Source organism: Candidatus Chlorohelix allophototropha (assembly GCF_030389965.1).
GTDB classification, from domain to species: Bacteria; Chloroflexota; Chloroflexia; order Chloroheliales; family Chloroheliaceae; genus Chlorohelix; species Chlorohelix allophototropha.
Genome location: NZ_CP128400.1, coordinates 2,306,856 through 2,422,198, shown reverse-complemented (window position 1 = coordinate 2,422,198; position 115,343 = coordinate 2,306,856). Strand labels below are relative to the sequence as shown.

85 protein-coding genes, 1 tRNA gene, 3 rRNA genes and 1 pseudogene (1 of these 90 only partly in view) are annotated in these 115,343 nt (G+C 47.3%); 51 read left to right on the top strand and 39 right to left on the bottom strand.

Annotation, left to right across the window (positions count from 1 at the left end):
* The first annotated feature begins 1 nt into the window (after position 1).
* Entirely contained in the window at positions 2-1,012 is a 1,011-nt protein-coding gene (gene purM / locus OZ401_RS22965) for a phosphoribosylformylglycinamidine cyclo-ligase (protein WP_341470860.1), read from the top strand.
* Between the two features lie 119 nt (positions 1,013-1,131).
* Here the strand turns inward: purM and rrf are convergent.
* From rrf to OZ401_RS22940, 5 genes are all read right to left on the bottom strand, one after another.
* Positions 1,132-1,248 (bottom strand): 5S ribosomal RNA (gene rrf / locus OZ401_RS22960).
* A gap of 183 nt (positions 1,249-1,431) precedes the next feature.
* Positions 1,432-4,299, bottom strand: a 23S ribosomal RNA gene (locus OZ401_RS22955).
* A gap of 147 nt (positions 4,300-4,446) precedes the next feature.
* Positions 4,447-4,519: transfer RNA gene (locus OZ401_RS22950), tRNA-Ala, on the bottom strand.
* Between the two features lie 316 nt (positions 4,520-4,835).
* Positions 4,836-6,311: ribosomal RNA gene (locus OZ401_RS22945) — 16S ribosomal RNA — on the bottom strand.
* The 16S, 23S and 5S rRNA genes sit together here with 1 tRNA gene alongside, the layout of an rRNA operon.
* A 352-nt stretch (positions 6,312-6,663) precedes the next feature.
* Entirely contained in the window at positions 6,664-8,241 is a 1,578-nt protein-coding gene (locus OZ401_RS22940) for a class I adenylate-forming enzyme family protein (RefSeq protein ID WP_341470859.1), read from the bottom strand.
* 207 nt (positions 8,242-8,448) lie between these two features.
* Between OZ401_RS22940 and phaC the strand changes: the two genes are divergently transcribed.
* The 3 genes from phaC to OZ401_RS22925 are packed head-to-tail and all read left to right on the top strand — an operon-like array spanning position 8,449 to position 11,742.
* A complete protein-coding gene (phaC, locus tag OZ401_RS22935; RefSeq protein WP_341470858.1) occupies positions 8,449-9,576 on the top strand; it encodes a class III poly(R)-hydroxyalkanoic acid synthase subunit PhaC in 1,128 nt (375 codons plus the stop codon).
* The gene (gene dgt, locus OZ401_RS22930; RefSeq protein WP_341470857.1) at positions 9,569-10,789 is read left to right on the top strand and encodes a dGTP triphosphohydrolase; all 1,221 of its coding nucleotides are present in this window, start codon (positions 9,569-9,571) and stop codon (positions 10,787-10,789) included. Before phaC ends, dgt begins: the two co-directional genes overlap by 8 nt.
* Positions 10,786-11,742: a DNA-methyltransferase gene (locus OZ401_RS22925; RefSeq protein WP_341470856.1), complete on the top strand. Its 957-nt coding sequence runs from the start codon at positions 10,786-10,788 to the stop codon at positions 11,740-11,742. The genes dgt and OZ401_RS22925 overlap by 4 nt, the downstream gene beginning before the upstream one ends.
* On the opposite strand, the gene OZ401_RS22920 is transcribed toward OZ401_RS22925, so the two are convergent.
* Both OZ401_RS22920 and OZ401_RS22915 read right to left on the bottom strand, forming a co-directional pair.
* Positions 11,739-12,110, bottom strand: a complete 372-nt coding sequence (locus tag OZ401_RS22920) for a DUF4180 domain-containing protein (RefSeq protein ID WP_341470855.1) — start codon at positions 12,108-12,110, stop codon at positions 11,739-11,741. The genes OZ401_RS22925 and OZ401_RS22920 overlap by 4 nt on opposite strands.
* 132 nt (positions 12,111-12,242) lie before the next feature.
* Positions 12,243-14,111, bottom strand: a complete 1,869-nt coding sequence (locus OZ401_RS22915; RefSeq protein WP_341470854.1) for a serine/threonine protein kinase — start codon at positions 14,109-14,111, stop codon at positions 12,243-12,245.
* A gap of 247 nt (positions 14,112-14,358) precedes the next feature.
* On the opposite strand from OZ401_RS22915, the gene OZ401_RS22910 reads away from it, so the two are divergent.
* Both OZ401_RS22910 and OZ401_RS22905 read left to right on the top strand, forming a co-directional pair.
* Positions 14,359-15,093: an RNA polymerase sigma factor gene (locus OZ401_RS22910; RefSeq protein ID WP_341470853.1), complete on the top strand. Its 735-nt coding sequence runs from the start codon at positions 14,359-14,361 to the stop codon at positions 15,091-15,093.
* Positions 15,093-16,682 carry an anti-sigma factor family protein gene (locus tag OZ401_RS22905; RefSeq protein WP_341470852.1) on the top strand — a complete coding sequence of 530 codons (1,590 nt, stop codon included), beginning with the start codon at positions 15,093-15,095 and terminating at the stop codon, positions 16,680-16,682. The genes OZ401_RS22910 and OZ401_RS22905 overlap by 1 nt, the downstream gene beginning before the upstream one ends.
* A 26-nt stretch (positions 16,683-16,708) precedes the next feature.
* On the opposite strand, the gene tatA (OZ401_RS22900) is transcribed toward OZ401_RS22905, so the two are convergent.
* From tatA (OZ401_RS22900) to OZ401_RS22885, 4 genes are all read right to left on the bottom strand, one after another.
* Positions 16,709-16,993 carry a twin-arginine translocase TatA/TatE family subunit gene (gene tatA, locus OZ401_RS22900; protein WP_341470851.1) on the bottom strand — a complete coding sequence of 95 codons (285 nt, stop codon included), beginning with the start codon at positions 16,991-16,993 and terminating at the stop codon, positions 16,709-16,711.
* Between the two features lie 95 nt (positions 16,994-17,088).
* Positions 17,089-21,771, bottom strand: a complete 4,683-nt coding sequence (locus tag OZ401_RS22895; RefSeq protein ID WP_341470850.1) for a multicopper oxidase domain-containing protein — start codon at positions 21,769-21,771, stop codon at positions 17,089-17,091.
* Positions 21,772-22,753: 982 nt separating this feature from the next.
* Positions 22,754-23,038 carry a twin-arginine translocase TatA/TatE family subunit gene (tatA, locus tag OZ401_RS22890; RefSeq protein WP_341470849.1) on the bottom strand — a complete coding sequence of 95 codons (285 nt, stop codon included), beginning with the start codon at positions 23,036-23,038 and terminating at the stop codon, positions 22,754-22,756.
* 93 nt (positions 23,039-23,131) lie between these two features.
* Positions 23,132-27,859 (bottom strand): hypothetical protein, encoded by a 4,728-nt coding sequence (locus OZ401_RS22885; protein WP_341470848.1) that lies wholly within the window; start codon positions 27,857-27,859, stop codon positions 23,132-23,134.
* A gap of 1,401 nt (positions 27,860-29,260) precedes the next feature.
* On the opposite strand from OZ401_RS22885, the gene OZ401_RS22880 reads away from it, so the two are divergent.
* The 4 genes and pseudogenes from OZ401_RS22880 to OZ401_RS22870 all read left to right on the top strand — a co-directional run bounded on the left by OZ401_RS22880 (position 29,261) and on the right by OZ401_RS22870 (position 34,554).
* Positions 29,261-30,514 carry an urease accessory protein UreH domain-containing protein gene (locus OZ401_RS22880; RefSeq protein WP_341470847.1) on the top strand — a complete coding sequence of 418 codons (1,254 nt, stop codon included), beginning with the start codon at positions 29,261-29,263 and terminating at the stop codon, positions 30,512-30,514.
* 20 nt (positions 30,515-30,534) lie between these two features.
* Entirely contained in the window at positions 30,535-30,747 is a 213-nt protein-coding gene (locus OZ401_RS22875; protein ID WP_341470846.1) for a heavy-metal-associated domain-containing protein, read from the top strand.
* A 66-nt stretch (positions 30,748-30,813) separates the two neighbouring features.
* A pseudogene (locus OZ401_RS25970) lies at positions 30,814-30,924 on the top strand (hypothetical protein); the annotation flags it as partial.
* Complete coding sequence (locus OZ401_RS22870; RefSeq protein ID WP_341470845.1) at positions 30,925-34,554, top strand: heavy metal translocating P-type ATPase; 3,630 nt, start codon at positions 30,925-30,927, stop codon at positions 34,552-34,554.
* A 93-nt stretch (positions 34,555-34,647) separates the two neighbouring features.
* Here the strand turns inward: OZ401_RS22870 and OZ401_RS22865 are convergent, their stop codons facing one another.
* Both OZ401_RS22865 and OZ401_RS22860 read right to left on the bottom strand, forming a co-directional pair.
* Complete coding sequence (locus OZ401_RS22865) at positions 34,648-34,911, bottom strand: glutaredoxin family protein (protein WP_341470844.1); 264 nt, start codon at positions 34,909-34,911, stop codon at positions 34,648-34,650.
* Positions 34,912-34,989: 78 nt separating this feature from the next.
* Complete coding sequence (locus OZ401_RS22860) at positions 34,990-35,325, bottom strand: rhodanese-like domain-containing protein (protein ID WP_341470843.1); 336 nt, start codon at positions 35,323-35,325, stop codon at positions 34,990-34,992.
* A gap of 335 nt (positions 35,326-35,660) precedes the next feature.
* Between OZ401_RS22860 and OZ401_RS22855 the strand changes: the two genes are divergently transcribed.
* From OZ401_RS22855 to OZ401_RS22840, 4 genes are all read left to right on the top strand, one after another.
* Complete coding sequence (locus OZ401_RS22855; RefSeq protein ID WP_341470842.1) at positions 35,661-36,227, top strand: PadR family transcriptional regulator; 567 nt, start codon at positions 35,661-35,663, stop codon at positions 36,225-36,227.
* Between the two features lie 31 nt (positions 36,228-36,258).
* The gene (locus tag OZ401_RS22850; protein WP_341470841.1) at positions 36,259-37,971 is read left to right on the top strand and encodes an MFS transporter; all 1,713 of its coding nucleotides are present in this window, start codon (positions 36,259-36,261) and stop codon (positions 37,969-37,971) included.
* A 125-nt stretch (positions 37,972-38,096) separates the two neighbouring features.
* Positions 38,097-38,549 (top strand): hypothetical protein, encoded by a 453-nt coding sequence (locus tag OZ401_RS22845; protein WP_341470840.1) that lies wholly within the window; start codon positions 38,097-38,099, stop codon positions 38,547-38,549.
* Positions 38,550-38,828: 279 nt separating this feature from the next.
* A complete protein-coding gene (locus tag OZ401_RS22840) occupies positions 38,829-39,053 on the top strand; it encodes a hypothetical protein (protein WP_341470839.1) in 225 nt (74 codons plus the stop codon).
* Positions 39,054-39,311: 258 nt separating this feature from the next.
* Here the strand turns inward: OZ401_RS22840 and OZ401_RS22835 are convergent, their stop codons facing one another.
* Entirely contained in the window at positions 39,312-39,872 is a 561-nt protein-coding gene (locus OZ401_RS22835) for a tetratricopeptide repeat protein (protein WP_341470838.1), read from the bottom strand.
* 164 nt (positions 39,873-40,036) lie between these two features.
* On the opposite strand from OZ401_RS22835, the gene OZ401_RS22830 reads away from it, so the two are divergent.
* Together OZ401_RS22830 and ppsA are read left to right on the top strand one after the other, a co-directional pair.
* Positions 40,037-41,314, top strand: a complete 1,278-nt coding sequence (locus OZ401_RS22830) for a WD40 repeat domain-containing protein (RefSeq protein WP_341470837.1) — start codon at positions 40,037-40,039, stop codon at positions 41,312-41,314.
* A gap of 88 nt (positions 41,315-41,402) precedes the next feature.
* Entirely contained in the window at positions 41,403-44,018 is a 2,616-nt protein-coding gene (gene ppsA / locus OZ401_RS22825) for a phosphoenolpyruvate synthase (protein WP_341470836.1), read from the top strand.
* A 116-nt stretch (positions 44,019-44,134) separates the two neighbouring features.
* Here the strand turns inward: ppsA and OZ401_RS22820 are convergent, their stop codons facing one another.
* The gene (locus OZ401_RS22820; RefSeq protein ID WP_341470835.1) at positions 44,135-45,733 is read right to left on the bottom strand and encodes an LCP family protein; all 1,599 of its coding nucleotides are present in this window, start codon (positions 45,731-45,733) and stop codon (positions 44,135-44,137) included.
* A 215-nt stretch (positions 45,734-45,948) separates the two neighbouring features.
* Between OZ401_RS22820 and OZ401_RS22815 the strand changes: the two genes are divergently transcribed.
* The 6 genes from OZ401_RS22815 to OZ401_RS22790 all read left to right on the top strand — a co-directional run bounded on the left by OZ401_RS22815 (position 45,949) and on the right by OZ401_RS22790 (position 51,800).
* Positions 45,949-46,815, top strand: coding sequence for a lipoate--protein ligase family protein (locus OZ401_RS22815; RefSeq protein ID WP_341470834.1), 867 nt, complete (start codon positions 45,949-45,951; stop codon positions 46,813-46,815).
* Positions 46,816-46,923: 108 nt separating this feature from the next.
* The gene (locus OZ401_RS22810; protein WP_341470833.1) at positions 46,924-47,637 is read left to right on the top strand and encodes a tetratricopeptide repeat protein; all 714 of its coding nucleotides are present in this window, start codon (positions 46,924-46,926) and stop codon (positions 47,635-47,637) included.
* Positions 47,638-47,684: 47 nt separating this feature from the next.
* Positions 47,685-48,761 (top strand): M24 family metallopeptidase, encoded by a 1,077-nt coding sequence (locus tag OZ401_RS22805; protein WP_341470832.1) that lies wholly within the window; start codon positions 47,685-47,687, stop codon positions 48,759-48,761.
* Between the two features lie 31 nt (positions 48,762-48,792).
* The gene (locus tag OZ401_RS22800; RefSeq protein WP_341470831.1) at positions 48,793-50,265 is read left to right on the top strand and encodes an MFS transporter; all 1,473 of its coding nucleotides are present in this window, start codon (positions 48,793-48,795) and stop codon (positions 50,263-50,265) included.
* A 1-nt stretch (position 50,266) separates the two neighbouring features.
* A complete protein-coding gene (locus OZ401_RS22795; RefSeq protein ID WP_341470830.1) occupies positions 50,267-51,007 on the top strand; it encodes a hypothetical protein in 741 nt (246 codons plus the stop codon).
* A gap of 1 nt (position 51,008) precedes the next feature.
* A complete protein-coding gene (locus tag OZ401_RS22790; protein WP_341470829.1) occupies positions 51,009-51,800 on the top strand; it encodes a DUF4231 domain-containing protein in 792 nt (263 codons plus the stop codon).
* Between the two features lie 18 nt (positions 51,801-51,818).
* Here OZ401_RS22790 and OZ401_RS22785 read toward each other — a convergent pair whose 3' ends face one another.
* Positions 51,819-54,080 (bottom strand): glycosyltransferase family protein, encoded by a 2,262-nt coding sequence (locus OZ401_RS22785; RefSeq protein WP_341470828.1) that lies wholly within the window; start codon positions 54,078-54,080, stop codon positions 51,819-51,821.
* Positions 54,081-54,420: 340 nt separating this feature from the next.
* Here OZ401_RS22785 and OZ401_RS22780 point away from each other — a divergent pair, with 340 nt between their 5' ends.
* The 3 genes from OZ401_RS22780 (at position 54,421) to OZ401_RS22770 (ending at position 56,330) form a co-directional block, all read left to right on the top strand.
* Positions 54,421-54,765, top strand: coding sequence for a rhodanese-like domain-containing protein (locus OZ401_RS22780; protein ID WP_341470827.1), 345 nt, complete (start codon positions 54,421-54,423; stop codon positions 54,763-54,765).
* Positions 54,766-54,796: 31 nt separating this feature from the next.
* Complete coding sequence (locus OZ401_RS22775; RefSeq protein ID WP_341470826.1) at positions 54,797-55,894, top strand: hypothetical protein; 1,098 nt, start codon at positions 54,797-54,799, stop codon at positions 55,892-55,894.
* A gap of 277 nt (positions 55,895-56,171) precedes the next feature.
* Entirely contained in the window at positions 56,172-56,330 is a 159-nt protein-coding gene (locus tag OZ401_RS22770; protein WP_341470825.1) for a hypothetical protein, read from the top strand.
* Positions 56,331-56,486: 156 nt separating this feature from the next.
* Here the strand turns inward: OZ401_RS22770 and OZ401_RS22765 are convergent, their stop codons facing one another.
* The 5 genes from OZ401_RS22765 to OZ401_RS22745 all read right to left on the bottom strand — a co-directional run bounded on the left by OZ401_RS22765 (position 56,487) and on the right by OZ401_RS22745 (position 62,388).
* Entirely contained in the window at positions 56,487-57,944 is a 1,458-nt protein-coding gene (locus OZ401_RS22765; protein WP_341470824.1) for a Dyp-type peroxidase, read from the bottom strand.
* 13 nt (positions 57,945-57,957) lie between these two features.
* A complete protein-coding gene (locus tag OZ401_RS22760; protein ID WP_341470823.1) occupies positions 57,958-59,190 on the bottom strand; it encodes a hypothetical protein in 1,233 nt (410 codons plus the stop codon).
* Positions 59,191-59,432: 242 nt separating this feature from the next.
* Positions 59,433-60,200, bottom strand: a complete 768-nt coding sequence (locus OZ401_RS22755) for an ATP-binding cassette domain-containing protein (protein ID WP_341470822.1) — start codon at positions 60,198-60,200, stop codon at positions 59,433-59,435.
* On the bottom strand, positions 60,197-61,156 hold the full coding sequence (locus OZ401_RS22750; RefSeq protein ID WP_341471849.1) for an ABC transporter permease: 960 nt from the start codon (positions 61,154-61,156) through the stop codon (positions 60,197-60,199). The genes OZ401_RS22755 and OZ401_RS22750 overlap by 4 nt, the downstream gene beginning before the upstream one ends.
* A gap of 134 nt (positions 61,157-61,290) precedes the next feature.
* A complete protein-coding gene (locus tag OZ401_RS22745) occupies positions 61,291-62,388 on the bottom strand; it encodes a sugar ABC transporter substrate-binding protein (protein ID WP_341470821.1) in 1,098 nt (365 codons plus the stop codon).
* Between the two features lie 420 nt (positions 62,389-62,808).
* Between OZ401_RS22745 and OZ401_RS22740 the strand changes: the two genes are divergently transcribed.
* Complete coding sequence (locus OZ401_RS22740; RefSeq protein ID WP_341470820.1) at positions 62,809-63,843, top strand: LacI family DNA-binding transcriptional regulator; 1,035 nt, start codon at positions 62,809-62,811, stop codon at positions 63,841-63,843.
* A gap of 13 nt (positions 63,844-63,856) precedes the next feature.
* Here the strand turns inward: OZ401_RS22740 and OZ401_RS22735 are convergent, their stop codons facing one another.
* Entirely contained in the window at positions 63,857-64,537 is a 681-nt protein-coding gene (locus OZ401_RS22735; RefSeq protein ID WP_341470819.1) for an SDR family oxidoreductase, read from the bottom strand.
* 327 nt (positions 64,538-64,864) lie between these two features.
* Between OZ401_RS22735 and OZ401_RS22730 the strand changes: the two genes are divergently transcribed.
* The 5 genes from OZ401_RS22730 (at position 64,865) to OZ401_RS22710 (ending at position 69,958) form a co-directional block, all read left to right on the top strand.
* On the top strand, positions 64,865-66,031 hold the full coding sequence (locus OZ401_RS22730; RefSeq protein ID WP_341470818.1) for an acyl-CoA dehydrogenase family protein: 1,167 nt from the start codon (positions 64,865-64,867) through the stop codon (positions 66,029-66,031).
* Between the two features lie 13 nt (positions 66,032-66,044).
* On the top strand, positions 66,045-66,584 hold the full coding sequence (locus tag OZ401_RS22725) for a MaoC family dehydratase (RefSeq protein WP_341470817.1): 540 nt from the start codon (positions 66,045-66,047) through the stop codon (positions 66,582-66,584).
* Positions 66,585-66,795: 211 nt separating this feature from the next.
* Complete coding sequence (locus OZ401_RS22720; RefSeq protein ID WP_341470816.1) at positions 66,796-67,419, top strand: GNAT family N-acetyltransferase; 624 nt, start codon at positions 66,796-66,798, stop codon at positions 67,417-67,419.
* 55 nt (positions 67,420-67,474) lie between these two features.
* A complete protein-coding gene (locus OZ401_RS22715; RefSeq protein ID WP_341470815.1) occupies positions 67,475-68,446 on the top strand; it encodes a carbohydrate kinase family protein in 972 nt (323 codons plus the stop codon).
* Between the two features lie 195 nt (positions 68,447-68,641).
* Positions 68,642-69,958, top strand: a complete 1,317-nt coding sequence (locus OZ401_RS22710) for an IS4 family transposase (protein WP_341470814.1) — start codon at positions 68,642-68,644, stop codon at positions 69,956-69,958.
* Between the two features lie 40 nt (positions 69,959-69,998).
* On the opposite strand, the gene OZ401_RS22705 is transcribed toward OZ401_RS22710, so the two are convergent.
* On the bottom strand, positions 69,999-73,748 hold the full coding sequence (locus OZ401_RS22705; RefSeq protein ID WP_341470813.1) for an OmpL47-type beta-barrel domain-containing protein: 3,750 nt from the start codon (positions 73,746-73,748) through the stop codon (positions 69,999-70,001).
* Positions 73,749-74,083: 335 nt separating this feature from the next.
* Here OZ401_RS22705 and OZ401_RS22700 point away from each other — a divergent pair, with 335 nt between their 5' ends.
* Positions 74,084-76,360 carry a cellulase family glycosylhydrolase gene (locus tag OZ401_RS22700; RefSeq protein WP_341470812.1) on the top strand — a complete coding sequence of 759 codons (2,277 nt, stop codon included), beginning with the start codon at positions 74,084-74,086 and terminating at the stop codon, positions 76,358-76,360.
* 21 nt (positions 76,361-76,381) lie between these two features.
* Entirely contained in the window at positions 76,382-77,380 is a 999-nt protein-coding gene (locus tag OZ401_RS22695; RefSeq protein WP_341470811.1) for a carboxymuconolactone decarboxylase family protein, read from the top strand.
* Positions 77,381-77,486: 106 nt separating this feature from the next.
* On the opposite strand, the gene OZ401_RS22690 is transcribed toward OZ401_RS22695, so the two are convergent.
* Positions 77,487-79,160: an ABC1 kinase family protein gene (locus OZ401_RS22690; RefSeq protein WP_341470810.1), complete on the bottom strand. Its 1,674-nt coding sequence runs from the start codon at positions 79,158-79,160 to the stop codon at positions 77,487-77,489.
* Positions 79,161-79,458: 298 nt separating this feature from the next.
* Here OZ401_RS22690 and OZ401_RS22685 point away from each other — a divergent pair, with 298 nt between their 5' ends.
* The 6 genes from OZ401_RS22685 (at position 79,459) to OZ401_RS22660 (ending at position 88,999) form a co-directional block, all read left to right on the top strand.
* Positions 79,459-81,204: an ArnT family glycosyltransferase gene (locus OZ401_RS22685; protein WP_341470809.1), complete on the top strand. Its 1,746-nt coding sequence runs from the start codon at positions 79,459-79,461 to the stop codon at positions 81,202-81,204.
* 6 nt (positions 81,205-81,210) lie between these two features.
* Complete coding sequence (locus OZ401_RS22680) at positions 81,211-81,999, top strand: polyprenol monophosphomannose synthase (protein ID WP_341470808.1); 789 nt, start codon at positions 81,211-81,213, stop codon at positions 81,997-81,999.
* A 128-nt stretch (positions 82,000-82,127) separates the two neighbouring features.
* Positions 82,128-82,877 (top strand): response regulator transcription factor, encoded by a 750-nt coding sequence (locus tag OZ401_RS22675; RefSeq protein WP_341470807.1) that lies wholly within the window; start codon positions 82,128-82,130, stop codon positions 82,875-82,877.
* Positions 82,878-82,880: 3 nt separating this feature from the next.
* Complete coding sequence (locus tag OZ401_RS22670) at positions 82,881-84,236, top strand: sensor histidine kinase (protein WP_341470806.1); 1,356 nt, start codon at positions 82,881-82,883, stop codon at positions 84,234-84,236.
* 371 nt (positions 84,237-84,607) lie between these two features.
* Positions 84,608-86,959, top strand: coding sequence for a serine/threonine protein kinase (locus OZ401_RS22665; protein ID WP_341470805.1), 2,352 nt, complete (start codon positions 84,608-84,610; stop codon positions 86,957-86,959).
* A 99-nt stretch (positions 86,960-87,058) separates the two neighbouring features.
* On the top strand, positions 87,059-88,999 hold the full coding sequence (locus OZ401_RS22660; protein WP_341470804.1) for an Eco57I restriction-modification methylase domain-containing protein: 1,941 nt from the start codon (positions 87,059-87,061) through the stop codon (positions 88,997-88,999).
* A gap of 4 nt (positions 89,000-89,003) precedes the next feature.
* On the opposite strand, the gene OZ401_RS22655 is transcribed toward OZ401_RS22660, so the two are convergent.
* From OZ401_RS22655 to OZ401_RS22635, 5 genes are all read right to left on the bottom strand, one after another.
* Positions 89,004-89,888: a glycerophosphodiester phosphodiesterase gene (locus tag OZ401_RS22655; RefSeq protein ID WP_341470803.1), complete on the bottom strand. Its 885-nt coding sequence runs from the start codon at positions 89,886-89,888 to the stop codon at positions 89,004-89,006.
* A gap of 8 nt (positions 89,889-89,896) precedes the next feature.
* On the bottom strand, positions 89,897-90,823 hold the full coding sequence (locus OZ401_RS22650) for a radical SAM protein (protein WP_341470802.1): 927 nt from the start codon (positions 90,821-90,823) through the stop codon (positions 89,897-89,899).
* A gap of 49 nt (positions 90,824-90,872) precedes the next feature.
* Positions 90,873-91,496: a hypothetical protein gene (locus OZ401_RS22645; RefSeq protein WP_341470801.1), complete on the bottom strand. Its 624-nt coding sequence runs from the start codon at positions 91,494-91,496 to the stop codon at positions 90,873-90,875.
* A 68-nt stretch (positions 91,497-91,564) separates the two neighbouring features.
* The gene (locus OZ401_RS22640; protein ID WP_341470800.1) at positions 91,565-92,302 is read right to left on the bottom strand and encodes a histidine phosphatase family protein; all 738 of its coding nucleotides are present in this window, start codon (positions 92,300-92,302) and stop codon (positions 91,565-91,567) included.
* Between the two features lie 93 nt (positions 92,303-92,395).
* Complete coding sequence (locus OZ401_RS22635; protein ID WP_341470799.1) at positions 92,396-93,397, bottom strand: NAD(P)-dependent oxidoreductase; 1,002 nt, start codon at positions 93,395-93,397, stop codon at positions 92,396-92,398.
* Between the two features lie 105 nt (positions 93,398-93,502).
* Between OZ401_RS22635 and OZ401_RS22630 the strand changes: the two genes are divergently transcribed.
* From OZ401_RS22630 to OZ401_RS22620, 3 genes are all read left to right on the top strand, one after another.
* A complete protein-coding gene (locus OZ401_RS22630) occupies positions 93,503-94,972 on the top strand; it encodes a DNA translocase FtsK (RefSeq protein WP_341470798.1) in 1,470 nt (489 codons plus the stop codon).
* A gap of 107 nt (positions 94,973-95,079) precedes the next feature.
* Positions 95,080-95,646 (top strand): ZIP family metal transporter, encoded by a 567-nt coding sequence (locus tag OZ401_RS22625; protein ID WP_341470797.1) that lies wholly within the window; start codon positions 95,080-95,082, stop codon positions 95,644-95,646.
* Positions 95,647-95,649: 3 nt separating this feature from the next.
* Positions 95,650-95,877, top strand: a complete 228-nt coding sequence (locus tag OZ401_RS22620) for a hypothetical protein (RefSeq protein ID WP_341470796.1) — start codon at positions 95,650-95,652, stop codon at positions 95,875-95,877.
* Positions 95,878-95,922: 45 nt separating this feature from the next.
* Here the strand turns inward: OZ401_RS22620 and OZ401_RS22615 are convergent, their stop codons facing one another.
* The 9 genes from OZ401_RS22615 to OZ401_RS22575 form a co-directional block, all read right to left on the bottom strand.
* Entirely contained in the window at positions 95,923-96,402 is a 480-nt protein-coding gene (locus OZ401_RS22615; RefSeq protein WP_341470795.1) for a secondary thiamine-phosphate synthase enzyme YjbQ, read from the bottom strand.
* 40 nt (positions 96,403-96,442) lie between these two features.
* Positions 96,443-96,709 carry a cell division topological specificity factor MinE gene (gene minE / locus OZ401_RS22610; protein ID WP_341470794.1) on the bottom strand — a complete coding sequence of 89 codons (267 nt, stop codon included), beginning with the start codon at positions 96,707-96,709 and terminating at the stop codon, positions 96,443-96,445.
* 348 nt (positions 96,710-97,057) lie between these two features.
* Positions 97,058-97,855: a septum site-determining protein MinD gene (gene minD / locus OZ401_RS22605; RefSeq protein WP_341470793.1), complete on the bottom strand. Its 798-nt coding sequence runs from the start codon at positions 97,853-97,855 to the stop codon at positions 97,058-97,060.
* A 110-nt stretch (positions 97,856-97,965) separates the two neighbouring features.
* Positions 97,966-98,268, bottom strand: a complete 303-nt coding sequence (locus OZ401_RS22600) for a hypothetical protein (RefSeq protein WP_341470792.1) — start codon at positions 98,266-98,268, stop codon at positions 97,966-97,968.
* Between the two features lie 88 nt (positions 98,269-98,356).
* Complete coding sequence (gene minC, locus OZ401_RS22595) at positions 98,357-99,088, bottom strand: septum site-determining protein MinC (protein WP_341470791.1); 732 nt, start codon at positions 99,086-99,088, stop codon at positions 98,357-98,359.
* Between the two features lie 114 nt (positions 99,089-99,202).
* Positions 99,203-101,596, bottom strand: coding sequence for a penicillin-binding transpeptidase domain-containing protein (locus OZ401_RS22590; protein ID WP_341470790.1), 2,394 nt, complete (start codon positions 101,594-101,596; stop codon positions 99,203-99,205).
* A gap of 3 nt (positions 101,597-101,599) precedes the next feature.
* Positions 101,600-102,079 (bottom strand): rod shape-determining protein MreD, encoded by a 480-nt coding sequence (mreD, locus tag OZ401_RS22585; protein WP_341470789.1) that lies wholly within the window; start codon positions 102,077-102,079, stop codon positions 101,600-101,602.
* 36 nt (positions 102,080-102,115) lie between these two features.
* Complete coding sequence (mreC, locus tag OZ401_RS22580) at positions 102,116-102,994, bottom strand: rod shape-determining protein MreC (RefSeq protein WP_341470788.1); 879 nt, start codon at positions 102,992-102,994, stop codon at positions 102,116-102,118.
* 1 nt (position 102,995) lies between these two features.
* The gene (locus OZ401_RS22575; protein WP_341470787.1) at positions 102,996-104,069 is read right to left on the bottom strand and encodes a rod shape-determining protein; all 1,074 of its coding nucleotides are present in this window, start codon (positions 104,067-104,069) and stop codon (positions 102,996-102,998) included.
* Between the two features lie 536 nt (positions 104,070-104,605).
* Here OZ401_RS22575 and glyA point away from each other — a divergent pair.
* The 8 genes from glyA (at position 104,606) to OZ401_RS22535 (ending at position 112,387) form a co-directional block, all read left to right on the top strand.
* On the top strand, positions 104,606-105,850 hold the full coding sequence (gene glyA / locus OZ401_RS22570) for a serine hydroxymethyltransferase (RefSeq protein ID WP_341471848.1): 1,245 nt from the start codon (positions 104,606-104,608) through the stop codon (positions 105,848-105,850).
* A gap of 56 nt (positions 105,851-105,906) precedes the next feature.
* Entirely contained in the window at positions 105,907-106,533 is a 627-nt protein-coding gene (gene upp / locus OZ401_RS22565; protein WP_341470786.1) for a uracil phosphoribosyltransferase, read from the top strand.
* A gap of 11 nt (positions 106,534-106,544) precedes the next feature.
* Positions 106,545-107,180: a pyroglutamyl-peptidase I gene (locus OZ401_RS22560; RefSeq protein ID WP_341470785.1), complete on the top strand. Its 636-nt coding sequence runs from the start codon at positions 106,545-106,547 to the stop codon at positions 107,178-107,180.
* A 323-nt stretch (positions 107,181-107,503) separates the two neighbouring features.
* Positions 107,504-108,067 (top strand): Rieske (2Fe-2S) protein, encoded by a 564-nt coding sequence (locus OZ401_RS22555; RefSeq protein WP_341470784.1) that lies wholly within the window; start codon positions 107,504-107,506, stop codon positions 108,065-108,067.
* 75 nt (positions 108,068-108,142) lie between these two features.
* Entirely contained in the window at positions 108,143-109,888 is a 1,746-nt protein-coding gene (locus tag OZ401_RS22550) for a cytochrome b N-terminal domain-containing protein (RefSeq protein ID WP_341470783.1), read from the top strand.
* Between the two features lie 167 nt (positions 109,889-110,055).
* The gene (locus tag OZ401_RS22545) at positions 110,056-110,838 is read left to right on the top strand and encodes a response regulator (RefSeq protein WP_341470782.1); all 783 of its coding nucleotides are present in this window, start codon (positions 110,056-110,058) and stop codon (positions 110,836-110,838) included.
* A 107-nt stretch (positions 110,839-110,945) separates the two neighbouring features.
* Positions 110,946-111,644 (top strand): DsbA family oxidoreductase, encoded by a 699-nt coding sequence (locus OZ401_RS22540; RefSeq protein ID WP_341470781.1) that lies wholly within the window; start codon positions 110,946-110,948, stop codon positions 111,642-111,644.
* Positions 111,645-111,700: 56 nt separating this feature from the next.
* Positions 111,701-112,387 (top strand): DsbA family protein, encoded by a 687-nt coding sequence (locus tag OZ401_RS22535; protein ID WP_341470780.1) that lies wholly within the window; start codon positions 111,701-111,703, stop codon positions 112,385-112,387.
* Between the two features lie 40 nt (positions 112,388-112,427).
* Here OZ401_RS22535 and OZ401_RS22530 read toward each other — a convergent pair whose 3' ends face one another.
* The gene (locus OZ401_RS22530) at positions 112,428-113,609 is read right to left on the bottom strand and encodes a class I SAM-dependent methyltransferase (protein WP_341470779.1); all 1,182 of its coding nucleotides are present in this window, start codon (positions 113,607-113,609) and stop codon (positions 112,428-112,430) included.
* Between the two features lie 50 nt (positions 113,610-113,659).
* Between OZ401_RS22530 and OZ401_RS22525 the strand changes: the two genes are divergently transcribed.
* Positions 113,660-115,343 carry the 5' portion of a sensor histidine kinase gene (locus OZ401_RS22525; protein WP_341470778.1) on the top strand. Its footprint extends 11 nt past the window's final position, so only the first 1,684 of its 1,695 coding nucleotides appear in the window; its start codon is at positions 113,660-113,662; the stop codon falls past the right edge of the window.

The following is a 115,343-nucleotide window of genomic DNA, read 5'->3' as shown; positions in this document are numbered from 1 at the left end:
TATGGAAAATTCCACACCCCTCTCCTACAAAGGCGCAGGAGTAGATATTGAAGCAGGCGATGAAGCCAGCTCACGGGCATTTATGGCAGCACGTAGTACCTATCGTCCCGAAATAATTGAAAAAAGCGGTGTAGTATTATTCGATGCTCGTTTCCAAAACTATCGCCACCCTATGCTTATCGGTGGTAGTGATGGTGTTGGCACAAAGCTCAAAATAGCTTTCATGACCGGTCGCCACAACACGGTTGGCATTGATCTTGTAGCAATGTGTGTAAATGACCTCATAAGGCGCGGAGCTGAACCTTTGGTATTTTTACCCTATTTTGCGACCGGAAAATTGAATACCGAAGTAGCAGAACAGGTTTCTGAAGGTGTCGCAGAAGGCTGTCGGCGTGCTAATTGCAGCATAGTTGGCGGCGAAACAGCCGAAATGCCGGGCTTCTACGCACCGGGTGAATACGATATGGCTGGAAGTTGTTTTGGTGTTGTTGAAAATGACGGAATCATCACCGGAGAAAGCATTCAACCGGGTGATATTATTCTCGGTTTAGCCAGCAGTGGTTTGCACAGCAACGGCTACTCTCTGGCGCGCCGAGCAATTTTACCGCATTACGCGCTGGAAGACACGCCCTCTGAATTAAACGGGCAGTCTCTGGCTAGTGCACTACTTGAGCCAACCCGAATTTATGTTAAGTCAGTATTGGCTGTTTTAAAAACAGGCGCGGTTATAAACGGATTGGCACACATCACCGGCAGCGGCTTCCGCAAGCTTTATAAAATAATACCAAAAGAGCTATCAGCTAGAATAGATTCTGAGAGTTGGACTATACCGCCAATCTTCAAGCTTATTCAAGCGGCTGGAAATGTAGAACAAGCTGAAATGTTCAACACCTTTAATATGGGTATTGGCTTTGCAGCGGTAGTGCCAGCTTCGGATGCCACAGCAATTAGTGCCTTATTTGCGCAACATGGTGAAATTGCCTACCAGATCGGCGTAATTGAAAAAAGATAACTTGCTGATTAGACACTCCCAGAATTATGTAACCCTTCCCAATTTCGGGGAGGGTTTTTTAATTTGGCACAAAGAAGGGGTCAATACAGGAAATAGGCGAGTAGGGGTATAAAACGAAAAAGCCGCAGCGACCTATCTTGGCACTACCCTGCGGTAGGACTATTTTCGGTGCTGAGGCGTTTCACTTCTAGGTTCGGGATGGAGCTAGGTGGGTCCACCACGCTCTTGCCACGGCTTTTTCGTTTTCTAAATTGGTAGAGAGGCACAACCCCTCTGTCGAATAGAGTTTCATCAATCCAAAGCTTTTCAAAGAAAATTGTTTCATTCTATTGCGTTTTAACTTACTTCATTCAATACGAGCGAGTAACCCTTTACTCTAGTGTCTCCCATAATTAAGCGATAGACTTAACAGGGGAGTTAGAAGAAAGGAATACGACCATTAGTAGCGGTTAGCTTAACGCCTCGCGACGCTTCCACTTCCGCTCTATCAAGGTGGTAGTCTACCACCGGTCTGGGAAGAATTATCTTGGGGCGGGCTTCCCACTTAGATGCTTTCAGCGGTTATCCCTTCCGAACGTAGCCATCCAGCCGTGCCCTGCGGACAACTGGCATACCATTGGTTCGTCCATCCCGGTCCTCTCGTACTAAGGACAGCCCCCCTCAATCTTCCTACGCCCACAGCGGATAGAGACCGAACTGTCTCACGACGTTCTGAACCCAGCTCGCGTGCCGCTTTAATGGGCGAACAGCCCAACCCTTGGGACCTACTCCAGCCCCAGGATGCGACGAGCCGACATCGAGGTGCCAAACCTTGCCGTCGATGTGAACTCTTGGGCAAGATAAGCCTGTTATCCCCGGGGTAGCTTTTATCCGTTAAGCCACGGCCTTTCCACTCAGCACCGTGGGATCACTAAGCCCTACTTTCGTACCTGCTCGACCTGTGCGTCTCGCAGTCAAGCTCCCTTATACCTTTGCGCTCATTGGCTGGTTTCCATTCAGCCTGAGGGAACCTTTGGGCGCCTCCGTTACCTTTTGGGAGGCGACCGCCCCAGTCAAACTACCCACCAGACACTGTCCTCCGAAGAGTTAGAGCCAAAACGTCAGAAGAGTGGTATTTCACCGTTGCCTCCACCTAACCCAAAAGTCAGGCTTCTCAGGCTCCCACCTATCCTACGCATCTAACGCCCTAGTCCAATGTCAAGTTGTAGTAAAGCTCCACGGGGTCTTTTTGTCCTGCTGCGGGTAACCTGTATCTTCACGGGTTTTTCAATTTCGCCGAAGCCCTCGTTGAGACAGCGCCCAGATCGTTATGCCTTTCGTGCGGGTCGGAACTTACCCGACAAGGAATTTCGCTACCTTAGGACCGTTAGAGTTACGGCCGCCGTTCACTGGGGCTTCAATTCAGAGCTTGCACCCCTCCTCTTAACCTTCCAGCACTGGGCAGGCATCAGCCCCTATACTTCCGCTTTCGCGTTCGCAGAGACCTAAGTTTTTGTTAAACAGTCGCCTGGGCCACTTCACTGCGGCTGTCCAGAGCTCTGGTCGTATAGACCTACACCCCAAACAGCACCTCTTCTCCCGAAGTTACGAGGTCATTTTGCAGAGTTCCTTAACGAAGGGTCTTTCGTTCACCTTGGTATTCTCTACCCGTCTACCTGTGTCGGTTTGCGGTACGGTCGCTCTCTCTCTCCTTAGAGGCTTTTCTCGGCAGTTCAGCTTCACCAGACTTGGGTTTGGCAAGCCGCACCCTCACTGTCACCTCTCGACCTCCGCCAGGGCTTTTCTCCCCAGCCTCATCGATCTACCAGCTTCGATGTGCCGCAGCACACTCCGGCTAGCTCCCTGCGTTACCCCATCAGTCCGAACGATTAAGAGCGGTACTGGAATATCAACCAGTTGTCCATCGGTTTCGGCTCTCGCCTACACCTTAGGCCCGACTGACCCGAAGTGGATTAACCTTGCTTCGGAAACCTTAGACTTTCGGTGTGCTTGTTTCTTGCAAGCAATACGCTACTCATACCGGCATTCTCTCTTGTAGTCGCTCCCTCACTAACCTTACGGTGTGGTTCGTCGCTCCTACAATGCTCCCCTACCGCGTGCTTTCGCACACCTGGAGCTTCGGTAAGTGGCTTGAGCCCCGCTAAATTGTCGGCGCCCCATCACATTTGACCAGTGAGCTATTACGCACTCTTTCAAGGGTGGCTGCTTCTAAGCCAACCTCCTGGTTGTTTACGCGCTGAGACATCCTTTACCACTTAGCCACTATTTAGGGACCTTAGCTGCCAGTCCGGGTTGTTTCCCTCTCGACGACGGATGTTAGCACTCGCCGTCTCACTCCCTGACATAGCTGATGGCATTCGGAGTTTGGTTAGGTTTGGTAAGCTTGCGCCCCCTAGCCTATTCAGTGCTCTACCTCCACCAGCCTTTTTCAGAGGCTGTACCTAAATACATTTCGGGGAGAACCAGCTATCTCCAAGTTCGTTTGGCATTTCACCCCTAACCTCAGTTCATCCCCCATTTTTGCAACAATGGTGGGTTCGGTCCTCCACCGCCTTTTACAGCGGCTTCAACCTGACCAAGGTTAGCTCACCTGGTTTCGGGTCTCAATCCCTGCAACTTCACGCCCTATTCAGACTCGCTTTCGCTCCGGCTCCGGGTGTATCTCCCTTAACCTTGCTACAGAAATTAACTCGCCGGTCCGTTCTACAAAAAGTACGCCATCAGGATTGCTCCCTCTGACTGTTTGTAAGCTGACGGTTTCAGGATCTATTTCATTCCCCTTGTCGGGGTGCTTTTCACCTTTCCCTCACGGTACTTGTTCACTATCGGTCATCAAGAGTATTTAGCCTTGGGAAGTGGTCTCCCCAGCTTCACACGGGATTTCACGTGCCCCGCGCTACTCAGGTGCCGCCTGACCAATTTCTGCTTTCGACTACGGGGCTATCACCCGCTCCGGCAGGCCTTCCCAGGACCTTTCGTCTAGCTTCCATCGTATCATATTTGGCGGTCCTACAACCCCGAAAGATAAATCTCTCGGTTTAGGCTCCTCCCCGTTCGTTCGCCACTACTTGGGGAATATTCTCTTTTCCTCGGCTTACTTAGATGTTTCAGTTCAGCCGCTTGCCTCTCCTTGCGGAGTAACGAGCCATCACGCTCGTTGGGTTGCCCCATTCGGATATCTACGGTTACGTCTGCCAGCGACTACCCGTAGCTTTTCGCAGCTTAGCCACGTCCTTCTTCGGCTCTTGATGCCTAGGCATCCCCCGTCAGCCCTTACTACCTTTGCTTGCTTAACTCCCCCGTTAAGTCCCTCGCTTATTCCGAGACACTTTTACAGGTTACTCTTACAATTTTCTTTATTTCTTTGGACCTCAAATCCTCTATTCGCTTTTTAATGTGCTTACTGCTAGTACTCGCCCATCTGTTTGGGTCGATGGAGATGAGGGGGCTCGAACCCCTGACCCCCTCCTTGCAAAGGAGGTGCTCTCCCAACTGAGCTACATCCCCATAATTAAATGGGTTGGTCACGAGTGATGTTGCCCTCTCAAGAGCCCACCCTAACATGCGAGGAGTGACAGAGAAAAAATATTGAATAGTTCTTTGAGAAAGAACGTTAGAATAATCGCCTACGCCTTTTCCAAAATTCCTTTATTGCACAGTTATACTGTGCTACAGGTTACGACAAACTCCAGTCGAGTGAACCGAAGTGGGGCTACTTTTCGGCTATGCCTACTTTCGCACCTCTTCCGACATCCTATCTCGCTTTCAATGCTTGTCGCATTGACCTGGGATAACTGATCGTGAGATCAGCTCTAATCCCTAGAAAGGAGGTGATCCAGCCGCAGCTTCCGCTACGGCTACCTTGTTACGACTTCGTCCCAGTCACTAATCCCACCCTCGACAGCTGCCTCCTTGCGGTTAGCACACCGGCTTCAGGTGTTACCAGCTTCCATGACGTGACGGGCGGTGTGTACAAGACCCGGGAACATATTCATCGCACCGTGCTGATGCGCGATTACTAGCAACTCCGACTTCAAGCAGGCGAGTTGCAGCCTGCTATCCGAACTGAGACTGGCTTTTTGCGATCCGCTCCACGTCGCCGTCTCGCTTCGCTTTGTACCAGCCATTGTAGCGTGTGTGTAGCCCAGGACGTAAGAGCCATGCTGACTTGACGTCATCCCCACCTTCCTCCGGTTTCCTACCGGCAGTCGCGCTAGATCTTTCAACTAACACTAGGGGTTGCGCTCGTTGCGGGACTTAACCCAACATCTCACGACACGAGCTGACGACAGCCATGCAGCATCTGTACTACTCGTCTTGCGACCAGAACGTTTCCGCCCTTGAACGTAGTATGTCAAGCCCTGGTAAGGTTCTTCGCGTTGCGTCGAATTAAACCACACGCTCCGCTGCTTGTGCGGGTCCCCGTCAATTCCTTTGAGTTTTAATCTTGCGACCGTACTCCCCAGGCGGAACACTTATTGCGTTAGCTACGGCACGCAGGGGGTCAATTTCCCCGCACACCTAGTGTTCATCGTTTACTGCTAGGACTACCAGGGTATCTAATCCTGTTTGCTCCCCTAGCCTTCGCGCCTCAGCGTCAGACACAGCCCAGATAGTCGCTTTCGCCACTGGTGTTCCTCCCGATATCTACGCATTTCACCACTACACCGGGAATTCCACTATCCTCTGCTGCTCTCTTAGCCTGCCAGTATCACTCGACCCTCCCCGGTTTAGCCGGGGGCTTTCACGAGTAACTTAACAAGCCGCCTGCGCGCCCTTTACGCCCAGTAAATCCGGACAACGCTTGCACCCTACGTATTACCGCGGCTGCTGGCACGTAGTTAGCCGGTGCTTATTCCTGTGGTACCGTCCTTGCTCTTCCCACAGAAAAGGGCTTTACATCCCGAAAGACTTCATCGCCCACGCGGCGTTGCTCGGTCAGGGTTTCCCCCATTGCCGAAAATTCCTTGCTGCTGCCTCCCGTAGGAGTCTGGGCCGTTTCTCAGTCCCAGTGTGGCTGACCATCCTCTCAGACCAGCTACTGATCATCGCCTAGGTAGGCTTTTACCCCACCTACTAGCTAATCAGACGCAGGCCCCTCCTTCAGCGCATTGCTGCTTTAGTGTCTCCACCGTATGCGGTATTAGCCTCTCTTTCGAAAGGTTGTCCCCCACTAAAGGGCAGGTTCCCACGTGTTACTCACCCGTTTGCCACTTGAGTATTGCTACTCCCGTTCGACTTGCATGCATTAGGCACGCCGCCAGCGTTTATCCTGAGCCAGGATCAAACTCTTCACACCTTTTCTTTTTAGCGCCGACCTAGATCGGGCTTCAATAGAAAAAGCTTTAATTGACGATTTCTCCGTCACGTTCCTGAATTCTCATGGATTATCTATTCAATATTTGAGAGTGATCTCTTTTTTCTCTATCACTCCTCGACTGTTAAAGTGCTCTCGCGAGTATTAGCTCGCCGCCAAAACGCATTTGTAATACTTATCCAGTCTTACCTTTGTTTTTGCGTCGCCCTGTTTTTTTGGGGCGAGTGCTAATATACTACTTCTCGCAAGGCATGTCAAGCCCTTTTAAGCCCAATTTCTTGAATTTACCAAATTTTAATGCGAATCCATCGTTTTCGGCTTAACACCAGGTTTCTTAGCTTCCTAAGCGAATGGCGCGGCGCATTATTCGCCCATTCACTAGGCGCGGCAAGTAATCTGCGAGGTAGATTCTTTGAGGCATATGCTTGGCGGGTAAAGAGTTCCGCAAATACTCGATCAATTCGTTTTCGCGTACATTTTGCTGATAACTGTCCAAAACTACCACTGCTTGAAAATGTGGCTCAGTACCGGGCAATCGCACCGGAATTGCTGCCGCTTCTGCCACTGCCGGATGCTGGATTAATGCTTCCTCAATTTCGCGTGGGAATACCATCTCCCCATCGATAAACATCATATCCTCACGACGGTCTATCAGATAGAGATTAAAGTCAGGATCCATCCAGCCCATATCGCCGGTATGTAGCCATAATGGCGCATCAGAAGAAACAGGCGACTCCTCCGAAGAAGCGGAATTGTAAGCTGCCTCAAATTTACGTAGGTTGAAATAATCTTGCATCAGGTTCGCGCCCGACACCACCACTTCCCCGATCGTACCGGGGCGCAGGTCATTATCGTTGGCATCCACCATCCGTACCTTTACCCCCGGCAAGGGTTGTCCAACCGAACCGGGGCGGAAATTATTAGAGGTCGCCGCACAAGCTACTACAGGACTTGCCTCAGTCAACCCGTAACACTCCAATATTTGCAGCCGAGTTCGGCGCAAGAAAGCCGAAGCTACTTCATCGGAGAGAGCAGCGCCATAACAAAAGGCATAGCGGAGGCTGGTTAAATCAACCTGCGATAAATCAGGTGAATTAACCAAATCACGAAAAATAGAAGGGGTGCCATGTATAACGGTGCAGGCATGTGTCTGAATTAGTTCCAGAGCATGAATAGCGTCGAACCGCTCCATTAAAACTAACATGCCGCCCATCATAAGAGTATGGTTAAGTCCAATATTAAGCCCATAGAGGTTGAAAAGGGGTATCGGTAATAAAACCACATCGGGACCGATATTTCCAAAATCTACTTGCTGCATCGTACTAAACTGTCGGCAGTTTGTTAGCAAACTATTGTGAGTGTGTAAAACCCCTTTAGGAGGCCCGCTAGTTCCAGAAGTATAAGCCAACAGGGCTATATCATCCGGTTCGGCAAAAGAATCCAGCCGACCCGGTAGCGCTTCCCCAATCAAATCTTCCCACGCGATAGTATTGGGTGGTTGAGGCGCGTTCCCTCGAATCGACACAACCCATTTCAACCGCACCAGTGTGTTGCGCACCTCTTTAATTCGGGGATAATAAGGCGCAATCGTAATAATGCCCACTGCCCCACAATTTGCCAGCAAATACTCGAGGTCGCGCCCTTCGTGAAGCACATTTATCGGCACAACAAGTGCGCCTATCCGCGTTATCGCCATATAACTTTCAATGAACTGCGGAATATTATGCATGTAGAGGACGACTCGACTTCCCGCAGTTACACCCATACGTAACAAACCATAAGCAACCCGGTCAATTCGGGCATCGAGTGTCAGATAACTGGTAGTCTGATCTCGCCATACCAGCGCAGTTCGGGAAGCCTCCCGGTCAGCCATACGCCGAACCAGATCATCAAGCGGAATAGCGTTATTCATCAATGGTAGCCTTATTCAAGTTTATTATTCGGTGTATTTATTTTACCTTAATTTGTCAAGTTATGTAAATATACTTTCCGTTCCGGGCAAGGGTTTTTATCCGGCTACTCTGTGTAGAAATAGAAAATATTGTTGGAAATTTGAACGTTTTGATGTTATCATAAAACATATAAGTGTGAGTGAACGCCGTTAAAAATGGAGGAGGATATGACCACTGCCAAACCCGATGAATGGCTTAGTCTTACCGAAATCCAAGAAAGCTACTATAACAAGTTTATGGAACAAGTTTCCCACGGGGAACGTAAGCTCCTGAACGCGCTTGAGCTAACTGAAAAAATTAATTCTGTACAAGTTGGAACCACACCGCGAGAAAGAGTCTGGTTTCGCAATAAAGCTTCTTTGTACCGTTATCATCTGGCTAATGATAGTGGAAACTTAGGGCAAACACGCCCCCGAATCCCTCTCTTAATTATCTATGCGCTGATTAATAAGCCCTATATCCTCGATTTACGCCCGAATAGCAGCTTCATACGCTACATGTTAGAGCGTGGCTTTGATATTTTCTTACTGGATTGGGGCACACCCGCTTTTGAAGATGCCGAAATGGATCTGGAAGATTACGTACTCGAATATATCCCCCGCGCCATTGGCAAAATGCGCCAAATCACCGGGCAAAATGAGTTTTCGCTGTTGGGCTATTGTATGGGCGGTACAATGAGCACTATCTATGCTGCTGCTCACCCTGACGACCAGCCAAAAAACCTGATTTTGCTGGCAGCCCCTATCGACTTTGAAAAAGCCAATACTTTCTCACTCTGGCTTCAAGAACAATATTTCAATGTGGATTTGCTGGTAGATGGGCTTGGCATCATTCCTGCTGATTTAATAGACTACGGCACTAAGATGCTTAAACCCTTCCAGAATTATGTTCAAAATTATCTCGATTTACATGGGAAATTGTGGGATGATCATTACGTAGAATCTTGGCTAGCCATGAACAAATGGATAAACGATGGTATCCCAATGGCAGGTGAAACGTTCCGTCGCTGGGTTATAGATTTCTATCGAAATAACAAATTGGTAAAGGGTGGGCTTACCCTTCGCGGTAAGTGCGTCAATTTAAATAATCTAACTTGTTCCTTGCTCAGTATTATCGCCGATAGAGATCACCTTGTACCACCGGATATGAGTAGCACTCTGGTGGATATGATAAGCAGCGAGGATAAAACTCAGCACATCATTTCTGCCGGGCATGTGGGTATGGTAGCCGGACGCGGCGCAGTAACACAGCTTTGGCCCCTAATCGCTAATTGGTTGGAACAACGTAGTGCCTAATATTTCCAGAAATTTGCCACAAATCGAATACAGTCCGCACGATTGGGAGCGTATTTACCTCGAATCGCATCCTTCTGACGAAGAGCGCGGCGAATTTGAGGTTGATCGTTCCCGCGTAATTCACAGTTCTGCTTTCCGCCGCTTGCAGGGCAAAACACAGGTATTTATGCGCGGCAGCGGTGACTTCTATCGAACTCGTCTGACCCATTCGCTTGAAGCCGCCCAAATTGCCAAAGGACTAGCGCTTCGCTTAGGAGCAAACCCTGATTTACTCGAAGGTGTAAGCCTAACCCACGACCTCGGTCATCCTCCCTTCGGGCATGCCGGAGAAGCAGCGTTAAATCGGTGCATGCAAGGACACGGGGGCTTCGAAGGTAATGCTCAAAACTTGCGCCTAGTAAGCCGCTTATCTATTAAAGCCCTTAACTATGATGGCTTAAACTTAACACGCGCCACGCTGGATGGTGTCCTTAAATATAAATATCCCTATTCCCCTGATCGCCATAAATTCTATTACACGGAAGATCAACCTCTAGTAGAGTGGGCTTGTCTTGGCGGAAGTTTGACAGAGCGTAGCTTCGATTGTCAGCTAATGGATTGGGCGGACGAAATCGCTTACAGCGTGCATGATTTCGAGGATGGCATCAAAAGCGGCATGATAACCTCCGCCCGTCTCAAAGCGGCTACTGCCTTTATTGATGATAATTTGCTAAAATGGGCGCTGGAACAAATGCATTTTATCGAGAATCAACCCAGCGAACGCAGCCGCAAAGCCGCCCGCAAGCAACACACTAGCCGCCTTATTCACGAGTTTATCACTTCTAGCGAAAGGTTAGAAGTTAGTGGGGCGGATTTACCAGCCGAGATAAGCAACCGTTATCGTTACAAGCTGATGATTGACCCGATACAAAAAGCGCGTAGCAAAGCGCTCATGGAAGTGATGCTACATCTTATGGTTCAGGATGAACGAATCGCCACCCTAGAGAATAAAGCAGCGCGTATTATAGAAGGGCTATTTTCAATCTTCAGCAACCCGGAAGAACGTACCGCCTATCTGTTTCCAAACGATTTCAGAGACCTTTGGCGTGAAGCTGACAACGAGGGCAAACTCCGTATCGCTTGCGACTATATCGCCGGAATGACCGATGAATACGCTGAAAAAGTTTACGCACGACTATTTTTACCCAATACCGGTAGCATCTATAACATATGAGAAAAGACCCTTTACCTCGCCTCGATACTGCGCCCGAAATTCATCAAAAACTCCTTGAGTTTTGTCGTTTGAAGCCCGGCGAAATATGGTGTGACCCGGTAAAAGGGCATCGAGTGGGCTGCCTAGACGCAACAGACAACCAACAGATAAATCGTCTTTGCGAAGATTCGCCAGCCGCCAGCCTTGCCATTCAAGACCCACCATATAACCTTGTGGCATTTGAAACTAGATCGGTGGAAGAATACATTGAATGGTGTCGCCGTTGGATAGATAATAGCCAAGCACATCTTTGTGAAAACAGCAGTTTCTATGTTTGGCTTGGTGCAGATCAAAATAACGGCTTCCAACCCCTGCCCGAATTTATGCTGATGATGCGCCAAACTTCTTTTGCGAGCCGCAGCTTTATCACCCTGCGCAATCAGCGCGGCTACGGCACTCAAAAAAACTGGATGTCGGTACGGCAAGAATTGCTTTTCTATACTCTAGGCAACCCTTTCTTTACGCCTCAATATACCGAAATCCCCAAATCGCTTAAAGGCTATTACAAGGAAATTGATGGAACTTTCCGCGAGAACCTTGAGCGCGGACATAGCCCCAATATCAGAGCCGGTAACGTTTGGTTCGATGTGCAACAGGTCTTTTACCGCATGAAAGAAAACGTGAACGGCTGTTATGCCCAAAAGCCGCTTCGTGCCATTGATCGCATACTTCAGGCAAGCAGCCAACCCGGCGATATTGTGCTGGATTTCTTCGCGCATGCCGGAACTACCTTGCTGGCAGCCGAAATGAGCGAGCGAGTCTGTTTAACCAGCGATATTGATCCGGTGTTCTGCGAAATTACTATTCGCCGCCTCGAACAGTGGCGCAAAAATAAGCTGACCGGATGGCAAAACAGCAACCCTTTTTCCGATGATTTACTTAGTTCTGCTGAAACAAATAGTGCCGAGGGCTAGCGTTTAGGATTCAATCGTTCGCTAAGTTCCTGAAGGCTTGTTACAAACCAAATCTGATTGCCATGATTTGCTTCGTACACAAAGTCTTTAAAGGCGCGACTTTGCGCAATATGCTGTGAGATATCGCCTAGAATCACCAACCGCCGTTTATAAGTTACGAATTTCTGAAGTATTTGACCTGCCAGACCTGTTTTGAGTTGGAAAAAAGCAGCTTCAAGTCTTTCTACTGGAATAACAATCAACTCGGTTCCGTGGTACAGCGCGTCACCGATCAGAGCTATAGCATCAGCTTCGCTTGCCAGTTTCTTTTCGTGGGGAGTGCAAATCAGAATTTGCACATCATGTAGGGTGGTAACTGTTTCAGACATTGTGACTCCTGTCCTCGTAAAGCCTGAATACTGTAATACTTAACCCGATTCTACCACAACACCATCCAGATTATAATAAAAAACAAGGGGATAAGCCCCTTGTCTGAATACATAACTATCTCAAATATCTTCTTACATGCTGCCGGTAATAACCAAAATTAAAGTGTCCTTCTGACCAACATTTGTGAAGCCAAGCGCGCCACCCAACGAACCGGGCAAAGACATAATCGCCACTGCGTCCGTACCTTTCTGATAACCCAGAACAAAAGCGCCCAAACTCTCAAGCGTGGTCAAGGATGAACCCATATTCAATTGATCGGTTTGATCCTGCCAACCCCCTTTAGAAAGACTATTCACATAGTAATCTTTAACCTTGTTGGCATCATCCAAAGTTTTATAGGCTTCCACCTTCCCATTTTGAAGTTGAGAAAAGGAATCTCCTAAATCCGATAGCAATACATCGGGAATATCCAGAGTAGCAGCGCCGGGATAAGCCAAATTAACCGTCCCGTTTTGGGGCGCGCTGGTAGTAGTATTCGGACGAACCGTAGTCGTAGCGGCTTTGGAAGTAACCGCAGTAGTGGTTACAGCCTTAGTAGTGGCAGAAGTTGTGTTAGCTGCAGTTGTAGGCGCACTCGTTGGGGTCACTGCCGCCTGCGCAGTAGGAGTTCCTTTCTTATCGCCGCCTGTCGCCACCAAAACTCCCAGCACCACCACTGCCACCAACGCCAGCGCGCCTACAATTCCCAGCACAATTGGCAAGGAACTGCCCGATTTTGCCGAGGTATTCGGGACAAGCGGGGGCGGAGTTTGACCACCATAATACTGCCCTGATGCCGGTGTATAGGAGCGTGAAGACTGATAGCCTGTACCGCTTGGAACCTGATTCGACCATGCCACGTTCTGACCTGTTCCATAACCCATCAATTGGTAACGCTGTAATATGGTATTTACATCCCGATAAGCGGGGAAACGACTATTTAACCGATTGAAAGCATCGTAAGAACCATAAAAATTATTTTGCTGTTCCAAACGGCGAGCTTCCGCATACAATTGCTCTGCCTCGGGGTTAGTTACAGTCTGGTAAGAACCGCTGCCGGGGCGGGGTTGGGCATAACCCTGCACTTGCGTTACGCCGGAAGTTGAAACCGGAGGAGTTGCCTCACGCTCTTTATTTTTTATTGCCTCGACCAAAGCATCATTAAAGGTTTCGCAATCCTTATAGCGATCTTCTGCCTTCTTTGATAGGGCTTTGCTAATCACGCGCTCAACCGAAGGGGGTATATCAGGATTATACTGGCGTGGGGAAGGCAGCGGTTTGCTAACATGCCCCATCACCACTGCAATCGGCGTATCTCCGGTAAACGGTGGGCGACCCGTCAACATCTCATATAACATCACCCCTAGCGAATACTCATCGCTGCGAGCGTCCAATTCTTCACCCATCGCCTGTTCGGGACTCATATAATCAGGCGTACCCACGCCGGTTCCGGTGCTGGTCAATTGCGTCTTGGCTTCTGCCATTTTTGCGATGCCAAAATCACTCAAAACAGCGCGCCCGGTTTTGTCGATCAGCACATTGGAAGGTTTAACATCACGGTGAATAATCCCGGAATTATTGGCGTAATGCAGCGCGCCGCTGATTTGCTGCATAACCTTGGCAGTTTTATCCAGCGAAAGCGGCTTTCCCTGAATCTCATCTTTCAGGGTAGGTCCTTCTATCAGTTCCATAACCATATATAACAAGCCGTGATCTTCACCGGCATCATAAACCGTCAAAATATTCGGGTGGCGCAACTTGGCTATAGAACGCGCCTCTCGCCGAAAGCGTTCTACGAATGAGGGGTCTGTGGCATACTGCTCCGCCATAATTTTAATCGCCACATCCCGCTCTAGGCTAGGTTGGTGAGCGCGATAAACCGAAGCCATACCGCCCTTTCCAAGTGGTTCAATAATTTCGTATTGTCCAAGTTTATAGCCTTTTTCGAGCTGACCGCTCATTCGTTTTCTCCTATGTAGAAAAGGTTTAGACGATATTATGTTATGACATGTTATAATAACGCTGAAAATAGTATTATATTATATTGCAATTATCCAAACTTATTGGGCGAATTAGTATAAATTATATCACAATATTTTTATACTCAATGGCTCAAATTGAGGCGATACTATCAAAGCAATGCAACCTCATCAGTCATAATCCGTCTTATATTATGAAGATAGTCGGATTGACAGGAGGTTGAGGCTTTTGGTTGTACAATTAAGTTATGGGCTGGTTGATAGTACAGGACTACCAACAACGCGAATTCTAGGATGCACGCCCGTAAAATCTGCCACAACGGGTCGTAGCTGGGAAGAGGGAATCAAAACATTGTTGGATGATGCCTCACTCGTAGAGCAGGCTCGTCAGGGCGATGAGGTAGCCTTTGCTGCCATATACGACCATTTTCAAAAACCCATCTATTCCTTTATATATCGACTGATGGGCAACTCCGAAGATGCTTATGATATTACTCAGGATGTCTTTGTGAAAGCCTACCGGGCGTTATCCAAAACAACCCCTGATTTAAATTTATCTGCTTGGCTGCATCGTATTGCCTCAAATGCCTGTATGGATATTTTACGGCGGCGTAAGATTGTACGTTGGCTGCCGTGGGATCCTGCCGTACATGCCAATATAACCCCTGCCTTGGATACCGATGAACCTGAATATAATGTTGAATTGCACGAAACCCGACAACAGGTGCAATTGGTGCTAAGTCGTATGAGCGAAAAATACCGTCTTTGTTTGGTATTGCGCGAATACCAAGATATGAGCTGTGATGAGATTGCCGTTGTAATCGGCACTTCGCGCGCCGCTGTCAAATCACTGCTATTCCGAGCGCGGGAGCAATTTCGCGAAATCTACACCGAATTTGAAAGCGCAGGCTGGAAAGCCGGGACTATCGTTAAAGCCAGGGGACGGCAGGGGGATAAAAGCTAATGAATGCGAATTGCCAGCGATGCCAACCGCTGCTTTCTGCGTATATTGATAAAGAGACAACCGCGCGAGAAGAAGAATTTATCCGGCAACATCTACTAACCTGCCTTGATTGCCGTTCTGCACTAGAATCTTACCGGGGTATTCGGGTACAATTAAAGCGTGTACCTGACCCTTTGCCACCTCCCGAATTACGCCGCACCCTCTTGAACCGGGTACATCAGGAAAGAATAAGGGGTGCAAAACCGGCACTGCTTCGTGGCAATGGTCTGAAAATTCTGTCCTTGTCTTTAATGGCTGCTATTGTTCTCATAATTGCCGCCGTCTTAATTGCATTTTTTACAAACCGCAATTCCGCTTTTGAAGTAGCGGACATTGCCGCCAATAGTCAGGAAATTACAATCCACTTTAATCAGGCGGTGGACGAAGCTCTAATCCGAGATAAGGGGCAGTTGTTTTTCAACGTTAAAGACGATAATGGTAAAAAAATTGATTACGATATAAAAGTAATCGACAGTCAGACGGTAGTGCTTGAACCCAAAGAAACTTTAGTTGCCGGACAGCAGGTTAATGTTGAGACTAATACCAGTGTTTTGAATAAAAGTGGGGAGAATTTAGCGCAAAAGCATATTGAAGTTAAAATAGTTTCGCCTGCGCCTGCTACTACCCGTCAAACCACCACTGTAGCCACAACTCAGCCGCGCACAACCGTAATAGCACAGGTAGCAACCGTTACACCTTCTATCACTTCTACTACCGCTGTAAGCGCTACGCCTACCATCACTACTACTGCGGCAATAACCGCTACTACTGTTTTCACAACTGTAACTACTCCAATTCTAACCAGCACAACGGTTATAAGCCCTACGGAAGTTGTAACTACTACAAGCTCTTTAACCTTGACTACAATCCCGACCGTTACAACTATCCCGCTAACTACTACCGTCACTACCTCCCCGCCTGTAACGGTCACAACCGATATTACGGCGACTACCGTTCCTGTAACTCCCTCACCCACGCCTACCTGTAACGTTGCTGTTTCTACCTCCTTCACCAAATTACTGACGGATAATCCAGATATTGCAACGAAATTGGGCTGTCCTTCAGCCGCAGAAAATACGGTGACGTTGGCATATCAGGTGTACGAAAAGGGCTTTATGCTGGCGAGCGGTGGGCAAATATATGCCTTCTCCACCCTTAGCAGTAGCTGGCGTTCTTATGCGGATATTCCCGCTACCACTCCAACGCCGACTCCCACTGCAACTGCAAGTTCTGTCACTATCCAAGCAACGGGTACTGCAACCACCTTAGTAGCGCAACTTACTACCCCAACGCCAACTGCAACACCCGGCAATTTCGGCTGTAGCATCAGCCCGGCGGCAGCCTTTGCGAATGTATGGCGAGCCAATCTTGAGGTAAGAAACCTAGTAGGATGTCCCGGCGTGCTTGATACCAGTTCCAGAACGGGCATAACCCAACTTTTCGCAGGCGGCAGATTATTCTTGAATCCGGTAGATATGGTAGGGCGGCGCATCTATATCATGTTCAATAGTGGTTCTCTGCTTATACTACCCGATACTTCAGGGGCTTAAAAGAAGATATAAAACCTTTTGTAGCCCTAAACCTGAACTCGTTTCCTGACAACTCGCTCTTCGATAATTTCGATTGAGCCATCTTCGCGTTTTCCCTCGCGCTTGGTTACAACCACTTCTTCATCATTAGCAAGGTTGCTGCTGGTAGAAGCTACAAGCTTGCTATCTTTGAGAGTGCTGGTTTCTTCTTTGAACTCGCGGATTCCTTTGCCGAGCGATTTACCGATATCGGTCAGACGATTAGCACCGAACAATAATACAATTATAAGAAGGATAATTACCCATACTATTGGTTTATCAAAGGCGAACATTAAATACCCCCGAACATATTATGTAAAGTTATATAGTTTGATTGTTTGGTTAAAAATCAGGGGGGATTTCTCCCCCCTGAAGAACATAGGAGTGATTACAACGCTGAAACCGGAAGTGCATTTGCAGGCGTTGAGTCGATTGAAGTATTGGCATACCCAACACTTGGAGCAGCATAGGTCTGGGTATAACCGACCACGTTGCTGGCAATCACCCTGTAGAAGTAGGTAGTGCCACTCACAACAGTGGTATCAGTATAGGAATAAGTAGTTGCTACTGTTACCGGCACCGGTGAACCTAGAGTTGTCCAAGGACCATTCCAGGTGGTAGCTCTCTGAACAGTGAACTGCGTTGCGCTACGTGCAGCGTTCGTCCAGCCCACTACCACTTTGCCAACTTGTGCGGTTGCAGCCACACCAGTAGGAGCGACCGGTGCAACCCCAAAGATGATAGGGCGCATCATATCGTTCTCTTCGTGACCTAACAGGTGACAGTGCCAAGTGTACTCCCAGCCGAAGTTAATCTTCTGGTTTGTAACAGGCGCTGGCATGTTAGTCGGATCTATGCCGGTAAAGCCCATAGTCGAGGTAGTCGGTTGGGTGACATCCATCGAGCGAACACTATTGGGAAGCCCGCCAGCCCAAGCGCCGGTAGTGGGTAGGTTTTGCTTAAACGGACGCAAAGCCACAATACAGTCTTCCAATGGGTTCATCCGCACAGTATCCTTCCAACCGAGTTCGTTGGCATCTGGCAATCTGACCGCGCCATCCCAACCTACCCGATTTAGCACTTGCACATTGAACAAGTGGAAGTGGATCGCATGGGTATCTACACCGTTATGCGTTATCTTCCAGATTTGGGTTCCGTCTGCCGCTGAACCAATCGGTTGTGTAGGGTCAGAGTCTTTGACGATTTCATTAGGCGGATCAATGAAAGAGTTCGGGAGCGTCGTCTGGTTCACACCGGTGGTGTTCGGGACTTCACTACCAAGGATAGCATTCATCCGTCCGTATTCCATCTCAAACAGTTCCTGGATGCATTTTGGCTCCAACTTCAGGGTCAAGTTGCTTTTTAGTATAGCCGCAGTACCCACAGTTGTTATACCACTCGGAGGAGCCGAGAAGGTGACAGTTGGTACAGATATATAACCACCACCACCATTAGTAACGGTGACATCCTTGACAATGCCATTGTGCGCCAGCACGGAAGTTGCTGCTGCGCCCCCACCCTTACCATCGGTAGGTGTGATAGATACAGCCGGAGCAGTAGCGTAGCCACTACCACCGTTAACAATCGTTATTGCGGCAACCGAGGTCGGGTTAAGCACAACAGTAGTAGTTGCACCGCTACCACCACCACCGCTGAAACCTACGGTAGGTAACGAAGTGTAACCGCTACCCGCATTTGTAACCGTAATGCTGGCAATCGAACCAGTCAATGAGGCTGTAGCGGCTGCGCCAGTTCCACCACCACCGCTGAAGCTTACTGTTGGAGCTGTAGTATAGCCACTACCTGCATTAACCACGGTGACTGAAGCAATCGAACTGGACACTGTTGCTGTAGCCGCTGCGCCAGTTCCACCACCACCGCTGAAACTTACTGTTGGAGTTCCGGTATAGCCGCTACCATTGGCTGTAATAGTTAGACTTGCCACCTTAGTAGAAATAGTTGCCGTACCTGTAGCATTGGTGCCACTACCGCCTGACAGTGTTACTGTTGGTACAGATGTATATCCAGTACCGGCGTTAGTAATTGTGATAAGGGTAACTTTACCAGTCGTCCTGTTTATAGTAGCAGTTGCGGCTGCGCCAGTACCGCCACCGCCACTGATGGCTACATTAGGCGCATTTCGATAACCGGAGCCGCCGTTTCCAACAGTTATATTACTTATATAACCGGTGATAGTTGCAGTTGCGGTTGCACCACTACCACCACCACCACTGATAGTTACAGTTGGAGCAGATGAGTAGCCAGTACCAGCCCCGGTTAAGGTAAGGGCACTAACCAAACGAGTCATTGTTGCAGTAGCAGTTGCCCTCGTTCCACCGGCTGGGGGAGCAGATAAGGTTACAGTGGGAGCAGAAGTATAGTTAGCACCGCGATTGGTAATAGTAATACTGCTTACTGTGCCACCGGCTTTGAGTACCGCAGTAGCAGTTGCACCACTCCCACCGCCGCCAGTGATATTTACTGTTGGAGCGGAGGAGTAGCCAGTACCACCGTTGACTATCGCGATAGATTTTATCGATGTCCCAGCCAAGGTAGAACTTGCAGTTGCTTGCACTCCACCTACCGCAGGAGCAACTAATAGAACTGTAGGAGGTTGGGTATAGCCAGCACCACCGCTCAACAGGTTGAAAGACTGCACTATACCGGTAGTCACCATATTGGCAACAGCCGTTGCACCTACACCGTAGCCGCCACTAATAGTTACTGTTGGAGGATTGACATAGCCTGAACCTGCATTTGTGAGGGCAATGCCAGAAACTATATTGTTATAGACACCTTTCGAAGTAGTTTTGTCTTGGATACGGACGTAAGAATCTGTCGGAAGATTATTTACTCCATAGGTACTATTGTAATTATTGTTTAGAACAATAACCCGATCCTGAGATTTGGCAAAAACCGCAGGTAAAGTGGTAGCAATCTTGCCCGATACATAGTTGTTTGAAGTAGCAACCGTACCCTTAACCCGAATTTGCATAATGGTACGAGTATTCGGTCCGTAACCCGGCATTGTTGTATAAGCGCCTCCGGTACCATCGCCAGTCAGCGAGTGATCCGGGGCACCGGTGTAATAATCATTGCGTGGGTCGAAAGCCGGAACCGGAGCGGGCGCATCATTATACAGAATTATGGTTTGACCTGCGTAATTGGTAAAGTCAACAATCGTATCGGCGCGCTCGGCAGGCCCCATGAAGAGAGCTTTTTCAAGCACGTTCAGCACTACGATATTGCGGCGGTTGTAATCATAGCCAACCGGTCTGTTCGGGATAGTGACAGGCGCAGGCAATAAACCGCCTTCGGTACCAATCTGGATAAAATTAGGTCCAACTGCCAGAGGATCGGGGAAACCACCATCGCGACCATCGGCAGTAGGCCAACCGGCAGGCCATACACCGGGAGCAGCCGGAACCATATTCACTTCACCGACATCGCCGTCATTCAATGTGGTTGCTACGCCATTAGAGTTAGTATTCCACATCACGGCTTGCGATTTTGCTTTGTAAAGCTGTAGGTTAAGGAAGCGGTCGTTGCAGGCATTCAAAACCATGAAACGGTAAGCTTTCGGCTCGACTTCCAAATAAGGATAAGCCTGACCGTTAACCAGCGGTGTATCCATAAATCCTTCCGGCACAATCGAAGCATTAGGAGTCGCCGGAATAATCGGCGGCGAGCCGGGATTATTGAGATCTTGGTATGGGTTCGTCTGAGTAGGTAGATGTGCGATAGTGAGATTCGGGGGCCAGAACCACGGCCCGTAATCCCAACGTCCCATTGCATTTGCCCCACTCAAATCATAGGGATTCTGGTTGGGCATATATACGTGGGGGAACCACAGGTCATTTCGAGTTGAATCGACCGCGAAGGGCCAAGTTGGATCGAGCGTCAAAACATAATTATAACTAGTTGAATCTGAGTCAATAAAGGTCTTATCCTGAATTATCAGAGGAATAGTATCGGTAAGAGGCGGAATCGAGCCGTTTGTCACCAAGCTCTGCTCATCCGGGTCCTGAACGATGTAGCCCGCTGCCTCACCGGCATAAACGTTTAGACGGGTCAAGCCATAAGCATGATCGTGATAGAACATCAAGCGAGCGCTTTGCTGGTTGGTCCAATAGAAAGTAAGCTCACCTGCTCCCGTGGCAGGCATATCCGGTACATCTTGCGCGCTGACACCCTTTAGCAGCGTGGTAGAGTTTTCACTTACCGGAGCCGTCCACTGATGAGCAGTACCGTCACTGATCCAGGGAGTATTACCACCGTGCAAGTGAAGTATGGCGCGGTTTTCAGTATATTTTGCGCCATTAATACCCGTACCGGCGCCCATTACGGTAGTATCTACCGGGATAAAGAGATTGCCGCCATTCGCCGTGGAGGGCAACAGGTTAGTAAATTTGACGCGAACTGGTCGGTCACGTTGGGCAACAATGATAGGACCAAGGTAATGAGGGGTAGTTGTAACTGCATTCCCAAATGGATCTTTGAGAGGCGCATTGTTCTTATCTACCGTATTTAGTTGTTTATAACCTCGCAACTTGGTCAAACCCAGATCGGAATGGAACTGGGCATCATACTCAACCAAGCCGATTTCATAATAATCCGAACCCGGATAAGAAGTTGTATCAGGAGCACCCAAAGGAATAAAACTCCCGCGAGTATTGGCGCCGGCAGGGGTCAACCCGGGTAATGAGTCAACGAATTTGCGAATTGTTGTAGGACTTAACGCCCAGTTTGGGTCGGTACCGAAATAATCAGCAATACCACCCGGGGTTGGAGTAGGACCTGTTCCCAATATATTCGCATTTGTACCAGTAGCATTAATGCTAGAGTCGACTCCTCTTACGCCTGGTCTGACCTTGCGGAACTTTGCCTGATTAGAGGCAGCCAACTTCCTGTCTGCATGGGTAACTTTGCGTTTCAGTAAATACGGGAGTTTCGTGGGATCATACCCACCCTTGGATTGAGCTAGCGCGCTTGTAGAGGGGGCTTTAATATTCAGAGTAGCTACTGCTGCTCCGGTTGCCCCTAACCCTATAAGGAACTTCCTACGCTTCATACGATCACTCCTTATGTGTTTCGATTATGCCAATCAACATGATTAACATGTGCTGTATTTGTGCAGAATCTAAGAAATAAATAAACACTGATATTTAGTACTTAGTTTGTATGAAAATAATCTAATACTTGTTCAATATGTTTCAAATAGCTGTGGTATTACTAGCTATATATTGAATGTTGTTTAAATAAACAGAATAAAATTCCTTTAATAAGTTTATCCAAAATCTGATTTATTTCAACATTTCTACATCTGAATCTTAGTGCGAGTTCATAATATCGCTGTGCTGTATCTTTTCTAAATTAACCTTCGTAAACTATTATAACGCTACAACCTTACAATATAGCTTACAAAACCCCTGCACGTTGCATTTTGTTCATTCTAAATCAAATTCTTTGGGTTATATATATTCTAATGAAATATTAACAAAGGTATATTAAGCAATAATTGCAGTAATATTGCTGCAATATTACGAATTATGCAGTCGATTGACGATTCTATATGTATTTGTAGAATTGATATTTCATGGTCAAGTCATTATTGCAGTAGAGGCATTAGTGTGTTGCTATAATCCCACTATTTCAATGTTGTTTGTGATTTAATGTATATAAACGTTAATTAATAAACTTTAACATCTGACGGAATCGGCATAACAAAAAGTCCACTATCTGTTAGTTTATCCCATCCCTGTCGTAAGTTTATATATGGATGGGAAACACAGCCTTCGCCGACAAGCGAACTTGCTGAAACCACAGCAGCTTCCGTAAAAGGCTATGGACTATATAATGGTAGATGGAGGACTAGTTCTAAAGTGTCAAACGGACTGACTAATAGTGGGGAGGGTTAGTTACATCTTTACAAGCGTTCTTAATAGCGGCACCAGTTATAAAAACAAACAACCGCTACAAGTGGGTTACTCCTCTTGTACCGGTTGGATTACCTTGGTTTAGCTTGAACAAAAGCCGATATGCCAGTTGTAGCCCTAAACTTGCGCTCGTTTCCTGACAACTCGCTCTTCGATAATTTCGATTGAGCCATCTTCGCGTTTTCCCTCGCGCTTGGTTACAACCACTTCTTCATCATTAGCAAGGTTGCTGCTGGTAGAAGCTACGACTTTGTTTTCCTTGAGAGTGCTGGTTTCTTCTTTGAACTCGCGGATTCCTTTGCCGAGCGATTTACCGATATCGGTCAGACGATTAGCACCGAATAATAATACAATTATAAGAAGGATAATTACCCATACTATTGGTTTATCAAAGGCGAACATTAAATACCTCCAAACATATTATGTAAAGATATTTGCAGGATACGGATGAAACTCAGGGAGGGATTTCTCCCCCCCTGAATTGCAAAGGAGTGATTACAAGGCTGAAACCGGTAGTGCGTTTGTAGGCGTTGAGTCGAACGAAGCGTTCGGATACCCAACCTTAGTTGTACCGACTGCAGGATATGCCTTGGTATAACCGACCACGTTGTTGGCAATTACCCGATAGAAATAGGTAGTTCCCTTGACAGTAGTCTTATCTTGATAGGTATATGTTGTAGCCCCTGTTGTCCCAACAGTAGTCCAAGGACCATTCCAAGCGGTAGCTCTCTGAACGGTGAAACCTGTTGCGTTCTTGGCAATGCTCGTCCAGTTTACAGTCACTGAACCAGCTGCTGCACTTGTAGTAACACTAGTAGGAGCTTTAGGCGCTACCCCAAAGATGATAGGGCGCATCATATCGTTCTCTTCGTGACCCAACAAGTGACAGTGCCACGTGTACTCCCAGCCAAAGTTAACCAAATCGTTAGTAACCGGCGCTGGTAAGTTATTAGGATCTACTCCCGTAAAGTCAGCGCTTCCGCCAGCCTTTTGGGTTGGATCCATGTAGCGTACACTATTAGGAAGATCCCAAGGCAGGTTTTGCGCGTATGGTCGTAAAGCCACAATGATATCTTCCAATGGGTTCATCCGCACAGTTTCCTTCCAACCTAGTTCGTTGGCATCCGGTACCCTAATTGCACCGTCCCATCCTACCCGGTTGATTACCTGCACGTTCATTAGGTGCCAATGGATCGCGTGGGTATCTACACCGTTGTGCGTGATCTTCCAGATTTGGGTACCATCTGCCGTTGAGCCAATCGGTTGAGTGTAATCAGCGGTTTTAATGATTTCATTCGGCGGATCAATGAAAGCATTCGGGAGTGTCGTCTGGTTCACACCGGTGGTGTTCGGGATTTCAGTTCCCAAGATAGCATTCATTCGACCGTAGTTCATATCGAACAGTTCCTGGATCGCTTTTGGCTCCAGTGGCATAGTCAACGGACTAGAAGCAATTGTTGCGAAACCTGCTGCTGGGACACCACCCGCTGGAGCAGCCGAGAAGGTAACCGTTGGTACAGTTAAGAAGCCGCCACCACCATTAGTGACAGTTACAGACCCAACAGTGCCGTTGTGTGCCAGTACGGAAATTGCCGCCGCGCCACCACCGCTAGCATTAGCAGAAGTGATAGTCACAGCCGGGGCAGTTGTGTAACCGCTCCCACCGACAACAACAGTTATACCAGCCACCGAGGTAGGATTAAGTAGGGCTGTTGCAACCGCGCCGGTTCCACCGCCACCGTTAAAGCTTATTGTCGGAACGCTTGTATAGCCACTGCCGGGGTTTGTTACAGTTATGCTGCCAATCACGCTCAGCAGGGTAGCAGTAGCCGTTGCACCGGTTCCACCGGTACCATTATTATTAAATGTTACCGTAGGAGCAGTAGTATAACCACTACCGGCATTAGTCAACGTAATAGCATTAACCGCACTTGCCACTGTAGCCGTTGCAGCCGCGCCGGTTCCACCGCCACCGGTGAAACTGACTGTAGGAGTTCCGGTATAGCCAGTACCACCGCTTGTAAGCGTAAGACTTACTACTACATTAATGATAGCTGCGGTTGCAGTTGCGCCGGTGCCACCGCCACCGGTAAAGCTTATAGTGGGAGCGCTTGTATAGCCTGAACCACGGTTAGTTATAGTAATAGCAGTAATTCTACCTGTATTCCTGTTTACAGTAGCCGATGCGGTTGCACCGGTGCCACCGCCACCGGTGATATTTACAGTAGGAGCGTTTCGATATCCGGTACCACCGTTTCCAACAGTTATGGTGTTTAGAACACCAGAGATAGCAGCCGTTGCAGTTGCGCCAGTTCCGGCACCACCGGTAATGTTTACAGTTGGAGCAGTAGTGTAGCCGGTACCGCCATTGGTTAAAGTAAGTGCAGTAACTCTACGAGCTATTGTCGCAGTAGCAGTTGCCCTGACACCACCAGCCGGAGGAGCCGAAAGCGTTAGAGTTGGAGCTCTGTTATAACCACTACCACCGTTCGTAATAGTTATGCTGGCTACCGCCCCGCCGCCTTTGAGTACAGCCGTTGCGGTTGCACCAGTACCACCGCCGCCGGTGATATTTACGGTAGGAGCAGTAGTGTAGCCGCTACCACCGTTGGTTACCGCGATCGAAGCGATCGAAGTCGGTGACAAAATAGCCCTTGCAGTAGCCTGACCACTTACACCTGCCGGAGAAGCTGCTAACGTAACGGTCGGAGGTACAGTATAACCAGCACCACCGCTCAACAGATTGAAAGACTGTACAACCCCGGTTGTTACCATATTGGCAACTGCCGTTGCACCTAAGCCATTGCCACCGCTAACGGTAACTACGGGAGGAGTGACATAGCCTGTTCCAGCATTAGTAAGGGTGATTCCATTAACTATATTGTTATAGAGTCTATTGTCCTTAATATTGGTGCTAGCCAAAGCCGTATCCTGGATCCTGACATAAGAATCTGCCGGAAGATTGGTTACGCCATAAACACTATTGTAGTTATTGTTCAGGACAATAATCCGGTCTTGCGTTTTGGCGAAAACCGCAGGCAAAGAGGCAGCGATTTGTCCCGATTTATAGTTATTGGGCGTAGTAACCGCAGCTTTAACGCGGATTTGCATGATGGTGCGAGTATTAGGACCGTAACCAGCCACTGTTGTAGGTGCACCACCGGTCGAGGTTTGATCCGGAGCGCCGGTGTAATAATCATTGCGTGGGTCGAAAGCCGGAACCGGAGCAGGCGCATCATTATACAGAATTATGGTTTGACCTGCATATGCGGAAAAGTCAATGATAGTATCGGCGCGTTCGGCAGGACCTAGGAACAGAGCTTTTTCAAGCACATTCAGCACTACGATATTGCGGCGGTTGTAGTCATAACCAACTGGCCTGTTCGGGATAGTGACAGGCGCAGGCAACAAACCACCTTCAGTACCAATCTGGATAAAATTAGGACCGATTGCTGCCGGATCAGGGAAACCGCCATCACGACCATCGCGTGTAGGCCAATCTGCAGGCCATGTGATACCCGCTGCATTTGAAGCGGGAACCATTTTTACTTCACCAGCGTTGGCATCATTTAAGGTGCCATCAATATTCCACATCACAGCTTGCGACTGCGCTTTGTAAAGCTGGAGGTTAAGGAAGCGGTCGTTGCAAGCGTTCAAAATCATGAAGCGATAAGCCTTCGGCTCGACTTCTACATAAGGATAAGCCTGACCGTTGACTATCGGCGTATCCATAAACCCTTCCGGCACAATCGAAATACTGGGAGTAGCCGGGATAATCGGCGGAGAGCTAGGATTAGCCGGATCATAATATGGGTTTGCCTGAGTAGGTTTATTTACAATGGTGGTCATCGGGGGCCAGAACCACGGCCCGTAATCCCAACGTCCCATTGCATTCGCCCCGCTGAAATCATAGGGATTCTGGTTAGGCATATAAACATGGGGGAACCACAGGTCGTTTCGAGTCGAATCAACCGCGAAGGGCCAAGTTGGGTCGAGCAACTGCCAATTGGGCAACGTATTGGTACCATTAGCTAGGGTTGTGTTAACAGTTGAGTCAAGAAAGGTTTTGTCCTGAATTACCAACGGTACTGTATCAGTAAGTGGAGGAACAGAGCCATCTGCCACCAAGCTTGCTTCATCGGGATCGGTCAGGAGATAGCCCGCCGCTTCCCCGGCATAAACGTTCAAGCGGGTAATACCATAAGCGTGGTCGTGGTAGAACATCAAGCGTCCGCTTTGCTGGTTGGTCCAGTAGAAGGTGAGTTCACCTACCCCAGTGGGAGGCATATCCGGTACATCCTGCGAGCTGGTGCCCTTGGTTAAGGTTGTAGAAGTTTCGCCAACCGGAACCGTCCACTGATGGGCAGTACCATCACTGATCCAAGGGGTATTACCGCCGTGAAGGTGCAATGTTGCGCGGTTCTGAGTATAAGTCTGAGTAGTATTATTAGTATTGTTATAACCCGTTCCAGCCCCCATAACGGTGGTATCAACCGGGATAAAGAGATTTCCGCCCGTGCCGGTAGCTAACTTGTTGGTGAATTTAACCCGAACTGGGCGACCTTTTGTAGCAACAATAACCGGACCAAGGTAATGAGGGGTGGTTGTAACCGGATTGCCTAAGAGGTCTGTGAGGGGAGCTCCATTTTTATCTACGGTATTTAGCTGCACATAGCCGCGCAACTTGGTTTTACCCAACTTGGAATGAAATTGACCGCTATATTCAACCAAACCAATTTCATAATAATCCGAACCGGGATAAGAAGTTGTATCGGGAGCTGCTATCGGAAGATAATTATTGATATTATTTTTACCGAAACCAGGACCAACACCAGCAAGCGAGGTCAAACCGGGCAGCGAGTCGACAAATTTTGGAAGTATTGGACTCAACGAATAGTTTGGATATGACCCGAAATAATCAGGGATACCGCCGGGTGTAGGAGTAGGAATTGCCGCCAAGATGCCCGCAGTTGTACCAGTAGCATTAATACTGGAGTTGGCGCCTGCAAGGCGAGGATGGGTTTTGTAGAAAGCAGCCCGATTAGAAGCTGCCAGCTTCCTGTCTGCATGGGTCACTCTGCGTTTTAGTAAATACGGAAGTTTGGTGGGATCATACGCCCCCTTGGTTTGAGCAACCGCGCTTACTTGGGTGGGACTGAGTTTTATGGCAACTGCCGCTGCTCCTGATGCCCCCAATCCGATTAAGAACTTTCTCCGCTTCATACAATCACTCCTTACATGTTACTTTTTTGCCTATCAACTTGACAGACATGAGCGGGAATTACGAGCTAACTAAGAAAAGGAATAAACCGATAATTTTAAATAAGTTTTTATTTTTTAGCCGCCTGATAAAAGGCAACAAAAAGTCCAGAGTACATCTAACAGGGTGTACCCAATAATACGTTCCCTATTTTTGAGCAAATGAATACGCTGCGACTATGCCAGTTTTTGGCTGTAATCAAACACAAAACCAATAATAAATTGAGTTGGTAATCAGGGGAATTAGTTCTTAAGTGTCGTACTATCTAGCTATTTGTGCTGGCAGATAAGTAGCACCTTAACAATTCTTTTCGCCTCCAAAACTTAGCTTTAGCTTAAGTTTTAAGGGTAACCTCCTCAGGAGACAAAACCCTAACATACACCGGTAAAGAATTCACTTCACAGGTAAATATTTTTGTTAACCTTTGATAATATTATATAAAAAAATTTTCATTAGTCAAGTGTTAAATTAGTAATCTAAGGGTTAAATGAGAATAATAAGATACATATTTTTGGATTTACCATTTATTTACTGATTTTTACCATATTTTTACCTTATCGTGATTTTGATTATTTATAAATAAGATTTGCGCTAAACTAAGTAATAACTGTTTGGATAGATAAACACCTGTGAAAAGGAGCTAGTTCTCGGCAGTTAGAAAATAGTTCCATTAGATGCAGTTCTAGCAGTTTTACTTGGCGTACAGATATTCAGGTTCAAAAAGCGGGGGGTTTGCACGAAATATAACTAGTCTAGAGGCTATTACCACCAGCTGACGAACTACGCTAGAGGGCTATATGGTAAGAAAAGGAGCGTCATTTAGGCAAAGGGATTAATCTAAAATAGGTGCAGGAGCTAGCACATTAGCTTCAGTATATGAAATTTATTATTATGGTAAAAATATTGGTGTAAATTTGCTCATTCTATATGAATAATAGTTAATAATTATCATTACTACATAGAAACTTGACTAAAAAACTCGATTTTATATAATATTTACATTCGTTATCTAGATTTTTATCTTCTTTAAATCATAATACCTAGAGGCTTTGTGGGGTAAATCCCTACAGGTGTAGGGTTTATTACTATTAAAGTTAGCGGCATCCGGTCTATTATTATTCAACTACCTATTGTTGCTTGCTGATTACATTTTTCGTAAAAAGGGTTTTAGGGCTAAGTATTAACTTCTTTCATATTGCCTTAGTCTAATTGCTTTTGTAGAATTTCATTATCAATGAAAAAATAGCTGGCGCATCTAAAGGGTAGTGTTGTTTTATCGGTTTCCACGCACAATGTAGGCTAAATCAAAATAGCGGTGGGCAGTGTTATAACCCCTACCAGTTAAAGAAACAAGAGAAATACCAATGGCGACAAAATTTAAAACAAAAGTAACTACTATAGTAGAGCCGCCCAGCCTTCAAACCAAAGCTTCAGAATTACCTGCAAAAGTCATTACCAAGACACCGCTTCAATTAAGCAATAATAAGGCAAGCATAATAGTAATGGTACTACTGGGTATTGGGTGTCTAGCCATTCTTGCGTTACCCTGGATACTCAAGGTTGATAGTATTACCTCATTTTCAGATGCGGGCAGTTTATTGCTGGTCTTTTTAACGGGGCTAACAATGGGCGGTCTCTCTTGCTTGGCAGTCCAGAGCGGCTTGCTGGCAACTTCTATAGCGCAGCGCGAGCAAAATCGCCAAAAGCTAGGTAAAAATGATGGTGGTCACGCCGTAAACATTTTAGTGTTTCTGGGTGGCAAACTGACTGCCTATACCTTGCTAGGCGGAATATTGGGTTGGGTTGGCTCATTGATTACTATGACCAACACTCTACAGGGAATTATAAACCTGCTGGCGGGTTTATTTATGTTGGCAACTGCCCTAAATTTACTCGAAGTACACCCTATTTTCCGGTATGTGATGATCCAGCCACCGCGTTCGGTAATGCGCTATCTGCGCCGTTACAGTAAGAGCGATGATTTCTACGCCACCGCCATACTTGGCACCTTAACCGTATTGATTCCTTGCGGCACTACCGTAGCAATGGAAGCGTTGGCGATAAGTTCCGGCAATGCGATTAACGGCGCTTTGATTATGGGCGCATTCATTCTAGGTACAACTCCGGTATTCTTTACATTGGGCTATTTTGCCTCAAAGTTAGGGGCGGCGTTGCAATCCAAATTTATGAAAATAGCGGCGGTTGCTATTATCCTACTATCTCTTTTCTCGGTTAATAGCGCGTTAAACCTGCTAGAATCACCGATAAGTATCAACTCTATTACCGCCTCAATCTTTCCGAGCAACAAGAGCGTAAATGTAGTTGCCGCCGCCGCCGATTTGCAGGAAGGCGATTATCAGTTAGTAGTTATCAAGGTGGAAGATGAAGCCTATGTCCCCAATCGGGAACAGGTAAGCAGCGGTAAGCCTATTCGCCTCAGACTGGTAACCAATAACACAACCGGCTGCACTCGGTCGTTCACTATTGGAAGTTTTGGCATCAGGAAAGTTTTACCCATTACCGGTCAAGTCGATATTGACCTTCCGGCACAATCGCCCGGAGTTATCCGCTACATATGCAGCATGGGGATGTATTCAGGAAAATTGACTGTAGTTTAACAAATTGATAGGTGTTGTAAATGAAAAAATTGAAGTTTCAAATAGAAGGAATGCATTGTACTAGCTGTGCTTTGCTAATAGATGAAGAACTGGAAGAATTACAAGGTATTCTCCAATCTAAAACCAACTATGCGCGGCAGGTATCTGAAGTCCAGTTTGACGAACAGAAAACGGATGAGGCTACAATTATTACCGCAATATCCCAAGTGGGTTACAAAGCCAAAGTTCTATAATATAATTGAGTTGGCAACGATTCTGACTCAAATCTGAGTAATTAAACCGCCACTGACAAACTTAGAAAGGTCAGTGGCTGTTGCAATTATGTATATAATAAATTTATATATAAAAATTCTCAAAAAATAAAAATGAGCTTGTATGGTCAGCCCTTTTCTTTGAAAGTGAGGTTATAAATGTCTGAGCTTCTCAACAGGCAATCAGATGTATCCAATTCAGACGAAAATAATACAGATAACACAAAATCTACTGTGACAATGACCCTAGAAGGGATGACCTGCGCCAGTTGTGTGATACGTATCGAAAAGAAATTGAAGAAAGTTCCCGGAGTATTGGAAGCAACCGTCAACCTTGCTACCGAAAAAGGTACGGTGTCGTTTGATGCGCAGCAGGTAGGCATTAGCGAATTGGTTAAAGCGGTGGAAAACGCCGGTTACAAAGCCACTCCCTTAGAAGAAGAAAAACCTGCACCAACTACAACCGCAGTTAAGACAATTGAAAAACCTTTAGATACATTAGCACAGCATACTTCTGTCGAGTTGGAAATTGAGGGTATGACCTGTGCCAGTTGTGTGGCGCGCATTGAGAAGAAGCTGAAAAAAGTTGAGGGAGTCGAGAGCGCGGCGGTTAATCTTGCTACTGAACGTGGAACTGTGCTCTTTGACACAAATAAAGTAAATGTGCCACAACTAATCAATGCCATAGAAGCGGCAGGCTACCGGGCACGTTCTTCTGAGCAAGAAGTTGCGCCAGCCCAAGTTGCGGTACAACCAACTTCAACTGCCGCCCCGACAGTAAAAAAGCCAGCTACAACTGCCGGTGAAGCTCCGGTAGAACAAGACAAAGATACCCAACGCCGCCAAAAGGAATTATTGCGCCGCAGAAACCAGCTTATTTATGCGTTCGCAGTGACAATCCCGATTTTTGTCATCAATATGTTCGGGATGACCTGGATTAGCAACGCCTTTTTACGAGACTTGTTTCTATTTATTTTAACCACCTTAGTATGGGGTGATATTGGCTGGGAATTCCATAAGGTTGCTTTGAAAACCGCCCGCCATTTTTCCGCCAATATGGATACCCTAATATCATTGGGTTCAAGCGCCGCTTATTTTTATAGCGTATGGTTGCTCTTCTTCGGAAACAAATATGCCAATGATGGCGGAATGTCGATAGGACCAAATGGCGGAGAAGCCGTAACCTATTTTGAAACAACCGCGCTTATCATTACTTTGATATATCTAGGTAAATATCTTGAGTTAGTAGCCCGGAGTCGCACCAGCGATGCCATCCACAAACTGATGGGCTTGCAACCCCGCACCGCAAGAGTAATCCGAAATGGTCAGGAATATGAATTGCCACTGTCTGAGGTGGTTGTGGGTGATCTGTTGCTGGTACGTCCCGGCGAAAAGATTCCGGCGGATGGTATCGTTGAAAAGGGCAACAGCAGTGTTGACGAGAGCATGCTCACCGGAGAAAGTATTCCGGTTGAAAAAGAACCGGGCGATACTGCGATCGGCGCTACGGTTAACCAGAACGGTTTATTATGGGTTAGAGCTAACAAAATTGGACGAAATACTGTACTTTCCCAGATTATCAGGCTAGTAGAACAGGCGCAAGGCAGTAAAGCGCCTGTACAAAGACTTGCCGACACTATCAGCGGTATATTTGTACCTGTGATTATTGTTATTGCGCTGCTCAGTTTCGCAGGCTGGATGCTTACCGGGCACAACTTTCAAGCAGCTTTACTTCCCGCTGTGGCAGTGCTGGTAGTGGCTTGCCCCTGTGCATTGGGCTTGGCGACTCCTACCGCTATTATGGTTGGAACCGGTGCAGGAGCAGATCAGGGTATTCTCATAAAAGGAGGCGAAAGCCTAGAACGCGCTCGCAATATCAAAGCGGTTATTTTCGACAAAACAGGCACTCTTACCAGAGGTAAACCGGAAGTAACCGGAATTGTAAAACTCGGTACTTTGGACGAAAACGCTATTCTGAAGTTTGCGGCGCAAGTCGAAAAAGGTAGTGAGCATCCACTGGGTGAAGCGATTGTACGAGAAGCTAAAGCCAGAGGCTTTGAACTTAATACACCCGGCGCAGAACTTCAAAATTTCCAGAGCTTTACTGGCGCAGGCGTTAGCGCAAATATTTCCGGGCGCAGCATATTGGTCGGTACTCGCCGCCTTCTGGCACAGCACGAAATAGCGCTCGTCTCCTCAATTGAAGAAAAAATGAGCCACCTTGAGAGCGAAGGGCGCACGGTTATGCTGGTAGCGGTTGATGGCAAACCGGAAGGACTTGTAGCAGTAGCAGATACAATCAAGTCCACCAGCGCTGAAGCCATCGCCGAACTCAAAAAAATGGGCATCGAACCAGTTATGATGACCGGGGATAATCAGCGTACCGCCGAAACCATTGCAAAACAGGCTGGTATTGAAAGAATTTTCGCAGAGGTGCGCCCGGCAGATAAAGCCTTAATGGTGCAAAAACTGCAAGCCGAAGGTAAAACCGTGGCGATGGTCGGCGATGGTATTAACGATGCCCCGGCTTTAGCGCAGGCTGATATTGGTATTGCAATTGGAACCGGAACCGATATTGCGATGGAAGTCGCCGATATTACTCTGATACAGGGAGATGTACGCGCCGTAGCAACCGGTATTGCCTTATCCAAAGCCACTATGCGCAAAATAAAGCAAAACTTGTTTTGGGCTTTCTTCTATAACTTATTACTTATACCCTTGGCAATCTTCGGAATTATTAACCCGATATTGGCGGCAGGCGCAATGGCAATCAGCAGCGTTACGGTGGTAACAAATTCACTGCTGTTAGGACGCTTCCGTAGTAAGTTTGCCTTGCCATTGAATGATAAAGAGAAAAAGACACGCCGAATGATGCTGGCGTGGCAGGCAGGGTTAGTCGCGGCAATGCTTGGGTTGGTGGCATTAATTTCATGGCAAGCCTATACCACCTACTTTCAATCCGCAAATACGGTATCGGGATATGCTGTGCCTAGAAGCGCAGGCATGGGTATGGGCGGGGACAATGCTCATTTTTCCGCGAATTTCCAGTTGGGTGACACTTTTATCCAAGTAGATACCTTTCCAGAGAAACCGCAACCGCTACAACCTGCGCTAATTATTATGCGCCTAACCAATGTAAAAACGGGTAGAGCCATAACAGCCGATCAAATTGAACCGGTTAATACTAAGCTGATGAATTTAATTCTGTTAGACAAAGACCTGAGTTTCTACCAACACTTGAGTCCAGAAGGAACCAATCAGGGACTTTACACCTTTACGGTTAATTTCCCGCTATCAGGGCAATATGCCTTGTTCGATGAGATTCAGTTGAAGAACGGGCAACAGATATTCATTCGTCATGATATTACGGTTGGGGATGGTCAAGAAAAAGCTGGAAATGCAAACGCACAGGATCAACAGTTTATCCAGCAATTTGGAGACTTGAAAGGTACTCTAATGTTGCCGGATATGCTGAAAGCCGGAGAGGATAGTCAAATCGCCTTCACTTTTGATAAGAGTGGCATGCCGTTAAATAACCTTGAATCTTATCTGGGTGAAATATCAACTATGGTGATAGTACCCCAAGATGGTAAAAGCTTCCAGCTAGTCAATGGGCAGATTTCTAAACTGGAAAATATGTCCAATACGGGTATGCAAGGGCATAGTATGACTGGTGCAGCATTGGTCTATAATCTCAAGTTTGATAAACCCGGTAATTACAAATTCTGGATGGAATTCCAATATGGGGGCAAAATGCAACTATTCAGCTTCGTACTGGATGTAGCATAAAGATTTTCCCAACAGTTGAAGTCGGACAGAAATTAAGAAAGGAACTGATATTTTCTATCAGTTCCTTTCTTGTCTATTAAGCAACCAAGTGGATTAAACCAGTACTGCCAATTTTTCTGCCAACTCTTTATTGGAAGGCTCAACCATTATCGAGCCATCGGGGAAAATGATAGTGGGTACGGATTGCATACCGTTGTTATGCTTCAGCACAAACTCAACTGCATCCGGGTCATTAGCAAGGTCAACCCACTTGTAAGAAACCTTATTAGCCTCAAAAAACTGCTTGGTACGACGGCAATCACTGCACATAGTAGTACCGTACATTACGATCTGATTATTTTCAGAGTTGTTTGCCAACTTGAGCCTCTTTCTGATTTTAAGAACTGTGTAATAATAATTTATTAATAAAAGGTTGGATTAAATTAGCATAAAATGCTATCTTTGCACCGGAAGCCCAGTCCAAGTCCAATTGCTCATGCCACCTTTAAGATCAGCCACTTTGTTAAAACCGGCAGCCGATAGTATATTGGCAGCGTAGTTACTTCGTGCGCCGCTTTGGCAAACCACGATAATTTCCTGATCCTTTGCGCCTAATCCATCCAATTTGCTACTCAATTGACCAAGTGGGATAAGTTTCGAACCGGCGATGTGACCCATTGCATATTCGTTAGACTCGCGAACATCAATCACCAGTGGGTTGCCCTCACGGATACGTTGCGCGCCTTGCTGTGGCGTAATAGCTTCGAATGTTAATTTTTTTGTGCCAAACATCAGTATTATTCGCTCCAATATTAGATAAGTATGGTTAATCAGACTTTATTATCTTAGCAGGCAGATTTTAAGAAACTTTGAGGCAAGTATGAAGAAACCTTAAAGATATTGTCGATATTAAATAAGCGGGCGTGAAAAGCAGAAACCTTCTCCAAAGAAATCCTTCTCGAAAAACTTAACCTCTTGCCAAATTGAAAGAGCTTTGAATCAGCCAGATTAAGTAGCCATTTTAGCCATAAATTTGTAGTAAAAATTACATGCAATAAAAAAATATAAGTGATAAAATATGTCATAATAATATATCAGTGTGATATATCAGAATGAGATAAGATGCTATGTATGAACTAATAATACTCTCAATACTGTTAGGAACCCCGGCACATGGCTACCTGATTGCCAAGATAGTCAATAATGTGTTGGGACCCTACGCCAAAGTAAACAGCGGACGGCTATACCCGCTACTGGCTAAACTAGAAGAACAGGGCGCAATCGAAGCCATCGAGCCGGATTCAACTCAAAAAGAAAGCGGGCGGCAAACCAACGCTTACCGGATAACCGCTAAGGGAACGCAGCTATTCCGACGGTTAATGCTGGATACCTCTTCAAATCCCGGAGATTACCAGAAAATTTTCTGGCTAAAAGCCGCGATGATGGATACCCTTAATCCCGATGAGCGTCTATTTCTGATTGAGCATTACATCAACTATTGCCAGTCGCATGTTCTCTACTTGAAAGCCAAATGTGAGGAACTAAAACAGGGGCTATCCCACAATGAAATCCCTCAGCACCGCTACTCAATTGTACATGCCATTGAACATCGGGCAGAACATTGGCAACACGAATTGGAGTGGGGTGTAAGTTTAAAGCAGCAAGAGTTGGTTGAACAGAAAATCGGGGTCTGAGCTTACCCTAAACAAATGCAGGAGAGCTAAAATGCAGGTTGAAAATAAGCATAAAACTGTAACAACTACCGAACCGCAAAATCAGTCGGTTATGCACTTTCCAGACGGCAGACCAATTAACCCTTGGTTAGTATTGGTTTCACTGGTAATGGGGCTATTTATGGCGTTGCTGGATGGAACAATCGTAAATATCGCTTACAACGCTATCTCTGCTGATCTAAAATCGGATACCACAACTACAAGTTGGGTATTAAATGCCTATAATCTCGTTTTCGCAGTGCTGTTGGTGACAATGGGCAGGCTTGCCGACCAATTCGGACGCAAACGAGTTTTCATGAGCGGTATGGTACTGTTCACAATCGGTTCATTGCTATGCGCGGTTGCGCCCAGCATTGAGTGGCTGATTGGCTTCCGGGCAGTACAAGGCATCGGTGCGGCAGCCTTAAACCCTATAAGCCTCGCTATTATCACCATTGTGTTCCCACCCGAAAAACGTGGTGCAGCTATCGGTATATGGGGAGCAATAACCGGTATGGCGATGGCGTTAGGACCAATTATTGGCGGCTTCTTGGTAGATAATTATGATTGGCGCTCTATATTCTTTGTCAATATCCCGGTGTGTATAGTGGCGCTGTTTATGGTGTGGCGCAATGTACCGGAAAACCGCGACCCCAATACATCCAGTGCAATTGATTTGCCGGGTATGCTTTTGCTCAGCAGCTCTCTACTCTGTTTGGTATTGGCAATCATTAACGGCAATAGCTGGGGGTGGGGTTCAGCCGGGATTATTGGGTTTTTTGCCGTCTCAGTGCTGTCAATGACAATCTTTATCATTGTCGAATTAAAGGAAAAACACCCAATTATTGATTTTAGCCTTTTCAGAATACGCAGCTTCGTTGCCTCCAATTTTGCAATGTTCCTTTTTGGTATCGGTATTCAAGCCGGTATGTTAATGCTGGTGCTATACTTCATCACCTCCAGAGGCTACAACGAGCTTGAAGCCGCCTACGCGCTCTTACCAATGCCGATTGCAGGCTTCATTACCTCCGGCGTATTTGGGATGTTCAGCCGCAAAGCCAACCTGCGATATGTCGCAATGGGAGGGTTAATAGTATCGGGTGTAGGTTTATTGAGCTTCTTTAGCTTGGATTACAACTCGGAATATATTCAAGTTATCTGGCGCGGTGTGCTGGTAGGTATCGGACTTGGAACAAGTTTCATGACCTTCTCAAACATCGTACTATCAGAAGTGCCTCATGCCAAAGCGGGAGTGGGAAGTGGGGTGTTCAATACCTTCCGTCAAATCGGCTTTGCGCTTGGTGTAGCAATTATGATCAGTTTCTTTACCGGACAAGTCAAGGACAACATGATTGACGCAAAGGCAAGAGTAGTAGAAATAGTTCGCAGCGATACCACGATACCGGAAGTTGCACGCACTATGATAGTACAACAACTGGGAAATATGGGTGCACAGGGGTCGAGCATGCAAAGCGGTAAATCCCAAGCCTTTGACTTGGTAACAATGTCGAAAGGAATGCCGGGAATGGAAGCAATACAACCGCAGCTTGCAGTTTTGAACACCAAAATTGGCAATGAGTTCAATAAAGCCAGCGTTGATGCCTTCCGTTATACATGGTTGCTAGGTGGTATCTTTATCCTAATAGGGGTGATACCCGCTTCATTCGCACGCCATATAAAAAATGCGAATCCTGAAGCAACTCCAACAGCGCATTCAGGGGCATAAATAAGGATCATTTAGACCAACAAATACGAATGTTCTAAAAAGGAATGGATAAAGTCGTTGCAAGGGGTGGGGGAATTTGGCATAATCTTTCCAATTTCTATGGTTTGCTTTAGAAAGAAAGGATTATGCCTTGCCTAACCTGCAATCCGAAGGTGCAAAGCCTGACCCTGCGCTCGAACCACTCCTTACTGACATCGAGACTTTCCTCCAAACCGCGCTCTGCTCATTTGCCCCTGAACCTGAGCGTAGCGAAAGAAGAGGACGCCCCGCCATCATACCCCATCTGTGCTTATGGTTTGGTTTGTTGGTGTGTGTCTTGCGGAGCTTTTCCCAACAATTATCTCTGTGGCGCATGCTGTATCTGGGTAAACTCTGGCATTATCCACCGCTTTCCTATCAGCGATGAAGCGGTGTACAAACGGCTAGAACGTGCCGATATTAAACCCTTGCAAGCCTTGTTTCAACATATTTCCCAGTTGTTGCAGCAACGTCTTGAAGTCTGGTCAACCTTGTGCGCTGGCACCTTTCGCCGCCCAAAGAACCAGCCCCAGACCGGTCTGCGGTTAATTAGCGATTAAGACGGGGTAAGATTCAGTCACTAATAACAAGTTATAACCTTAATTTCAATTAGGGTAATTTTGGTTTGTCTAAAAAAAAGATTGTTTAGTTTTGATACGACCCTCTTGACAAGTAAAAACATCGGTGACCCCTCATCGCAGCAATGTTTTTTTTTCCCATACTATTGCTATGTCCTTGTTTACCAGATTTCCACCTTTTTTACCCAGTTATTTACTTTCGCCGGATAGAATCAAAATACGATAAGGGGTAGAAGTAATGTTATTCAAGGAGTAAAGGCAATGATAAACAGAGAATCAGGCAAATATATTCAAAATTTGGTAGTATGCCTTAAAGAAGCAAGCGGGCAGGTAAAGGGCGATAGGGAGTTAACCGCCAAGTGGGAAGAAGCAGTTAACGAAGCGCAAATGTATCTCAGCCAAACCCAATGCAGCGGTTGCAGCCGTACCCTCGATGAGTGCATCGCGATACCATGCCCTGAGCGTGAAGCAGTCGCCGCAGATTAAATTTCCGATATAAACTAATAAAGCCCTACCATCTGCGGTAGGGACTTTACAGTGTTTCTACAGAGTTTATAGAAACTTGGTAAAGGGAGACGGCCATGCTCGTCAGCCCTTTTTCTTTGATTGGAATCAGTCTATCTTCAAATAATTTTACTGTAGATGATTATATAATACTGCGATATTTATCATATTACCATTTGAAAAAGGATTAATTTCAATTTGGTAATCAGTTGAACTAGTTTCTAGATCTTAAGGCTTAGTTCAGATGAAACGACTGTTAAACTCAAGCTTTAGGTCGGTAAGTACCTCTTCCAACTTCTCTTGGCTGATTAACCCTAGTGAGACAAACACCTGCCCAATCTTTTCTTTAATGCTGCAATTGGTCAGATACTTTTGGAATTTCAGAGCGGTAACAAGTTGTTCCTCGTTTATATATCTCTTTTTTATTAGGTAAGTACCTAAGCGCGGAAGAGCTTCTTTATCATTATCACTACCACTCGTCCATTTATTTAAAAGCGCTGAATTCTTAAGAATGACCTCAAGCTCTAGACAGCGAAAGTAAACTTTATTGTAAAATATCCTAGCAGTTTTATTTTCTGGGTTCTTCACCAGCAATTGCTTAAGATAATCTTTAGCATCAAAAGGGTTGGAAGCAAAGTAAGCTAGTCCGAACAAAGCAATTTCATTTTCAGGTTCTACCTCGTACACCTGTTCAAAACAAGCTCGCGCGCTTTCCTTGTCACCCATTCGCGCTTTGGCTAATCCATGTTTTAATAATGTGTTTATTGCTATTTTCGGGTCAACTGTGACTACTGTATACATATGCTGCCTTTCTTTCTTTATATTGAAAGGTTTGTTCTTCTGTATACAGAGTAACAACTTAATATTAAGTGATAATTGCAGCAGTATTGCAATAATATTACAACTCGGTCTAAAGTTGATGGTATAATCAAAAAAATTGTAGGCAGCTTAAGAGATAGTTACCAATGAATGTATATAAATTAGTACCTAAATTACTAGTTGGCATTATGCTTTCCATACTCTTAATAGCGTGTGGAGATAATTCCCCGACTATTCCTATAAACAAAACTACTCCTTCCGGCACGCCTGATGTAGCCGCGCAAGCTACAATTATTGCTGCCTTAGCCGCGACTGAGGCAGCCCAACCGACTGTGCCAATTGAGTTCTCCCAGTCAAATGAGGATGAGGTTGCGCCAACCCCTACTCCTGCCCCATCACCATCATTAAACGGGAAAATTCCGGCTTTTAGCAATATAGCTGCGCCGATTTCGACTCCTTCCAAAGCCATCAGTATCGGGCAATTTTCCGGTGTACCGGGTGGTATTACTGCCGCCGCTTTATCGTATGACCGTAAATGGTTGGCATTTTCGAGTCGCTACCAAATATGGCTAATGGAAGTGGCAAGCGGCAAATTCCAGATATATTATATAAACGCCTCTGACCCAGATGAGCGGGGCGCAGCTTCGCTGAGTTGGGCGGCAGACGGGCGTAAGCTTGTGGCAGGCGGGTTTCACGGCATCACCAATATGTGGCGTTGGGATAGTATTGACAATCGCTTGCGTCCGGGCGCAGCCAGATTAAGACCGGATGCCTCATCGGTTAACTTCGGAGAGCAAGTAGAAGTGAGCTTTTCCCCCGATGGTAAATATATCGCCGGATTAGGTAACGAAGGCACACTGGTTATCTGGGATAGCGAATATTACACTCAGTTGTATAGCTTTAACGCCGATTACGCCGGGTTCTTTGCTTGGTCGCCCGATGGCAAGCTAATTGCAGACGAGTATTTAAAAGTGCATCAATTGGCAAACGGGCTTAGTTATACTGCGGCTGGGGCGGTGCGAGTTACAAGCGAAAAACCGCAAGGCGTGGCATGGTCGGCGGATGGCAAAATGCTGGCTGTTACCGCTGAAGATTTCAAAATGGCGCGTTTTGAAGCCCCGACCCAAACCTCTTTGTCGGTTAGCAAATTACTGGGTAAAGCGCAATACGAAGATTCGCTAAGTATTCCGCGTGATCAATTAAAGCTAGGCAAGCGTGTTGCTTTCTCACCCGATTCAAAATGGCTTGCTACCGCCAATGTGCCAGCATCGGGAAGAATCAGTTTATGGAACGCCATAACCGGGCAATTTTTATTCGAGATAAATACCGGCAACAAGCCGATAAATACGCTGTCATGGGGTAGTGCAGGGGTACTAATAGCAGGGGGAGATGATGGCACCTTGCGTTTCTGGCAAATAGCTTAGCATAAAAACGGACGTGAAATAGAAACCGGGTAACCTCTACGATATCATCAAAATTAGCAAAGAAGGAATTGCCAAAGGAGGGAATCGTATGAGTTTCTATGTGCTTGGTTTTCAGGACATCAACAAAACACACCTCATGGTTGTGGGTGGTAAAGGCGCGAACCTAGGGGAACTTTCCAAGATTGAAGGAATACACGTACCGGATGGCTTTTGTATTTCTACTGAAGCCTTTAAAAGAATCATTGGGGAAACCTCGTCAGTTAACGAATTACTCAATCAGTTATCGCTTCTAAAGGTGGAAGACCGAAATAAAATAGCTGAACTTAGCGGTGAGATTCGCAGAATCATCGAAGGGATAGCTATTCCTCAAGACCTTAATGAAGAAATCACTCACTACCTTTCTAGGTTTGATGAAAAAACTGCCTATGCGGTACGCTCCAGCGCCACCGCAGAAGATTTACCCCATGCCTCTTTTGCTGGTCAACAAGACACCTATTTAAATATCATCGGAAAAGAAGCAATCTTGCAGCATATCAGCAAATGTTGGGCTTCCCTATTTACCGAGCGTGCGGTAATCTACCGAATACAAAACAGCTTTGACCACCGTAAAGTTTATTTAGCCGTTATCGTTCAAAAGATGGTTTTCCCACAGGCTTCTGGGATTTTATTTACCGCTGATCCGATTACTTCTAACCGAAAGCTGCTATCAATCAATGCTAGTTTTGGACTTGGAGAAGCTATAGTCTCTGGTCTGGTTAATGCTGATAGCTATAAAGTACGCAACGGCAAGGTTATTGATAAGAAAATATCTACCAAGAAGCTGGCTATCTATGGACTAAAAGAGGGCGGAACAGAGACACAGCAGATCGCGCCTGAGCAGCAAAAGACTCAAACCCTTACTGACGCACAAATTTTACAGCTAGCACGCATAGGCAGACAAATCGAAGAACATTTTGGTCGCCCACAAGATATCGAATGGTGTTTGGTGGATGATACATTTTATATTGTCCAGAGCCGACCAATCACTACGTTATTCCCCATTCCTGAAGCGAATGATCAAGAAAATCACGTCTATATATCGGTTGGTCACCAACAAATGATGACCGACCCCATCAGACCATTGGGATTATCTTTATGGCAGTTAACCGCTGCCCGACCCATGTTTAAAGCTGGCGGAAGGTTATTTGTTGATATTACACAGCAGTTGGCTTCGTCTGACGGGCGAAACTTTTTGGTAAATGTGCTGGGAAAGTCCGATCCGCTCTTTAAAGATGCACTTATGACCATAATAGCGCGAGAAGATTTTATCAAATTGTCACCAGATGATAATAAAGTACCGAGTCCCAGTAAAAGCAATAAAGCTAGGTCGTCTTGGGGTTTTCAAGCGCGAATCGAAAACGATCCGACAATCGTTTCTGATTTGATCAAGCGTAACCAAACATCAATAGAACAGTTAAAACAAACCATCCAAACGAAAGCAGGAGCGGATTTATTTGATTTTATCCTAGAAGATATCCCGCAATTAAAGAAGATATTATTTGACCCACAAAGTTCGGGGGTGTTTATGACTGCTATGGAAGCTTCAGCCTGGATCAATGAAAAAATGAACCAGTGGTTAGGTGAAAAAAACGTAGCAGATACGCTTTCTCAAGCTGTACCAAACAATATTACTTCGGAAATGGGGCTGGCGTTATTGGATGTCGCCGATGTGATTCGTCCTTATCCAGAAGTAATTGATTATTTACAACATGTAAAAGCTTCTAACTTTTTGGATGAACTGGTTAAGTTTGATGGTGGAAAAGAAGCCCAAGACGCTATCTATGCTTATCTCAGCAAATACGGCATGCGCTGTGCCGGAGAAATCGATATTACGAGAACTCGTTGGAGCGAAAAACCAAGTACACTTGTCCCACTTATTCTTAATAACATTAAAAACTTTGAGCCAAATGCCAGCAATCGGAAATTTGAGCAAGGGCGGCAGGAAGCTTTGAAAAAAGAACAAGAGTTATTAGCCCGATTGCAACAAGTACCGAATGGTAAACGAAAAGCCAGAGAGACAAAACGAGTTATTAGCCTAATCAGGAATTTCATCGGTTATCGTGAATATCCAAAATACGGCATGGTTAATCGCTATTTCGTTTATAAGCAGGCTTTACTGAAACAAGCCGAACAACTCGTACAAGCCAAAGTTATACATGAAAAAGAAGATATCTACTATCTCACTTTTGAAGAACTTCATGAGGTGGTACGCACAAATAAACTGGATTACCAGATCATCAGCCAGCGAAAAGACGAGTACAAGTTATATGAAAAACTAACTCCCCCCCGTGTTATCACATCTGATGGTGAAATCATTGTGGGTGAATACAAACGAGAAAATCTGCCAGCCGACGCACTTGTAGGTCTGCCTGTTTCTTCAGGAGTTATAGAGGGACGCGCACGTGTCATCTTAAACATGGAAGATGCTGACATGGAAGATGGCGATATATTAGTCACCTCCTTTACTGACCCTAGCTGGACACCCTTGTTTGTATCCATAAAAGGACTAGTCACCGAAGTGGGGGGACTGATGACCCATGGAGCAGTTATCGCGCGTGAATATGGCTTACCGGCAGTTGTCGGAGTAGAAAATGCTACCAAACTGATAAAAGATGGGCAACGAATTCGCGTGCATGGCACAGAAGGGTATATCGAAATATTATAATTGCTGAATACGTGCAAATATAATTAGTAGCGCCGCTTCAGTTGAGAAATAAATCCGTAAATAGTTTTCAGGTAAGGGGCATAAGCCCCTTGTCTGTAATCCCTGTGTTATACCCGCTAATTTTTTATGGATGGAGAATATAAATCTGTGTTAGTGATGATGTCAAAGCTGTTATCCTTGCTATAGTCTTTGCCCAACACTATCACTACATCCGGTCCGGTGTAACCCTTATAAGGAATGTCTCTTTGCGTTATCGGTACAGTCGGAAAGACATTGCGCAAGGCTTTCAAACTGGCAGCGCCTTTTCCGTTTGTATAATCCACAATCTGCGTAAAGAGTTGGGAAGTAGCCCATTGTGGTTCCAAAACGGTAAGACCTTGCTCCTTTAATAGGGTTGAAGCAGTAACGCCCGGTTTGGATAAACCGGTAGCATTTTGCACCTGTAAGGTCAGATTTTCACGTTTAAGCTCAGGATATAGCAGTGCATTACGAATCCACTCCTGAATCGCCTTGTAATTCCCTTCACCTTCAATCGGCTCTAGGTAATAAATACTTGGGTCTGAATTCGAGTCGGTCAAGTAATTCGTATTGCTCAGAACCATCGGTACAAAATACACCCCGCTGGTCAGGCTAGAGCCTTCCGAAGAACGGAAATAACTTGCCAGCGCAGTAACCCGATCAAAACTAAGGCTGGTGCGTACTTTCCCCTGCAAAGCATCCATAATCGGCAAGGCTTTGAGCAAAATATCCGGTTTTGTAACTTTATCCTTTACAGCCTGAATAACATTCATCTGCCGTTTGCTACGTCCAAAATCGTTGCCATCCTGCAAAGAGTGACGGCTACGCGAATACTCAATCGCGCGTTCACCGTTCAAGGTTTGCCAACCAGCATCAAAGTGGATATGCATATAACCGGGGTCAATGCTTGGGTCATCATTGCGAGGATATTCGTAATCATCGAAGGTCTTTTCAACATTTAGATAAACACCACCGATAGCATTTATAAATTGCCTGAAACCGTCAAAACTCACTACTGCCCAGTAGTCAACCGGCACACCCGTAATATTTTCAATAATATCTTTGGTGAGAATAGAGGCAGCATCCACCCGTGAATTAAAGTTCTCAGAATTATAACGATAGCGGCTGGAAAGCCCTTTGGTATCGTTATTTTCCATAATATAGGAAAAAGCTGAGTTAACTTTGCCCCAATAGCCCGTTTTTGTGCCGCCATAGGGTACGAAAACCCACAAATCACGCGGAATACTGACCATTGTGACGGCTTTTTTCGCCGGGTCAAAAATCACCTGAAGTATAGTATCGGTGAGATAGCCGCCATCGTGACCACCACCGCCATAGCCAAGTATCATAAGACTTACTTTTTCGCCCCGCCTTATTTTCTGTACAATAGGGTCAGCCGGTTCTGGAGTAGCAGTAGGCGGCAAGGTTGTTACTATTGAAACTGTCGCCGGAGCGGAAATAGGGGTTAAGGAAGTTGTTGTGCCGGATGTGAGATTTGAAGAAGTAGATGTGGTATTCAGTAGAGAAACTTCATCCCGACCACCAAAAGTATCATCCTTAAAACTGTTAAAACGAGTAAAGCCGTAAATACCGATACCCAATAACACAATTAGGAGAGAACCTGCTATCCATACCCAGATAGACAAACCTTTCTTGCGGGCACCATTCTTGTCTTGCAAGTTAGGATTTTTTTTCATTTTTTAAAAATCGCTCTTCATTCTGGCTATTAATTTGATAAATTTTAGCCTATAAAACTTGATCAACCATATTCTCGTTCTTCTTCCCACTACCACTATAGCCTCGTTACCAGTATGCAGTGTAAGCTATATCTTTAAAGCGACAATATTATTATAGTAGCATGAGATACACTTTATTGCATACAAATTTGGGAAATATTACTATAATTAAACCTATGGGTAACAAAAATAATTGGAGACTTATCAGAAGTGGGCATAACTCCGGCGCTTGGAATATGGCGTTGGATGAGGCTTTACTCGAAAACTACCTTGCACAACATCAGAATAATGAGAAACCGCTGCCGATTATCAGGTTTTATAGCTGGCAACCGGCTTGTCTCTCGCTAGGCTATGCGCAACGTGCCGAGCGTGAGGTGGATTTTGACGGTTGCAAAGCCCTCGCGCTTGATTGGGTCAGAAGACCAACAGGGGGACGCGCAATTCTACATGAAAGTAGTGAGCTAACCTATAGCGTAATCGCCGCCGGAGATGAACCGGGAATTGCAGGCGGAATCCTTGAATCATATCGCCGCATTAGCAATGCCCTATTGATAGGGTTAAAAAATTTGGGGATTGAAGCCAGCCTTGCCGGAAAAGAAAATGCTAAAGTAGTTGCCAATACCGCCGCTTGTTTTGACGCACCAAGCGCCTATGAGGTGACCTATCAGGGGCGAAAAGTAATCGGGAGCGCACAAGCTCGGCGCGGCGATAGCATGTTACAGCAAGGCACAATATTGGTTTCAGTTGATATGGAAAGGCTCTTTACCGCCTTGAAGCCGCCGCCTCGCTTGAATAGAACCGAGGCGATTGAGCAGGTTGGCGCACGATTGATCAGTATCAGTCAGATATTGGGAAGTGAAATTGCCTTTGAGGAAATTGAGAAGGCATTTATAAGCGGATTTGCGAAGGGGTTGGAAGTAAATCTGCTAGAAGATACAGTTACGTCATCTGAAAGTGAGCTTGCTACAAGGTTGGTAACTGAGAAATACAACAACCTGACTTGGAATATGACCCGTCAGCGACCATCTCCCATTTTTCATTAATCATACCTTTACTTAGCTAGCGTTGACGCTTCAACGACCTGATGTTAACATACTGTAAAGTATATATATTTACAAATTCGCCCACAAGAAAGTTATAATACCACTGCTATGGATAATTCAACCGAAAAGCGGCAATCACAAGTTGATTCTGAAATTGGAACTGAAGAGCGGAACCAAGTAAAAACCCCCTCCGTCTCAAAACAAAGTTCAGCCCCTGCACCGCGTATTTTACGCTATATAATGCTAGGCTTACTTGCGTTAAGTGTAGGCGCGGGTAGTATTTTTGCCTTTGTCCATCAGAACTCTGCTATTCCTTCAGCGACAGACATCGCCAATCAAAGTTGTACCGACCCAGTAGAAGAGAATCGTTTGAGGCAAGCGCTTCGCCAAAATTCAAATGATTTTGTCACCTTGATGGATTGGGGTACTTATAACCAAGATTGCAAAAAGGACTATCCCGCCGCAATATCGGCGTTTGAACTATCCGTAAATGTTGCTAATACTTCGCCCGACAAAGTTTCTGTTGATGATCGCCACGTAGCCTATGTCAGTCTCGGCACTGCCTATCTCCAAACGCAGCGACTAAAACAAGCTGAGCAAGCCTTTCGTACTGTCCTGAGTGAAGATCAAAATAACGTGTCGGCGTTGATATGGTTGGGTACAACCCTATATCTTAGCGACCCACCGCAGGCAGTGCCATATCTGGAAAAGGTATTAACCCTCTCGCCTAATACTGAGGCTTCCAAATTGGCGCAGACTATGATTGATGATATTAAACAGGGGAAGGTGCGTGTCAAGCCTACTCCAACTGCGACCAAATAGCAGCTTTACTTAGACTTTTTTGGTAGTACAAATATAAAAGGTGAATTATGACCAGCGAACGTTTAAGCCGAGTACGTGAGTACCTGTCACAAAATAATGGCAACCTTGAGGCTGTCTTTGTAACCAAACCGGAAAATCGGGCATATTTGAGCGGCTTTACCGGCAGCTACGGTTTTTTGCTAATTACTGCTACAGAAGCAGTTTTGTTTACTGACGGACGCTATACCGAACAGGCAACCGCGCAGGCGCAAGGCTGGAACGTAATCCGCATTCAACGCCCTTACGAAGAAAATGTCGCGGCTGAAATCAAGCGCATAGGCATCGAACGTATGGGGTTTGAAGCAGAGCAGCTTACCTTTGCAGAATATAAAAGCTGGACTGAAAAATTACCCGGCATTAATTGGATACCCACTAGCGGAGATATTTCCAAATTGCGGCGTTGCAAAGACCCGCAAGAGGTGGCGTTAATTAAAAAAGCGGTAGCGATTGCCGATGACGCTTTTGAGCATATTCTAGGCTTTATCAAGCCGGGAATCACCGAGCGTGATGTGGCTATCGAACTGGAATTTACAATGCGCCGTTTGGGAGCAGAGCGCAACGCCTTTGACACTATCGTGGCAAGTGGTTGGCGCAGCGCCTTACCGCATGGTCGTGCCAGCGAGAAGGTAATACAGCAGGGCGAATTTGTCACCATTGATTTTGGAGCGCATTTTGAGGGCTATAATTCAGATATTACCCGCACTATCTTTGTAGGTGAACCAGACTCGCGCCAACGTGAAATTTATCAGTTGGTACTTGCGGCACAATTGGCGGGAGTAGAAGCGGTAAAACCGGGCGCAATCTGCAAAGAAGTGGATGCTGTTTCTCGCCAAATATTGGAGAAAGCCGGGGAACTGGATTATTTCTTGCACAGCCTTGGGCATAGCCTCGGACGAGAAGTACATGAAGCCCCCTTCCTATCCACGCTAGATACTACCCCCCTCGAACCGGGAATGGTGGTGACAGTAGAACCCGGTTTGTATTATAGTAATTGGGGTGGCGTAAGAATAGAAGATGATTTGCTGGTTACAGCAGCGGGCGCAGAAGTATTGCCGCGCTCTCCCAAAGAATTAATTTGCCTGTAGCCAACTTAAACCACTGCGGTAAGGGTTTTAAATGATTGTTCATAAAGATACTAAAGAGAAGCTGCTGGTAAATCGGCTTTCAATTATTGCCAGTATTTTTTCAGTATTGCTTTTACGCATTGCCAGCCGTACAAGTTTCGTAGTGCTTGGCTTTTACCTCGGTAAGAACTTTGAATCTGCTGCTTTGGTAGTAATCGTAATCGAAGCTTTCTACGTAAGTGAACTATTGCTTGCCCCTATCGTGGGTGCACTTTCTGATCGCCATGGGCGCAAACCCTACATGCTATATGCCCCGATAGTTGGGGCGTTGGCGGCGCTATTGATGGCAATTGCCTCATTCTTATTCCCTCGTCCTAACGCCGAGCAATTCAATTTGGAGTTGATAACCTTGCTATTGCTGATAATGGCAGGACGCTTGCTAGAAGGCGCGGCAACCGCCCTTAATACCCCCGCTAACCTCGGATACCTAACGGATGCCACTATTGGCGCGGACAAATTGCGCGCCCGTGTTATGACTGGGTTTGAAATCGCTACGGTGGGTGGTCTTGCGCTGGCAATTCCTTTCGGTGGGCAGGTTAGCCACTTTTTAGGGACAGCCGGATTTTTTGTAGTGATTGGGCTACAGGCGCTTTGTTTCCTGACTATATTCTTCTTTATGCAAGAAAGCCTATCACGGGAAGAACAAAGTAGTAATCATGGCTCTCTATTTGCAAGCCTCGATGTTATCCGCGAAAAGCAAGTTTTTACTTTTATGCCGGCGTGGCTTTCGGTAAATATGATGGTAGGCGCGTGGATTAGCCTGATAACTATTATGCTGGCATACCCAACCCCGAATGCTAATCGCGCTTTTGAACCCGCTTCTTTCCCGCAAAGTTCGCCTAGAGTAATACATTTTATTGGCAGCGTTATACATAATTATAATTTCCTGCTTGCCGGACAGGATGCGGATAAACGCCATCCCGATCAACTCCTGTACGGAGGGTTTGGACAAAGCGAAGCCACCGCGTTGGTTGGCGTTTTTGGTTTGTTTTTCCTGATTGGCATGGGTTTATGGACTTTCGTATTACCACGCTTTAGGCGCACCACCGTAATGTTAATCGGCTTGAGCGGGCTGTTAGTCGCAATTATAGCTTTCTGCATTATAAATAGCGCGGCTGATAATCCTGCAACTCTCTCAAGCAATGGCAAGACGCTGGTATTTAGCATGATTCCGATAGCCTTGCTAGGAATAATGGTGTTGAGCGGCTTCACGCCCTCCTCTTTGACTCACTTGGGCGCAATATCCGAAACAATGCCCGGTAAACGTGGCGCAGTAATGGGCTTATATTCGGTTTTACTGGGTATCGGGCAGTTGTTAGGAACTTTGCTAGGCAGTATTTTTGTTGATGCTGGCGGTTTCTATGGATTGATGCTCTACTCCGCAATTCTTGGCTTTATCTCGCTGTGGAGTGTCCTCTACATGCGCTCGCATAAACACGATCTGATTAAAACCGGGATGCATTAATATGCCAGAAGTTTTTTCTATCTCATTTGAGAATAAAGCAACTGCATTAGCTATTCACGCCACCCATTTAGATAATTTAAAAGAATATTTGCGCCAGCTTGGCTTGAACTCACCCGCCCCTGTTATTGTTCTGGTAGGTGGGGCAGGCAAGATGGAGTCTGAACAATACGAAATCCAAAAGCGTTTCTTTGCAGAGGTGCTAGTGGAATTGGCAGAGCAAGTAGGGGCAATAGTAATTGATGGCGCTACAGATGCAGGCGTAATACGCTTAATGGGCAACGCCAGAGCAGCGCGAAACGCCTCTTTCCCGTTGCTAGGCGTAGTCCCTGAAAAACTCGTTTATATTCCCGGCACAATCCGTCCCGAAAATACTACAGACCTTGAGCAAAATCACACTCATTTTTTGCTGATTCCCGGTTCAAACTGGGGTGACGAAATACCTTGGATGTCACAAGCTGCTTCATTAATTTCTGCAACCTTGCCAAGCCTTACAATCTTGATTAATGGCGGAGAGGTGGCATATCGGGATGTAGCGCAAAGTGTGGAAGCCGGACGGAAAGTGGCAGTAGTACAAGGCAGCGGGCGAACTGCCGATGTGCTAGGTAAAACAATTGAGGGGGAGCAATTAGAAGAAAGAGCAACAAAATTAGTTCAGAGTGGCTTGCTATTTAAGGTGAATCTATACGACAATAGTAGTGTAGTTCTCCAGCAATTATTAAGTCACTATAATCAGGAGCAATAAGATGGCAGAAAAAAACGCAAGAAATTCACGGTCAAGCGCTGAGAAACTCCTGGAACTTATTGAACAATTAGAACTGACTCCCTTGCAAAAAAACATTTTGCGAGATCGGTGGCTTGACCAAGTTAATTACATGAGCCGGGAAGCGCGAAGTACTAAGAAGCGTTATACCAATTTCAGAATTTTCATCATAATCGGGAGCGCGATTGTTGCCACACTGGTCAGCTTGAATACACAGGCAAGCGTATTTCCAGAGTGGGCTAAATATGCGCTCACCATTGTCACCGTTGTAATCAGCTTAATGGTGACAATTGCCAGCGGCATCGACCAGTTCTTCAAATTTGGTGATACGTGGCGGCATAATCGTCGTTTTTCCGAATTGCTCAAAATCGAGGGTTGGGAATTCGTTAACCTTATCGGGCCCTATTCAAAATTTACTACGCACAACCTTGCTTTTGCAAAATTCTCTGAGAATGTGGAAACAATCTTGCGCGCAGATGTGGATGAATTTATGAAGCAAAGTTCAACCGATAAGAGCGAACCGGCTTCAGCAGCTACAGATGATCAGACAGATCAGCCCACACCGATAATTGCGCAACCACCGCTACCAAAACCTGTGCCGATTCCTCTTCCGGGAGCACAAAATGTAGTAGCGCCTAAAGTTATCCCGCCTGTAGTTACCCCTGCGGCGGCAAGCCCAACACCTCCAAAGCCCATTCCTGCGCCCCAACCTACCACTACCACGCCGCAAACGCCGCGTGTTATACCACCGGTAAATAACCCCGATGGGAAATAAATAGCAAACGAACGGCAGCTAACTAACTGCCGTTTTTAATTTTCTTGGGATTTTGCTTATTCCATAGGTTGAGTAAGGTTTACTTTTTTGAAAAAGCTGCACAAATTCATTTTGCCAAACAACTTCGGAAGGGTTAAAACTGTAAGTCTGTGGTGAATCCCAACGATAGATAAAAGCATAATCGTATGTAGTATTAGAAGTTGCTTGTTCTACTTGGTGTAAATCACTATAAATACTGCGGTAGGGCGTATAAAATTTCACTCCCGGTGGAGTACCTAATAAACCCGGAAGCGCATGCATATAGAGACTTTTAGCCTTTCGGGCTTCTGCCAAAAGTACTTTGGAGCCTCGCGGCAATAGCTTTGCTGGCTCATTGAAACGCCCACTCCGTTTCAAGCGCACCAACATTTGATCGTTGAAATCTTTAACCACTTCTAGCCTACCGTTTGGCGCGTAAAAAGCAGGCAAGGCTTTTTTTGCTGCGTCAGTTAGTACAGCTTTATGGATTATCGCAAATTTAACGCCCAAACCCTCCAGCATATCAATACTACTATCCGCCGGAAAATCGCTTAATTCATTTAGCATACGACTATAGCCCGGCGGTAAAATATTGGCGCTACCGTTAAGTAAGGGGCGTTTAAGCCCTAGTCCATAAACGAGGTAAGCAGGGCGTGTATTGATGGAATTAGAACCGCTCAAGGGAAGGTCAACCATCAAAGTATCAAGCGGGACAATAGAATTTGCTTCAGGGGTATTCACAAACCATTTATAAAGTTCAGGCGCATTTTCATTTAAGCCAATCGGGGTAGGAGGATTGGAAAAGGGCCAACCGGGTGCAATAAAATCTGTTGTCACCAGCGATATAGTGATAAGCGCTACTAAAATTGGGGCATATGACAGGCTTGACGCTTTCTTACGGTTCCACCTGAAACATTGTAAAGCGGCTACGCCATACCCGGCGCACATTGCCAGCCCTAACATAAGTAATTGGGCGAACCGGAAAGGCACGCGCAATGAATCAAAGCCCGGCACTAGCTGATATAACCATTGGTAAGGTAATGGAATATCAGTAGGGCTTTGCCCAAAATTATCAAGATTCAAAGCAGGCCCAAATGACAGGAGTAAACCAGCCAGCGCGACTAGAGCAAAAACCCAACGCCCTACGCCTAGCCTTCTTCCAAAAGCCAACCCAATAGCTGCCAGCAGCAATACCGACAAGCCCGGATACATTGCACGTTCGGGGCTTGTTTTAAGTTTAAAAATGCCGCGTTGAATAGGCTGATATTGCCAGCTTTGCGGGTTCGTCTGTAAAAAACTAGGGGGTGCGGCACTCCAATAACGCGCTTCCACCAAACTGCGCTTGAAATCATATTTCTGCTGATTTTCCAAAAATGGTAGCACAAAAGGCAACACAGCCACCAGAATAATAACAGCGACTCCCGCTAGTGATAGCAACTGAACCGCCAGTTTCCTATATTCAGGCGCGGTTTTTTTAGAATGTCTGCGAATTATCTTTGCCAGTAAATATCCAACAAGACCGCTCTTAAAGCCAAAGTGATACAGCAGATAGATACTGAACAGTATCGCTGCAAAAAAAGCCAGATAACCTGCCACTAGGATTTGAAGCCAGAAAAAGAAGGCAAACAAGCCAAGATTGAGAAAAGCTTGTCGGCTAAGCGGGGGTTTTTCAAAATAAAGCAGCAAGAAGTAAAGCGCAAACATCATCCACTCTTGCGAGGTTATGCCGACATGACCATAATGCGACATGTGCCATGGCGAGAAAGCATAAACCAACCCTGCCACCAGTCCGGCAGTTTTGCTTCCGGTTAGCTTTACTGCCACCAACCACATTGAAAAGCCGCTCAAAACGTAAGCCGCCAAAATTAAAAGGTTAAATGCCAGCACCGGATTATTGGTTAACCAGACGAGAGGGGCGGCTAGTAACGCATTTCCGGTCAATAATTCGTCTAAAGCAATAGCATTAGGCACCGGATACAGCGCATTAGTTTGATATAAATCTAGGGGATTATGCAAAAGATTGTTGGCAATAGTACCGATTCGATAGGTCGAGTCTGCTGGATCACCGAGATCAAAAAGAGTATTGGTAAGATTAACAGGCAAGGGCCACAACTGAATGCAAGAAGCAACTAGAAAAAAACAAAGGGAAAGCCAGTTCGAGTATCTATTAATAAAAAGCTGCAACTTAGTCTTGTTCGACTTAGGCTCAAGCTTACGACTCAGCCCAACCGCTTCCGGTTGTTCTTCTCCATTTTCTTCCAAGCTTGCTCCATACCCTTTCTATAGCGTTTGCTGTGATTCTATATTGCGCTAATTAAACAACAATACTCTTGAATTAGAAGAAAAATGACTTTTGTGTTTAGCAAATTATACCAGACCATCCCCATATTGATAAAATCGGTAAAATTCAGAAGTAATGAAGTAATAGACAATTTGGAAGAATATTTGTATAGTTGATTACTTTCTAGTTGCAAGTTTGGAAAGGGGGTGCATCGCGATGCGCCCACGTTTGCTGGCTAATTACAGATTTAATTGTTAACCTTCTTGAGCAAATTGCCTAAAAGTGAAAATTATATATTTGTAAAAAGGAGTCCTTCTAATTATGAGTAACCTTCGTGGAGCTTTCCAAAAAGGATATTCCGATATAACACCCATTCAGGCGGAACAACGCATAAAAGAGACCAACCCTTTGGTAGTGGATGTAAGAGAACCCAATGAATATGCGGCGGGGCATATCAAGGATAGCGTATTAATCCCGCTCGGTCAGGTAGGTATGCGCATTGATGAACTTGGACCAAAAGAAGGGGAAATTATACTCGTTTGTCATAGCGGTGGTCGCAGTAGTTATGCCGCCAACATGTTGGCGGCGCAAGGTTTTACCAATCTATCGAATATTATCGGTGGTACTATGGCATGGGCACGAGAAGGGCTACCACTTTATAAATAGAATTGTTGCATGAGTTGAAAGCAGGTTCTAAATGGGCGCATTACCACCGCTATATGCAAAATGGCTCAGCGAAATAATACCCGATGAAATAAAGGGTGAAAAACATGCCACCTGTGATAATTGTGCAATGTGTTCGGGCAGTAACGCCGAAGCTAAAAAAACAATCGGCTTCTACAACCCTCTAACCAAATGCTGCACCTATTTACCCGAATTACCCAATTTTCTGGTTGGGCGAATCTTGCTCGACTCCGATCCGGCAGCCGCTTTTGGCAAGCAAGGGGTAGAAGCCCGCATCGAAGCAAAAGAAGCCATAACCCCGTTTGGGGTAGGCAAAACCGATAAATTCACAAAACAATATAAGGATAACCCCAAAGAGTTTGGGCAGAACCTTGAACTGCGCTGTCCTCATTATATCGAGGAGGGCGGGTTATGTGGGATATGGCGCAACCGGAACTCGGTGTGTATGACTTGGTTTTGCAAAAATGAACGTGGGCAGGTATCGCGTGAGTTCTGGAAAGTTATGCACGAGTTCTTGAACGTACTCGAAATAGCTCTTACCCACTGGTGCGTATTACAGCTTGACCCCGGTACGGATTCACTGGCTTACCTTTTCCCTCTTTCCTATGACAGTTTTTTTCCGCCCAAAAGCACCCTCGAACCGGAAGTGTACCAACAAGCATGGGGCAAATGGCTAGGGCGGGAAAAAGAATTTTATATTGAATGTGCGCAACTGGTGGAAAAGCTGAGTTGGCAACAAATAGCAGAAGCCGGTGGAGTAAAGCTGGAAGCTTATCGCCGCTTGTTGGAAGCTGCCAATCAAAAACGTAACACTAAAACCTTACCACCCGCCCTTTACAAAGGAAGATTCAACGTAGTACTGCAGGTAGAAACCTCTGTTATGGTTAGCGGCTATAGCCCCCTCGACCCGATTAATATGCCCGTTGCGCTACACGATACGCTAGATTATTTTGACGGCAAAGCGGTGGAAAAAACACTAGAACAAATCAGGCAAGAAAAAAATCTCAAGCTCAGTGAGGGGCTAGTGCAAAAATTAGTGGACTTCGGGATTCTCGCAGAGAAAAAGCCAGAGAAGGATACTCCTTATAACTCCTCTTTCGGAGAGCTTTAAGCCGAAACTATGAATAAAACGTGCAACTAACCGCTAAGCTTATATTAAAATACTTCACGTATTATTGACAATTACTCCTTTTCTGGTATAATGCATGTGAAGTGATTGTTACGGTTAACACAAATGAACCTTGCAAGCACTCAACATAGTATATATAGTAAGAGTTTGTTTGATATGGAGGCTGTCTCTAAATTTTCTTCCAATGAAGTTGAAGTTAAAATTTATTACCTTTCCGGTAAAGACTCAAACAGGCTCTTGCAAAGGAAAGGAAGTAACTATGTTAACGGTAAACGAAATTGATTCAATAACTCACAGGGAAAACCTGGCTGGAGAAGTTCGGCGCTTATTGTTTGAAGAATTGCGCAAAGCAACAGCACAAAATGATTGGCAAAGAATAGCCACTATCATCTACTACCTCAAGGGTAGCAGCAAATAACGCCTAGTAATACTGGAAACCGGATTCAATGATCAGACCGGAAGCCAGCCACAAAACTGAATAGCGAACTGTAATGAGGCAGAACCGCTTTAACCGGCTTTTTCTGCCGGAGCGAGCGGTTCTGTCCCCCTAAAACCCCTAACTTTTCAAAACCATTTAGCTACCTAACCCGGCGATAAAACGTAAACCGGACATACCCGGCATATAAAAATACCCTCCCGCTCGGACGGTTACAAAACGTGGCAGATTTTCAATCTGTGTACGTAAGGGCTTGCGCTGAATGGTCATAGTCGAACTTACCCCTTCTTCGTTGCTACCGAGAAGCGGGTCTTTATTATCGTAAAGCCCGTCGAATTTGGGGTCATTCACCCACGTTTGCTGGATAAATTCAAACTGACGTTTGATGTCGGTATTTATCGCGATAAATGCTATGCCACGCGGTTGCTCGGTATCGGCTACAAATTTATCGGCTGAATTTTGGCGCTTTATCCGGTTGAGATATTCCACCACATCTTCAGGATATTCAGGACCATAAACTCTCCCCCGCCTGATGATTCGATGTCGCCGCACCGCCGTAGTTGACTCATCTGTACCGGGCATCAACGAGTCGCGTGGGTTTGTGCGCCGAATGTGCGAACCAACCGGGCAACCATAGCCCGCCTTATCGTCATTGGCAACAAATTTAAAAGTGTTATTCCGTTTCGGGTCGGCGGCAAGCGCAGGATTATCATGCTCAGGGCTTAAGGTTAGCGGCGCACCGCTTCGCCAACGTCCTACAAACTTTGCGGCAATATAATCTGCCATTTTAGAATCATTAGCGGCGGCAGCATAAACAAAATTCCAGAAAGTAGTTATATCCTGCTCTAGCTTGCGATAAACCAAATATGTGCCGTTGCGTGATAATTTTGGTTCACTTGAAACAGGCGGCAGGTAATTGTATTCATTGTAATATCCTTGAATAAACTCTCCGGTGGCTATGGTTTCAGCCCCCGCGCCCATTTCTTCATCTTTCGTATTTAGCCCTGCCAAGCCCGGTTGTGAAAGCCCATCCTTAAAACCGAACGGCTCACGTCCATGTGCCGGACGATAGCTGTATTCCTCCGCAAGCTGAGTCAGCCCGAAACGCTCCCAGTTAGCGCGCTGCCTTTGCACCAACTCCTTCAAAGCAGGCTGATCGGCGGCGAATAGCAGCAACATAAAGTGGATGGGCTTGTTCTTGACACCCCCAAATTCCCAGTTAGCCGGGTCGCTTGGGCCGGTGTCGCCCAGACGACGCGAACGAGCAGGCAATTGAGCGGGATTACCGGGAGTCGGGGGCGCGATTCCCTCCCGAAACTCGGTCAAAAACCCTTCCGCTTGAATATTTAGCAAATCAAGCGCGGGAGCAGTGAAGGCGATATTCAAAACCGTCTCAGGTTTGATTAGAGTTCCATCCGCCCTACTAGACCAACGCGCCGCCGATAGTACCTGTGGCACAATTTCCTGCAACCAACTACGCGCCGAGGTAGATTCAGCCATTTGCAAAAAAACGTAACAGGAAACAGGCAAATGCTTATAAGGACTCAACACGAAGCCCTGTATATACTCAAATTCAAGATTAGAAGCGGCTACCATATAGTTTCCTCGTTTATAAACGGCTAGTTAGTTCGTTAAAAGCATCGCTGCTTTTTGCGCCACCAAACAAATTGTCTATCGCTAGGTCATTCAAGATATTCCTAACCGAGTCATTACGATAGGCAGTATAAAATACTGCGGCTGGAACCTGATGATCTATAATTACCTTCTTGAAAGTCTGCAAATCTTTTGCGCCATATTTAGGGTAATTCACGCTAGGGTCGCTATTGCCCCAAATCGAGTTCATTCCGAAAGCAGCCTTATCTACAAAGTCGCCGATATATTGTTCCCAGTTACCGTCGTAATTGCTTTCAAACAGTAGCGTCTTACCATTATCAATGATAATCCAGCGGGCGAAATGGATAGTGCTGATTCCCCCAAGCTCACCCTTATTAAATAAATACCGCGCAGCCATGTTTACTATCCACAGCATAATTTTTAAGGCGCGTAATTGCTTCGGGTCAATCGCCGAAATGGTGGTCATTTCGTTTTGCACCGACTCTAGATAATCGGTTTGCGCTATGCGGGTATCAACTTCAGGGCTTGGTTCTTGAAGCGGTGGAAGCGTTTCGGGAAATAGCCTTATCCCTACGATTTTTCCAAGAACAAAATCGAGAAGTTTTTTCAGCACGTTTCCCAGAAAATCGCGCAAAGGGGCAGTTATAATAGAAATTAGTTTGCCGCCGGTATTATCCCAAATTTTCGAAATAATATTGCCAAAAGCAGGTCCAGACGAAGGCTTGAACTCAGCTTTGATTCCGTCAAGCCCTTTCTGATTAGCCAGCCTTTCAAGAACTGCATGTCGTTCAATAGAATGCTGCACTTCCTGCACCGATTTTCCCGGATAGCCCTGATAGAAAGTATTAACCTGGCAAGAGTTTGCCCGAAGATAATCTTTGAACCGCGCCTTGAAAGCCGGGTCGGTCAAAGAAACGTTCGGGTAGCCCTCGCACGCGCTAAAAATAGCCTCAAGCGCTTTTCCGGCTTTATCCAGCAGCAAATCTATATATTCTTCCCACTCGCCATCATGATTGGCAGAAAAATAGAGGCGCGTTTCCAAATCACGAGTAGCTTTAATACCACCCCCGATAAGTACAAAACGGGCAAAATGGGTGGTAGTAATCTCAGGGAAACGAAGATAAGGATTGTTATTAATGTCGGCTTGGATAGTGTGCAAAATATCTTTAAGCTGAGCTTTTTGCTCAGGCTTGATATTCAGAATGACCGCCAGGGGATGTTGTTGCATCAGCTTTCTCCCTTGGGTAATACAAGTACAAAATTATTACAACCAGAATGGTAAATATTAGGTAAACATTAATTGCATTATATGTTAAGGTTTTTAGCTTAGCAATATGTACAAAGGAGAATTTATTACTAAAAAGGCTACATTATAGGTAGAATCGGCTAAGTGACTGGAGAAGTCTTTTAACCGATTCTACTGGTGCAAGAAGTCGAAAAATGATGAGCAAATTCGAGGTGTAAATCCTGTTAGGCTACCATAGCGCCCGTCATAATTGCCACCGCATCGGACATACTAAACTTGTGCGGTTCAATTACCGTGGCGCGTTTGCCGAGGCGTTGGATATGCACCCGGTCGGAAACTTCAAAAACGTGCGGCATGTTATGGCTGATTAAAATAACCGGCAAGCCTTTTTCCTTGACGCGCCGAATTAAGTCCAGCACCATGCCCGATTCCTTCACCCCTAGCGCAGCGGTAGGCTCATCCATGATAACTACGTGGCGCGCAAAAGCCGCGCTACGTGCCACCGCAACACCCTGTCGCTGACCGCCAGAGAGAGTCTCTACCGCCTGTCGCATCGAGCGTATTCCAATTTTGAGGTCTTTCATATGGTTGGTAGCTTCATCCACCATCCGCTTCTTATCAATCATCCGAAAAACCGAACCCAGAATACCGGGGCGGCGGAGTTCGCGACCTAGAAACAGGTTATCGGCAATATCCAGCGCAGGCGCAACCGCCAAATCTTGATACACCGTTTCTATTCCGGCACGCCGCGCATCTAACGGGCTGTGAAATGTTACCCGCTTACCGTCCAGGTACATTTCACCCTCATCTGGAATGAGCGCACCCGAAAGCGCCTTGATTAGAGTAGATTTACCCGCTCCGTTATCACCGATAACTGCCAGTATCTCACCCGGATACAGTTCAAAATCACAGCCATCCAAAGCAGTAACATGCCCATAGCGTTTAACCAGACCCTTAGCCTGAAGCACCGGGGTTTTAGAAGTGTCGGTCATTTTTGCCTCCTGCGTGCAAGTTGGTCAACTGCGACCGCCAGAATAACCAATACACCAGTAATCAATACTTGGTAGATAGCCAGAACACCCATCAATTGGAGACCGTTTCGGAAAATACCCACAATTAGCGCACCAACCAACGTGCCTATCACACTACCACGACCCCCGAATAGGCTTGTACCGCCCAACACCACTGCCGTAATGCTATCAAGGTTATCGGTTTGTCCTGCTTGCGGGTCACCCACTTCGGTACGTGCTACCAGCAACATTCCTGCTATACCATAAACCAAACCTGCCACACTATAAACAATTACCAGCAAACGGCGGGTATTGATACCAGTCAAGCGGGCTGCTTCCGCGTTGTTCCCCAAAGCATACACGTGTCGTCCCACAGCAGTTTGCCTCAGAATGAACCATGTCACTAGAAACAGCAAAACCATCAATACCGTACCATAGGTAATAGCGGTTTCCCCAATTTTGAAGGTATTACCAAAAAATATTAGGATATCCGGGAGGTTGGAAACGGTCTTTTCTCCAGAAAAGATATGGGTCATGGCAAATGCTATGTTCAGTGTACCGAGCGTTACAATAAACGGAGGCAACTGGAGACTAGTTACCAATGTACCGTTCAAGACACCGAACAGAGCGCAAACCGCCAGACCCGCCACGATTGCCACGATTGGCGGAAAACCAAAATCTACCGCAAAACGGGTCATAACTATCGTGCCAAAAGCCATTACCGCCCCGTTGGACAGGTCAATTCCGGCAGTTAGAATTACAATGGTCTGTCCGATTGCCAGCGTACCAACAACCATCACTTGCTGTACCACCAAAGAGAGGTTTGTTCCGGTTAAAAACCGGGGTGATTGTGTGGCAAAAAAGATACTGGCGATAATAAGGGCAAGCAGCGGACCGAGGGTGGAAACATTTAACGAACCGGCGAACATCTCACGCATACGAGTAGTAAAGCTTGGGTCAGCCCTTTCTTGCTCTTGGGTTGCCAAATTGCTCATCATTGAACCCCTTTGCTAATACGTGGTACGAACCTCGCCGAAGGTCTGGTTCGTACCACAAACTTACAACTTATCTATTAACCCCAGCAATTATCTTTGCCGAACTGAACATCCTTGGAGTCAATGCCTGTTACAGCCTTCCCGGCGATTAGAGTTACGCCGGTGTCAGTGTAACCGGACACCTTCTTGCCGTTCTTGGCATAGTCCACCACTGCATCTACACCCTGAACCGCCATCTTGAGCGGGTATTGCTGCGAGGTAGCGGCAATCTTCCCATCAACCACACCCTGTACGCCGGTGCAACCACCGTCAACCGATACAATTGTTACATCTTTATCCTTGCCCGCAGCTTTCAAAGCGGTATATGCGCCCAAAGCGGCAGGTTCGTTAATGGTGTAAACAAGGTTGATGCCGGGGTCTTTCTGGAGACAGGTTTCCATCGCGGTCTGACCCTTTGCCTGATCACCGGCGGTGTATTGAGCGCACACTATGGAAGCATCGCCTTCCTTGATTCCAAAGCCCTGAAGGAAGCCGTTATGGCGCAAATCACCTACGGTAATACCGGGGTTAAGGTCCATCATTGCAATCTTGGCAGCCTTAGTACCAAAAGCTGCTTTGGCATACTGCCCGATCAACACCCCGGCTTTCAAGTTGTCAGTAGCGAACAAAGCATCGGCGGCATCCTGCGGGTCAAGCGGGGTATCCAGCGTAATAACCAGCACGCCCGCCGCGCGAGCTTTCTGAACGGTGGGAACAATCGCTTTGGTATCGCTCGGCACTAACAAAATACCTTTAGCGCCCGCAGTAATCATATTCTCTATAGCAGTAACCTGACTGGCATTGTCGCCGTCAAACTTGCCAGCCGCAGTTAAGAGCTTGACACCTTTGGCATCGGCTTCCTTCTGCGCGCCTTCTCGCATTTTCACAAAGAAGGGGTTAGTTTCAGTCTTTGTAATAAGTCCAACTATTACCTGACCACCCGAAGCGCCGGCAGCGGTTGTAGCGCCTGCGGCAGTAGCCGCCCCTGCGGTAGTGGCAGCCGGAACAGGGGTAGCAGTATTATCGCCACAAGCAGCCAGAAAGATTTGTCCTACCAAAACAACCAAAACTAAAACGGGCCAACTCCGCCGAATCTTAGAGCGTCGGTTGGAACCGGATACCTTTCCTAACAACATTGTTATCCTCCTCATAATTCACTTGCGTATGCGTTAACTAAGAAGAACCGACTGTGAACACAGTGCGGTTAGAACACCAACTTTGGTTAATTCTCTACAAGGCAAGCTTTTGTAACGGAAATTCAACCCAAGGCTATAAAATCGTGGCAAAGCGAAATTTAAATTTTGTTTTTCTTCGAGGGTACAGAACTCTCCATATGTATGTGGTATGAGTATAAAACACACCCATAAAGAGGTCAATAATACAAAGATTTTGCTTGTTTGAGAATGTTATCGGTAACATTACAATATCACAACATTTTCTCGCTGTCAATACCTGATTCGTGCTTGATTTTTTTGAAAAGGTTGTTACACTTGTTTAGGATAGAATTATATTATGTTACGGTTATCAAATCTGATTCTGTGGGAAACTATATAAATATGGCAGTAACAATTCGCGAAGTAGCGGACCGTGCCGGTGTTTCTACAATGACCGTATCACGAGTCTTGAATGATAGTAACCGGGTGCAGCCTGAAACAAGGCAAAAAGTAGAGCGGGCTATCGCTGAGCTTGGCTATGTACCCAATGGGTTGGCGCGAGGATTATCCAGCCAAAAAACCGGAGTTGTGGCGCTAATCGTGCCGGATGTTGCCAATCCCTTCTTTACAAAGTTGGTGCGCGGCGCTGAAAATGTCGCTTGGCATAACGGCTTTCGGGCTATTTTGTGCAATACAGAAAATGACTTAAACCGGGAAAAAGCCTATCTTCAAGATATGACGGCGCAGCGCGTAGAAGGGTTAATTATCGCCCCCACTTCTGACCAGACCCGCCAACATCTCAAAGCGCTTGAGCAACACAATATTCCGGTAGTAATGGTTGACCGCTCGGTAGAAGGGCTGGAGTACGATTTGGTGGAAGGCGATAACCAAACCGGAGCGCGTCGCCTCGTTGAACATTTAATTAGTCTGGGACATCGCAATATTGCATTTATCAACGGACCTTTGAATATCTCCACCTCTCGCGATCGCTTGAAAGGCTATCGTCAAGCGTTGGAAGCCGCCCAATTAAGCTATAAATCAGAGTTGGTTATCCAGACTAAAGTAGATCAAAACGGGGGCTATCAAGCTGCCAAAAAAATCCTAAAACTCAAAGAACGACCGGATGCCATTTTTGCCGTTAATAATCTTGTGGCGGTGGGAGTGGTGCAGGCTGCCGAAGAAATAGGGCTGGCTATACCCAAAAACCTTGCGCTGGTTTGTTTTGACGATATTGAATATGCTTCGATAATCTGCCCTTTCCTAACCGTTATGGCGCAACCGGCTGAGTCGTTTGGTACAATTGCACTACAACTTTTGCTGGATCGAATCAGCGGACGCGCCATAGAGCAACGGCATGTTACGTTAGCGGCTGAACTGATAATTCGTGAATCTTGTGGCGCAAAGCTGGCTAAAAATCGCCGAAAAGAGCAACCCTAGTTAAAATCAAGCGCTACTTGGCGGCAAAGTTTCTAAGCTTGCGTTGTGCCAGCTTTTCTATAGTTTCAACGTTAAGTGTCCCTTCAACACCGTCATCAAAAGCGGAAACAAGCGCGGCAGTCGCTACTTGCCAAACACTCAACGGGTTATTCTGGCGCATGGTTTTACCGATTAGCGGCAACGAGCCAAAAGCCTTGAGCGCATTTCCCGCCAAAATAGTAGGAGCGCGACGTTCCCCATACACTAAACCGGGGCGCAAGATAGCCAACTGATAGCTATGCCCTTTTAATGCCGCTTCTGCTTTTCGCTTTGAATCATAAAAGGCTGGCAAAAGGGAGACTTGTGAATTTACCGACAGATAAATTACTTTTGCAACGCCCGCCTTTTCCGCTTCACGCGCTACTACCTCGGCAGTGCCGATATTAACGCGCTGATAGGTTGAATCTTTGCCGTTTTCGATGATAATTGAAACGCAATGTATTACCGCTTTACAGCCTTGAAGATTCTCAACCCAATCTTCGGGCTTGAGTACATCGGCTTTTACCCATTCCACCTTATCAGCCCAACCCTCTTTTAGTGAACCGCGCCCCTTACGTGCCACACCTACCACCTTATGCCCCATTAGAACCCCTAATCGGCAAATTTCCGAGCCTATAAAACCATTTGCGCCCGTTACCAGAATCTTTTCTTGCATTCCCCTATTCCTTTATTTTACGTTTGATAGTTATTTCGTAGCCCTATTTTACCCCTTATTCAGACAGTGAGCTATTTACAAGCGTTATCGCTTGAAATAATGTAATTACTCAGGTCGTTTGAACGAAAAAGGGTGCAGGGGAATCCCTGCCGGGGTCGCAAAGGGTGTCTCCTTGAACTCATCTCTCTTTTCCCCCTTGTGAGGGGGTGAGTAATTACGAAATAATATGCCTTCAAATCGGTTTGACACCGGGCAAAAAATGTCTGAAAATTTAACCGTATTCGGTTTTCCCGCCCGATAATTATAGCCCTCAAAAAGGATGTTGCGATGAACTATTCTTTCAAACTGAGCGATGAACAAAAGGCTATCCGCGAAGGCGTAAGAGATAGTTGCGCCCGTTATCCCGATACCTACTGGCGCGAGGTGGATGAGAGGCGTGGTTATCCTGAAGCCTTTGTAACGGAACTGACCAAAGCGGGTTGGCTGGCAGCTTTAATCCCTGAAGAATACGGTGGCGCAGGTTTGGGCATTACCGAAGCCAGTATAATCCTCGAAGAAATTAATCATTGCGGCGGTAATTCGGGCGCGTGTCATGCCCAAATGTATATCATGGGAACACTTTTGCGACACGGCAACCCCGAACAAAAACAGCGTTACTTACCGGGCATTGCCTCCGGCGATTTGCGCTTGCAAGCTTTCGGCGTAACCGAACCGGATGCCGGGTCGGAAACCACCCGTATCAGCACCACCGCCGTCCGCAAAGGTGACCGCTATATCATAAACGGTCAGAAAATCTGGACTTCGCGAGTGCAGCACTCCGACCTGATGCTGTTGTTGGCACGTACTACCCCTTACGACCAACTCAAGGATAAGACTAAGGGGCTTTCGGTATTTCTGGTAGATTTGCGAAAAGCTGGAGACGCGCTGGAAGTGCGCCCGATTTTGAACATGGTAAATCATGAAACCAATCAGGTCTTTATTAATAATCTGGAAGTCCCGGCAGAGAACCTAATCGGCGAAGAAGGCATGGGTTTTCGCTACATCATAGATGGCTGGAATGCCGAGCGTATTCTGATTGCAGCAGAATGTATCGGCGATGGACATTGGTTTATTGAACGTGCCGCCAAATATACCAGCGACCGAATTGTTTTTGGGAAGCCCATCGGGGCGAATCAGGGAGTGCAATTCCCATTAGCCCGAGCCTATGCGGCGGTTGAAGCCGCCGATTTGATGCGCTACAAAGCCGCCGCCCTTTTTGATAGCGGCGAAAAATGCGGCGCGGAGGCAAATATGGCTAAGTTGCTTGCCTCTGAAGCCTCGTGGGATGCCGCTAACGCCTGCCTCAACGCCCATGGGGGCTACGGCTTTGCCTGTGAATACGACATAGAGCGCAAATTCAGGGAAACCCGACTATATCAGGTAGCCCCGATAAATAATAATCTAGTGCTGGCGTACATCGGGCAGCACGTCTTGAATATGCCAAAAAGCTACTGAGCGAGGTGGAAACATGTCTCTAAAACCCGGTTGGGAAAGTCGCTGTTACGAAGATTTTGAAGTGGGGGATGTTTATATCCATCCTAGCGGGCGAACCATTACCTCTACCGATAATAGCTGGTTTACCTTGCTTACCCTAAACACTAACCCGCTGCATTTTGACCATGAATATGCCGCCGCCACTGAATTTAAACGTCCGCTGGTAAATAGCTGCTTCACCATTGCCTTGATTACCGGAATGAGCGTGACAGATGTAAGCCAAAATGCGATGGCGAATCTGGGTTGGGACGAGGTGCGCTTGCCAAACCCCGTCTTTGAAGGCGACACGCTCTATGCCCGCTCGGAAGTGCTGGAAAAGCGCGAATCACAATCACGCCCGAATGTGGGGCTGATTCGAATTAAAACCATAGGCTTCAATCAGCATGGTACAACTGTAATTGAATTCAAGCGGGCAATGCTGATTTACAAACGTGGGCATGTGCCTGAAACAGCCCGCCAAAGAGCGGCAAAGCAATTTGAACAAAAGAGTAGTGAAAGCAATAGTGAGGCATAACAATTCAGCCAGATAGAAAATAGACCTATGTAAGTGAAGGAATCCGAGCGGGGTTCTCAGGGGTGCAACCCCTGTGCGGGGTGGCAAGGGGTGTCCCCTTGAACCCCTCTCTCCTCTTCCCCCCTTGAGGGGGCTGGGGGGTGAATTGTTACAGTGAGACATAGAAAACGCCTGTTTTCTCTTTCAGAATATCATCAGGAGCTTTATATACGTGCTAAAATCATACAAACCTGAAACATTGCAATTAACTCAGGTTGATAAGGCGGCAACGCTGCTTGCCAAAGCTTTTTCCAACGACCCGGCAATGGCATACGCCGTTTCAGATGAAGCAAGCCGAGTTAGCCGTTTAATTCCTTTTTTCAAAGTGAGCTTGCTCTACGGGATGGTATGCGGAACAGTGCAAGCTACTCCCGATGTACAGGGAGTGGCAATCTGGTTTAGCCCTCATCCGAAAAAATTAGCCCTCGCAGATTCGTTAAAATCGGGCTTACTCGCGCAAGGCTTAAAGAGTGTATTCCGCCTTAAGATGCGTGAAATCCAGCGTTTCGTCACAATGGAAATCTATACACAGGAAATGCGCCGAAGGTTTGCACCTGAGCCTCACTGGTACTTGCAAATCCTCGGAATTGACCCCACCCTCCATGGTCGTGGGCATGCTCGCGCACTTCTCCAGCCAATGCTCGATAAAGCCACAAGTGAAGGGTACGCCTGTTATCTTGAAACAATGAAAGAAACCAACGTTGCAATATATCAAAAGTTAGGCTTTCGGCTTGCCGGGAAAGGGATTGTGCCAAAAGGCGGCCCGGATGTCTGGTTTATGGTGGCAGACGCATAGCGATTACTCCCCACTGGTAAGTTTGGGGGATTGAATTGGAAAGAGGAGATAATTAATGGGTAAGCCCGAAATTTTATGTTTGGGAGAGGCTTTGATTGATATGGTTCCTCCTGAATTGGGAACCAGCATTATAGAACGGGGTGAATTGCGGATAGCCGCGGGGGGCGCACCTGCCAACGTAGCGGTAGGGCTGGCACGATTGGGTAGCCCGGTGGGCTTTATCGGCAAGGTTGGGGCTGATTTCTTCGGGCAACATCTGAAAAATTTACTGGCTAAAAACGGAGTCGATGTAACCTTCTTGCTAAGCGAAAAACGCGCTAATACCTGCCTTGCTTTTGTAACTTGGAACGAGCGAAACGATGCCGAATATCTCTTTTATCGCAACCCTTCCGCCGACACTCTATTAGAACCGAGCGATATTGACTCAGAATATTTGACTAACGCCAAGGTTTTACAATTCGGCTCGCTTTTGCTGGCAACCGAACCTTCCGCCAGCGCCACTTATCACGCCCTAGAACTCGCCAGCAAAGCGGGGGTGCTGCTCTCTTATGATATAAATCTACGCTTATCGGTCTGGGCAGATGAAGCTACCGCCCGGAAAGCGGTAGTCCAGCCACTTGCATACGCCAACATCGTGAAGCTGAATCGCGCCGAGCTAACTTTCATTACGGGCGAAACCGATTTAGAAGCGGGGTGCAAGAAATTGTGGCGAGAGCAATTCAAGCTGGTAATAGTTACGCTGGATAAAGATGGCTGCTATTACCAAACCAAAACCGCGCAAGGCTACGTCCCGGCTTTTGTCGCCGAAGTGGTTGATACGGTGGGAACGGGAGACGGCTTTTTGGCGGGAATGCTGGATCAACTCTGGCGCGGCAATTTTAACTTTGAGGATGCCAAGCTGATAGAAAAAGCTTGTCGTCAGGCGGCAGCAGTAGGCTCAATCGTAGTGGGGCGTTCGGGCGGTATTCCGGCAATGCCCACCCGTCAGGAAGTAGATCAATATCTGGAGTCGCACCCGGCGAAATAAGGAAACCGGGAGCATCGCGATGCTCCCACCCGTCCCCCGAACCGCATCCGAACGAGGCGGTTTTAATTCGTAGGGGCGTATTTGAATACGCCCCATGGTCGTCAATTTAAAAAGAATGGGAAGTAGACAAAAGAAAGTACCTGTGGCAAAGATTTAATTGCAAAAAAAAACCTTAAGCCAAACACAGGTACTTTCATGGAAAAGCTTAAACAAATAGCGGGGAATTTGCAAGCCCTATTTAATGAAACAGCGCAACATCTGGCAGTGGAGACGGGTTTTCGACAACGCCGTTCAAAACTGGATGGCGCCACATTCGCCAAAGCGCTAATCGGAGGCTGGCTGTCCAATCCTGAGGCAAGTCGGAGTGAACTGGCACAAATAGCCAAGGTTAGCAAACAAGCGCTTGACCAGAGTTTTACAAGCCAAGCGGCAAGTTATTTACAGGCTTTGTTAGGTTGGTGTGTAGAAAAAATGCTAGGGCAGGAACCAGCGAGTTTGAGCCTACTGCAACGCTTCAAAGGGGTGTATGTACTGGATAGTTCGACTATCAGTTTACCGCCAACCTTGAGCGCCCATTGGCAAGGGTGTGGGAAAGAGGGTAGTCAAAGTGAGGCTGGTCTGAAACTGCACGTGGGTTTGGAACTGCTAAGCGGGGCGCTACTGGGACCGGAATTAAGTCCAGCCCGTCTGCACGATCGGCAAGGACCGCATCAAAAGCTAAGTTTACCAGCGGGAGCGCTACGGATAACCGATTTAGGCTATTTCAAATTGGCACGATTGAAAGAATTAGAAGCGCAAGCGGTATTGTACCTAACCAAAGCTCAAACCGGACTACAAGTGTACGGGGCGCACCAACAACCCCTAGCTTTGAGTAAATGGTTGGGACAGCAGTCACAAAAGCTGATAGATAGGGTAGTAGAGGTGGGGGTAAAAGAACGTTTGCGCTGTCGGTTAGTGGCATGGCAAGTACCTTCTGGAGTAGTACAAACTCGTCAGCAGGCTTTCAAGGAGTTGGCACGCAAGCAGCAGCGTCCGGTCAGCGCCGAACGTCAAGCCTTAAGCTACTGGAGTGTGTATCTAACCAATCTATCGCAGGAGCAGGCTAGTCCCGCAGAAGTGGCAGTATTGTATCGGTTACGCTGGCAGATTGAACTTCTTTTCAAATTGTGGAAAAGTGGGGGTGGATTGGAACGCTGGCATAGCCACAAGCCTTGGGCGATATTATGCGAAATATATGCCAAACTGATTGGGCAAATTATTCAGCACTGGTTAGTGCTGGCAGGGGTATGGCAAGAAGCGGAACGCAGTCTCATCAAGGCTAGTCGTATTGTGCGAGCACACGCCCGCAGCTTACTGTTTCGTATTGATAATCCGCCCCACTTACTGCAAGAATTGATTTATATTTGTGCTAGTATGCAAAAAGGCTGTCGTTTGGATAGGAAAAAATCCAAACCCTCCAGTTTTCAGCTGCTTAATAGTCCTCCTATTTTGCTTCCGCAGCTCTTAAATTGACGACCATGGGGCGTATTTGAATACGCCCTTCGTTGGACGGCTACGGAGTAGGCGTTGGTGTTGGAGTTGGTGTTGGTACAGCCGCAGCAATTACATTCAGGTTATCCCGCTCGGTCATTGGGTAACACAACGACTCATCCGCACTCCAACAAACCACACCCGTTAGAGCGTACTTTCCTACTTTTAAATTTGTAGTTACCAGCGCATGCCAACCGCTCAAAATGGTCAGCTTCACGCTTAGAATCGGCGCGGTTGAATCGGCAGGAGTCAAAGTTACATTTATGTGATTGGCATAACCACCTGAAACGGTTGCAGTTACAGGCAAGCCGCTATCAATTGGGAAACTCGCGCCACTTAAGGAGGCAGCAAATTCTGCCACCGGACGCGCCACAGATAGGTTCACAGGCGAAACCAACGCAAGCGTACACACCGATTCATCCGGGCTGCGGCAAGCATTAGCCAACAGCGTGAGGTTATCAACGGGTGGAATAGCGGTAGTATCAAACTGATATTGCCACCGAGAAGCCGCATTTGCCTTTCCCAATTTTACTATTGTGGGAGTAGGAGTAACTGTGCCTGTAACCGGAGTAGGCGTGGCAGTTAGCGGCGCAATATAACTGGCAGAAAGGCTGATATGGTCAACTGTCCCTTTGACCGAAAAACTTATCGGGACTGTACCGCTCAAAACTGTCCCATTCGGGGGGGTAATAAAAGTCGCGCTGATGGGGCTAGGCTGCACGTTCAAAGCGACTTCCACCTTCCCGCCGTTCGAATCGAGCAACAAGCGTGCGCTGGTAGGCGCATCCAGCACCAACGGTCTGACTACAGATACCGTAAGGGTTATGCTCTGTCCGGGGCTTAGAGTGCCACTGGCAGGAGAAAGGCTACCCAACAGGGTAGTACCGCTAAATACCCCACTCCAATTTATAGCCGAAGTTCCGCCATTGCTGATAACTAAGGGTAAGTCGCTGGCATCGGGCGCAAAATTCAGTACAGACGCGCTTGTTTGCAACACCTGAGTAGGGGTTGAGGTGGCAGTAGGGGTAACAGTCGTAGCCACAGTAGCGCTCACGCTGGTGGTTGTGACAGTGGCAGTTATACCCGGCGTAACGGTAGTCGTTAGCGTTGGAGAGAGAGTCGGAGTGGTAGCAGTAACGGTGGCAGTAGCCGTAATGAACGGCGTTTGCGTGGAAGAAGTAATCACCGAAGTAGGGGTTATTGTCGGTGAAAAAGTAGGTGTAATCGAAGGTTTCGGGGTAACGGTAGCCGACAGCGTTAGAGTAGCGGTTAGCGTTACAGGCGTGTAAGTAGCGGTAGGCAAGGGTGTTGATGTCGGGTTGGCAGCGGGCGCAACCACAGGAGTGGGGATAAAAGCGGGGGCAGCCTGTCGCGGCGCAGCGGTAGGTTGATCGCCGGGCAACACCCTGAAAGTAAAGCTCTCGGTAGCCGAAACGTTTCCCGCCACATCAGTAGCGCGATAAGTAACGGTATGATAGCCTTCCTGACTTACTTCCAACACGCGATTAAAGTTAGTATCGGTACTGTAAAGATCCCATTTGCCCCCGTCAAGTTGATATTCAATGCTGGTTACGCCACTCAGCACATCAATTCCGGTTAGCCGAATCCGGGCGGTGCCTTTTATTTCAGGCGGCTGGTTTTGCCCTTGAACACTTTGCGTAGCGCCTAAGCAAGGCGAGGGTTGGGACGCACCAACGCCCGGAATCAGATTTCCGGTGTTGGTATCGCTCAATAAAGTGGCAACCACTCGCGGCGGGGTGCGATCAATCGTAAACTTGAAGCGCGTCACCCCCACCAAATTGGTATTAGAAGGCGCGGGACCTCTCGTATCGTCCCAAAGTCGCAAGCTGATATTTATGTAGTAAATTCCTTCTTTTTCCAGCCGCATCCCCTGAATATAAGGTTGGGTAGCGGCGCTCTTGCTGGCTGCTGATGAGCTTGGGGTAAGCGTAGAGCATGGCTGGGGCGCTACCCCCGGTATCAGTCCCGGAGAAGAAGGATTTGCATTGTAGCTATCCCCGGAGTCCGGCGCAACATTCACCACCTCTGCCGTTATAAGGCTGGTGCTTGCGCCCTTTATTTCACCTAGCGTAACCGGGTTGCGATAAACCGCGCCGTCAGAAATGCCTGTCACCGAAACCGGTTCACCTTCAGAAGCTACAAGACGATTGCAATTGTGTCCGGGACCGCTGTAAGTCACAATCCAAGTGGGGTTATAGCCCACGTTGAAAAAATATTGCAGGGTTTTATTAGTGCTGCCATCCCACGGGTCGGTAACGGCATAATTTGCGCCGTTCGCCCCACCGCCCGAAGTTACCACCACAAAGTGCATGCCGGTTTTCCCACGCACCATGCCCACAATTGCCGGGTCACCCGCACGCAAAACCTCATCCAATTTATCCCAGCTAAAATCAGGACGATTTCCACCAGAAATTACGCCATTGGTGCAACGCGGCACTTGTGACCAATAGAGGGGGTCGGCGTAAGGTCCGAGGCAAGCGTTTAGCTGAACGGGCGTAATACCCATTCCGTAATAATTGAGCAGCATTGTGGCGGAAGCTAAGGCACAACCCGAATCGCCGATTTGTTCACCCGCGCCCTGCATCACCACATTTCGCCATGCGGGGTCATTCTGGCTGAATATCGGTACGCCACAAGCAGAACCACCCGCTACCTGACGCGCATTCAGGTCTTCCCGCACAACCGGGCGGGGCTGTACAGGGCGTGGGGCACTGGTGCTTTCGCCGGTATTGACGTTTATCTCGGTCTGCACCGCGCCGCCGCCGCCCGTATTGGGCGCATTTTCAAAAATAATGGTGCTATTATCCTCGCCCCAACAAAGCGGTAGGCTAGGATTTCCAAAGAATAAATCGGGTTTTAGCTCCGGCGGGGTTGCAATCTTGCGGGGCATCCCGCCCACTTCTACCACCCATAATTCAAGTTGCGAAACGCCACGCGCTGCCAAAACCTCATTCAATTTAAGGTAAGCCAGCCGTTTTTTATCCGGCGACCATACCGGCTTTACCGTCCAGAATCCTTTGGGGATATAGACTAATTCCTGCCGTTCGCTAGGCTTATTCACATCTATAAAGTAGATATGGGCATCATCCATTAGCTGGTTACGCGCCGTCACATAGGCGAGACGGCTGCTATCCGAGGAGAGGGAGAGCAACGAATCGAAAAGACCGGGTAGCCATTCGCCCGGTTCGGTGCGCAAAACCTGCATATCGGTAAGGTCGGGATTGCTTATCCTAATAGCGGTAGTTTTATCGTCACTGAACAGGCTCACCAACTTAGCGGGTTGAATCGCGCAAATCTTTGGTGCGGCATCTGCCTGCTTGATTGTACCGGGCATAGTACCGTTAAACAGCACTACCCCCGATAAAGCTAAGGAAAGAGCCATTAAAAGGCTGAACAGGCTGACACTGGGGATTAAGCGGAAGGGGCGTTTTCTTTTTTTCGGCGCAGTGGGGTCTATTACCGATAGAATAAAGTTTTCGGATGCCAGCGTTTCGCGGGTTTCAACCGACACAAGCACAATCGAGGGTAATAGCCGTTCCGCGCTAACTCCGCTAGGCGGGTTCAAAGTGGCGGTTACAACTGCGGAAGAACGTGCGCCCAACTTCAAAGCGGGAGGGATAAAGCCAAACCAAGCAGGATCAATACCACGCGCCTCAAGCATAAGAAAAGCTGCCTTTTCACCGCTGTTGGTTAGCAAAATGCGTAAGGCTTGTTGTTTTCCGGCTTCAACTTCGAGTGTACCCGAAGACAATTTTAACGAATATTCCATAATCACCGCAGTGAAAGGCTTTAGCGTGATTTTAGTAGAAAGCTGGGCTGGTAATATTTAGTGTTAAATCGTTCCAGTAATATTTATATCATTATTTTATTACCATTATATGAACGCGACAAGGGCTAAAAGGATGCAATAATGTTGTCACATTTTTGTGATTATCTATCTAATTCGACTATAAATGCTACCTACTTCCTTCCTGAACGTTTATAAGATATTCTAGTGCTACAAAAGGGCTATTTCATCAAAGTGCCAAAAGAGTTAAAATAGCGATTACAAGTTAACTATAGAGGCAAGAGGAAAGTCTGTTCAAAATGTCAAAAGGTACAATTCGGGGTGGTATTGTTGTAGTTATACTGTTAAGCCTGTCGCTGCTGCTAACCACGCTTAACCCCGGCACAACCCCCGCGCAAGCAACCGATACCAATGCACCGGTGCGGGTTTCCGGCACACACTTTGTAAACGGTTCAGGACAACCCATTTTTATGATGGGCGCAAACTATGTCGGCAACACCGATCGTGCATGGCTCATGTGGGATAACGACAAGTTTGATGCCGACTTGATAGCACGTAATTTCCAGATGGTTGCCGATGCGGGTTTGAACACGGTTCGCATATTTGTGATGAAACCGCTACGTGATGATATAAATGCCAATAACTTTTCCAAACTGGATAAGGTTTTTGAAATAGCCGCCGCTCGTAAGTTGCTGATTCTGCTCGCCTTTAACGATTATGATGAGCCTGATTTGGCAAAAGAAGCGCAATTGAACAAGCGCATCGTCGCCCGTTACCGCAATAACTCTGCCCTGTTCGGCTACGACTTGAAAAATGAGCCGCAATTCGGCGATGTAGTACCCGCCACCTATCCAGCCGGTACAAACGTGCCGCTACAACGCGACGATTTTATCAAGGCATATGGTGAGCGTATGTCTCAGGCGCAAGTGGACGCTTGGCGACAAACCGCCGAGGGCAAAAGAGTAGTTCCGGCGCGTCTGGATGCCAAAGGCGGCTATTATTACGCTAACGCCTACAAGCTCTATACCGAATTTTTGGCGGATTCTTCCAAATGGGTACTATCTCAGTCCGGCAAAACCACGCTGGATTACATAGATTCTGCCGAATCAAATAAATGGCGTGTTTATCTTGATGCCTTGAGCGGCACATTGGACGCATGGCTCAGCACCCGCTTGCAACCCTTACGGGAAGCCGAACCGGACGCGCCCGTTACCGTTGGTTGGAGCAATATTGTTTTCGCCAAGTTGCAAGCAAACGAACGCCTGAATTTTGTGTCACTGCATCGCTTTGTCTCCGAAGGCTACAGCGGGGTAGTAACTACCATGAACCTGCTGACCAATTTGCAAAGCACTTTCCCCCAACGCCCGGTAACATTGGAAGAGTTTGGTTATTCTAACGCCCATAGCGATGGAGCAACCGTACCGTTGAACGTCACCGCCTCGCAGGAAACCGCCTTATGGTTATTTCTAGCATCACGCGGGTTCGCGGGTGGGCTGAAATGGATGTTGGTTAATTTTCCGTCCGGCTTTAATGCGGTTGAGAATAATTACGGCTTGCTGGATAACAACACCCAACCCAAGCCCTCCTATTACGCGCTAAGCACTTTTGCCGCTTTTATGCGCGGCGAGAATTTCTTGCCTACCCTTAATCTGTCCGATTTAAAACCGGACGGTAGCAACATTTATTACCTTTATGAGGGAGCGCACGCCCTATTTACCAACGCCACAAACCGCCAAAGTGGGGTGATACGCTTTACTCAACCCCAAGCTTCGCCTTTCTCGGCATTCTGGCAAGGGGCGGATTTATGGTTGCTGGCAACGCAGCCTACCCCAATTACGCTCGACCTTGACACGCTTTTCCCCTTCCGTGACAAGAGTGCGCAGCTAAAAATTACTACACCGGGTTTGCCTGATACAAATATGACAAGTGGCGCGGCGAGCCTTAATTTCAATGCCGAAGCGAACCGACTGTATTATATCCACGTCCCGGCGCAACCGCCCGCTTTCAAGAAAGTTGCCGCGCTTGGTAACGGCGCGTGGTATTTCCCCGAAACCGGACATAACCTGAAAGGCAGTTTCCTAACTTACTGGCAAAATAACGGCGGTTTGGCAATGTACGGTTATCCGCTTAGCGAAGAATTAACCGAAAACGGCTTCACCGTACAGTATTTCCAAAGAAATCGTTTTGAATACCACCCTGAAAATAAGGGGACGCGCTACGAGGTATTGCTAGGCTTGCTAGGAAGCGATATAACTGCCGGACGCAGTCAAGAAGCCGCCTTCCGCAGTGTTACTGCCTTTACCTCCAACGCCAACAGCCTTTATTTTAAGGAAACTGGGCATAGCCTTAGTTATGGCTTCCGCTTCTACTGGGAACGTAACGGTGGGCTGGCGCAATTCGGATTCCCCATCAGCGAGGAATTTAGCGAATTAAACCCTGCCGATGGCAAAATATATACGGTGCAATATTTCCAACGGGCGCGTTTTGAATACCACCCGGAATTAAAGGGGACACGCTTCGAAACACTGTTGGGCTTGCTAGGCTGGCAAGTAGTAATTGGGCGCGGTTGGCTATAGAAAATCCAGAAGGGAAAAGCCATGAGAGTGATGGAAGGGGTAGCAACAGGGCGTATCAAATATGTAAAAGCGGTGTCGCCTCGAAACGCGCAAGGTTTGGTAGCAGAAGCCTATCGGCAAATGCAACGTGATTTTGTAATCAGCCCACCTTTTACAATACATTCGTCCCAACCTGAAATAATGGCAGGAATTTGGATGCTGGTGCGGGAAACGATGCTGCACGGGCAAGTGCGGCGCGAAATCAAGGAAGCAATTGCAACGACCGTATCAGAATCCAATGCTTGCCCCTATTGCCGGGAAGTGCATGGCATGTTAATGCGCGCTTACTCGGCAGAGAAAAATGACGCTGAGAAGAAAAAAGCGATACAGTGGGCAAAAGCTATACGAACGCCAGAAGAAGCAACCCTAAAAACCCCGCCTTTTTCGAGCAGTACTGCCCCCGAATACCTCGGTACGGCTTTTATATTTCACTATATCAACCGCATGGTCACTATTTTCGTAGAGGGCGGGTTAACCCCTGAAATGGGCGCACTGACAGGTTTGGTCAGAAGTGGGGTATTTGCGCCGGTGCTGTGGCTGGTAGCTCACCAGAAGGTCAAGCCCGGCACATCGCTCACCTTGCTACCGAGTGCCCCTTTGCCGCAGGAACTGGCTTGGGCAACCCCCAACAAAGCGATTGCCGAAGCTTTAGCCCGTTTAGCCACAGTAATTGAAACTGCCGGACAAGCCGCCATACCTGCGCCAATACGTAGCCGGGTTCTAACTTCGCTGGATAACTGGCATGGGGAAGCGATGGGGATTAGCCGTAAATGGGTTGAAGAGGCTGTAGCGGATTTGGAGGAAGAGCATAAGGCGTTGGCGCGGTTATTATTATTGGTGGCGCTGGCAGCTTATCAGGTGGACGAGGAAACGATTAAGCAAGCGCGGGTTACTTTGCGCGAAGATAAGTCGCTGATTGCGGCATGCGCGTGGGCAGCGTTCCAAGCCTCCAAGCGTGTCACTAGTTGGCTGGTGATTTGAACCATCAACCGCCCTTCGGAAATCTCCCATATTTACGGATTAATTTCTTAAAATCCATGAATACGCCCTTCGTTGGGCTTGGGTTATGTAAAGCTGGTGGTTATACTCAGGAACGATTAGTGCGTAGGATAGTCCAAGCCAAATACAAACCCATTGCGCTGGCAAACAAGAAGCCACCCACAATGAAAATTCCGGCGAACTGATCCAAACCTTGCGGACGATATACGGTAATCAGCACCGCCAAAGCGATTATAAAAGCTGCCGTAATTATGCTAATAACCACGCGGTTGGTAAGACGTTCGAGGCGTTGCAAGCCCTTTTCAAGCTCGGCATGTTTTACGCTAAATTCAATTGTCCCGCGCTCTAACTCAGCCAATATTCGGCGCATTTGACCGGGTAGCTCTGCGCCCAATTGAGCAGTATCAAGCACGGTTCTATTATATTTTTTGATCCACGTATTCGGTGAATATTGTTGCACCATCAACCGTTTTGAATAGGGCATCACAATCTTAATCAGGTGGAAATTGGGGCTTAAGGTACGCCCCATGCCTTCTGCCATCATAAAGGTCTTGAATAACAGCATCAGGTTGGAGGGCAATTGCAGGTTATGGCGACGAATTATAACTAACGCTTCTTCCAGCATTAGATCGAGGGCAATTTCACCGAGTGCGAGGTTATAGTAAGGCGCAATCAGGTGGTCAAGGTCGCGCCGCAGCATTGTGCGGTCAACCCGGCTTCTGGTGACCCCTAAAGAGATAAACACATCCACCAAACGATCAATATCATGGCTGGCAATGGATATAACAAACTGCACCATCAATTCTCTGGTGCGATCATCCAGTGTACCGACCATTCCAAAATCTATCAGCCCAATCTGCCCGTTTTCTTGGATAAAGAAATTTCCGGGGTGCAGGTCGGCATGGAAAAAGCCATCTTCATAGAACATTTTCATGATGGCGTTGGTGGCATTTACTGCCAACTTATGGCGATTAATCCCGGCTTTGTCAATGGCTTCGATGTCATTAATTTTAACCCCTCGAATCCGTTCCAAAGTAAGCACGCTAATAGTTGTATAATCCCAATAAACTTGGGGGATACGGATAGACTCGCTATCGGTAAAGTTTTTGGCAAGCCGTTCGGCATTCTTGCCTTCGCGCAAGTAATCCATTTCCGCCCGAATAGTTTGAGCAAACTCTTGGCTTAAGCCTACCAAATCATAGTTCTCAGCCTGTTTCCAGTAGTGCTGCGCCCGAACCGCCAGATTTTGTAAAATCTCAAGGTCTTCTGAAACCCGTGGCACTACGCCCGGACGGCGCACCTTTACTACCACCTCAGTACCATCGTGCAGAACAGCCGCATGCGCCTGACCGATCGAAGCTGCCGCTAACGGAGTGGCATCGAAGCTGGCGAAAATCTCGGAAAGAGGGCGACCTAATTCGGTTTCTATGGCTTTTTCAATAAACTTGAAAGGAACAGGCGGGGCTTGATCTTGTAGCTTGGCAAGTTCCTCTACATACTCCGGCGGTAACAGATCGGAACGGGTGGAGAGAAGTTGCCCCAACTTTATGAAGGTAGGTCCTAATTCTTCAAAAGCGAGCCGAATATGTTCGGGGCGGCTGGTGGCTTTACCCCGGTTGAATAATTCTTTGCCGAAAGGAGCCATACGATCCATGCCCAAAATACTGAGCATGAAACCCAAACCATGCCGTACAAGCACTTCGGCAATTTGGTAGTAACGCCCTAACCGAGCTTTCTTTTGATGTTGACCTAGAAATTTCAAATGTATCCTCGGCAAATAACAAGCTGAATTATTTATGCGCTAAAAAGCTTTAAATAACATTTTGATTATACCAGATATTTTTAGCATAAAAATAAATGGCTCGCTTATTTTAGAGTTGTGCCAGTATTTTTAACCCAAACATAACGAATTAATCCTGTAGTCGCTCAATTTCCCTTCGCAATGCAGGATTCCTCTCTTTTGCTACTCTTTAATAACAGCCTAATTGCGCCTTGAAGCTCAAACTGTTAAAATCCTTCCTGTTTTGAGGCTTGTAGCAAATTTCAGAAAGCAGCGCTGGTTGGATAAAAACCTAAAATCCCTACCCGACAAAATAATATTATTCACCAAGCCATGGTTTGAAGGTACATTGGGTTTGCTGGTCTTTGCAGGATATATTCTGTGGCTGGTGCTACCCACCCGAATACCGGCTATTATACTTTTTGGGTTGGCGTTGGCGGGAGTGGGAGCGGCGTTATATGCTAAACAGCCTTCAAAAGCGAGAGAATGGGCTAAAACCCTTTTAAAGCCTGAAAACCTATTGCTTGGCTTGATTTTGATAGTAGCGGTGGGAGTCAGGTTGCCCGGTATCTCCCAAAGTTTGCCCTATCTCGATAACCCCGATGAGCCTACAACCGTAACTGCCGCAATCAAGATGCTGCAAACGGGTGATTTGAATCCGCATTTCTTTCGGTGGCCCAGCCTACCTTTTTACACTCAATTTATTCTGTCCTTACCTCAATTCCTGTCAGGGGTCGGTAGCGGGGCTTTTACAGGGCTAAACCAAATTGTGCCGGATAATTTCTATCTGGCGGGGCGGCTTTTGTCGGCTACGCTCGGCATTGCTACGGTGGGCTTAACCTATCTAATCGGGCGCATCGTCTATTCCCCGGCAGCAGGTTTGAGCGCAGCTTTTATTCTGGCAATTATCCCACTGCACAGCGAAAACTCGCGCTATGTTACGCCAGATATTATGGTGGGCTTTTTTGCTACCCTAACTTTGCTGTTTGCTGTTTTGATTTTCAAGACAGGACAACTAAAGTGGTATTTGTGGGCGGGGGTTGCGGCTGGTTTGACTATCGGCACAAAATACAATGTTGCAATTGTGCTGGTAACAGTAGCGCTGGCGCATTTCCTGAGCGAGAAACGCAAGGGAATAGGCTTTGGCAGGCTTGGCGCAACAGTAGGGCTAGCGGTGGGCGTATTTATTCTGACTACGCCATTTCTAGTGTTAGATTTGAGCGGGTTCTTAAATGAAATGGCTTTCCAAGTGCGCCATTACACGTTGGAGGGACACGGCGCAAACTTTACGGGAGAGAGTTGGAAAGCCTACCTATCCTATATATTCAACGAGGGGTTTGTATATCAAGGCATAGTGGCTTTGGGCGGTGGAATCCTACTGGCGTTGTTGCGCCAAAAACGAGCCGATTGGCTGATTTTATCACTCCCGGCAATTGGCTATTTTTTCTTCTCAACGGCATTAGTTCACTTTCCCCGCAATCTGATTCCGTTATTGCCGCCTATGGCGCTACTTGCCGCCGAATTTATCCTGTGGCTGACAGCGCAAGGTTTCAAGCTATTTCAGGGTAAGATACGCGATAGCAATAGCCGGTTAGTAATTAAAACCTTTATTGTGGTAATATTAACTCTGGGATTTTTCTTCTTTGGAATACGCAATAGTATTTTAACAACACGCTATAATTTACAGCCGGATACAAGAACACAAGCGGGAGCATGGATTACCCAAAACCTCCCGGTTGGATCAAAATTGCGGCTTGAGCCTTTTACGCCATATCTCTCGCCTGAGCGTTTTCAGGGCGCTACCGAACAACGTCCTATCGGCGGGAGAGGTCTGGATTGGTATCAGCAACAGGGCTACGATTATCTGGTAGCCAGCAGCTATGAATATAAAGAACTTATTGCAACCGACCCGCAGGCTGCCTTGAACTACAGCGCAATTTTCCAAGAAGCGCAATTGGTAAAAGAATTTCCGGGGGATAGCACAGAGCACCCCGGCCCGACAATCAGGATTTATAAGGTGAGATAATACCGAATGTTCAGTTTATCCTTCTCAGGTTCTGGTAGTGCAACTATTGGCGCGGATGTTAGCCCAATCATTCCCGAAACTGAAGACAAGTTCATAATGGTAGTGGTTCCAACTTACAATGAAGCCGAGAATTTACCCTCTCTGCTAAAAGTTTTATTTGGTTTGGGCTTAAACCTACGAGTTCTAATTGTAGATGATAACTCGCCCGATGGAACGGGGCAGTTGGCAAACCAATTAGCGGTGGATGATTACCCCGGCAAACTAGAGGTGCTTAAACGACCCGGCAAGATGGGCTTGGGGTCAGCTTATATCACTGGCTTCAAGCATGCCTTGAGTCGGGGAGCTAGTTTCATCGTTGAGATGGATGCAGATTTCTCACATGATCCAAAGGTACTTAAGGAATTTGCGCGGGTTATAAAGAAAGCCGATGTCACGGTCGGTTCTCGCTATGTAGCGGGCGGCTCAATTGATGAGCGTTGGAAACTTATCAGACGCATAATAAGCAAGGGCGGCTCAATATATGCGCGGGCGGTTCTGCGCTTGAAAGTGCAGGATACTACCGCCGGGTTCAAAATGTTCCGCGCTGAGGTCTTGCGAAAATTGCCTCTGGAAAAAGTGCGCTCGAACGGCTACGCTTTTCAGGTTGAAATGGCGTATCTCTGCCAAAAAAACGGCTTCAAAGTAGTGGAAGTCCCGATACATTTTAGCGACCGTGAGTTAGGCAAATCTAAAATGAGCGCAAAAATAGCTTTAGAGGCTGCTTGGCGAGTCTGGCAAATTAAATTTCGCTATTAAGTATTTTGCACTTTCTTTACATCTACCCTGGGATTTTAACAATTATTTCGTGCTAAAATTACTTATTAGGTTATGCAAAATAACCTTGTAATTTTTCATTTTAAAATGTTGTTAAGGCAGGGGGGAACATGTCTGCCACTTATCATAATTCTACACCACCGCGTCAGAATGGGCATAAACAAAAACGGATTTTAATTGTTGAAGACGACCCTAGAATTGTGGATTACGTCTCAATCTATTGCCAATCTGAAGGCTATGAAGTTACGCATGCGCGAGATGGAGTAGAAGCCATCGAATTATTTAAGCAGGTACAACCGGATTTTGTACTGCTTGATTTGATGCTACCTCGCGTAGATGGGCTAGAAGTTTGCCGCCAGATTCGCATTACCAGCGAAGTGCCAATAATTATGGTCACGGCGCGTATAGATGAGGTTGATAAATTATTGGGGCTTGAAACGGGGGCAGACGATTACCTGACCAAACCCTTTAGCCCACGCGAGTTGATGGCACGCATCCGGGTAATATTCCGACGCTTGGAAAAAAGCCCCAAAGAAGAGTCTGTCAGCCCTCAAACTGAAAAAGTGCTTAATCTGGGAAGGCTTTCCATCAATTTTGATACCCGCGAGGTGTCTATTGAAAATAAGCTAATCCCGCCGCTAACCAATAAAGAATTTGAACTGCTAATTACGTTGGCACAGCAACCCGGTCGTGTTTTCACCAAAACTGAATTGGAAGAAGCGCTCTATGATTGTGATTCTCTGGTTGCCTCGCGGGCAATAGGGGTACATATTTCGAATTTGCGGGCAAAATTGCCAAACGCTCATTTAGTAGAAACAATACACGGTGTAGGTTATAAACTTTCGCGTGAGGCGGTGTAGTACATGCGAGTATCTCTGAATGTAAAAATCATCCTGAGTATGACCGGAATGGTTTTCCTTACATCTTTGGCTTGCTCAGTAGTTTTCCTCATAATTATAAATAATCAAACTCGTGAGTTCGAATCACGCCTCGAAAAGGTGATGTCGCAAGCGGCTACTCCTCCGCCCGCCGCCGATGTGATTGATAAGCTCAAAACTATTATTAGTAACCCTGACCTTTCGGCAGACGCGCAATTAGCGCAGGTGCGGCAAAGTATTCATAGCCCACAGGTTGATCAGGATCGAATCCGGCAAGCGGCGGCAGATAGCGGCTGGCCCATCCAGCCCGGAGGAGTGGTTGTGGCAAACAATCAGAATCCAAACACCGGAGGCGTATATAAAATTAAGGATGATACCCTACCGGGATATGTCACTAGCCCAATGTACAATTCAATTATAATCGCCTCTGGAATTTCGGCTCTGTTCGCAATTGTGCTAGGCTTTCTGCTTTCGCGCACTGTAATTAGCCCACTCCGCAAACTTGAACAAGCCAGCGAACGAATAGCAGATGGCAATTATAACCTACTCATAACCCCGGAAGGCAAGGATGACTTAGGTAGGTTGGCAGCCAGTTTTAACAAGATGAGCAAGGCTTTGCGCCTGACCCAACAAAAGCGTAAAGACCTAGTGGCAGACCTATCGCACGAATTGCGTACTCCTTTGAGCAGTGTGCAGGGTTATACCGAGGTATTGCGGGATGGTCTTGTTACCGATTCAGTCCGAAGAAACAATATTTATGACCATATATTGCTGGAAGTTAAGCACATGTCATCAATGGTCAACTCGATGCGTGAGTGGATTAATAACGAACAGTCATTGGAAACTGTCAGACCCGAAGAAATTGAAATAGGACCAGAACTACAACTGATCGTTAACCGCTTCCGGCATGCCGCAGAAGAGAAAAATATCAAACTTAGCCTCGATGTAAGCGAGCCTTCCGCCCATGTGTTTGCCAATCCCGAAGCTTTAAGCCATATCCTGAATAATCTGATTGATAACTCATTACGCTACACGCCGGTAGGCGGAGAAATCCGAGTCGAAGTCAAAGAATTGCCAAAGGAACGACAGATTTATTTCGAAGTGCGCGATAACGGTTGCGGTATTCCAAACGAGCATCAGCCCTTTGTATTTGAGCGGTTTTACCGGGTAGATAAGAGCCGCGACCGAGGAACAGGGGGAACAGGATTAGGTTTGGCAATCGCGCGCGATGCCATTCAGGCGATGGGCGGCGAAATCGGTCTGGAAAGTGAAGTCGGGCAGGGAACCCGCGTAATGTTCAAATTACCCTCTATACCCGTATCGCATGCCATTGCAGTTTAAGCTAAGAACCTTAACCTAGCGGATAACCTCCAAGTATGGAGAGTAATTCCAGCCCTCCATGCCGAAGGGAATGCAGGGGGAACGCCTGCCGAGGTCGCAAGTGGTGTCCCCTTGAACTCACCCGCTCTCCTCCTCTCCGGCGGAAGCAGCAGGTTATTGCCTAAAAACGTTTCTTGCAACCGCGCTGACAACCCATTACAAAATCTTCATATTATGATGTGATATACTTTATTGCGTTAATTACCATAATGTTATATTTTTATAGTTCAAAGCTGATAACTATTTTTCACCCTCACAAACCGATATTGCGGTGAAAAAGGGTGAATTGAGTTCTAATAATACGTTTTAGCAATTCGGTTCGGATTACGTTTATGCCTCTCAAAGGAATTGTTCGCAATAGATACCAAATACTCGAAGAAATCGGGCGGGGCGGTTTCGGGATAGCTTATCGCGCCCGCGATTTATTGGTAAATCGCGATGTGGTAGTAAAACAACTACATGAGCAATTCTCTGCTGACGAATCTAACCCCAAAGCGCGCCGCTTGTTTGAGACAGAATGGCAAGCGCTTGCCAGCCTCAGCGAACACCCCAACATAGTACACCTAACCGATTTGTTGCGTGACGAAAACGCTTATGTTATGCAATTTATTAGCGGCGGCAATCTGACCGAGCTAATCAAGAGCAGAAGTAAGCTTCCACTATTGCAATCCGTTATCCTAATGGCGGAAGTATGTAATGGTCTTACCGCCGCACATCGTCTCAGAATTGTGCATCGGGACGTAAAGCCTAGCAATATCCTGTTAACTTACGATGGGCATGCCAAGATAAGCGATTTCGGGATAGCCCACCAACCCCATGAAGGGCGTGAAGCCGATCTAACGGTTAGCGGCTCAAATTTGGGCACAATAAACTATATGGCTCCAGAGCAAGCGCGGGGGGATAATCGCATTACCCCGGCTGCCGATATTTATTCGGTTGGGGCAACCCTTTACGCCGCTATAACCGGACGCTATTATTTGCCTTTCCGCGCCGTTAAAAGCGATTTTGACTACGATACAATGGCTTACAACTTCAAGCTGGTGCGCGAACGTACTCCCGACAAACCAAGCAAATATAATCCCTACTGCCCGCCCATGCTGAATGCGGTGGTATTGCGCTGCCTTGAGAAAGAGCCTAAAGAGCGTTACGCTAGCGCCGATGATGTGAGCGTTGCGCTAAATCGAGTGCGCACCTTGCTTGAAAATGAGCGGGATAAAGCCTACACCGAAGCTGAAGCCGCTTTCAATACCGGAAAATGGCTTATCGCCATAAAAGCCTATGACCGAGTATTAGCTATAGAGGATGAATATCTCGAAGCTATAGAACATCGAGAATTCGCGCATAAGTGGCTAAGCCCTGAAGATGAGGAACTGGCTTACCCGGCAAAAGAACCGGATTCCAGCACCCCCCCCGCGCAATCAAAACCAAATGCCGGAGCAATTTCGGATAAGGCAAAAGCGGCGGCAATTAATGGCGCTTCACCGTCATCTGTGGATAAAGCCGCTGGCGCAGTGTCCTCCCAAAATGGGGCTGCCGCGAGCCTTAGTAGTGCACCACGCTATGCCAGCGCGTCATATCTGAACCCGCAGCACGAGTTAAAACCGACTCCAAGCCCACAGGCTTCTTCTGGCAATTTTGATCAGGGCTATGAGAATGTGATAAATAATGGGGCTGTAAATAATAGCCTACCATCAAGCGTAGCCGATAAAAATGGCTATGACAAAAGGATTTCGGAAATACCAGAATCTTTTGCAGTGGAACACGCTGTAGAAAAAGATGTTTCTTCTAGCTTGTCACCCTTTAAGCCCAAAATGCAAATACAATGGGCGTTAGTTGGCATCATTGCGGTTTTTATTTTAGGCGCGGTGTTGGTCATTTCCGGTTTCGTTATTTTGAACGGACAAAGCAATCCCAAACCTAGTAGCCCTACAATTGCGGCGATTGCTACCGACACAATTGACGTTAGCGACACAGCGCAACCGCCGATCCCAACCATTACGCCAAATGTAGCGGCGACTGTCACGTTTTTTGCGGCATTAACCGCCACCGCACAACCCACAGTTACGCCATTTTCAACCGCTACGGCGCTACCCCCAACCGCCACAGCCGAACCTAAAATTCCCGTAGTGGTAAAATCGTTGCTGGCAAAAAATTATAGCAGTAGCTTGAGCGGTACAAATAACGATACTTTCGAACAAAGCGATACCCTCTACTTCATGATGCAAATCAGCGATGGTAAGCCCGGCGAGGATTTGGTGTTGGAATTTAGAGTGCGGGGAGTTAGCCAAGCTTTCTTAACCGATAAAACCAAATTAACACAGTCAGATGGGATTATCTCTTTTGCCAAGCCTTTGAGTTATATCTTACCTGCTAATTATGATTTGGTGATCAAGTTCAACGATAAAATTATAACAGGCCCGATTCCTTTCAAAATAGTTGCCAAACCTACTACCGTTACTGCGACCGCAACGCCGATACGCACTACTACGACTGCGGTTGTGACCACCACTACCGCTGCGCCAACCACTGTGGTTATTACCACACCTCCGCCTAGCACTACCACTGTAGCTACTACCACACCTGCGGTTAGCACTACCGCTGCGCCAACTACTGTGGCTGCTACCACGCCTTCGGTTACCGCTACCCCGACCACCACGCCACCACCAACCGCCACTACCCCTTAACCCATGATACCTATAAGCAGCAATGCGGATTTACAGGCGCATGCCAACCGCTGGCTAAGTTTGCTATCCGGTAAAAACCTATCCAGCAGAATTCACCCCTTGGCGCAGCTATCACCCTTAAAGAGACAGAAACGGTTGCCGCAAGAGGCTATCGGAAACGATTCTGCCCATATAGTGCTGGCTCAATTGGCGCGGCGAGTGCTGGAAATTGCACTGGAAAGCTACAAGCCCGAAGAAGTTTACCCGCTCGAATGTCTCAAGATTGCGGAGGTTTGCCCGAATGAGCTAGAGCTAGAGCAATTAAAACCGCCACTCTTAAATGCTAAAAGTCTTGCAATTCTACAACTGGAGAAACCAAGAGAGTCGAAGCGCAAACGGGCAGGGTCTTTTTATACCCCGCCTGAACTGGCAACCTACATTACTGAACAAGCGATGCAAAACGCGCCGGAAGGGGCGATTATAGACCCGGCTTGTGGGGGAGGGGTGTTTTTGCTGGCGGCGCTGGATAAGCTGCGAGAATTAGAACCCAGTACAGCCCCCCATACTTTGGCAGAAAAGCTCTATGGGCTGGATTTGAACCCGGATGCCGCCGACCTTGCGCGACTCACCTTATTTATGCGCCTGTACGAACTGGAAGGGCAACAATCCCTCGAAACTCTGCGCCTGTTAGCACGCCACATCAGGAGCGGAAACGCGATAATTTCCGACTCGCCGGAGAAATTGGAAAGCCTCGACCTTTTTGATAATCCCGGCGATGGCGCATATCTGGCAAGCTTAATGCCCTTCAACTGGCGCGAGGAATGGCAAGAAGTATTCGAGCAAGGCGGTTTCGCGGTGGCGCTTGGAAACCCGCCCTATATCGGTTTTAACGATTATAGCGGCGTGGAAAAAGCCTATTTCAATTATGCTTACCCGCAAGCGTATAACCTCAAAGCCGACATGCTCTATTACTTTTTATGTCGGGGAATTGATATTCTCAAAGCAGAGGGACGCTTGGGTTTTATTACGGCGCGATTCTGGCAGGAAGCAGCATTTGGGGCGCGTTTGCGTGAATGGCTGGCGCAAAGCGTGACAGTCATAAAGCTGGAAGATATGCGGGGGCAGCGTCTTTTCAGCGAGGCAGAAGTGGATAATTGCCTGATATTTCTGGAAAAGAAAGCGCCCGCCCCTGAACACACGCTCACTTATTGCGTGGGTGAAAAAGAAAAGTCGGTGGAACAGCGCAAGCTCGGCAGCGCACCTTGGGCATGGTTGCGCCGGATGCCGCATGAAGAAATGCTGCTGGCAAAGATTCAGGAGCGGTCTTTATTGCTAGGACAAGTTGCGGAATGTCGCACCGGAGTGCAAACCGGGCTGGATGCAGCTTTTATGGTTACGGCTGAAATTGCGCGGGGGCTAGAAGCAGAAGTGGTTAAACCTGCCATAAAAAACGGGCAGATTGTGCCGCCCGGTGTATTGCAATGGAACGAAGATTTGTACTTGATTTATCTTGAAACCGGGACGAACCTACTAGATTATCCCAACACCGCCGCCTACCTTGCGCAATTTCGGCAGCAACTTGAGCAACGGTTGCGCTATCGCCAGCCCTTCCCGTGGTACGAATTACAATGGGCGCGTACTTGTGCGCTCTTTGAAGCGTCTGCCAAGCTGGTAACGCCCTACAAAGCCCCTCGAAACCGCTTTGCGCTGGACACCCGCCAATTTTATTTCAGCACCGATGTGGTTTCGGTAGTCTTTAACGAAGCGGCGAAAGAGGGAATCGCGCCGGAGGGATTGCTTTTTGAGCAAGCGGCAGCGCATTTTCTGAACACGCCTCTCTCCACATGGCAATTTCGCAGTTATAGCAAACAGGTAGGCGGGGGACAGTATGATTATTATGCCAACCCCGTTAAAAACCTAGCTATCCCATTCCCGGAAAGGCTCAAGCAATTCCCGCAACTTTTCGAGGCAAAGCTTGATATAAGCGCCGCCGCCGATATCAGCTATGCCCTTTATGAGCTAACGCCCGATGAAATCGAGACGATAGAGCAGACGCGCTAGTCGCTCAAACGTATTTTTCAGCTACCTCCCGCAACAGGTCGGGTAAGCCGCCGCTGACGTAATCTACCCCCATTTGTACCAGTTTGCCCAGTTCTGCTTCTTCATTATACGGGTCTTCGCCGGGACCGCCCCACGCAAAAACAGTGCGCCCATGTGCATGGTATATATCCACCAATTCGCGAGTGACCCAGATACTGCCGATTGCCACCCCATCTGCCAGCGCATCATCCAGCAAGCTCAGAGGGTTTACCATAATTGCGCCATAAAAGCTGATGGTGGTGCTGATATTGGGGTTAAGCTCTTTGACCCGACGCATCAAGCGATGGTCAAAGCTGTGTATTTGGGTATTTTCTTCATCGCCGTAACGAGCTACGATTTCAAGGGTGCGATCAATAATCTCGTTGTCTGCAAACGTACCGCTATAAAAGGGGAACGGTACTTTAATTTCAATCGAAGCTCCAATCCCCACCGCTTTAGCCCATTCTAGCGTCTCTTCCAGCAAGGGCAAGCGAGTTCCGGCGAAGCTTTGAGTCGGAATAGGCGGAGGGATGTAGTTGGGGTCGGCAAACTTGCCTTCTTTTTTTGCTAGAGCTTCCAAAGTGGCTTGACTCTTGCGGTCAAACCAGCTTCCGGCATCCAGTTTGGATAATTCCGCCCAAGTATAATCCTGCACCAGCCCATGCCCATCGGTAGTACGTTCCAATTCTTCGTCATGGATTATGACGCAACGTTTATCTTTAGTGAGATGGACATCAAATTCGATGGTATCCGCGCCACATTCATGCGCCTTGATAAAGGAGGGCATGGTGTTTTCGGGCGCATAACCACGCGCACCACGATGCCCCGCCACCATTAAGCAACCCGTTCTGGGTCGCAACAGGTCTAGCACTTGTCAATCTAACCTTTCTGTGTCAAACCCACACTACCACCAAAAAATTCCACGCTCAACCCGGTACGTTGCCGGATAAGCTCGGCTATTTCCGCCAGTTCAGCCACACTCAAGCTGGTAACAAAAGCTTGCGCGGGGGGACGCGCTACCGTATATAGCTGTACAGTGTTAAGTTTTGCCCCATTTTCCAGAAAATAAACCAACCTGTGGATATACGCCTCAATTTCAGCGAGCGAAGGCGCATCACCGTTTACCCGCATCATACAGGTTTGGATGTTAAGCGGCAACTCGCCTGAAACGCTGAGAATATTTTCCAACACTCGCCCGTAATCAATATTAGTCTTATCAATCTTGCGGAAATATTCGGGCGTTCCGGCATCGAGTTTCGCCCAAATCTCGCCTTGCGCTGCCACAATTGCGCGTAAACCCTCCCGCACATTGGGGCGATGGAAGCGGGTAGCGTTGGTTATCAATACCAGTTTTACCGTCTGCGAAGAAAAGCCCGCTAATGCCCGCGCTTCTATAACCGCCTGAACCGCCCCACTAAATTGTGGACAAGCGGTTGGCTCGCCATCACCGCTAAAAGCAATATCATTCAATCGCTTGAGGTTTTCCGGTGTGGTAGCAAATTCCGGCTCATTCCAAAGCGTGCCGTCCTTTACTATTGCCAACAGCGAGAGTAGTTCGCGGCTTATCTCGGCAAGCTCTACTTTAGGACGCGGCAGGTTTTTGGGAGGCAGCGGTATCAAGCCCTTGCCGGGGTGAAAATCGGTGCGATTTACTTCGCAATAAATACAATCGAAGTTACATACCCGGTCGGGATTGAGATTTACACCGATGGATAGTCCCTTGCTGCGCCGCGCTATTACAGGATAAACCAGTTTGAAATCGCGCCAACTACGCGGATGCGCTTTGAAATCCAGTGAATTGCTCATTATAGTGTTTGTATGATTACTTTCAACATTCTCAACTTAGCAAAGGGTTCTAATCTAATGAATTGTGCCTTACAACTCTCATAATACGTTGAATGAGGGTATGGTCATAATTATTACTTTGATTCGACTTTTCCTTTAGCCTTTCCCAATCAGCACCATAATACCCGGTAATACCTAATCCCACTGACTCAATATATTTTAATCTTTTAAGTTCCCCTTCATAATATTTTATATCTTCTTCGGAACTCTCCTCAGTAAGAGGTTCTATATCTTCTGGTCCGTGAGGGCGGTATAAGGAAAGCTCAAGTTCGGGAAATATAAAGCTATAACCTAATTCTGGGTCATCTTCATCATAGGGAGTTTCTTTCGTCAGAAGAACTAATAATTCTTCAACTTCAGTGTTAAAGAAATCAATATCCTTATAAAAGACATCGATATCACAGTCACTAGAGACCTCAATAAATTCGACAGTGGAATTTTCGGTAGAATAATGAACCGCAAAACAATTGTGAAGATGAAAAGAACTGCGCTCCTCTTCCCCTACAGCTTTTCCTCTCGGAAGCGTTGTCGAGGGCTTTGTACCCATTGCCTCATATACTTCCTGATGTGTCATTCCAAACCGAACAGGACCTATCCCTACACTTGGTATCAATTCATATTTGATTTTTTCCATTTTGATTGCTCTTCTCAAATTTCAATGGTTTTTTGGAATTTTCAAAGTGTAAGTCCAACTTGTTGCGCTTAACCCTGTGCAATAGGTGGTTCGGGCGCTTTCAGCCCCGCCAGATGCGAAGCATCGCTGACGGTATGCACCCGGAAGAAAGGCGCTTTACCTTTCAGGTTGGTTTCGATTACAGTTAAAGAGCAGTTACCGATGGCTAGACGGTCAATATTGTCCTGACGACGTTGGATTGCATCCAACGAATTTAAGGCATAAAGCGTCAGTATCTGGATATTGAGCAGATGCGCCACTACTAGCGCGGTTTTCGGGGTGGGTTTAGGTCTGGTTTCAAGCTCCTCCTCTTTCTCATCGGGCAAAGGCTCTTCGCTGAGAGCGGCAACCCGTTCAAAGAAAGCAAGGGTGCGTTCGATAACGCCCTTCACCGACTCCCCATCTTCAAACTTGAAGGAATAGTCCTCACGAAAGAGCCGTTTTTCTTCGTCCGTCCAATCGCTAAAAAGCTCTTTGTTAAGCCTACCCTCACGCCGCGCACTTATCCGCCCCTCTTTAATATTCTCGTCCACTTCCAGCGCGGTTTCAGGCGCAAGACCTTGCGCTTTAACGATAGTAGCGGCGGTATCATAGCAGCGCAAAATCGGGCTGGTATAGCGATAGTCGAATTGCATGTTGCTCAAGCGTTGGGCAATGCGCTGCGCCTGCAATTCACCTAACGGGGAGAGCGGCACATTTTGCCAGCCCTGATGGCGGTTTTCCGCATTCCAAACCGATTGCCCATGCCGAACCAGATATAAAAACATGCTTTTCCCTTCACCGAATTCATAAGATCGCTTGTTCCAGCCTGATTGATTTTACCTTAAAGGCGGGGTAAAGGCTAATTGCCCACGCTTGCTTCAGCTTTTAGCGCGAAGCTCAACCCCTGCCGCCGCTTCAACCGGACGCACCACCGAGGTGTAATCATCCCGACCATAGCCCGCCGCGATTGCGCTCTCGAACATGCCACGCGCCAGTTGTGCCATTGTGGCGGGAGTGCCAACCTGCTCGGCAAGTTGCAACGCCAACCCCACATCCTTGTACATTAGCTCGGTAAAAAAGCCGGGTTTGAACGCGCCGCTAAACACGTTGCGCGGGAAAGCGTTAGCCAGTTGCCAGTTTGAGCCGCTGCTGTTTGTAACTATCTCGGCGATTTTCTCAACCTCAACTCCCGCTTTCACCCCCATTGCCAACGCTTCGCCGCATGCCGCCGTGATAATTGCGCCCATTACATTGTTGACTATTTTCACCACTTCGCCCGAACCAACCACGCCCACATGGTAAATGGCTTCGGCGCGTCCCATTGCCTGAAAAATCGGCAACGCCCGTTGAAATACTGACGCATCGCCACCCGCCATTATAGCCAGCGTGCCGGTTTGCGCCCCGATTGAACCGCCGCTGACAGGCGCATCCATAAAATGAACCCCTTTGGCGTTGCAATGCTCGGCTACATTGCGGCTGGTAGCAGGATTAATGGTACTCATATCTATAATAATTGAGCCGGGTTGCGCCCCTTCCAATGCGCCGTTTTGTCCCAATATCACTTCCAGCACTTCCGGGGAATCTGGCACAATCGTGATTGTAATTTCCGACTTCTCTGCAACTTCGCGGGATGAATTAACCAGTAACGCCCCTGCCGCTACTATATCCTGCACCTTCTGGGGGTTTCGGGCATAAATAGTAAGCGGGAAGCCGGCTTTTAGTAAATTCAGCGCCATACCGCGCCCCATTATGCCTAAGCCAATGAAGCCAACCTGTGTTTTTGTCATCTCTATAGACCTCCTCGATTCGTTATTTTTCCTATTCGTTAGCGAAATAGATATTACCCTAAATTTGCGGTTTCGGCGAAACGGTAGAAACATGTTCTTGACTTAGAGTATTTGTTCTGATATTATGTTCTGTAGAACTTGTGTTTCAAACAGGATTACGGCTATCCAAACTATCCCTTGAACTACAGGACTGCTCAAATGCGTTCTCTTTTAGATCACCAAGCTGATGGCATCGAATATACCCTACACTCCCACAATATCGAGGGGAGCGTAGTAGGGGGGAATATTTCGCCGCGCTTAATCCAATTCCACGTGAAATTGGCAAGCGGGGTCAAATATAGCCGTGTGACGAATCTTGCGGATGAAATTGCGCTGGCATTAGGGGTGCATAGTTGCCGTATCACCAGAGATGGTTATTTCGTCAAAGTAGAAGTACCCCGACCCGACCCGGTAGCGGTGCAGCTTTTCCCGTTGATGCGTACCTTGCCTGCCGATTTGCCGACACATTCGCCCATATTGGGGTTGGATGAAAACGGCGTGCCTTTGCTGGTGCGTCTTACTTCGCCGGATATTGCGCATGTGCTTATTAGTGGCACTACCGGAAGCGGCAAAACCGCGTTAGCGCGTAGCATGATTGCCAGCCTTGCCTTGCAGAATCCTCCAGAGCAATTGCGGATGTTGCTGATTGACCCCAAGAGCCGAGGCTACAAGCATTTCAACGGTTTGCCAAATCTGGTTTGCCCGGTAATCACCGACCCCACCGATGGCTTGCATCGCCTGAAGTGGGCGGTTCGCCACATGGAAAAGCGCGATGAAACGGGTGTTAGTAGCCCGGTGCTGGCAATTTTCATTGATGAACTGGCTGACTTACTGATGGTAAACGGGCGCGAGATGGAACAACTGGTAACGCGCATTACCCAACGCGGGCGCGAAGCGGGAATCCACCTGATAGCCAGTACCCAAAAGCCTGCCGCCAGCGTAATCGGGGGCATTGCTAAAAGCAATTTCCCCACTCGGATTGTGGGTAAAGTTGTGTCACCGGAAGATGCGCGAGTCGCCAGCGGTGTGGCGGGTAGCGGCGCAGAGAAATTGATGGGGCGCGGCGATTTTCTGCTTTTCTCCGGCAATATCTCTACTCGTTTACAGGGGGCGTACATTTCAAACGCCGAGATGGAGCAAACGGTAGTGCATTTGGGCGGTACGTTGGAACAAACGCGCCCATCTCGCCCCAAGCGGGAAACAGTGGTGCAGGAAGAATACGAAACGCCCTATGTGCCAACACCGAATTACCTAAGTCGCCGGGAAATCAGAACCGAAACCCAACCCGCGCCCTCTTACCGAGATTATGGCTACGATGAACAGGCGATGGGCGTTTCCGAACGCTTTGAAAACTACCAGCAAGGCATAGGCAAAAGGCGGCGGGTGGCAGAGCTAAAGGCTGAATATCCCCGGATGGACAGCAATTATGATTACCGAGATGAGGACGAGGAAGTCCGAACGGTAGCCAAGCCGCAGCCGCAACCAGCCCGACAAGTGGATTTATGGGACGAGGAGAAGCCACAGCCTAAAACGGTGGCACAACCGCCCCGCCCCTTGCCAAGAGTTGCGCCGTCACAGCCTACTAACCCTAGAAATTACGAAACTACCCGGCGTACCAGTTCGCAATAAGGAACAGGAAACGGATGGCATCCGTTGGATAGCAAAATTGCATACGGAATGTTCAAGTGGGGCATGCGCCAAGCGTGACCTTAAGAAATAGTAGCGAGAGTAAAAATATGGTCAAAAAGAGCTTTGTCAGTCTGATGATGGGTTTCGGGGTTACGCTGGCGGTGCTAGTGATAGTAACAATGCCGCCGGGTAGTTGGGCTGTAATCGTGGGAGTGCTGCTAGGGCTAATGGCAGTTATTCCGGTTATATTGGTGATGCTGGTTTTTCTAAACCGGACTCATCCGGCGCAACCGCTAGAACGGCAGAACCCGGTGCAACCGATTATTATTATGCAAACTCCCGGCTATGGTACGCCCTACCAACAACCGGAATATTTGCCTGATTACCAACAATACCAAAATCCCTTACCTTATCCCGATAGTAGAACAAGCCGCGCTAACCCGGCGCAACGCAACCTGCCCAGTCGCCGCAAAGCGCAACAACCACAGGCATATTACGAATACGAACCGGGTTATTTATATGATTATCCGGTAGCTGACCCTACCGCTTATGAAGCATATTATGGCGAAGAAGTTATGGATTACGCCCCTCGAAACAATCGCAAGCGCGGCAGGCGCAACGAACCGGGTGTAGTAGAGGCGGACTATCGCACAATAGGAGATGCAGGGAGGTAAAAAATGTTTTTCGTCTGGTTTGATGATAACCCGAAAAAGCCGTTAGGCAAAAAAATTGATGAAGCGGTGCTACGCTATCGGCAGAAGTATGGAAAAAAACCTAGCCTTTGCATGTTGAGCGAAAAAGTACAAGTGGGAGATTTTACAACTTTAGCCAGTAGCCTTGAGATAGAGGTTAAAACGGCAAAGAATGTGCCTCAAAATTATTTCTGGATAGGTCGAGACGCATAAAAAAAGAGGGACGTATCGGTTACGTCCCTCTTTTTTTATATTTATTTATTCACCCATAATTTGTAATACAATTTCCCGTTGTCGCGGGCGATTATCAAAATCAACAATGATAATTTGTTGCCACGTTCCCAAAGTCAAAAAACCATCGCTAAATGGTACTGTGAGAGAGGGACCTAGCATAGCCGCTCTGATATGTGAAAAACCGTTGCCATCTTGCCAGCGATCTTGATGTTTATAGTAAGCTTCACGAGGCGCTAGCTTTTCAAACAAAGCTGTCAAATCCTGTATCAAACCCGGTTCAAATTCCATAGTAGTGAGTGCTGCAGTAGAACCCTGAATAAACAGAGTCACAGTGCCATTTTGAAGCCCTGTTTCACTGATGCGCTCTTGAGCCTGTTTGGTTATATCCAGAATATCCCCATCCCCATGGGTTTGGATTCGGATGTTTTTGGTTAAAACTCTAAATCCGGTCCTAGACCAAGTTGGAAACGTTGCAGGATTTTTATCAGGCTGCAATTTATTCATTTTTAGCCTCACTAGTAAATAATAAACAGAACCCCATTACTCATAGCATTCTTGAACGACGCACCGGAATGTTAGCCACTAGTTTATCGTGTTTGTCGCCCCATGTAATTTCCATTGCTTCCCGATCAATATCAAAATGACGGCTGATAACAGATACGATTTCTTCTTTGATGAGTTCCATCTGTTCTGGAGTTACTTTGATTCTATCCGAGATTAGGGCAAGTTGGAGGCGGTCTTTAGCAACGGTAGAGCTTTTGGCAGGTTTACCGCCAATGTTCCTACCAAGCAATTTATCAAAAAGCCCCATTGGATACCTCCCGGCAATATTTTCGGGCAACGCTAGGAAAACTTTTAGCAGGGATAATGTTGAATCTTTCTCTCAACGTTTGCAGCAGATTTTACTTAGTATAAACCCAAACTATATTTAAAACAACAATATCCCTTTATAATAAACCAAAAGTACCCATTGAATAAATAAAAATTGTACCTATTCACCCCCTCACCCCCTCAAGGGGGAAAGGAGAGCGGGAGGAGTTATAGGGGACACCCCTATGACCCCGGCAGGGAAATCCCCTGCACCCCATATACCCCATACGGGGCACAGGCGCGGCACAGGCGTTAATTCGTCTCAAAGGCTGAGTAGCTACAAAAAATTTTATCTTTTGTCACCACCAAAGATTCGGTATAGCAAGCCTTGTTTTGGCTCTTCTATACTTAAAAACGGCACGCTTTCACCCATCAAACGCCGCGCGATGTTCTGAAAAGCTTTGCCCGCTCTGGAGGTATTATCGAAGATTACCGCTTCACCGCGGTTTGTAGAAATCACCACTGACTCATCTTCTGGCACAATGCCGATTACAGGCACAGCCAAAATTTCCTTCACATCTTCTACGCTCATCATATCACCGCGCTTCACCATCGCCGGTTTCAGTCGATTGACAATCAACTCAGGCGTGGGGAGTTCGGCAGCTTCAACTAAACCGATAATGCGATCGGCATCGCGAACGGCAGATACTTCCGGTACAGTGACAATCAAAATACCATCTGCGCCCGCAATTGCATTCCTGAAGCCTTGCTCAATCCCTGCCGGGCTATCTACCAACACATAGTCAAATTCTAGGGCAAGTTGCCGACATAAATCTGCCATCTGAGCGGGGCTAACCGCGTTTTTGTCGCGAGTCTGGGCGGCAGGTAACAAACACAGATTGTTGGTGTGTTTATCTTTTATCAACGCCTGTCGTAAGCGAGCGCGACCTTCCACTACATCTACAAGGTCATAAACAATCCGGTTTTCCAAACCAAGAACCACATCTAAGTTTCGCAAACCGATATCGGCATCTACCACTGCTACTTTCTTGCCAAATTGCGCCAGCGACATCCCTAGATTGGCAGTGGTAGTAGTTTTCCCTACGCCACCTTTGCCGCTGGTGATTGTGATAACCTTACCCGGCATAAATTATATCTTTCCCCTGTAGAGTATGGCTACATATTGGTTACAAGATATGCGCCTTGATTGCATTTCACCTTCAATTTAAAATTCGTTAATGCAATTTTTCAAGTTAGCTAACTATTTTGTACCCATGTTCTGATTTTGTCAATTTTCAGTGTAACTAGTCCAAGCTGTTGCAAGGTCGGTATTTCCATTTTCAACTTTCGCCCAAACGTTAAGAAAATCGTTTTTGTATCCCCCATCCGGGGGACAGGTGGGCGGTTCGCACCCTCTACGGGGCGCAGGCGAACCGCCCTGCCTGAATCCCTCAAATTAAACCTATCCAACGCGGGCGCATCCCGATGCGCCCCTACGAACCAAATCTCATGAGAACCGATTTGTAGCGGTTCGAGAACCGCCCTTCGGAAATCTCCCATATTTAGGGATTAATTTCTTAAAGTTCATAAGCCCCTTGTTACTGCACCCCTTTTCGTTAATTCGTCTCAAGGGCTGAGTAGTTACCTTTCATTTTCGAGGCGGCTTCCATTGCTCAATTACAATCGAACCGTTGCTGACTCTGGCAATTTCTGGATGATAGTTTCGAGAGCGTGTTTCAGGTGCGCGCGCTACCACCTCACCAATACGCAACAAAGTTGGGGTTAGTTGCAATGCGCAAACTACTGTTTCCTGCTCAGGAGAAGCGTCAAGCCCGGCTTCAATCACGCCGTGCACCGTGCCCCAAACAATAACGTTTCCGCCTGCCGTAATCTGTGCGCCCGGATTTAAATCCCCCAGTAGGCAAATATCACCGTGATGCTTGAGAAGTTGCCCGCTGCGCAAGGTGCGCCGTACAAACAAAGCTTCGGCATTATCAAAGGACGCGCCGGTGGTTTCACGGCTAGTTTGGAGCGGTAAGCGAGTATTTTCGCGGTTGGGCAGAACATATTCTATCCCAACGTGACGCGCCACACTGCGGGTGGCATTAGAACCGCTGATTATTTTCTCCAACTTTATTTCGTAACGTGCCATCAAGCCCTGCAATAGTTCCAAATCCGATTGGTCAAGCTCTCGCCTACCCAAATCAACAGAGGTGTTGGCGCGTAAAAAGAATTTTCCCGATTGCTTTAACCTAGCTTCAAACTCATTCAGCAGTTGGGAAAAGTGATATTCTTCATCATCCAGAAATCTAACCAGCAAGCCGCCAGCATTACCTTTAATCGTTACGGCGGTATTTTTTTTATCGCTGCCGGGTGCCATATTTCACCTCATAATATCAACCACAGTAAGGCAACTTCAAAAACGGTACAAAGCCGAGCGAGATACTGTGGGCTATTTTCTAAACCGCATGAACTGGAGTCCCGGCAAGTCCCGTCAAGCTTTTACCCCGGTTTCTTTGGGGAATAAAGCTTGTAATATTTTTTTAGCAGCAGGCACTGCAAAGGTTGAACCTTCAATCTGGTTTTCAGCGGTGGTAATAAGTGTGGTTACAGCGTAGCGAGGTTTCTCATAGGGTGCAAAGCAGGTAAACCACGCCAAAGTAGGGAACAATAGGTTGCCAGATGCATCTTGACCGTAAGATTCGCCATATTCCGCCGTACCGGTTTTACCTGCCACAGTGAGGTTACCCATTTGATTTGCCATCTGGCTTTCGGCAGTACCCCCCGGCAGCACTACTTTGCGCATACCACGCTTGACCGTGTTCAGGTGGGTTTGTGATACTTCCAGCACCGACATGATGAAACGCTCATCTTTTACAACCTCATTTCCGGCATTATCCAACACCCGCTTAACAAGGCGCGGTCTGATTAGAGTACCACCGTTTGCGATGGTTGCGGTCATTAGGCAAACCTGAAGCGGTGTCATCTGAGTATCGTTTTGCCCGATAGCAGTGGTAATGGTATCACCCAACGACCACTGGTTGCCCTGATGGTCTTTGGGGAAAGTTTCGGGAGTCTGGAGCAAGCCGGGATATTCATCTGGCAGTTCGATGCCGGTCTGTTTTCCCAGTCCGAACATATCCATATATTTTTGCAGTTTGGTAATGCCCATTCCCTTGAAAGCTATCGGGTCTTTGGAGTCCGGGGCGGTGTAATAAGCCAACTGCTTACCGGTAACTGCGTCTTTACTGGCGTTTTGAGCCACGTTATAAAAGAAAATATCGCAGGATTGAGTAATTGCGCTTTCTATGTTCACACTACCGTGCTTACCCCAACACTTAAATTTGTCGCGGCTTGTCCCATCCCCAACGTTGCTGGGAATCCAGATATATTGGGTACAATCAAAGGTCGTGCTAAGATTAATAGAGTTCTCGTTCAAACCTGCCAACGAAGTGATAAGTTTAAAGGTTGATCCCGGTGAATACACCCCTTGAATAGAGCGATTGATTAAGGGGTTGCGTTTATCGGTTAGCTGAGTTGCCAGTTCATTGTCTTCAGCCGTAGTGAGATTAGGGCGGAACAAGTTGTTATTGTAGGTGGGTATAGAAACGAGTGCCAGCACTTCGCCTGTCTCCACATCCAACACTACAGATGCGCCGGTAAGGCTACTGGCTTGTTTTTTCGCGCTAGCAGCCGCAATCTCTTCGAGAATTGCTTTGGTAGCCGCCGCCTGTATATTCGGATCTATTGCAAGATAGACACTATGCCCCGGTACAGCCTTCTGTTCGCTTCCGGCTAGGGTTTGAACTATGTTACCCGCGTTATCGACTTGAACGGCGCGCCCGCCCTTTTCGCCCCGCAGGAATTCTTCCATAGATGCCTCAATACCCTGCCTGCCAACTTGGTCATCTATGCTATAAACCTTGCGCGGTACTGTACCATCAGGATAAACTGCGGGTTGGTTGCCGGAAGCTTTGCGATTATAGCGATCCAATTCATCATTATCCTGCAACACGCCCGTATAACCCAACAAGTGCGATAACAAATCGGGACGCTCATATTGGCGCACGTAACCTTGCAAAATGCCTACACCCGGCAAGTCCAAGCGTTTCTCATCCAGAATATTCGCGTCTTCACGGCTGATACTAGACCACACTACCACCGGTTCAAAATCGGCGGTACGGAATTCGGCTTCCAGCACTAACCGCTCACCCTGACTTAGAAAATATACACCGGGCATATCGCGCAAAGGCAAATAGCGGTCGTAATCAGCCAGCGGGATTTTCTCCAACAACGACATAAAGCTGGTGGCAAGTTTCTGAGCTTTGCGCAGATATAATTTCTTTTCAATATCTTGTGCTGAAATTCGAAGATATGGTTCGAGAATATTCAGCGTTTCATTGCGCCGGGAGGAATCAAGGATTTGATCGGGGATACAACCAATTACATAAGTCATACCGAGGAAGCGGGCAAGGTTATCATAAACTTCTTGGCGCGGGTCAACCACTTTTTTCCCGGCTTTAATCATCGCCTGTATCTCTTTATCACTTAGACGGGGCGGAAGACCGGCGCGGGTAATTGTTACGGAATAAGTTGGGTTATTACGAACTAGTGGGTTGCCAAAGCGGTCATAAATAACACCGCGAGGTGGTTTGATTGTAATATCTCGAACCTGAGTACGGGTTGCAAGCTGGCGTTCTTCTGGGGGGGTGTTAACCTGTAAATCCCAAAGCTTCCAGCCCAATACGGTAAAGCCACCCATAAGCGCCACCCGCAAAAAATTAACTCGGCTCATCAGTAAGGCTTTGCCAACTTTTTTACGGGATGAATTATCTTCTTCGCGTTCGTTATCTCTGGTTAGGTTGTCTTCGTCTAGCCGTAAAACCATACTTCATTCTCGCGATGCGCCATATTTGCTCAAGCGACGCACAATCACAAAGATGCCCAACATAATAGCCGCATCAATAAACGAAACCGGAAGAACCACCTGTGTAAAGTTTTGTACCTGAAAAGTATTATAACCTAGTAACTGACCTGCCAGCAATAGCATTATCCGATAGCCCAAAGCCGCAAATAGGCTAACTGTTACAGCCCTTAACGCGCTAGAATGAATAAAATCTTGGCTGACCAGAGTTACAAATAATATTACGATGCTGAATAACAACGCCTGCATTCCGATGGGCAGCAACGAAGCCGAGCTTATATCAAGCGCCAGCCCGGTAAAGAATGCTAACGGTAACGCCCATGTCCATTCCAGCAACAACCCCCAGCTAATCGCCAACAACAACGAGAGGTCGGGGAGTAGGTCATTTTGAGCCGGCAACAAACCGGGCAAAAAATGTGCCTGAACTAGCACAAAAACGAATATCAAGATGGCGGCTATATACGGGTTAACGGCTGATTCCCCTTAATTAGTCTCATTTGTGCCGAGTATAACCTGCACACGTTGAATACGCTCAATATCCGAGGAAGGCGCAAGCACCGCTTCTTTATCCGGGGCGCTATCGGAAGTTATCACATCGGTTACGAAACCGACCAAAATATCGGCAGGGAAGGTCGCGCCCTTACCATCGGTAAAAATGTAGTCGCCCGGTTTAATATCAGCATCCTTACTGATTCTGAAAATCGTGATACGCCCACCGCGCTGCCATTGTCCTACCGCAGTACCATCGGCATTCTTACTAATAGTAAGCTGTTTGCCATTCTGTCCGAAACGTTTGTTATAAACATTGGCAGCCATACCGGTATCGGTAATGAGCAATACCGTAGAGCGTTTCGTTTCGACCTTTTCCACCCGCCCAACCAAAAACCCGGAGACATCTACTACCGGCATACCTTTAGTAATATTGTCGTTTGAGCCTTTATTGATTTGAATCGCCTGATTATTGCCGGTGAGGTCGCGGTTAATTACATCGGCACTGACAGTCTGGAAGCGTTTGTTTTCGGGATTGCTCTTGAAGGCAAGTTCTTTTTCTAGTTCCAAAAGCTGGCTTGCCAAATCAGCAGCCTTAGCGCGATCCTCTTGGACTGTCTGTAACTGCTGACGCAATTGACTATTTTCTTCTTTCAGAGCATTGAGGTCTTTTAAGAAAGTCGAAAGGTCTGAGAGGTTGTGCCCAAGGTTATATGCGCCCTGTTCAATTGGAGAGGTTAGGGCGGTAATAACTTGCTCGACCGGACGCAAAAAGCCGACTCGGTCGAGTACCATCAATAGGCTGGAGGCAACCAACAATACGCCGAAGAAAATAAACCGAACCTGAACATCAGCCCGTAGCTTACGAAGCATACTATCGTGAGTACTTCAGGCGACGACCTTCCTGGCTGGCGGCGATAATACGGCGGTATTTTTCATCTTCAAGGCTTTCCACCATAATACCGGTTCCGCGCACTACACAGGTTAAAGGGTCATCTGCCACGTAAACAGGCATTTTAGTTTCCATTTGTAAACGCCTGTCCAGACCAAGCAACAAAGCGCCACCACCTGCCAGCGTAATGCCACGTTCCATAATATCCGCGACAAGTTCCGGAGGGGTTTCTTCCAACGCCAGCTTCACGGTTTCAACGATGCTATTTACAGGTCCTGCAATTGCTTCACGCAATTCCACGCTGCTCAACTCGACTGCTTTTGGTAAGCCGGTAAGCACATCGCGACCGCGTAAGGTAAAACGCAACTCCAAATCCAAAGGATAGGCGCTACCACAGGCAATTTTGGCAGATTCTGCGGTGCGCTCACCGATTACAAGGTTATGCTCACGGCGGGCATACTGAATAATGGCTTCGTCAATCTCGTCTCCGGCAGTACGCAATGAGTGGTTGATGACGATACCGCCAAGCGAAATTACCGCCACTTCGGTTGTACCACCGCCGATGTCCACAATCATGCTACCGATGGGTTCATTTACCGGCAAACCTGCCCCGATAGCCGCTGCCATTGGTTCTTCCACCACGTAAGCTTCACGCGCCCCTGCATTTAAGGAGGCTTCACGCGCAGCGCGTTTCTCTACTTCAGTTACACCACTGGGAATACCCACTACCACACGAGGGCGAGGTCCTACTACTGTTTGGGTATGCACCTTTCGAATAAATTCATGGAGCATTTGCTCGACCACATCGAAATCTGCGATAACACCATCGCGGAGAGGGCGAATTGCGATAATACTGGCAGGTGTTTTACCTGCCATTGCTTTAGCATCCGCGCCCACCGCTTTTACTTCTTTAGTTTTTTTGTCAATTGCTACGTAGCTGGGTTCTGATATTACGATACCCTTGCCGCGCACATGCACTAACGTATTTGCAGTACCTAGATCTATACCGAGATCCCGGCTAAACAATCCGAACAATAAGTTCGGTAAATTCCACATCAAACAATCTCCTAAGATAAAGCGTCCCAAAACTACTGAATATTGTACCTGACAACAGGTATATATTGGTTCGCTAAGTGTTGATTATAGCATAAATACACTTGGAGAGAAAATCTGCTATCCTCATTTTCAGGGTGTATAGGGCTATTAACCCCCGGTAAGGTTTTGGTTATCCCTCTAAAATCCAACAAAAGAACCGCAAAATATACTATCCCACGCCCTTACCCAAACCGCTTTGAGAACCATCCGGTAGGCAGCAATCTCATTCTTAGAACCCGCTCTGAGCAAGAAAAAATAAACGGTTGCGAGTGTCCTAAAAAAAGAATATACTAAAAATTGTCTCCTGGGGAGGAAGACCGGGAAGGGTCGGTTCGCCATAGTTAAACACCTCAATCTTACACAAAAACTGCCATGCCACTACAGAACTGCTCGCTTCCGTGAAAAAGGCGCATGGGATGCGTCAAAATTGAGAAAGGAGAAGCAGAGTGACGTTAAATTCTGCTGCTGAGAAAATCGTCAAAGCCGCCATGAAGGAAATGGAATCGCTTGAGAGATTTGACCCTGAAATCTTTGATGCTATTAAGAAAGAAGAAGCTCGTCAGAAGGACAAAGTCGAGCTAATTGCCAGCGAGAATTACACCAGCCGTGCAGTTCTAGAAGCGCAAGGCTCGGTACTGACCAACAAGTACGCCGAGGGTTATCCTGCCAAGCGTTACTATGGCGGTTGCGAGTATGTGGACTTAGCCGAAAACCTTGCAATCGAACGCGCCAAAAAGCTTTTCGATGCCGCATGGGTTAATGTGCAGCCTCATAGCGGCGCACAGGCAAACATGGCGGTATATTTCACGCTCCTGAAACCGGGCGATACCATTATGGGTATGAACCTTTCACAAGGTGGACACCTCACACACGGTTCTCCGGTCAACTTTAGTGGCAAGCTTTACAATGTTATCCCCTACGGTGTTAATAAAGAAACCGAAGCAATTGATTACGAGGAATTGGCGAAACTGGCGGAAGAACACAAACCACGCGCGATTATTGCCGGAGCAAGCGCCTACGCCCGTACTATTGACTTCAAGCGTTTCCGCGAAATTGCCGATAGCGTGGGCGCATACCTAATCGTAGATATGGCGCATATCGCCGGTTTGGTAGCGGTTGGCTTGCATCCTAGCCCGATTCCTTACTCGCATGTGGTCACTACCACTACCCACAAAACCCTGCGAGGACCACGCGGGGGCATGGTACTTTCCTCTGACCCGGCGTTAGGAGAGCAAATAGATAAAACCGTATTTCCGGGTATGCAAGGTGGCCCTTTGATGCACGTTATCGCCGCCAAAGCGGTAGCCTTCAAAGAGGCGCTACAGCCTGAATTCCGCGTTTACGGCGAAAATGTTATCAAGAACGCCCAAAAGATGGCGGCGACACTTCAAGATGAAGGCTTGCGCATTGTTAGCGGCGGAACCGACAACCACTTGATGATGGTCGATCTGCGTCCGGTTGATGTAACGGGCAAGAAGGCGCAATTGGCGTTGGACGAAGTAAACATCACCGTTAACAAGAACACGATTCCTTTTGACCCCAAATCGCCTTTTGTAACCAGCGGTATCCGTGTCGGTACACCCGCCACCACCACTCGCGGGTTTGGAGAGAGCGAAACCGAGGAAATCGGGCGAATTATTGCCTTCACCCTCAAGAACCTCGACAGCGAAACCGCCTACGAAGAAGCCCGCAATCGGGTGGCAGCAGTAGTAAAAAGGTTCCCTGTGCCGGGTATCGACTAATCTATGAATGGCTAGGGCGAACGAGTAGTTCGCCCTTTTTTACAGGATTTTGTGCAATGGATGGATTATTTGTATCGTCTCATCCCTTAGTCCAACACAAATTGACTATCCTTCGAGACGTTAACACCGAACCTAAACGCTTCCGGGAAGTGATTTACGAAATAACCATGCTGCTAGCCTACGAAGCTTCCGCTGATTTACCCACGCGGGAAGTTATAGTTACCACCCCCTTGGAAGACACCCCAAGTCGTGAACTGGCAACCGTAATCGGCTTGGTTCCGGTCTTGAGAAGCGGCTTAGGAATGGTTGGGGCAATGCTGGCGTTGATACCAAGCGCACAGGTTTGGCATATCGGCTTGTATCGCGACCACGATACGCTACAGCCCGTGCAATATTACAACAAGCTGCCCGCTAACAGTCCTACCGAATTGTGTTTGGTACTCGACCCCATGTTGGCTACCGGAGGTTCAGCGGTTGCAACCATCTCTATTCTAAAAGAATGGGGAGCGCGAAAAATTAAATATATGGGGCTGATAGGCGCACCCGAAGGCGTGCAGGCGCTACACGCTGCCCACCCCGATGTACCTATTTACCTTGCCGCATTAGACGACCATCTTAATGAGCTTGGCTACATAGTACCGGGTCTTGGCGATGCCGGAGATCGGCAATTCGGTACAGTCTAGCGAGAGAAATAATGGCTAAGGCTTCAGGGCGAATACTACTAACCGGATTCGAGCCTTTCGGCGGAATGGATAAAAACCCTTCCGGCTTGTTAGCGCAAGCTTTGGACGGCAGCGAGTTTTCAGGCTTCACCATAACCGGGGCTGAATTACCGGTTGATTGCGCCCAAATGCCCGTTCGGCTATATAGTTTGCTCGAAAAGATACAACCGAAAGCCGTAATCGGGTTAGGCTTGGCGGTTGGTCGAACAGCCATTAGCCTTGAGAGAATAGGAATAAACCTGCTAGATTTTAAAGCAGATAACGCCGGAAACGGCTGCTACGACCGCCCTATTATTGAGAATGGGCAAGCAGCGTACTTTTCAACCTTACCTTTACGCGCCATCGAGAAAGAATTGCACAGTGTCGGTATCCCTTGTTACCTGTCCGAAAGCGCAGGTTTATACCTGTGCAACCAGATGCTATACACTAGCCTGCACTACGCCACTACGCACCGTCATATTACAAGGGCTGGATTTATACATCTCCCGGCGCTACCGGAAATGGTAACCGGAACAACTGGGGCACACCAACCAAGCATGAATTTTGAAACGCAACTTGCCGGAATAAGCCATGCTTTAAGCTGCGTTGCAGCCTTTCTCGAAAAATGATATTATGTGAATTAATTTACTATACATTGTTAACACAACAGACTCTATCAGCGCAAAGGTTCAACTTGCCCGCATCTCATCATGAGGATTATAATTTATACAATGTTGACAAAAAACCCTTACAAGGGTTATGCTAGCTTAATCGCAACTTTGCTACTGTTGCAATTTCAGCCTGTTTAAGTGTGTAAATGATTAGCTACCGAGTGCGGGTATGAGCTAAGCCGGACCTGTTTCAAGCAGTTTCTGGGGTGTTGGCATTAGGTTCAATGTATGCGGTTCTGCTCAACCCATAAAATTTACAGTTCACTACGGGGAGACCACAAATGGCTCTGACGCAAGACAAAAAAATAATGGATTTCGATACCGCGGAGAGCGACCCTACACCATCCCGTCGCACTTTCCTACGATGGGGTATCTACGCGGTAGGCGCGGGGGTAACTGCAGTAATTGCAGTTCCGGCAGTGGGTTACTTCATTGCTCCGGCTACTTCTTCAGAAAGTGCAGATGTGTTCGTGTCGGTGGGTAAGGTGACAGATTTTGCCAACCAACTGGAAATCAAAGAGAAATTGCTAAGGGATATAGCGTACACCGATTCATTCAAGCCCGCCACCATCACCCGAAAAGTATTTATTCGCGCTACAAAGAGCAATGCCGCCAACGCAGAAGATTTTTTGGTACTAAGCTCAATGTGTACGCACGCAGGTTGTCCCGTGAGTTATCGGGCTGCCCAGAAAGACCTGTTTTGCAGTTGTCACGGTAGCCAATATGACCAGGACGGCTTCCGAACCGCAGGACCTGCTCCCCGCCCGCTGGATAAGTACGAGGTAAAAATCGAAGCCGGAGAGATTAAAATCAACGTCTTCAAAAGTGTCGAGCGTAAAGCATAATCACGTGGGTTGTCTGTTAACTGCTCAAAACAACTCGCATCACACACAGCTATAGGCTAGAAGGAAAAATTGGCAATGGCAAACCGAGTCTATGAATGGGTAGACGAGCGTACCGGTATAAAGCCCGCCGTTGATTACGTGCTTTACCGACGCATCCCCAAGAGTGTAAATTGGTGGTTTACCTTTGGTAGCGCCAGCTTAACGATTTTCCTAATTCAGGTAGTTTCGGGTATTTTCCTCGGCATGGGCTACACTCCTTCCACCGCGTCGGTGCTGCGCCCGGACGGAGTTCTCAGCAACGAAGCGCTGGAAAGCGTGCGTCACATTACCAACACAATTCCTTTTGGGGATTGGATGCGCGGCTTCCACCGTTGGGGCGCGAACATGATGGTCATTGTCGTAATGATCCATATGGTACGTGTCTTCTTCATGGGTTCCTACAAATACCCACGCGAACTAACTTGGTTCATCGGCGTTGGTATCCTCTTAATGGTTCTAGGCTTTTCCTTCACCGGATACCTACTACCTTGGGATAACCGCGCGTATTGGGCTACTCAAGTGGGCGTTAAAATCGGTGGCGCTGCCCCGGTTCTAGGCCCAGCGGTGGAAACTATCCTTAAAGGTGGCCCATCTCTTGGTGCAGCAACCCTCACAAGGTTCTATGCCTTACACGTCTTGCTCCTACCGGTTCTGACAGGCTTGTTGATCGCCGTCCACATGTTCCTTGTAATTAAAATCGGCATCAGCGGTCAGCCTCCTATTCTGAACGAAAAAACAAGTGATAGCTTGTTTGATACTAGCAGTGTAAAGAAAAAGAAAGCCGGACGCGCCTTCTTCCCTTACATCATCTTCAAGGATGCGGTAGCTTCAGTAGCCATCGTAGGGTTGATTGTGCTTGCCACTATCTTTTGGCCCCTTGAGAACTCTAACCCGGTAGACCCTAACAACTCTACCAGCACCCTTGAAGGTAAATCCAGCACCGTTTATGAAACTAGCGCCGGTGTGAGAGTTGAGCAGGACTTAGCGCCCGATGGCACACCTTATCTGGATGCAAAAACCAATCAGCCTTTGTATGTTGACCTCAAAGGCAACAACGTAACGCTGACAGCCAGTGATATTGCCAGCCTCAAGCAAGTTCAAATGGCTCCTCAGCCGGAATGGTACTTCCTGTTCCTATTCCAGTTCTTGAAGATATTCCCGCCCGAATTAAATCTGGGATTGTTTACGATAACCGGAGAGGCGATAGGCGGTATAATCGTGCCGACAATATTGTTGCTACTGTTGTTGTTGGCTCCGGTGCTGGATCGCGGTACCAAACGCAGCCCACTAAATCGTCCTATCGCTTCATTGTCCATGTTGGTCTTCTTGGTTGCCTGTGTGGTTCTTACCGTGTTGGCAATCAATGACCTGAATGCGGCAGTTAAACCTGTTGCGGCAGCTACAACCACAACCACGCCAGCAGCTACAACCACTGCGGCAGGTGGCGCTACCGCTACAACGGCCGCGGCGGTTACAACTGCGGCAGGTGGCGCTACCGCTACAACTGCAGCAGGTGGTACAGCAGCCACAACCGGTGATGCAACAAAAGGCGCGGCACTGTTCCGCACCGTTTGCCAAACCTGCCATAGTAGCATGGGTAAAGCACCCGGTCCAGCCGGACAGCCCAACCTTACCAATAGCGCGAATGCCGGAGACCCAGCTTACGTGCGTAACAATATTCGCAATGGTAAAAATCTAATGCCTGCATTTGATGTAAGCACCATTAGCGACGCGGAACTGGAAAATCTGGTAGCTTACGTCGCGTCTATACGAGTGAAATAAGCTTCACGGTAAAAGTTTTGAGCCTCTCATTGATTGGGAGGCTCTTTTTTATTGCAAATGATTTTAAGCTCTGCTATCATTACAGCAGCGTCCAAAATTATGCGGGTTCAAGGTTACAATAAAAGTCACTGTTAAATCCCCAGTCATTACATGCAAAAGACGGATTGATGAGTTCAAACGAAAATCACTTAATTGATCCTAGAAGCTACAATGATGAAGATACCAGAGCTAATATCCTCGTGGTGGATGACGATAAGGATATTGCCGGTTATTTGTCGGCGGTCTTGACCCTTGAAGGACACCAAACTAACGAAGCCTACACCCCTCAAGATGCCATAAAGCTGCTCGAAGAACAGCCACATCCTGATCTAGTATTAACTGACTTGGTTATGCCCGGAATAGGTGGGTTGGGGTTGATAACCTATATCAAGCAAGGAAGTCACCTACCCTATATCCCGGTAATCCTCATTACCGCATATCACGGTACGATTGATCGCGCCGCTGCCCTACAATGTGGCGCGGACGACTTTCTCACCAAGCCGGTTAATCGGGCTGAGCTACAAGCCCGCGTCAAGAGCCTACTCAAAGTTAAAAAAGCGCTTGATACGCTCAATCGAAAGCTGGAAGAAAATAAAGCGCTTATCGAGGGGGCGGACAAACGCTATCTTGACCTAAAAAAAGAGAATGCAGTGTTGGCGCAACGGGTTACTCTGCAACACCGCCAACGCGAATTAGCAGCTCGAATCTCCTCAGCCATTTGGCACGAACTAGAAGCGCCCTTAACCAGCGCCATCAACCTATCTCAAAACGGGTTGCGCGATGGTAGCCTGTCTTTACCGCGCCTGCAATTGCTGGTAGATGAGTTGAAGAAAGCGCTAGAAGTCACTACGAAACTAGAGCATCTGGCTACCGAAGCGCGCAAAGGTACTGGTCCTCTGGGTCGTCAGTAACCCACTTTCTTTGAATCTACCTTAACTTGCTCGCTACTATTTTGAATATTTTACGTATATAGTTTGTCTTTTATCTGCAATTCCTATAAATAGATTTGGAGGATTCTTTGAGCCAGCCATTTGATATAAATCAAACCGGAAAACTAGAAGTGGATTTTTTCTTCGATGTTAGATGTCCCTTTGCTTTCCAAGGCGCACTATGGATGCAAGAAGTTGCGGACGTATATGGCGCGGATATGGATTTAAGATGGCGTTTCTTCTCCCTCGAACAGATCAATCGCAAGGACGAAAGCTGGAATATCTGGGAACAAAAGCCGGATGAAGCTTTAAGCCTCTGGTTTTTCCTTGCTGCCGCAGCGGTTAAAAACCAATTGGGCAACGCAATGCTTGGGAAATTCTTCCTTGCCGCGGCTGCCTTGCACCACGAACAAGGCAAAGCCATAAACCAGTCTGAAACCATCCTAGAAGCCGCCCTGAAGGCGGGAGTAGATGCCGCTATCTTACAACCTGTATTTGACGGAATAGATACTTCAGGGTACGATTTATTGAGAGAAGACCATACCGAAGCAGTAATCAAATATGGCGCTTTCGGAGTGCCCACCATAGTTTTTGAGGAAAAATACGCAATGTATGTAAAAATATTGCCAAAGCCTTCCTCAGATCGGGCGCTTGAAGTCTTTCAGCGTATCTTGTTAACCACAATGGTCGATGAGGGAGTTTACGAGTTAAAACGTCCTCAATCTGCGGCTGTAATTGAAAGAATGAAATCGGCATTTTCTAATATTAGAAACAGCAATCCTCAATAATGATATTAGGGTTCAGCTATCAGGTGTAACTCTTAGCATGAAAGGAGCGGTTTTAAATGTCTGCTTTCCTCGATCTCAATGCAAGCGGTAAACTAGAAATTGACCTGTATTTTGACTTCCAATGCCCTTTTGCTTACCAAACCTCCCTGTGGTTGCGGGATGTGGTAGAGTTAATGGGCGACGATTTAGTTGACCTGCGCTTCTATTTCTTCTCTCTAGCACAGGCGAATCGCAAAGATGAATCTTGGAATATCTGGGATACTACCCCAGAAGACCCTAACGCAAGTGGTTTACTGGCATTTTTGGCGGGTGCAGCAGCCTTAAAATCCGGCGGGCAAAGAGCCTTGAATGCTTTTTACCTAGAGCTTGGAAAGCTACATCATCAGGAAAAACAACCGCTGGATAAAGCCACCATTTTGAAGGCAGCGCAAACTGCCGAAGTTAATGTTAATGATGCTTTTAACGGTAGCGACCCTTATCTTGCCGCTGCCCTCAAGGAATCCCATACAGGCGGGGTGGAAAAATACGGAGTGTTTGGCTCATCCACTGTGGTTTTTGAGGAAAGATACGGCGTATATGTCCAAATTATGCCTCGCCCTGCCTATGACAAAGTGTTGCCGCTATTCCAACACATCCAAATGTTGGCAATGGTTGATAGGAATGTATTCGAAGTCAAACGTGTGATGACCGTTGCTGAAAAAGAAGAGTTTAGAGAAACCATCCAGAATCTCTACGCTAATTAAAAGCTATGCCCCCTTCCTCAATGGGCGAAGGGGGCATTTTTTATACGCAGGCGCTCCACCCGCTTAAGGTGGGTTCTAGAGGCGCGTTTTTTACCTGCAATAAAACCTTGAAATTACCCATCTCGTTGGGGCTAATCAACCTTAGCAACGCTTCTCGTTGCGCTAACACCTCATTGGGGCTATTGGTACTCGCGCTCATTTGGACAAAATGCTCACCAATCCCTAACCCCCCCAAAAATTCCGCCTGTGAAATCAGTCCGGGTGTGGTTAAGCCCAAAGCTACGCCCGTATTTAGCAGCGTTGAGAAATCCACATGAGCGGTTATATCCTGATTTCCTAGATTTAAATAGGGGTTATGGCTTACCTGATGCCGATAATAGCATTGGAGTGTGCCGGACATGCGGCGCGGGTGAAAGCGGCTTTTCGCTTCGTAGCCGTAATCTATCGTCAGAATATAGCCCCGCTGCAACTTCTCGGCTACGCGGCTCAACCAAGGCGAGGCATGCAGATTAACCTCAGTGCGATAATCCTCCTCATAGCTCGCTATATCCAAACCCAACGTTTTAAAGTAGGTTTCCAGAGCAGGCGTGGAAAGCTCGCCCGTTTCCTCCACTAGCTCGCCCGCTTCGTTCTGAGTTAGATATATTTCCTGTAGCTTTCCATTGCTGACCGAAACTAAATGCACCGGAAAAGCATCTACCAATTCGTTGGAAAGGAAGCAACCTATCACGCTGTCTGACGCTATCTCATCCCAACCAACCCAAGCTACGTGTTTCAGCAAATCTGCGCCATCCGGCAATACGCCGATACGATGCGCCTGAGCTTCCGCTAAAATGGGGCTGATTTCGACAATGCGATAAACAAGGTTCTCCCAAAGCTGCGGCGCATTTGCCTTTAGATAGAGCAAAATATCTCCCGCCAACGTGCCCTGTCCCGCTCCCATTTCCACTATCGCAAAGTTAGAAGGTTGCCCCAACCGTTCCCACATCTCTTTTAACTGTAAGGCAATAAGCTCACCAAAAACCGGAGTCAATTGGGGGGCAGTATAAAAATCCCCACGCGCACCGATCAGCGAAGAACGGTTGTTATAATAACCGCCCTTGGGATGATACAACGCCAACTCCATAAATTCAGCAAAAGTTAGGCGGTTTTTTTGCTGTAAAATTTCCATAAGCGCTGCTTTGACAATTTGATTGTCTTCACTCTCTGTTGGTGTTATCATATTCTCGTAATTTTGAACTATTATCCGTACCGAGGTTGTCTTAAGGTAGGATGGGTTTTCGTACCAAACTAATAATCACATATATCCTGATAATGTTGCTAACGCTGTTGGTCGCGCTCGCCTTGTTTTCGTTCGTAGTGCAACAAACCCAACAGGACGAACGCAATAAAACTGAACTCCGCCTTCAGCGGAACGCTGAAATTGTACTACAAATATTACCTCCTCCCAATTATAACTATCAACTCACTGCTTATCTTCAAAATATTAGCACTTTTGCGGCGCTTTTCGATGCCCGCTTTATGCTAATCGATGAAACTAGAGATGTGTTACTGGATACGGCAAGTGGTAGCGATAGACTAACCCATTCAAAACTTCCAGATTACAAACTCGCGCCCCGCGATCAAAACGCTTATCGGGGCTATTTGAATCTGAACGGGGTAAATTACGTATATTTTGCCCTACCCGGTCCGAATATAAGTGACTCACCAAGCACTACCGATAATACTAACAGCCGTACCAGTGTTCCGGTTATACTAAAAACCGATTTGATCCTTGCCGTACCGGAAGCGCAACTAGCCTTTGATTGGCTTGCCTTCTTGCGAGGCTTAGCGTTGGCAACGCTGGTAGTTGTGCTAATTTCAATTCTGGCTGCCTACTTTATTGCGCGCAACATCGCCCGCCCTCTCATCCTAATGACCCGCGCCAGCGAAGCAATCGCGCAGGGAGATTTCAATCATCGCCTAGAACAAGCCGGGAAGGGCGAGGACGAAATAAGCCGCTTGGCAATTAGCTTTAATCGGATGGCAGAGGAAGTAGCCGGCTCGCAACAAAGTATGCGCGATTTTGTGGCAAATGTCAGCCATGAACTAAAAACCCCCCTAACCAGTATTCAAGGATTCTCACAGGCTGTTCTGGATGGTACGGTAGATACGCGCCCGATGCTAGAACACTCGCTAAAAGTGATTAACGAAGAATCTGCCAGAATGCGCCGTCTTGTGGATGAATTGCTCGATTTGAGTCGCATTGAATCAGGGCAAATTGACTATAATTGGCGTGACATTGACCTCAAAAGAGTGCTGGAACGAGTGTTAGAAAAGCTCGAACCGCTCATCCTTCAAAAAGGTATAAATCTCGTTTCTTCCATCAACGACTACTATCCGCAGTTGGCGCAAAAAGAACGCAGAATTAATAAGGATTCTTCTCAAAATCTCTTGCCCCAAGATTCGATTCCGGGTCCAATAGTTTGGGGGGATTCAGACCGACTTGAGCAAGTTTTTACAAACATTGCGGATAATGCCATCAAATACAGCCCGCAAGGTGGCGAAGTAAAAGTAGAATTGCGGCTTACCGGAAACGAAACCGTATCCGTTCCGGCAACAATGGCATTGACAGGCAATTTATATTGTTGGGCGCAAGTCAGAATCAGCAATACAGGCCCGCTTATTCCTGCCGATCAATTAAACCGTATATTCGAACGTTTTTATAAGCTGGATAAATCTCGTTCCAAAAAGAAGGGCGATAGTACCGGGTTAGGCTTGGCAATCGCCAAAGAATTAATAGATTCACACCGAGGTAGCGTCCAAGTTCAAAGTGTGCCACTGACCTATGTTTTCAATTACCCATTTCCTCTGACCGGCAGCGAAGGGTTTACCACTTTTACAATTTATCTGCCGCTAATCGCCCTTCCTTTACCAGCGTTACCCCGCTTGCAACCAAGTGCAGTATATCCTGAGT

Excerpts from the sequence above, each read along its gene's own strand:
- purM (WP_341470860.1), top strand. The coding sequence starts at position 2 with ATGGAAAATTCCACACCCCTCTCCTACAAAGGCGCAGGAGTAGATATT.
- OZ401_RS22940 (WP_341470859.1), bottom strand. The coding sequence starts at position 8,241 with ATGAATAACGCTATTCCGCTTGATGATCTGGTTCGGCGTATGGCTGAC.
- phaC (WP_341470858.1), top strand. The coding sequence starts at position 8,449 with ATGACCACTGCCAAACCCGATGAATGGCTTAGTCTTACCGAAATCCAA.
- OZ401_RS22925 (WP_341470856.1), top strand. The coding sequence starts at position 10,786 with ATGAGAAAAGACCCTTTACCTCGCCTCGATACTGCGCCCGAAATTCAT.
- OZ401_RS22920 (WP_341470855.1), bottom strand. The coding sequence starts at position 12,110 with ATGTCTGAAACAGTTACCACCCTACATGATGTGCAAATTCTGATTTGC.
- OZ401_RS22915 (WP_341470854.1), bottom strand. The coding sequence starts at position 14,111 with ATGAGCGGTCAGCTCGAAAAAGGCTATAAACTTGGACAATACGAAATT.
- OZ401_RS22905 (WP_341470852.1), top strand. The coding sequence starts at position 15,093 with ATGAATGCGAATTGCCAGCGATGCCAACCGCTGCTTTCTGCGTATATT.
- tatA (WP_341470851.1), bottom strand. The coding sequence starts at position 16,993 with ATGTTCGCCTTTGATAAACCAATAGTATGGGTAATTATCCTTCTTATA.
- OZ401_RS22895 (WP_341470850.1), bottom strand. The coding sequence starts at position 21,771 with ATGAAGCGTAGGAAGTTCCTTATAGGGTTAGGGGCAACCGGAGCAGCA.
- tatA (WP_341470849.1), bottom strand. The coding sequence starts at position 23,038 with ATGTTCGCCTTTGATAAACCAATAGTATGGGTAATTATCCTTCTTATA.
- OZ401_RS22885 (WP_341470848.1), bottom strand. The coding sequence starts at position 27,859 with ATGAAGCGGAGAAAGTTCTTAATCGGATTGGGGGCATCAGGAGCAGCG.
- OZ401_RS22880 (WP_341470847.1), top strand. The coding sequence starts at position 29,261 with ATGGCGACAAAATTTAAAACAAAAGTAACTACTATAGTAGAGCCGCCC.
- OZ401_RS22875 (WP_341470846.1), top strand. The coding sequence starts at position 30,535 with ATGAAAAAATTGAAGTTTCAAATAGAAGGAATGCATTGTACTAGCTGT.
- OZ401_RS22870 (WP_341470845.1), top strand. The coding sequence starts at position 30,925 with ATGTCTGAGCTTCTCAACAGGCAATCAGATGTATCCAATTCAGACGAA.
- OZ401_RS22860 (WP_341470843.1), bottom strand. The coding sequence starts at position 35,325 with ATGTTTGGCACAAAAAAATTAACATTCGAAGCTATTACGCCACAGCAA.
- OZ401_RS22855 (WP_341470842.1), top strand. The coding sequence starts at position 35,661 with ATGTATGAACTAATAATACTCTCAATACTGTTAGGAACCCCGGCACAT.
- OZ401_RS22850 (WP_341470841.1), top strand. The coding sequence starts at position 36,259 with ATGCAGGTTGAAAATAAGCATAAAACTGTAACAACTACCGAACCGCAA.
- OZ401_RS22845 (WP_341470840.1), top strand. The coding sequence starts at position 38,097 with ATGCCTTGCCTAACCTGCAATCCGAAGGTGCAAAGCCTGACCCTGCGC.
- OZ401_RS22840 (WP_341470839.1), top strand. The coding sequence starts at position 38,829 with ATGATAAACAGAGAATCAGGCAAATATATTCAAAATTTGGTAGTATGC.
- OZ401_RS22835 (WP_341470838.1), bottom strand. The coding sequence starts at position 39,872 with ATGTATACAGTAGTCACAGTTGACCCGAAAATAGCAATAAACACATTA.
- OZ401_RS22830 (WP_341470837.1), top strand. The coding sequence starts at position 40,037 with ATGAATGTATATAAATTAGTACCTAAATTACTAGTTGGCATTATGCTT.
- ppsA (WP_341470836.1), top strand. The coding sequence starts at position 41,403 with ATGAGTTTCTATGTGCTTGGTTTTCAGGACATCAACAAAACACACCTC.
- OZ401_RS22820 (WP_341470835.1), bottom strand. The coding sequence starts at position 45,733 with ATGAAAAAAAATCCTAACTTGCAAGACAAGAATGGTGCCCGCAAGAAA.
- OZ401_RS22815 (WP_341470834.1), top strand. The coding sequence starts at position 45,949 with ATGGGTAACAAAAATAATTGGAGACTTATCAGAAGTGGGCATAACTCC.
- OZ401_RS22810 (WP_341470833.1), top strand. The coding sequence starts at position 46,924 with ATGGATAATTCAACCGAAAAGCGGCAATCACAAGTTGATTCTGAAATT.
- OZ401_RS22805 (WP_341470832.1), top strand. The coding sequence starts at position 47,685 with ATGACCAGCGAACGTTTAAGCCGAGTACGTGAGTACCTGTCACAAAAT.
- OZ401_RS22800 (WP_341470831.1), top strand. The coding sequence starts at position 48,793 with ATGATTGTTCATAAAGATACTAAAGAGAAGCTGCTGGTAAATCGGCTT.
- OZ401_RS22795 (WP_341470830.1), top strand. The coding sequence starts at position 50,267 with ATGCCAGAAGTTTTTTCTATCTCATTTGAGAATAAAGCAACTGCATTA.
- OZ401_RS22790 (WP_341470829.1), top strand. The coding sequence starts at position 51,009 with ATGGCAGAAAAAAACGCAAGAAATTCACGGTCAAGCGCTGAGAAACTC.
- OZ401_RS22780 (WP_341470827.1), top strand. The coding sequence starts at position 54,421 with ATGAGTAACCTTCGTGGAGCTTTCCAAAAAGGATATTCCGATATAACA.
- OZ401_RS22775 (WP_341470826.1), top strand. The coding sequence starts at position 54,797 with ATGGGCGCATTACCACCGCTATATGCAAAATGGCTCAGCGAAATAATA.
- OZ401_RS22770 (WP_341470825.1), top strand. The coding sequence starts at position 56,172 with ATGTTAACGGTAAACGAAATTGATTCAATAACTCACAGGGAAAACCTG.
- OZ401_RS22765 (WP_341470824.1), bottom strand. The coding sequence starts at position 57,944 with ATGGTAGCCGCTTCTAATCTTGAATTTGAGTATATACAGGGCTTCGTG.
- OZ401_RS22760 (WP_341470823.1), bottom strand. The coding sequence starts at position 59,190 with ATGCAACAACATCCCCTGGCGGTCATTCTGAATATCAAGCCTGAGCAA.
- OZ401_RS22755 (WP_341470822.1), bottom strand. The coding sequence starts at position 60,200 with ATGACCGACACTTCTAAAACCCCGGTGCTTCAGGCTAAGGGTCTGGTT.
- OZ401_RS22750 (WP_341471849.1), bottom strand. The coding sequence starts at position 61,156 with ATGCGTGAGATGTTCGCCGGTTCGTTAAATGTTTCCACCCTCGGTCCG.
- OZ401_RS22745 (WP_341470821.1), bottom strand. The coding sequence starts at position 62,388 with ATGTTGTTAGGAAAGGTATCCGGTTCCAACCGACGCTCTAAGATTCGG.
- OZ401_RS22740 (WP_341470820.1), top strand. The coding sequence starts at position 62,809 with ATGGCAGTAACAATTCGCGAAGTAGCGGACCGTGCCGGTGTTTCTACA.
- OZ401_RS22735 (WP_341470819.1), bottom strand. The coding sequence starts at position 64,537 with ATGCAAGAAAAGATTCTGGTAACGGGCGCAAATGGTTTTATAGGCTCG.
- OZ401_RS22730 (WP_341470818.1), top strand. The coding sequence starts at position 64,865 with ATGAACTATTCTTTCAAACTGAGCGATGAACAAAAGGCTATCCGCGAA.
- OZ401_RS22725 (WP_341470817.1), top strand. The coding sequence starts at position 66,045 with ATGTCTCTAAAACCCGGTTGGGAAAGTCGCTGTTACGAAGATTTTGAA.
- OZ401_RS22715 (WP_341470815.1), top strand. The coding sequence starts at position 67,475 with ATGGGTAAGCCCGAAATTTTATGTTTGGGAGAGGCTTTGATTGATATG.
- OZ401_RS22710 (WP_341470814.1), top strand. The coding sequence starts at position 68,642 with ATGGAAAAGCTTAAACAAATAGCGGGGAATTTGCAAGCCCTATTTAAT.
- OZ401_RS22700 (WP_341470812.1), top strand. The coding sequence starts at position 74,084 with ATGTCAAAAGGTACAATTCGGGGTGGTATTGTTGTAGTTATACTGTTA.
- OZ401_RS22695 (WP_341470811.1), top strand. The coding sequence starts at position 76,382 with ATGAGAGTGATGGAAGGGGTAGCAACAGGGCGTATCAAATATGTAAAA.
- OZ401_RS22680 (WP_341470808.1), top strand. The coding sequence starts at position 81,211 with ATGTTCAGTTTATCCTTCTCAGGTTCTGGTAGTGCAACTATTGGCGCG.
- OZ401_RS22675 (WP_341470807.1), top strand. The coding sequence starts at position 82,128 with ATGTCTGCCACTTATCATAATTCTACACCACCGCGTCAGAATGGGCAT.
- OZ401_RS22670 (WP_341470806.1), top strand. The coding sequence starts at position 82,881 with ATGCGAGTATCTCTGAATGTAAAAATCATCCTGAGTATGACCGGAATG.
- OZ401_RS22665 (WP_341470805.1), top strand. The coding sequence starts at position 84,608 with ATGCCTCTCAAAGGAATTGTTCGCAATAGATACCAAATACTCGAAGAA.
- OZ401_RS22650 (WP_341470802.1), bottom strand. The coding sequence starts at position 90,823 with ATGAGCAATTCACTGGATTTCAAAGCGCATCCGCGTAGTTGGCGCGAT.
- OZ401_RS22645 (WP_341470801.1), bottom strand. The coding sequence starts at position 91,496 with ATGGAAAAAATCAAATATGAATTGATACCAAGTGTAGGGATAGGTCCT.
- OZ401_RS22640 (WP_341470800.1), bottom strand. The coding sequence starts at position 92,302 with ATGTTTTTATATCTGGTTCGGCATGGGCAATCGGTTTGGAATGCGGAA.
- OZ401_RS22635 (WP_341470799.1), bottom strand. The coding sequence starts at position 93,397 with ATGTTTCTACCGTTTCGCCGAAACCGCAAATTTAGGGTAATATCTATT.
- OZ401_RS22630 (WP_341470798.1), top strand. The coding sequence starts at position 93,503 with ATGCGTTCTCTTTTAGATCACCAAGCTGATGGCATCGAATATACCCTA.
- OZ401_RS22625 (WP_341470797.1), top strand. The coding sequence starts at position 95,080 with ATGGTCAAAAAGAGCTTTGTCAGTCTGATGATGGGTTTCGGGGTTACG.
- OZ401_RS22620 (WP_341470796.1), top strand. The coding sequence starts at position 95,650 with ATGTTTTTCGTCTGGTTTGATGATAACCCGAAAAAGCCGTTAGGCAAA.
- OZ401_RS22615 (WP_341470795.1), bottom strand. The coding sequence starts at position 96,402 with ATGAATAAATTGCAGCCTGATAAAAATCCTGCAACGTTTCCAACTTGG.
- minE (WP_341470794.1), bottom strand. The coding sequence starts at position 96,709 with ATGGGGCTTTTTGATAAATTGCTTGGTAGGAACATTGGCGGTAAACCT.
- minD (WP_341470793.1), bottom strand. The coding sequence starts at position 97,855 with ATGCCGGGTAAGGTTATCACAATCACCAGCGGCAAAGGTGGCGTAGGG.
- OZ401_RS22600 (WP_341470792.1), bottom strand. The coding sequence starts at position 98,268 with ATGGGAGATTTCCGAAGGGCGGTTCTCGAACCGCTACAAATCGGTTCT.
- minC (WP_341470791.1), bottom strand. The coding sequence starts at position 99,088 with ATGGCACCCGGCAGCGATAAAAAAAATACCGCCGTAACGATTAAAGGT.
- OZ401_RS22590 (WP_341470790.1), bottom strand. The coding sequence starts at position 101,596 with ATGGTTTTACGGCTAGACGAAGACAACCTAACCAGAGATAACGAACGC.
- mreC (WP_341470788.1), bottom strand. The coding sequence starts at position 102,994 with ATGCTTCGTAAGCTACGGGCTGATGTTCAGGTTCGGTTTATTTTCTTC.
- OZ401_RS22575 (WP_341470787.1), bottom strand. The coding sequence starts at position 104,069 with ATGTGGAATTTACCGAACTTATTGTTCGGATTGTTTAGCCGGGATCTC.
- glyA (WP_341471848.1), top strand. The coding sequence starts at position 104,606 with ATGGAATCGCTTGAGAGATTTGACCCTGAAATCTTTGATGCTATTAAG.
- upp (WP_341470786.1), top strand. The coding sequence starts at position 105,907 with ATGGATGGATTATTTGTATCGTCTCATCCCTTAGTCCAACACAAATTG.
- OZ401_RS22560 (WP_341470785.1), top strand. The coding sequence starts at position 106,545 with ATGGCTAAGGCTTCAGGGCGAATACTACTAACCGGATTCGAGCCTTTC.
- OZ401_RS22555 (WP_341470784.1), top strand. The coding sequence starts at position 107,504 with ATGGCTCTGACGCAAGACAAAAAAATAATGGATTTCGATACCGCGGAG.
- OZ401_RS22550 (WP_341470783.1), top strand. The coding sequence starts at position 108,143 with ATGGCAAACCGAGTCTATGAATGGGTAGACGAGCGTACCGGTATAAAG.
- OZ401_RS22545 (WP_341470782.1), top strand. The coding sequence starts at position 110,056 with ATGAGTTCAAACGAAAATCACTTAATTGATCCTAGAAGCTACAATGAT.
- OZ401_RS22535 (WP_341470780.1), top strand. The coding sequence starts at position 111,701 with ATGTCTGCTTTCCTCGATCTCAATGCAAGCGGTAAACTAGAAATTGAC.
- OZ401_RS22530 (WP_341470779.1), bottom strand. The coding sequence starts at position 113,609 with ATGATAACACCAACAGAGAGTGAAGACAATCAAATTGTCAAAGCAGCG.